The sequence below is a fragment of the Rhodococcus pseudokoreensis genome (assembly GCF_017068395.1).
Lineage (GTDB): Bacteria > Actinomycetota > Actinomycetes > Mycobacteriales > Mycobacteriaceae > Rhodococcus_F > Rhodococcus_F pseudokoreensis.
In genome coordinates this window covers 1,257,954-1,371,378 of sequence record NZ_CP070619.1, presented here as the reverse complement: position 1 = coordinate 1,371,378, position 113,425 = coordinate 1,257,954, and the positions used below count along the sequence as shown (strand labels likewise).

At 68.6% G+C, this 113,425-nt stretch carries 114 protein-coding genes (2 of these 114 only partly in view); 81 read left to right on the top strand and 33 right to left on the bottom strand.

The window, feature by feature from the left end; translation table 11 throughout:
• On the top strand, positions 1-100 hold the 3' end of the coding sequence (gene ychF, locus JWS13_RS11770; protein ID WP_206005691.1) for a redox-regulated ATPase YchF. The gene continues 980 nt to the left of window position 1, outside the view; only the last 100 of its 1,080 coding nucleotides appear in the window; the start codon falls outside the window, past its left edge; the stop codon is at positions 98-100.
• Here ychF and JWS13_RS11765 read toward each other — a convergent pair.
• Complete coding sequence (locus tag JWS13_RS11765) at positions 90-1,490, bottom strand: MFS transporter (RefSeq protein WP_206005690.1); 1,401 nt, start codon at positions 1,488-1,490, stop codon at positions 90-92. The two genes, ychF and JWS13_RS11765, sit on opposite strands and share 11 nt — an antisense overlap.
• A 61-nt stretch (positions 1,491-1,551) precedes the next feature.
• On the opposite strand from JWS13_RS11765, the gene JWS13_RS11760 reads away from it, so the two are divergent.
• A complete protein-coding gene (locus tag JWS13_RS11760) occupies positions 1,552-2,082 on the top strand; it encodes a winged helix-turn-helix transcriptional regulator (RefSeq protein WP_206005689.1) in 531 nt (176 codons plus the stop codon).
• A gap of 3 nt (positions 2,083-2,085) precedes the next feature.
• Here the strand turns inward: JWS13_RS11760 and JWS13_RS11755 are convergent, their stop codons facing one another.
• The 3 genes from JWS13_RS11755 to JWS13_RS45975 form a co-directional block, all read right to left on the bottom strand.
• Entirely contained in the window at positions 2,086-2,955 is an 870-nt protein-coding gene (locus JWS13_RS11755) for a PE-PPE domain-containing protein (RefSeq protein ID WP_206005688.1), read from the bottom strand.
• 68 nt (positions 2,956-3,023) lie between these two features.
• Positions 3,024-3,428, bottom strand: a complete 405-nt coding sequence (locus JWS13_RS11750; RefSeq protein ID WP_206005687.1) for a DUF1304 domain-containing protein — start codon at positions 3,426-3,428, stop codon at positions 3,024-3,026.
• On the bottom strand, positions 3,425-3,553 hold the full coding sequence (locus tag JWS13_RS45975; protein ID WP_259375219.1) for a hypothetical protein: 129 nt from the start codon (positions 3,551-3,553) through the stop codon (positions 3,425-3,427). Before JWS13_RS45975 ends, JWS13_RS11750 begins: the two co-directional genes overlap by 4 nt.
• A gap of 86 nt (positions 3,554-3,639) precedes the next feature.
• Here JWS13_RS45975 and JWS13_RS11745 point away from each other — a divergent pair, with 86 nt between their 5' ends.
• The gene (locus JWS13_RS11745; RefSeq protein WP_206005686.1) at positions 3,640-4,683 is read left to right on the top strand and encodes a helix-turn-helix transcriptional regulator; all 1,044 of its coding nucleotides are present in this window, start codon (positions 3,640-3,642) and stop codon (positions 4,681-4,683) included.
• Between the two features lie 7 nt (positions 4,684-4,690).
• On the opposite strand, the gene JWS13_RS11740 is transcribed toward JWS13_RS11745, so the two are convergent.
• Both JWS13_RS11740 and fusA read right to left on the bottom strand, forming a co-directional pair.
• Positions 4,691-5,080, bottom strand: coding sequence for a hypothetical protein (locus tag JWS13_RS11740; protein ID WP_206005685.1), 390 nt, complete (start codon positions 5,078-5,080; stop codon positions 4,691-4,693).
• 124 nt (positions 5,081-5,204) lie between these two features.
• Positions 5,205-7,238, bottom strand: coding sequence for an elongation factor G (fusA, locus tag JWS13_RS11735; RefSeq protein WP_206005684.1), 2,034 nt, complete (start codon positions 7,236-7,238; stop codon positions 5,205-5,207).
• 132 nt (positions 7,239-7,370) lie between these two features.
• Here fusA and JWS13_RS11730 point away from each other — a divergent pair, with 132 nt between their 5' ends.
• Complete coding sequence (locus JWS13_RS11730; RefSeq protein ID WP_206005683.1) at positions 7,371-7,841, top strand: SRPBCC family protein; 471 nt, start codon at positions 7,371-7,373, stop codon at positions 7,839-7,841.
• On the opposite strand, the gene JWS13_RS11725 is transcribed toward JWS13_RS11730, so the two are convergent.
• A complete protein-coding gene (locus JWS13_RS11725; RefSeq protein ID WP_206005682.1) occupies positions 7,835-9,490 on the bottom strand; it encodes an alkaline phosphatase D family protein in 1,656 nt (551 codons plus the stop codon). The two genes, JWS13_RS11730 and JWS13_RS11725, sit on opposite strands and share 7 nt — an antisense overlap.
• Before the next feature lie 240 nt (positions 9,491-9,730).
• On the opposite strand from JWS13_RS11725, the gene JWS13_RS11720 reads away from it, so the two are divergent.
• The 5 genes from JWS13_RS11720 (at position 9,731) to JWS13_RS11700 (ending at position 13,914) form a co-directional block, all read left to right on the top strand.
• Positions 9,731-9,943: a DUF4287 domain-containing protein gene (locus JWS13_RS11720; protein ID WP_206005681.1), complete on the top strand. Its 213-nt coding sequence runs from the start codon at positions 9,731-9,733 to the stop codon at positions 9,941-9,943.
• A 104-nt stretch (positions 9,944-10,047) separates the two neighbouring features.
• Positions 10,048-11,976 carry a molecular chaperone HtpG gene (gene htpG / locus JWS13_RS11715; protein ID WP_206005680.1) on the top strand — a complete coding sequence of 643 codons (1,929 nt, stop codon included), beginning with the start codon at positions 10,048-10,050 and terminating at the stop codon, positions 11,974-11,976.
• A 6-nt stretch (positions 11,977-11,982) separates the two neighbouring features.
• Complete coding sequence (locus JWS13_RS11710; protein WP_206005679.1) at positions 11,983-12,972, top strand: NAD-dependent epimerase/dehydratase family protein; 990 nt, start codon at positions 11,983-11,985, stop codon at positions 12,970-12,972.
• Positions 12,969-13,538 (top strand): mismatch-specific DNA-glycosylase, encoded by a 570-nt coding sequence (locus JWS13_RS11705; protein ID WP_206005678.1) that lies wholly within the window; start codon positions 12,969-12,971, stop codon positions 13,536-13,538. Before JWS13_RS11710 ends, JWS13_RS11705 begins: the two co-directional genes overlap by 4 nt.
• A gap of 25 nt (positions 13,539-13,563) precedes the next feature.
• Positions 13,564-13,914, top strand: coding sequence for a hypothetical protein (locus JWS13_RS11700; protein ID WP_206005677.1), 351 nt, complete (start codon positions 13,564-13,566; stop codon positions 13,912-13,914).
• A gap of 12 nt (positions 13,915-13,926) precedes the next feature.
• On the opposite strand, the gene JWS13_RS11695 is transcribed toward JWS13_RS11700, so the two are convergent.
• Positions 13,927-15,321 (bottom strand): acyl-CoA dehydrogenase family protein, encoded by a 1,395-nt coding sequence (locus JWS13_RS11695; protein WP_206005676.1) that lies wholly within the window; start codon positions 15,319-15,321, stop codon positions 13,927-13,929.
• A gap of 129 nt (positions 15,322-15,450) precedes the next feature.
• Here JWS13_RS11695 and JWS13_RS11690 point away from each other — a divergent pair, with 129 nt between their 5' ends.
• Positions 15,451-16,260: a methyltransferase domain-containing protein gene (locus JWS13_RS11690; RefSeq protein ID WP_206005675.1), complete on the top strand. Its 810-nt coding sequence runs from the start codon at positions 15,451-15,453 to the stop codon at positions 16,258-16,260.
• Between the two features lie 56 nt (positions 16,261-16,316).
• Positions 16,317-16,985 carry a L,D-transpeptidase family protein gene (locus JWS13_RS11685; protein WP_206005674.1) on the top strand — a complete coding sequence of 223 codons (669 nt, stop codon included), beginning with the start codon at positions 16,317-16,319 and terminating at the stop codon, positions 16,983-16,985.
• A gap of 60 nt (positions 16,986-17,045) precedes the next feature.
• Here the strand turns inward: JWS13_RS11685 and JWS13_RS11680 are convergent, their stop codons facing one another.
• On the bottom strand, positions 17,046-18,743 hold the full coding sequence (locus JWS13_RS11680) for a fumarate hydratase (RefSeq protein WP_124389462.1): 1,698 nt from the start codon (positions 18,741-18,743) through the stop codon (positions 17,046-17,048).
• 178 nt (positions 18,744-18,921) lie between these two features.
• On the opposite strand from JWS13_RS11680, the gene JWS13_RS11675 reads away from it, so the two are divergent.
• Positions 18,922-19,692: a CPBP family intramembrane glutamic endopeptidase gene (locus tag JWS13_RS11675; RefSeq protein WP_206005673.1), complete on the top strand. Its 771-nt coding sequence runs from the start codon at positions 18,922-18,924 to the stop codon at positions 19,690-19,692.
• 21 nt (positions 19,693-19,713) lie between these two features.
• Here JWS13_RS11675 and JWS13_RS11670 read toward each other — a convergent pair whose 3' ends face one another.
• Positions 19,714-20,961 carry an esterase/lipase family protein gene (locus tag JWS13_RS11670; RefSeq protein ID WP_206005672.1) on the bottom strand — a complete coding sequence of 416 codons (1,248 nt, stop codon included), beginning with the start codon at positions 20,959-20,961 and terminating at the stop codon, positions 19,714-19,716.
• A 324-nt stretch (positions 20,962-21,285) separates the two neighbouring features.
• Complete coding sequence (locus JWS13_RS11665) at positions 21,286-21,423, bottom strand: hypothetical protein (protein ID WP_167372164.1); 138 nt, start codon at positions 21,421-21,423, stop codon at positions 21,286-21,288.
• Between the two features lie 303 nt (positions 21,424-21,726).
• Here JWS13_RS11665 and JWS13_RS11660 point away from each other — a divergent pair, with 303 nt between their 5' ends.
• A complete protein-coding gene (locus tag JWS13_RS11660; protein WP_206005671.1) occupies positions 21,727-22,245 on the top strand; it encodes an OmpA family protein in 519 nt (172 codons plus the stop codon).
• Between the two features lie 9 nt (positions 22,246-22,254).
• On the opposite strand, the gene JWS13_RS11655 is transcribed toward JWS13_RS11660, so the two are convergent.
• Positions 22,255-23,385 (bottom strand): NADH:flavin oxidoreductase, encoded by a 1,131-nt coding sequence (locus JWS13_RS11655; RefSeq protein WP_206005670.1) that lies wholly within the window; start codon positions 23,383-23,385, stop codon positions 22,255-22,257.
• A gap of 138 nt (positions 23,386-23,523) precedes the next feature.
• Here JWS13_RS11655 and JWS13_RS11650 point away from each other — a divergent pair, with 138 nt between their 5' ends.
• The 20 genes from JWS13_RS11650 (at position 23,524) to JWS13_RS11555 (ending at position 46,818) form a co-directional block, all read left to right on the top strand.
• Positions 23,524-25,152: an amidohydrolase gene (locus JWS13_RS11650; RefSeq protein ID WP_206005669.1), complete on the top strand. Its 1,629-nt coding sequence runs from the start codon at positions 23,524-23,526 to the stop codon at positions 25,150-25,152.
• On the top strand, positions 25,149-26,561 hold the full coding sequence (locus JWS13_RS11645; protein WP_206005668.1) for a chloride channel protein: 1,413 nt from the start codon (positions 25,149-25,151) through the stop codon (positions 26,559-26,561). The genes JWS13_RS11650 and JWS13_RS11645 overlap by 4 nt, the downstream gene beginning before the upstream one ends.
• A gap of 42 nt (positions 26,562-26,603) precedes the next feature.
• The gene (locus tag JWS13_RS11640; RefSeq protein ID WP_087556474.1) at positions 26,604-27,503 is read left to right on the top strand and encodes a restriction endonuclease; all 900 of its coding nucleotides are present in this window, start codon (positions 26,604-26,606) and stop codon (positions 27,501-27,503) included.
• A gap of 166 nt (positions 27,504-27,669) precedes the next feature.
• Positions 27,670-28,878 (top strand): serine hydrolase domain-containing protein, encoded by a 1,209-nt coding sequence (locus JWS13_RS11635; RefSeq protein WP_206005667.1) that lies wholly within the window; start codon positions 27,670-27,672, stop codon positions 28,876-28,878.
• 106 nt (positions 28,879-28,984) lie between these two features.
• Positions 28,985-29,407, top strand: coding sequence for an Rv3143 family two-component system response regulator (locus JWS13_RS11630; RefSeq protein ID WP_124389470.1), 423 nt, complete (start codon positions 28,985-28,987; stop codon positions 29,405-29,407).
• Between the two features lie 218 nt (positions 29,408-29,625).
• Positions 29,626-29,985 carry an NADH-quinone oxidoreductase subunit A gene (locus JWS13_RS11625; RefSeq protein WP_087556472.1) on the top strand — a complete coding sequence of 120 codons (360 nt, stop codon included), beginning with the start codon at positions 29,626-29,628 and terminating at the stop codon, positions 29,983-29,985.
• A gap of 49 nt (positions 29,986-30,034) precedes the next feature.
• A complete protein-coding gene (locus JWS13_RS11620; protein ID WP_124389471.1) occupies positions 30,035-30,589 on the top strand; it encodes a NuoB/complex I 20 kDa subunit family protein in 555 nt (184 codons plus the stop codon).
• Positions 30,590-30,787: 198 nt separating this feature from the next.
• Positions 30,788-31,510 (top strand): NADH-quinone oxidoreductase subunit C, encoded by a 723-nt coding sequence (locus tag JWS13_RS11615; protein WP_206005666.1) that lies wholly within the window; start codon positions 30,788-30,790, stop codon positions 31,508-31,510.
• Positions 31,510-32,826 (top strand): NADH dehydrogenase (quinone) subunit D, encoded by a 1,317-nt coding sequence (nuoD, locus tag JWS13_RS11610; RefSeq protein WP_206005665.1) that lies wholly within the window; start codon positions 31,510-31,512, stop codon positions 32,824-32,826. The genes JWS13_RS11615 and nuoD overlap by 1 nt, the downstream gene beginning before the upstream one ends.
• Positions 32,823-33,743 (top strand): NADH-quinone oxidoreductase subunit NuoE, encoded by a 921-nt coding sequence (nuoE, locus tag JWS13_RS11605; protein WP_206005664.1) that lies wholly within the window; start codon positions 32,823-32,825, stop codon positions 33,741-33,743. Before nuoD ends, nuoE begins: the two co-directional genes overlap by 4 nt.
• 1 nt (position 33,744) lies before the next feature.
• On the top strand, positions 33,745-35,043 hold the full coding sequence (gene nuoF / locus JWS13_RS11600) for an NADH-quinone oxidoreductase subunit NuoF (RefSeq protein WP_206005663.1): 1,299 nt from the start codon (positions 33,745-33,747) through the stop codon (positions 35,041-35,043).
• Between the two features lie 201 nt (positions 35,044-35,244).
• Complete coding sequence (locus JWS13_RS11595) at positions 35,245-37,746, top strand: NADH-quinone oxidoreductase subunit G (protein ID WP_241032155.1); 2,502 nt, start codon at positions 35,245-35,247, stop codon at positions 37,744-37,746.
• Entirely contained in the window at positions 37,743-39,095 is a 1,353-nt protein-coding gene (nuoH, locus tag JWS13_RS11590; protein WP_206005662.1) for an NADH-quinone oxidoreductase subunit NuoH, read from the top strand. The genes JWS13_RS11595 and nuoH overlap by 4 nt, the downstream gene beginning before the upstream one ends.
• Entirely contained in the window at positions 39,088-39,654 is a 567-nt protein-coding gene (gene nuoI / locus JWS13_RS11585) for an NADH-quinone oxidoreductase subunit NuoI (protein WP_206005661.1), read from the top strand. Before nuoH ends, nuoI begins: the two co-directional genes overlap by 8 nt.
• A 31-nt stretch (positions 39,655-39,685) precedes the next feature.
• Positions 39,686-40,495 (top strand): NADH-quinone oxidoreductase subunit J, encoded by an 810-nt coding sequence (locus tag JWS13_RS11580; RefSeq protein ID WP_192581700.1) that lies wholly within the window; start codon positions 39,686-39,688, stop codon positions 40,493-40,495.
• The gene (nuoK, locus tag JWS13_RS11575) at positions 40,492-40,791 is read left to right on the top strand and encodes an NADH-quinone oxidoreductase subunit NuoK (protein ID WP_005239116.1); all 300 of its coding nucleotides are present in this window, start codon (positions 40,492-40,494) and stop codon (positions 40,789-40,791) included. The genes JWS13_RS11580 and nuoK overlap by 4 nt, the downstream gene beginning before the upstream one ends.
• Before the next feature lie 69 nt (positions 40,792-40,860).
• The gene (gene nuoL / locus JWS13_RS11570) at positions 40,861-42,741 is read left to right on the top strand and encodes an NADH-quinone oxidoreductase subunit L (protein ID WP_206005660.1); all 1,881 of its coding nucleotides are present in this window, start codon (positions 40,861-40,863) and stop codon (positions 42,739-42,741) included.
• Positions 42,738-44,306, top strand: coding sequence for an NADH-quinone oxidoreductase subunit M (locus JWS13_RS11565; protein ID WP_206005659.1), 1,569 nt, complete (start codon positions 42,738-42,740; stop codon positions 44,304-44,306). Before nuoL ends, JWS13_RS11565 begins: the two co-directional genes overlap by 4 nt.
• Entirely contained in the window at positions 44,306-45,928 is a 1,623-nt protein-coding gene (gene nuoN, locus JWS13_RS11560; RefSeq protein ID WP_206005658.1) for an NADH-quinone oxidoreductase subunit NuoN, read from the top strand. Before JWS13_RS11565 ends, nuoN begins: the two co-directional genes overlap by 1 nt.
• Positions 45,929-46,083: 155 nt before the next feature.
• Complete coding sequence (locus JWS13_RS11555; RefSeq protein ID WP_206005657.1) at positions 46,084-46,818, top strand: DUF1906 domain-containing protein; 735 nt, start codon at positions 46,084-46,086, stop codon at positions 46,816-46,818.
• A 5-nt stretch (positions 46,819-46,823) separates the two neighbouring features.
• On the opposite strand, the gene JWS13_RS11550 is transcribed toward JWS13_RS11555, so the two are convergent.
• Positions 46,824-47,327: a nuclear transport factor 2 family protein gene (locus JWS13_RS11550; RefSeq protein WP_206005656.1), complete on the bottom strand. Its 504-nt coding sequence runs from the start codon at positions 47,325-47,327 to the stop codon at positions 46,824-46,826.
• Between the two features lie 357 nt (positions 47,328-47,684).
• On the opposite strand from JWS13_RS11550, the gene JWS13_RS11545 reads away from it, so the two are divergent.
• Positions 47,685-48,155 (top strand): MarR family winged helix-turn-helix transcriptional regulator, encoded by a 471-nt coding sequence (locus JWS13_RS11545; protein WP_124389484.1) that lies wholly within the window; start codon positions 47,685-47,687, stop codon positions 48,153-48,155.
• 10 nt (positions 48,156-48,165) lie between these two features.
• Here the strand turns inward: JWS13_RS11545 and JWS13_RS11540 are convergent, their stop codons facing one another.
• Both JWS13_RS11540 and JWS13_RS11535 read right to left on the bottom strand, forming a co-directional pair.
• On the bottom strand, positions 48,166-48,516 hold the full coding sequence (locus JWS13_RS11540; RefSeq protein WP_206005655.1) for a hypothetical protein: 351 nt from the start codon (positions 48,514-48,516) through the stop codon (positions 48,166-48,168).
• 110 nt (positions 48,517-48,626) lie between these two features.
• On the bottom strand, positions 48,627-49,370 hold the full coding sequence (locus JWS13_RS11535; protein WP_445322392.1) for an Rv1157c family protein: 744 nt from the start codon (positions 49,368-49,370) through the stop codon (positions 48,627-48,629).
• Between the two features lie 355 nt (positions 49,371-49,725).
• Between JWS13_RS11535 and JWS13_RS11530 the strand changes: the two genes are divergently transcribed.
• Positions 49,726-51,060: a mannosyltransferase gene (locus JWS13_RS11530; RefSeq protein ID WP_206005654.1), complete on the top strand. Its 1,335-nt coding sequence runs from the start codon at positions 49,726-49,728 to the stop codon at positions 51,058-51,060.
• Here the strand turns inward: JWS13_RS11530 and JWS13_RS11525 are convergent.
• Positions 51,008-51,292 (bottom strand): 4a-hydroxytetrahydrobiopterin dehydratase, encoded by a 285-nt coding sequence (locus tag JWS13_RS11525; RefSeq protein ID WP_015889728.1) that lies wholly within the window; start codon positions 51,290-51,292, stop codon positions 51,008-51,010. The genes JWS13_RS11530 and JWS13_RS11525 overlap by 53 nt on opposite strands.
• Before the next feature lie 58 nt (positions 51,293-51,350).
• On the opposite strand from JWS13_RS11525, the gene JWS13_RS11520 reads away from it, so the two are divergent.
• A complete protein-coding gene (locus tag JWS13_RS11520; RefSeq protein WP_206011569.1) occupies positions 51,351-51,731 on the top strand; it encodes a (deoxy)nucleoside triphosphate pyrophosphohydrolase in 381 nt (126 codons plus the stop codon).
• Positions 51,732-51,733: 2 nt separating this feature from the next.
• Here the strand turns inward: JWS13_RS11520 and JWS13_RS11515 are convergent, their stop codons facing one another.
• Complete coding sequence (locus tag JWS13_RS11515; RefSeq protein ID WP_206005653.1) at positions 51,734-51,910, bottom strand: hypothetical protein; 177 nt, start codon at positions 51,908-51,910, stop codon at positions 51,734-51,736.
• A 334-nt stretch (positions 51,911-52,244) separates the two neighbouring features.
• Between JWS13_RS11515 and typA the strand changes: the two genes are divergently transcribed.
• From typA to JWS13_RS11485, 6 genes are all read left to right on the top strand, one after another.
• Positions 52,245-54,152 carry a translational GTPase TypA gene (gene typA, locus JWS13_RS11510; RefSeq protein ID WP_072940524.1) on the top strand — a complete coding sequence of 636 codons (1,908 nt, stop codon included), beginning with the start codon at positions 52,245-52,247 and terminating at the stop codon, positions 54,150-54,152.
• A 122-nt stretch (positions 54,153-54,274) separates the two neighbouring features.
• On the top strand, positions 54,275-56,104 hold the full coding sequence (locus JWS13_RS11505; protein WP_275957300.1) for an ABC transporter family substrate-binding protein: 1,830 nt from the start codon (positions 54,275-54,277) through the stop codon (positions 56,102-56,104).
• The gene (gene mshB / locus JWS13_RS11500) at positions 56,101-56,979 is read left to right on the top strand and encodes an N-acetyl-1-D-myo-inositol-2-amino-2-deoxy-alpha-D-glucopyranoside deacetylase (protein ID WP_206005651.1); all 879 of its coding nucleotides are present in this window, start codon (positions 56,101-56,103) and stop codon (positions 56,977-56,979) included. The genes JWS13_RS11505 and mshB overlap by 4 nt, the downstream gene beginning before the upstream one ends.
• A 99-nt stretch (positions 56,980-57,078) precedes the next feature.
• Positions 57,079-57,237, top strand: a complete 159-nt coding sequence (locus tag JWS13_RS11495; protein WP_005239161.1) for a hypothetical protein — start codon at positions 57,079-57,081, stop codon at positions 57,235-57,237.
• A gap of 14 nt (positions 57,238-57,251) precedes the next feature.
• Positions 57,252-57,680, top strand: a complete 429-nt coding sequence (locus JWS13_RS11490) for a hypothetical protein (RefSeq protein WP_206005650.1) — start codon at positions 57,252-57,254, stop codon at positions 57,678-57,680.
• Positions 57,681-57,710: 30 nt separating this feature from the next.
• The gene (locus JWS13_RS11485) at positions 57,711-59,228 is read left to right on the top strand and encodes a catalase (protein ID WP_206005649.1); all 1,518 of its coding nucleotides are present in this window, start codon (positions 57,711-57,713) and stop codon (positions 59,226-59,228) included.
• Here JWS13_RS11485 and JWS13_RS11480 read toward each other — a convergent pair.
• The gene (locus JWS13_RS11480) at positions 59,225-59,602 is read right to left on the bottom strand and encodes a VOC family protein (protein ID WP_206005648.1); all 378 of its coding nucleotides are present in this window, start codon (positions 59,600-59,602) and stop codon (positions 59,225-59,227) included. The two genes, JWS13_RS11485 and JWS13_RS11480, sit on opposite strands and share 4 nt — an antisense overlap.
• Before the next feature lie 39 nt (positions 59,603-59,641).
• Here JWS13_RS11480 and JWS13_RS11475 point away from each other — a divergent pair, with 39 nt between their 5' ends.
• Positions 59,642-60,484, top strand: a complete 843-nt coding sequence (locus JWS13_RS11475) for a uroporphyrinogen-III synthase (RefSeq protein ID WP_206005647.1) — start codon at positions 59,642-59,644, stop codon at positions 60,482-60,484.
• 64 nt (positions 60,485-60,548) lie between these two features.
• Here JWS13_RS11475 and JWS13_RS11470 read toward each other — a convergent pair whose 3' ends face one another.
• Genes JWS13_RS11470 through JWS13_RS11460 form a run of 3 tightly spaced genes read right to left on the bottom strand, consistent with a single transcriptional unit; the run spans position 60,549 to position 63,285 of the window.
• The gene (locus JWS13_RS11470; RefSeq protein WP_206005646.1) at positions 60,549-61,262 is read right to left on the bottom strand and encodes a uracil-DNA glycosylase; all 714 of its coding nucleotides are present in this window, start codon (positions 61,260-61,262) and stop codon (positions 60,549-60,551) included.
• Entirely contained in the window at positions 61,247-62,788 is a 1,542-nt protein-coding gene (locus JWS13_RS11465; RefSeq protein WP_206005645.1) for a PH domain-containing protein, read from the bottom strand. Before JWS13_RS11465 ends, JWS13_RS11470 begins: the two co-directional genes overlap by 16 nt.
• Complete coding sequence (locus JWS13_RS11460; protein ID WP_206005644.1) at positions 62,785-63,285, bottom strand: PH domain-containing protein; 501 nt, start codon at positions 63,283-63,285, stop codon at positions 62,785-62,787. The genes JWS13_RS11465 and JWS13_RS11460 overlap by 4 nt, the downstream gene beginning before the upstream one ends.
• Before the next feature lie 82 nt (positions 63,286-63,367).
• Here JWS13_RS11460 and JWS13_RS11455 point away from each other — a divergent pair, with 82 nt between their 5' ends.
• The 7 genes from JWS13_RS11455 (at position 63,368) to JWS13_RS11425 (ending at position 69,910) form a co-directional block, all read left to right on the top strand.
• Positions 63,368-63,553, top strand: a complete 186-nt coding sequence (locus JWS13_RS11455) for a hypothetical protein (protein ID WP_015889740.1) — start codon at positions 63,368-63,370, stop codon at positions 63,551-63,553.
• Between the two features lie 45 nt (positions 63,554-63,598).
• Positions 63,599-66,226: a bifunctional FO biosynthesis protein CofGH gene (locus tag JWS13_RS11450; protein ID WP_206005643.1), complete on the top strand. Its 2,628-nt coding sequence runs from the start codon at positions 63,599-63,601 to the stop codon at positions 66,224-66,226.
• The gene (locus JWS13_RS11445; RefSeq protein WP_206005642.1) at positions 66,223-66,993 is read left to right on the top strand and encodes a hypothetical protein; all 771 of its coding nucleotides are present in this window, start codon (positions 66,223-66,225) and stop codon (positions 66,991-66,993) included. Before JWS13_RS11450 ends, JWS13_RS11445 begins: the two co-directional genes overlap by 4 nt.
• A gap of 108 nt (positions 66,994-67,101) precedes the next feature.
• Positions 67,102-67,425: a ferredoxin gene (gene fdxA, locus JWS13_RS11440; RefSeq protein ID WP_073363533.1), complete on the top strand. Its 324-nt coding sequence runs from the start codon at positions 67,102-67,104 to the stop codon at positions 67,423-67,425.
• 2 nt (positions 67,426-67,427) lie between these two features.
• The gene (gene dapC / locus JWS13_RS11435) at positions 67,428-68,528 is read left to right on the top strand and encodes a succinyldiaminopimelate transaminase (RefSeq protein ID WP_124392197.1); all 1,101 of its coding nucleotides are present in this window, start codon (positions 67,428-67,430) and stop codon (positions 68,526-68,528) included.
• Between the two features lie 45 nt (positions 68,529-68,573).
• Positions 68,574-69,443 (top strand): hypothetical protein, encoded by an 870-nt coding sequence (locus tag JWS13_RS11430; protein WP_206005641.1) that lies wholly within the window; start codon positions 68,574-68,576, stop codon positions 69,441-69,443.
• Between the two features lie 53 nt (positions 69,444-69,496).
• Positions 69,497-69,910, top strand: a complete 414-nt coding sequence (locus JWS13_RS11425) for a PPOX class F420-dependent oxidoreductase (RefSeq protein ID WP_206005640.1) — start codon at positions 69,497-69,499, stop codon at positions 69,908-69,910.
• Positions 69,911-69,914: 4 nt separating this feature from the next.
• On the opposite strand, the gene JWS13_RS11420 is transcribed toward JWS13_RS11425, so the two are convergent.
• On the bottom strand, positions 69,915-70,508 hold the full coding sequence (locus JWS13_RS11420) for a hypothetical protein (protein ID WP_206005639.1): 594 nt from the start codon (positions 70,506-70,508) through the stop codon (positions 69,915-69,917).
• 159 nt (positions 70,509-70,667) lie between these two features.
• Here JWS13_RS11420 and pruA point away from each other — a divergent pair, with 159 nt between their 5' ends.
• The 8 genes from pruA (at position 70,668) to JWS13_RS11380 (ending at position 80,178) form a co-directional block, all read left to right on the top strand.
• Positions 70,668-72,308: an L-glutamate gamma-semialdehyde dehydrogenase gene (gene pruA / locus JWS13_RS11415; protein WP_206005638.1), complete on the top strand. Its 1,641-nt coding sequence runs from the start codon at positions 70,668-70,670 to the stop codon at positions 72,306-72,308.
• Positions 72,305-73,282: a proline dehydrogenase family protein gene (locus JWS13_RS11410; RefSeq protein ID WP_206005637.1), complete on the top strand. Its 978-nt coding sequence runs from the start codon at positions 72,305-72,307 to the stop codon at positions 73,280-73,282. Before pruA ends, JWS13_RS11410 begins: the two co-directional genes overlap by 4 nt.
• A 55-nt stretch (positions 73,283-73,337) precedes the next feature.
• Positions 73,338-74,012, top strand: a complete 675-nt coding sequence (locus tag JWS13_RS11405) for a rhomboid family intramembrane serine protease (RefSeq protein ID WP_206005636.1) — start codon at positions 73,338-73,340, stop codon at positions 74,010-74,012.
• 12 nt (positions 74,013-74,024) lie between these two features.
• Positions 74,025-75,425 (top strand): acyl-CoA synthetase, encoded by a 1,401-nt coding sequence (locus JWS13_RS11400; protein ID WP_206005635.1) that lies wholly within the window; start codon positions 74,025-74,027, stop codon positions 75,423-75,425.
• Positions 75,426-75,477: 52 nt separating this feature from the next.
• Positions 75,478-76,518 carry an NADP-dependent oxidoreductase gene (locus JWS13_RS11395; protein WP_206005634.1) on the top strand — a complete coding sequence of 347 codons (1,041 nt, stop codon included), beginning with the start codon at positions 75,478-75,480 and terminating at the stop codon, positions 76,516-76,518.
• A gap of 146 nt (positions 76,519-76,664) precedes the next feature.
• Positions 76,665-77,903, top strand: a complete 1,239-nt coding sequence (locus tag JWS13_RS11390; protein WP_206005633.1) for a PucR family transcriptional regulator — start codon at positions 76,665-76,667, stop codon at positions 77,901-77,903.
• A gap of 145 nt (positions 77,904-78,048) precedes the next feature.
• Positions 78,049-79,695, top strand: coding sequence for a substrate-binding and VWA domain-containing protein (locus JWS13_RS11385; RefSeq protein ID WP_206005632.1), 1,647 nt, complete (start codon positions 78,049-78,051; stop codon positions 79,693-79,695).
• 69 nt (positions 79,696-79,764) lie between these two features.
• Complete coding sequence (locus JWS13_RS11380) at positions 79,765-80,178, top strand: DUF1622 domain-containing protein (protein WP_124392207.1); 414 nt, start codon at positions 79,765-79,767, stop codon at positions 80,176-80,178.
• A gap of 15 nt (positions 80,179-80,193) precedes the next feature.
• Here the strand turns inward: JWS13_RS11380 and JWS13_RS11375 are convergent, their stop codons facing one another.
• Together JWS13_RS11375 and dapD are read right to left on the bottom strand one after the other, a co-directional pair.
• Positions 80,194-81,585 (bottom strand): amino acid permease, encoded by a 1,392-nt coding sequence (locus tag JWS13_RS11375; protein WP_206005631.1) that lies wholly within the window; start codon positions 81,583-81,585, stop codon positions 80,194-80,196.
• Positions 81,586-81,589: 4 nt separating this feature from the next.
• Entirely contained in the window at positions 81,590-82,543 is a 954-nt protein-coding gene (gene dapD, locus JWS13_RS11370) for a 2,3,4,5-tetrahydropyridine-2,6-dicarboxylate N-succinyltransferase (protein WP_206005630.1), read from the bottom strand.
• A 142-nt stretch (positions 82,544-82,685) separates the two neighbouring features.
• On the opposite strand from dapD, the gene JWS13_RS11365 reads away from it, so the two are divergent.
• The 11 genes from JWS13_RS11365 (at position 82,686) to JWS13_RS11315 (ending at position 92,133) form a co-directional block, all read left to right on the top strand.
• Positions 82,686-83,642, top strand: a complete 957-nt coding sequence (locus tag JWS13_RS11365; protein ID WP_206005629.1) for an SMP-30/gluconolactonase/LRE family protein — start codon at positions 82,686-82,688, stop codon at positions 83,640-83,642.
• A 41-nt stretch (positions 83,643-83,683) separates the two neighbouring features.
• Positions 83,684-84,757, top strand: a complete 1,074-nt coding sequence (dapE, locus tag JWS13_RS11360) for a succinyl-diaminopimelate desuccinylase (protein ID WP_206005628.1) — start codon at positions 83,684-83,686, stop codon at positions 84,755-84,757.
• A 42-nt stretch (positions 84,758-84,799) separates the two neighbouring features.
• The gene (locus tag JWS13_RS11355) at positions 84,800-85,597 is read left to right on the top strand and encodes an LOG family protein (RefSeq protein ID WP_206005627.1); all 798 of its coding nucleotides are present in this window, start codon (positions 84,800-84,802) and stop codon (positions 85,595-85,597) included.
• Positions 85,591-86,154, top strand: coding sequence for an LOG family protein (locus tag JWS13_RS11350; protein ID WP_206005626.1), 564 nt, complete (start codon positions 85,591-85,593; stop codon positions 86,152-86,154). The genes JWS13_RS11355 and JWS13_RS11350 overlap by 7 nt, the downstream gene beginning before the upstream one ends.
• Positions 86,155-86,238: 84 nt before the next feature.
• On the top strand, positions 86,239-88,014 hold the full coding sequence (locus JWS13_RS11345) for a long-chain-acyl-CoA synthetase (RefSeq protein WP_206005625.1): 1,776 nt from the start codon (positions 86,239-86,241) through the stop codon (positions 88,012-88,014).
• 79 nt (positions 88,015-88,093) lie between these two features.
• Positions 88,094-88,993: a dihydropteroate synthase gene (gene folP, locus JWS13_RS11340; protein WP_206005624.1), complete on the top strand. Its 900-nt coding sequence runs from the start codon at positions 88,094-88,096 to the stop codon at positions 88,991-88,993.
• Positions 88,990-89,949 (top strand): glucosyl-3-phosphoglycerate synthase, encoded by a 960-nt coding sequence (locus JWS13_RS11335; RefSeq protein WP_374229719.1) that lies wholly within the window; start codon positions 88,990-88,992, stop codon positions 89,947-89,949. Before folP ends, JWS13_RS11335 begins: the two co-directional genes overlap by 4 nt.
• 52 nt (positions 89,950-90,001) lie before the next feature.
• Positions 90,002-90,313 carry a DivIVA domain-containing protein gene (locus tag JWS13_RS11330; protein ID WP_206005623.1) on the top strand — a complete coding sequence of 104 codons (312 nt, stop codon included), beginning with the start codon at positions 90,002-90,004 and terminating at the stop codon, positions 90,311-90,313.
• Complete coding sequence (locus tag JWS13_RS11325) at positions 90,310-90,882, top strand: DNA-3-methyladenine glycosylase I (protein ID WP_206005622.1); 573 nt, start codon at positions 90,310-90,312, stop codon at positions 90,880-90,882. The genes JWS13_RS11330 and JWS13_RS11325 overlap by 4 nt, the downstream gene beginning before the upstream one ends.
• 150 nt (positions 90,883-91,032) lie before the next feature.
• The gene (locus JWS13_RS11320; RefSeq protein ID WP_003936084.1) at positions 91,033-91,200 is read left to right on the top strand and encodes a DUF3117 domain-containing protein; all 168 of its coding nucleotides are present in this window, start codon (positions 91,033-91,035) and stop codon (positions 91,198-91,200) included.
• A 90-nt stretch (positions 91,201-91,290) separates the two neighbouring features.
• The gene (locus JWS13_RS11315; RefSeq protein ID WP_206005621.1) at positions 91,291-92,133 is read left to right on the top strand and encodes a putative RNA methyltransferase; all 843 of its coding nucleotides are present in this window, start codon (positions 91,291-91,293) and stop codon (positions 92,131-92,133) included.
• A 3-nt stretch (positions 92,134-92,136) separates the two neighbouring features.
• Here JWS13_RS11315 and glgA read toward each other — a convergent pair whose 3' ends face one another.
• The gene (gene glgA, locus JWS13_RS11310) at positions 92,137-93,306 is read right to left on the bottom strand and encodes a glycogen synthase (RefSeq protein WP_206005620.1); all 1,170 of its coding nucleotides are present in this window, start codon (positions 93,304-93,306) and stop codon (positions 92,137-92,139) included.
• 121 nt (positions 93,307-93,427) lie between these two features.
• On the opposite strand from glgA, the gene glgC reads away from it, so the two are divergent.
• On the top strand, positions 93,428-94,642 hold the full coding sequence (gene glgC, locus JWS13_RS11305) for a glucose-1-phosphate adenylyltransferase (RefSeq protein WP_005239253.1): 1,215 nt from the start codon (positions 93,428-93,430) through the stop codon (positions 94,640-94,642).
• A gap of 78 nt (positions 94,643-94,720) precedes the next feature.
• On the opposite strand, the gene JWS13_RS11300 is transcribed toward glgC, so the two are convergent.
• Entirely contained in the window at positions 94,721-95,359 is a 639-nt protein-coding gene (locus tag JWS13_RS11300; RefSeq protein WP_206005619.1) for an O-methyltransferase, read from the bottom strand.
• Between the two features lie 284 nt (positions 95,360-95,643).
• Here JWS13_RS11300 and sigE point away from each other — a divergent pair, with 284 nt between their 5' ends.
• The 4 genes from sigE to tatB all read left to right on the top strand — a co-directional run bounded on the left by sigE (position 95,644) and on the right by tatB (position 98,771).
• Positions 95,644-96,276: an RNA polymerase sigma factor SigE gene (gene sigE, locus JWS13_RS11295; protein ID WP_206005618.1), complete on the top strand. Its 633-nt coding sequence runs from the start codon at positions 95,644-95,646 to the stop codon at positions 96,274-96,276.
• Between the two features lie 16 nt (positions 96,277-96,292).
• The gene (locus JWS13_RS11290) at positions 96,293-96,655 is read left to right on the top strand and encodes a DNA-directed RNA polymerase sigma-70 factor (RefSeq protein WP_015889772.1); all 363 of its coding nucleotides are present in this window, start codon (positions 96,293-96,295) and stop codon (positions 96,653-96,655) included.
• Between the two features lie 94 nt (positions 96,656-96,749).
• Positions 96,750-98,270 carry a trypsin-like peptidase domain-containing protein gene (locus JWS13_RS11285; RefSeq protein WP_124392221.1) on the top strand — a complete coding sequence of 507 codons (1,521 nt, stop codon included), beginning with the start codon at positions 96,750-96,752 and terminating at the stop codon, positions 98,268-98,270.
• 69 nt (positions 98,271-98,339) lie between these two features.
• Positions 98,340-98,771, top strand: coding sequence for a Sec-independent protein translocase protein TatB (gene tatB / locus JWS13_RS11280; RefSeq protein ID WP_124392222.1), 432 nt, complete (start codon positions 98,340-98,342; stop codon positions 98,769-98,771).
• A 68-nt stretch (positions 98,772-98,839) separates the two neighbouring features.
• Here tatB and JWS13_RS11275 read toward each other — a convergent pair whose 3' ends face one another.
• The 5 genes from JWS13_RS11275 to JWS13_RS11255 form a co-directional block, all read right to left on the bottom strand.
• Positions 98,840-99,976: an Mrp/NBP35 family ATP-binding protein gene (locus JWS13_RS11275; protein WP_072949613.1), complete on the bottom strand. Its 1,137-nt coding sequence runs from the start codon at positions 99,974-99,976 to the stop codon at positions 98,840-98,842.
• 23 nt (positions 99,977-99,999) lie between these two features.
• Positions 100,000-100,878, bottom strand: coding sequence for a lytic transglycosylase domain-containing protein (locus JWS13_RS11270; protein WP_206005617.1), 879 nt, complete (start codon positions 100,876-100,878; stop codon positions 100,000-100,002).
• A gap of 293 nt (positions 100,879-101,171) precedes the next feature.
• Positions 101,172-102,356 carry a lytic transglycosylase domain-containing protein gene (locus JWS13_RS11265; protein ID WP_206005616.1) on the bottom strand — a complete coding sequence of 395 codons (1,185 nt, stop codon included), beginning with the start codon at positions 102,354-102,356 and terminating at the stop codon, positions 101,172-101,174.
• A gap of 116 nt (positions 102,357-102,472) precedes the next feature.
• Positions 102,473-102,994, bottom strand: a complete 522-nt coding sequence (locus JWS13_RS11260; RefSeq protein WP_206005615.1) for a DUF1003 domain-containing protein — start codon at positions 102,992-102,994, stop codon at positions 102,473-102,475.
• Entirely contained in the window at positions 102,991-104,262 is a 1,272-nt protein-coding gene (locus tag JWS13_RS11255) for a magnesium transporter MgtE N-terminal domain-containing protein (protein WP_087556407.1), read from the bottom strand. Before JWS13_RS11255 ends, JWS13_RS11260 begins: the two co-directional genes overlap by 4 nt.
• A 71-nt stretch (positions 104,263-104,333) precedes the next feature.
• Between JWS13_RS11255 and JWS13_RS11250 the strand changes: the two genes are divergently transcribed.
• From JWS13_RS11250 to JWS13_RS11225, 6 genes are all read left to right on the top strand, one after another.
• Complete coding sequence (locus tag JWS13_RS11250) at positions 104,334-105,296, top strand: HpcH/HpaI aldolase/citrate lyase family protein (RefSeq protein WP_206005614.1); 963 nt, start codon at positions 104,334-104,336, stop codon at positions 105,294-105,296.
• A gap of 67 nt (positions 105,297-105,363) precedes the next feature.
• The gene (locus tag JWS13_RS11245; protein ID WP_015889781.1) at positions 105,364-105,855 is read left to right on the top strand and encodes a general stress protein; all 492 of its coding nucleotides are present in this window, start codon (positions 105,364-105,366) and stop codon (positions 105,853-105,855) included.
• Between the two features lie 249 nt (positions 105,856-106,104).
• Positions 106,105-107,469, top strand: coding sequence for an ABC transporter substrate-binding protein (locus tag JWS13_RS11240; protein WP_206005613.1), 1,365 nt, complete (start codon positions 106,105-106,107; stop codon positions 107,467-107,469).
• Entirely contained in the window at positions 107,466-108,413 is a 948-nt protein-coding gene (locus JWS13_RS11235) for a carbohydrate ABC transporter permease (protein ID WP_124392227.1), read from the top strand. Before JWS13_RS11240 ends, JWS13_RS11235 begins: the two co-directional genes overlap by 4 nt.
• 2 nt (positions 108,414-108,415) lie before the next feature.
• Positions 108,416-109,252 (top strand): carbohydrate ABC transporter permease, encoded by an 837-nt coding sequence (locus JWS13_RS11230; protein ID WP_072949597.1) that lies wholly within the window; start codon positions 108,416-108,418, stop codon positions 109,250-109,252.
• A gap of 4 nt (positions 109,253-109,256) precedes the next feature.
• Positions 109,257-110,426, top strand: coding sequence for an ABC transporter ATP-binding protein (locus JWS13_RS11225; RefSeq protein ID WP_206005612.1), 1,170 nt, complete (start codon positions 109,257-109,259; stop codon positions 110,424-110,426).
• Here the strand turns inward: JWS13_RS11225 and JWS13_RS11220 are convergent.
• Positions 110,416-111,936: an MFS transporter gene (locus tag JWS13_RS11220; RefSeq protein ID WP_206005611.1), complete on the bottom strand. Its 1,521-nt coding sequence runs from the start codon at positions 111,934-111,936 to the stop codon at positions 110,416-110,418. The two genes, JWS13_RS11225 and JWS13_RS11220, sit on opposite strands and share 11 nt — an antisense overlap.
• Before the next feature lie 75 nt (positions 111,937-112,011).
• Between JWS13_RS11220 and JWS13_RS11215 the strand changes: the two genes are divergently transcribed.
• Positions 112,012-113,118, top strand: a complete 1,107-nt coding sequence (locus tag JWS13_RS11215) for a winged helix DNA-binding domain-containing protein (protein ID WP_420855003.1) — start codon at positions 112,012-112,014, stop codon at positions 113,116-113,118.
• Here JWS13_RS11215 and JWS13_RS11210 read toward each other — a convergent pair.
• Positions 113,108-113,425, bottom strand: the 3' end of a protein-coding gene (locus tag JWS13_RS11210) for a chromosome partitioning protein ParB (protein WP_206005609.1). The gene runs 549 nt beyond the window's last position; 318 of the gene's 867 nt are visible here — the last part of the coding sequence; its start codon lies beyond the right edge, outside the window; it ends in the stop codon at positions 113,108-113,110. The genes JWS13_RS11215 and JWS13_RS11210 overlap by 11 nt on opposite strands.

Below are 113,425 nucleotides of genomic sequence, written 5' to 3'. Positions count from 1 at the left end.
ATCCATGGCCGCCGCCAAGGCCGCAGGCAAGGTCCGCATGGAAGGCAAGGACTACACCATGGCCGACGGCGACGTGGTGGAGTTCCGCTTCAACGTCTGACCGCGTCTCCCCGCACGAGAACTGCGACGACTGCTGCGCCGACGAGGGAGATCAGCCCCATGGTCACGGCGGCGTGGTTCCAGCCCGTCACCATGCCGTCGATGGTGCCTGCCGGGTCGAGGGCGATGATGCTGACGATCGTGACGCCGATGGAGGAGCCGAGGTAGCGGGCGGTGTTGTTGGCGCCGCTGCCGAGTCCGCCCTGATCGGCGGGGACGCTGGCGACGGCTTGGCGGCCGAGGCCGGCGTTGAGCAGTCCGCTGGCGATCCCGGCGAGAAGTAGTCCCGGGACGAGCCGCAGCAGGGACGACTCGGGGGACAGGCCCGTCATCGTGAGCATGGCGACGCCGACGCCGGCGAGTCCGAGGACGAGTTGGGGTGACCCGGCGAGCCGCGCCGGGAGTTTCCGCGCCAGCAGTGACGCCACGACGCTCGTGCCGGACCACAGCGCGATCACTCCGGCTGCGGCGAGGGTGCTGACGTGCATCGTCTTGACGAGGAATGTGCACGCGAACGACATCAGGCCGATGATGCCCGCCCCGGTGGCGAGGGCGGCGAGGGTGGCGGCGAGGAAGTCGCGCCGGCGGAACAACGCGAGGTCGAGCATCGGGAACGGGCGCCGCCGCTCGACGCCGACGAACGCGAGGGTGAACACGGCGGCGCCGACACCGCAGAGAACGGTGGCGGCGGTGTTGCCCTGCCTGCCTTCCACCAGTGCGACGAGGATCAGCACCATCGCCGCACAGAGCGTGAATGCTCCGGGGACGTCGATCCGCTTCGGGACTGCGGACCGTGACTCCGCCAGCGCGCGCGTCGCGACCTGCCCGATCGCGAGGGACGCAACGGCGAGTGCCCAGTACAGGCCGCGCCACCATCCGGCGAGGTCGAGGAGTCCCGCGAGCACGGGACCGACCGCGATGCCCGCGCCGACGCTCGCGCCCCAGATCCCGCTCGCCGTCGCGCGTGCCGCCGGAGTGGCGAAGGCGTGGGCGACGGCGGCGAGGCTGGCCGCGATGAGCGCCGCGCCCGCCACCCCCTGGATCAGACGGCCGACGATGAACAGGACGGGTTCCTGACTGACCGCGCCGACCACCGCGCCCAGTGCGAGAAGCCAGGCACCCCAATGGAACACCCGGCGCCGGCCGTAGTCGTCGGCGAGCGCGCCCGCCGTCAGCAGGACCGCGGCGAGGCCCACACTCATCGAACTGAGAATCCACGTCTGCGCTGCGGGGCCCGCCGACAGCGCCGCGGCGACGGTGGGCATGTTGCCGAGCGGCGCGCAGAATGCGACCAGGGCGACGAACGTACCGAGCGACGCGACGGACAGCGTGGTTCCCGGACGGGGTGCGAGTGCACGGACGGGTGGGGCAACCGCAGTTGGTCTGTTCACGAGACTGAACTTAGAACTATTTTGGTCTGGTGACAAGACCGAGTTGAGTTAGCATGGTGAAATGGCACTGGGAACCGGGTACTCGCAGCAGAACTGCAACCTCGCTCGCGCGCTCGAGGTGGTGGGCGAGCGGTGGACGATGCTCGTGCTGCGCGACTGCTTCTACGGCGTCCGCCGCTTCAGCGATCTGCTCGCCCATCTCGACATCTCCCGCGCCGTCCTGACGGATCGGCTGGGCGCTCTCGTCGAGGCGGGCGTCCTCCTCCGCGTCGCCGACGGCGGCCATCCCGAGTACGAACTCACCGAGGCCGGAAAGGCGCTGTGGCCGAGCATCTATGCGCTCTCCCAATGGGGTGACCAGTACGCGTCGCCCGGCAGTTACCCCGGCCGGGTGTTCTCGCACGCCGAGTGCGGGACGCAACTCGACCGTTTCGGGCGGTGCCCCGACTGCGGCACGATCCCGGGACCGGAAGACCTCGTGGTCGCCCCCGGGCCGGGGGAGGCCGTCCACCCTCGCAGCGACGCCGTCGCCGTGGCCCTGCGCGAACCCCGCCGGATGCTCACCCCGCTGCGGTCACGCAGCGACGCCTGACCGTCACGCCGCGACGCGCAGGGGCGGTTCGAACGTCGCCCGCACCTGCAGCCACTGAGCGAGGATCTGACATCCGGTGAGACCGCTCGCGTCGAGTGGTTCGCTGGCGTACGCGATGTGCCGCCCGCCCCGCGCGTTGACGACGCGCACCCCGCGCCAGGCGAGGCGCGGCGGGAGGTAGCCGAGTACCTCGATCATCGCGGTCCGCAGTCGGCGGGCATCGGTGCGCCACTGCCGAGGGCTGAATCGTGTCATTCCCGCATTCTGGAAGCTGTTGCTGCGGATCAGTTCCCACGTCTGCATGAGCCACGTCCGCAGCGCACGGAACGACATCCACCGGGTGAGGTCGGCGATGTCGCGGACATAGCTGTCTTCGCTGGCATTGCAGATCATGTCGTCCGGGTGCGCGATCCACTGCATCGGTACCGACTCGGGGATCGGGGCGCCGGCACCTGCGACTCCGCGCCCGAAGCATCCCGGTACCACGCCCGCCGGTTGCTCGGGGTCGGAGACGAGACCCACGGCGGCAAGGTTGCCGGCGTGCAGGGCGCCGGTGGCGATCTGCCCGAGCACCTCACGGATCACGGTGCATCCCTGCGAGTACCCGATCAGCATGACCGGTCCGGGAACGGCCTCCATCGCGGCGATCAACCGGCGGACGCCGACCTCGGTGCTCTGCCGGTAGCTGAGCCCGCCCGCGGCGACCGGTCCATAGGACGCCGGATAGCCGACCCACCGAGACTCGAACCGGTCGTCGAGGGCGTCGGTGACGTCACACAACAGTCCGGAGACGTGGCGCCGGTGGTCATCGGGGTGGGACTCACCGGTACCACCGACGGCGAGAACGGTCACCTGGGGCATGACGTCCATCATGCCGACGGACGATAAGGATTCGATCGGTCGACCCTGAGAAGTTCCTGGCAATCGACTGCGAACGGTTGTCACCCGATCGCCAGCGCGATCAGCGCGACCAGCGGCGGCCCGCTCTGTGACAGTGCGCCGACGACGCCGTCGCCGCGCTGCCGGCTGAGTGCCAGGCGATCCGACACGCCCAGGGCGAGGCCCGCCAGGAACATGAAGAGGCAGGTGTAGACGACGAGCGTGCGACCGGGTGTGTCGTGACCGGACCACCAGAGGACCACGCCGGCCACTGCTCCGGAGCCGAGGAACAGGTTGTAGAAGCCGACGTTGAACGCCCACAGATGGGCGGCGGGCACGTCGCTGCCGGGGATCCGGAAGATGCCCTCGTGCACCGACGGTCTGCGGAACAGGAGCGATTCCCACACGAATGCCAGCAGGTGCACGCCGGCGGCGAGCAGGGTGGCGATCTGCGCGACGACGATCATGACGCGCCCGTCCCTGTCACAAGTTCGACGCCGTACCGATCGGTGATTCCGTGCAGCAACCGGGCCGCGTCGTCCGGCGCGTGCCGGCCGTCGCCCGCTCCGACTACGTGAATTTTCGTGGACATACAGCGACGCTATGGCGCTCACAACGTGCTGCCCATCCCAGGATTCTGGGATGGTGGTGTGCCTGTGACCAGCGCATACTGGGTCCATGCTGGAGGTTCGGGCGGAGAAGCTGCGCCGGGAGGTGCTCGCGTACGCGGGAGCGGGCGCCGAGATCACGCAACTGCACGAGCGCGCCATCGAACTGGTCGGTGAGACGGTGCGCAGCGACCTCACGTGCTGGGCGATGCTCGACCCGGAGACGCTTGCGATCAGTTCGATGACGAGCGGCCGCAGCCGGATCCCGCAGCAGTACGAACCGCTGCTCGCCGAATCCGAGTACAACGGTGACGATCCGGGGACGTTCGCCGAACTCGCCCGCAGTGGCCGGACTGTCGCGCGGGCCTCGGACCTGCCCGCGGGCGAGGTCGCCCACAGCCTCCGCCACGGCGCGGTGTGGGCGCCGCTGGGGCTCGGCAGTGAGGTCCGCCTGGTGTTCCGCGTCGACGGGGTGTGCTGGGGTGCAGCCGGATTCGTGCGGTCCGGACCGGATTTCACCGACCGTGACCTCGAGTTCCTCTCGCTCGTGGCGCCCGGGCTCGCGGTCGCGACGCGGGCCGCGTCCGTGCACGCTCGGGCGGTCACCGGTTGCGGTGATCAGGGTCCGGCGGTGGTGCTGACCGATGCCGCCGGTGATCCGGTCGCGCTGACTGCCGCTGCCCGAGGTTGGCGGGACCGCTTCGACGGCATCGCCCCGGGCAGACTGGACGTGGTGTTGCGGGCCGCGACGTTCGGGGCGCGGTCGAGCAGGTCCGGCGTGTTCAAGGCGCGTGTCCGCGACGCGGAGGGCGGCTGGATTCTGGTGCGCGCCACGGCATTGACCGGCGGCGACGAGCCGCAGACGGCGGTCACCCTCGAACCCGCAGCCGGCGGCGAGCTCACCGGACTACTGCTCGCGGCGTATGCGGTGACCGCACGCGAGCGCGACGTGTGCGCCGACGTGCTGGCGGGCTACGCGACGTCCGAAATCGCGGACCGTCGCGGCATCACCGTGAACACCGTTCAGGATCATCTGAAATCGGTCTACGCGAAGGCCGGGGTCCGCAGCCGCGCGGAACTCGCCGCGCGGCTGCGGACCGGTCGCGAGAACTAGCGACCGCTCACGAACCGGTGGTGCCCGCCGCCAGTGAGGAGCAGGCCTCCTGCGCCGCCGCCCACGTCGAACTGTCGACCCCGGGAGGTGCGGACGACTCGTCCGGCGCCCCACCCTGCGGTGGGGCGGATCCGGCGCCGCCCTCCGGCGGTGTCATCTCGCCGCTGGGCGGCGCCATTCCGCCCGGTGCCCCGCCGCCGGCCTGGTCGGGCGGTGCGGGCACGCCGTTTTCCTCGAGGCAGGCCTGGAGTTCGTCGCTCATCGCCGCCGGGGCGGAACCGCCCTGCGCAGCGCTGCCGTCCTGCACGGCGCTGCTGCTCGTGCTTGTCGACGAAGTGCCGGACGAAGACTCGCCCGAGCTACACGCGACGACGGAACATGCGAGACCTACTGCCATCGCCGCTCCACCGATGCCGCGAACCAATTGTGAACGCATGATCGATGCCCTTCCCTCTGTGAGTGAGACACCACTACACCGCGGGAAGCTGGGAGAACGCTGCGTGCACGCTGGAAGGGCACTGTCAGCGCGGTTCGGGCCGCTCCTGGTAGCACTTGAAACTCAGTGCGAGACGGCCACGCCCGTGCGTCATCGAGCGCAGGGCGACCGGATAGTCGGTGACCTCGCTGGTCGGCACCGAGGCGATGACGGTGACCTCGCCGTCCCCTGCCGGTTCGGTGCCCTCGATCTGGCCGCGTCGCCGGCCGAGATCCGCCATCACGTCACCCTGCAGCGTCGAGGGCACGGTGACCTCGACGTGGTCGACGGGCTCGAGAACCAGAGTGCCCACCTTCTCGATGGCCGCACGGAGGGCGAGCGCCCCCGCCATCCGGAAGCTGAAATCGTCGGAGTCGACCGAGTGATGCTTGCCGTCGAGGACGGTGGCGCGCAGGTCGACGAGCGGAAACCCGTGCCTGCCTCCGCGTCCCATCGATTCGGCGATCCCCTTGCCGACCGCGGGAATGAGCGACTTGGGTATCACTCCGCCGCGGGTCTCGTCGACGAATTCGTAGCCCTCGTCGCGGGGGAGCGGCTCGAAGCGGACCGTCGCCACACCGAACTGGCCGTGACCGCCGCTCTGCTTCTTGTGGCGGCCCTCCGTCTCCACGGTGCCGAGCAGTGTCTCGCGGTACGCGATCTTGACCGGTTCGGTCAGGAGGGTGATGCCGTACCGCCGCTTCAACCGGGTCAGCGCCACCTGCACGTGCACGTCGCCGGCGCCCCGCATCACCGTCTGGTGGGTCTCGCTGTCGCGCGTGACCTCGAGCGTCGGGTCGTCGCTGACGAGTTCGGCCAGGGCGGTCGCGAGTTTGTCCTCGTCGCCCGCGCTCTCGGCGGCCACCGCGAGTCCGTAGACGGGACGGCGGTGCACGATCGGCGGCACGGTGAGCGGTGAGCCGATCGGCGCGAGGGTGTCGCCCGTCGAGACGTCGGTGAGTTTGATGGCGCCGACGATGTCGCCGGCCTCCGCGCTGTCGATCGGGGTGTGTTTGCTACCGAGGACGCGAAGGAGGTTGTGCAGGCGCTCCTTCGCGCCGGTGCGCTGATTGACGAGGACATCGTCCGCGTGCACGCTGCCGGAGAGGATCTTCAGCAACGCCACCTGCCCGACATATTCGTCTGTCTGCGTCTTGAAGACGTACGCGAGCGTCTCGCCGGACGGATCGCACCGCACCTCGGCGACCCTGTCCCCGTCACCGCGGACCTCGATGCCCGGGACCTCCGACGGTGCCGGCGCGATCCGGCACACGAAGTCGAGCAATCGGTCGACGGCGATCGCATCGACGGCCGACCCGCACAGCACCGGCCACAGCGAGCCCGCGGCGAAGCCCGCGCGGAGCGCGTGCTCGAGTTCGGGAACGGAGATGTCCTCGCCGTCGAGGTACTTCGAGAGCAGGTCGTCCTCGATCTCGACGACGTCCTCCACGAGATGCTCGTGCTGCTCGTGTTCGCGGTCGGCGATGTCGGCGGGCAGTTCGTCGCTCGTGTTCGCGGACCCGCTGTCGTAGAGGATGACGTGCTCGGTGAGGAGGTCGGCGACGCCGGTGAACCCGGACGCCTCGCCGACAGGCAGGTCGACCGGTTCGACTCCGGATCCGAAGTGGTCGCGGATCCCGGCCAGGACGGCGTCGAACGACGCCCGCTCCTTGTCCATCTTGTTCACGAACAGGATGCGCGGGATGGCTCGTTCGGTGGCCGCCTGCCAGAGCAGTTCGTCGTTCACCTGCAGACCGCTGACCCCGTCGATCACGAACACCGCGACGTCGGCGACCCGGAGCGCCGTCATCGCGTCGCCGGCGAAATCGGCGTAGCCCGGCGGGTCGAGAAGATTGATCCGGTAGTCGTTCCAGGAGAACGAGGCCAGGCCGAGCGTCAGCGACTGGGTGCGGTCGTGTTCCTCGGGCTGGGTGTCGAGCACCGTGTTGCCGCTCTCGACACGACCGGGCCGCGTGACGACACCGGCGCGGAAGAGCATCGCCTCCGCGAGCGTCGTCTTCCCGTTGCCCTGATGTCCCACCAGAGCGATATTGCGGATCAGATCCGTCTCGGTCGTCACTGCTACCCCCACCATGTCGTACGGGTCGCTCCCGACGATACCGCGCGCGCGACCGGCGGCGAGGCGTTATCTTCCACGTGAAGAGGTGGCCGCGACCTCGGTCCGCCACACCCGACACCGAATGGAGACCGCATGGCTTCGGCCGAGTTCCTCGTCGAACGTTCCACCGTCATCGATGCGAGCCCCGACGTCGTTCAGCCACTCCTCGACGACTTCCGGAAGTGGCAGGCGTGGTCGCCGTGGGAGGACGTCGATCCCGAACTGAAGCGCACGTACTCAGGCCCGGATTCGGGAGTGGGCGCGTCCTACGCGTGGGAGGGCAACCGCAAGGCGGGTTCGGGACAGATGGTGATCACCGAGTCGGTGCCCGGCTCGAAGGTCGTGCTCGACCTGAACTTCCTCAAACCGTTCAAGGCGGAGAACGTCACGACGTTCCTCCTCGAACCGAACGGCGCGGGCACCACCGTCCGCTGGCAGATGACCGGCAAGAACAACCTCTTCTTCAGGATCGTGGGAGTCGTCTTCCCGATGGACAAGATGGTGGGCAAGGACTTCGAGAAGGGGCTCGCGCAGCTGAAGGCGGCGGCCGAGCAGCGTCAGTAGCCCTTTCCCGTCGCCAGTTCGAGGTCGGTCATGGTCTTGAACCGGGGTGTGCCGTCGCTGTCGTTGCGCGCCTGTTCCATCACGAGGCGGGCCGACCGTCCCTTCAGATGGAGGGTGGCCACCTGATCGCCGAAGAACGGTCCGGCGACCTTGGACCAGTCGAGGGGAACGGGCGGCACCCGCGACACCCGGCCCAGGATGAAACGCACGGTCCGTTCGGTGGCGCGCCGCCACGAGATCCGGAACGTCACCTTCATCGCGGCCGGTACGTAGTTGTGCAGGGGAGAGCACGTCAGCTGATACACCAGTGACTGCAGCGGCTCGGGGAAGTGCGCCTGCGCGGCGTAGGCGTGGTGGACGTCGCCGGACAGCACCGAGATGGTGGACGGAGCGCGGCCACGCGGCCCGGCCCGGTGGCCCTTGCCGACGTCGGCGAGGAGCCGGGCGAGCCGGTCGAACGAGTCACGAAACGCCGCCCAGTGCTCCAGGTCCGCCCCGCGCCGGATCTTCTCGGCCCACGCCGCCACCCGTGGGCCACGGGATCCGGCGGCGAGGCGTTCGTCCCAGGACTCCAGGTCGTGGAGGGCGCGGGGCAGCAACCACGGCAGCGACGTCCCGACGAGCAGATGGTCGTAGTCGCCCTCGGTCTGACGCTCGATCCAGGAGAACTCGGGGTCGGACACCATCTCGCGGCGGCCGCCGCAGAGGATGCGCCCGCACCGCGAGTCGATGACGAGCAGCCTCGCGACCCCGAGGTCGCGGCGATACGACCACTGCGTGCCCTTCGCGCCGTCCGCCTCCTCGTCGGCGGCGGACGCGAACTCCCGGAGCATCGGTTCGACGTCGCCGCCGTGCTTCCGAACACGTTGGTACAGATCGTTTTCGGCGAGGAGACTCGGCGACAAGTTTCCCAGGTGCTGATAGACCCAGTACGACGACAACGCGCCGACGATGCGCTCCTCCCACCACGACGTCGCCTCGACGTCGTCGCGCCACGACTCGGAGGTGTTCCAGTCGTCCCGCACGTCGTGGTCATCGAAGATCATCGACGTGGGCACCGTGGACATCAGCCAGCGCACCTGAGGGTCCGTCCACGACTCGGCGTACAGCCAGGTGTATTCCTCGAAGTTGCGCACCTGCGGGCCGGGTGGCTCCTTCACGTCGTGGATCTCGGCGACCCGCGCCTCGGTCTCGGGGGACAGTTCATCGGCGTACACCTGATCCCCGAGCAGCAGCAGGGCGTCCGGCCACCGGTCCGGGGACTGTCCGGCCATCCGCACCGCGTACGCGTCGAGGGCGTCGGCGCCGAGGTGCCGGTTGTCCTCCGTCGTGGACATCGTGGCGAACCGGCACGATCCGAACGTCAGGACGAGGGCGTCGTCGTCCTCGCGGAGCGTGCGGATCACCGACGGGACGGCATTCGGCAACGGCCACACCGGACGGCCGTCGAGGGTCACGTCGTACGGAGTGGTCGACCCGGGTTCCAGATCGTCCACGACGACGAGCGCGTAGTGGTGACCCGAGACGTTCCACGTGCGTTCCTCGTGGCCGAGGACCCGGACGGTACACGCCTCCGACGTCTCGACCCACACCGTCGCATCGCCCGTGCCGACATGTCTCAGCAGCGGTCCGAGAATCAGCTCCGCCACTTTGTCACCCTGCCGGAATTCTCTTCGCGCGTGACGGGTACATACGGTCAGACTACGGATCCCGGGCGAACTGCGAGGCGGCTTCTGCACCGAAATCGGTCATCGCCGTTTCGAGCGGGAAGCGTGGCTACCGGGAGGTGTCGCGCCGGCTCGCCGAGTGGGCGCTTCCCGTCTGAGTGGCGCTGTCTGAAGATGCTTGTCGGACAGGATGTGTCGGCGGGTGCCGGTAGTGTCGCGCGCATGGCTGAATCAGTGAAGGGCCCCGCGTCATACTTCCCGTCGATCGAGGAGAAGTACGGCCGGCCGATCAGTGAGTGGCAGACGCTCATCCGCTCGTCCGAGCTGACCAAGCACATGGAGTTGGTGAGCTGGCTGAAGTCCGAGCACGGCCTCGGTCACGGCCACGCCAACGCGCTGGTCGCGCACACCCTGAAGGAGGACGCCGCCGGCTGACGGGCCACCGGCGGTAGCTCGCCGCGATGAAATCCGGAATTTCGTCGCGGGATATCATTCCGACGAATCTGGTGTCGAGGGTTCTGCTGTCGAAGGGAATCGAAGTGAGCACGAAAATCGAACAACTGGAGTTCCAGGCGGAGACCCGCCAGCTCCTGGACCTCATGATCCACTCGGTGTACTCCAACAAGGACTCGTTCCTGCGGGAGCTCATCTCCAACGCCTCGGACGCGCTGGACAAGTTGCGGCTCGAGGCGTTCCGCAACAAGGATCTCGACGTTGACACGTCGGATCTGCACATCGAGATCGAGGTGGACGCGGAGAAGCGCACGCTCACGGTCCGCGACAACGGCATCGGCATGTCCCACGAGGAGGTCGTCGACCTCATCGGCACGCTGGCCAAGTCCGGCACCGCGGACCTGCGCCGCAAGTTGCGGGAAGCGAAGGACGCCGCTGCCTCCGAGGAACTGATCGGACAGTTCGGCATCGGCTTCTATTCGACGTTCATGGTCGCCGACAAGGTGACTCTGCTGACGCGGAAGGCCGGCGAGAGCGAGGCCACGCGCTGGGAGTCGAGCGGCGAGGCCACGTACACGATCGAGGCTGTCGACGACGCCCCGCAGGGCAGCTCCGTCACCCTGCACCTCAAGCCCGAGGACACCGAGGATCACCTGCACGACTACACGTCGGAACGGAAGATCAAGGAACTCGTCAAGCGTTACTCCGACTTCATCGCGTGGCCGATCCGGATGGACGTCGAACGCACGGTCCCCGCCGAGGGCGACGGCGAGGACGAGGTCACCACCACGTCCGAGACGATCAACTCGATGAAGGCACTGTGGGCGCGCTCGAAGGACGACGTCTCCGAGGACGAGTACAAGGAGTTCTACAAGCACATCGCCCACGCCTGGGACGACCCGCTCGAGGTCATCCCGATGAAGGCCGAGGGCACGTTCGAGTTCCAGGCCCTGCTGTTCATCCCGTCCCACGCGCCGTTCGACCTGTTCATGCGGGACGGAAAGACCGGGGTGCAGCTGTACGTCAAGCGCGTCTTCATCATGGACGACTGCGACCAGTTGATGCCGGAATACCTCCGCTTCGTCAAGGGCGTGGTCGACGCCCAGGACCTCTCCCTCAACGTCTCTCGTGAAATCCTGCAGCAGGACCGGCAGATCCGCGCCATCCGCCGCAGGCTCACCAAGAAGGTTCTCACCACGATCAAGGACCTGAAGGCCGAGCGGCCCGACGACTACCGCACGTTCTGGGCGGAATTCGGCCGCGCGGTCAAGGAAGGCCTGATGTCGGACACCGACAATCGGGATGTGCTGCTGGGTATCTCATCGTTCGCGTCGACCCACAGCGAGGAGGAGTTGACCTCGCTCGAAGACTACGTGTCGCGGATGAAGGACGGTCAGGAGCAGATCTTCTACGCCACCGGCGAATCCCGTCAGCTGCTCGAAAGCTCCCCGCACATGGAGGCCTTCCGCGCGAAGGGCTTCGAGGTGCTGCTGCTCACCGACCCGGTGGACGAGATGTGGGTCGGCGCCGTTCCGGAATTCGACGGCAAGTCCTTCCAGTCGATCGCCAAGGGCGAGGTCGACCTCGACACCGAGGAAGACAAGAAGGCGCACGAGTCGGAGCGGGAGGAGCAGGAGAAGGACTTCGCCGGCCTGCTCACCTGGATGGCCGAAGCGCTGACCGAGCAGGTCAAGGAGGTGCGGCTGTCGACGCGCCTGACGACGTCACCGGCCTGCATCGTCGGCGACGCGTTCAGTATGTCCCCGGCACTGGAGCGGATGTACCGGGCGTCCGGGCAGCCCGTTCCCACCACCAAGCGCATCCTCGAGCTGAACCCCACCCACCCCCTCGTCACCGGGCTGCGGGAGGCGCACGGCGAACGCAACGAGGATCCCGCGCTCGGAGAGACCGCGGAACTCCTCTACGGGATGGCGTTGCTGGCCGAGGGCGGCGAACTCGACGATCCGGCCCGGTTCACCACGATGCTCGCCAACCGTCTCGCCAGGACGGTGTAGTTCCCAGTGCTCGTATTGGTCACGGGGGGAACAGGATTCGTCGGGGCGTGGAGCGCGAAGGCAGCGGTGGACGCCGGTCACCGGGTGCGCTTCCTCGTGCGCGATCCTGCTCGCCTCGTGACCAGCGCGGCGGCGCTCGGACTCGACACGTCCGATCACGTGGTCGGTGACATCACGGACGCCGCGTCCGTGCGGCGAGCCCTGGACGGCTGCGACGCCGTCATGCACGCCGCGGCCGTCGTCGCGGTCGACCCGCGCCGCGCGGAGGAGATGCTGGCGACCAACCTCGCCGGCGCGCAGAACGTGCTGGGAACCGCGGTCGAACTCGGCCTCGACCCGATCGTCTACGTCTCGAGCATCGCCGCCCTGTTCCAGCCGGGGGCAAGTCTGCTCACCCCCGACCTCCCGGTGTGCGGGCCTCCCGACGCCTACGGCCGCAGCAAGGCACGCGTGGAGCTGTATGCGCGCGACCTGCAGGCCGACGGCGCACCCATCGCGATCACCTACCCGGGCATGATCGTCGGCCCGCCCGCCGGGAACCAGTTCGGAGAGGCCGCCCAGGCAGTCGAGGCCGCCGTCCACCTGCGCGGTCTGCCCGGGCGGGGCGCGGCATGGACGATGGTCGACGTGCGTGAGGTGGCCACGGCGCACGCCGCCCTCCTCCAGTCGGGGCGCGGCTCCCGCCGGTTCATGCTCGGAGGTCCCCGGATCCCGATCGCCGGGATCGCGGACATGCTGGCCACGATCACCGGCAGACGGATGGGCGTGTATCCGGTGCCGGACTCCGCGCTGCGGCTGGTGGGCAGGCTGGTGGACGCGATCGGCCGGTTCGTCCCCTTCGACACCCCGATCTCGGAGGCCGCGATGGAGTACTACACGCGGATGCCGGACACGGACGACCGGCCGAGCGAAACCGAACTCGGGGTGAAGTACCGCGACTCGGCGGAGACCCTCGCCGACACCGTCGCCGGGCTGACGGCGGCGGGCCGGCTGTGAGCTTCACGCGCGCGGAGTTGGAGTCGTTCCGGGACGCCGAGGTTCCGGACCTCATCGGACCGGACTGCCGCCTGCTGTTCGTCGGCATCAACCCGGGACTGTGGACGGCCGCGACCGGGGCGCATTTCGCACGTCCGGGCAACCGCTTCTATCCGGCTCTGCTGGGCGCCGGCATCATCGAGCGACCCATCGACCCGACGGCAGGTATGTCGGACGCGGATCGCGATCACCTGATCGAGCGGGGCGTCGGCATCACCAACCTGGCCTCGCGTGCCACGGCCAAGGCCGACGAACTGACCGGTGAGGAACTGGCCGTCGGCGCCGAGCGCCTGCGCGTCATCGTCCGCGACACCGCTCCCCGGGTGGTCGCTGTCGCCGGAATCACCGCTTACCGCACGGCATTCGGGGAGCGTGCAGCGAAGAAGGGCAAACAGCCGCGCACCCTCGAGGGCGCGGAGTTGTGGCTGGTGCCCAATCCCAGCGGTCTCAACGCCCACGAAACCGTCGCCACCCTCGCCGCGTCGTACCGGGAGGCGGCGATCGAGGCCGGAATCGTCTCGGGCTGACCGGGCAGGTCGCTAGGCTGCGGAGATGACCGTCGTCTACAACCTCGTCTTCGTCTGCCACTTGCTCGGCATGGCCGCCCTCGTCGGCGGCTATTTCGCGGTGCTCGCGGCGCCGCGGATCTCCGAGGTGATCGTGTGGGGCGCGCGACTCCAGTTCGTGACGGGACTGATCCTCGTCGGGCTGGGGGAGGCCGCACTGGACAAGGACTACAACCACGTCAAGATCGGCGTGAAGCTTCTGCTCTCGCTGGTCATTGTCGCACTCGCGGAGATCGTCCGGGGCACGCAGAAGCGAGGGCAGGAGCGACCGAACCTCGTCCACGTGGTCGGCGGGCTCGGCATCGTCACCGTGCTGGTTGCCGCCCTCTGGACCTGATCCCGCGCCCGCTCACTTCTTCGGTGGGGCGAGGATCTTCATCGCCAGGCGCTGCGCGGACTCGGGCATCCGGTCCTTCATCGACATCGCGAACTCGCCGGCCTTCGTGCGCACCGACGTGCCCCGGCCGAACCGGCGGTTGAACGCGGATCCCTCGGTCGGCTGATCGAAGTGCAGCGGCGGGGCGCCGTCCGCGGCGCCGAGTGCGCGCCCGATCACCATCCGCTGAATTTCGCTCGTGCCCTCGAAGATGGTGTACAGCTTGGCGTCCCGGTACCACTTCTCGACGGGATGGTCGCTGATGTAGCCCCACCCGCCCATCGTCTGCAGTGCACGCTCGGTGGTCTTCACCGCGACCTCCGACGCCGCGAGCTTCGCCATCGAGCCCTCGCCGTGGCGGAACTCCACCCCCGTCGCCGCCATCCACGATGCCCGCCAGGTCAACAGTCGTGCGGCGTCGATCTGGGTCGCGAGGTCGGCCAGCGGGAAGGCGATGCCCTGGTTGTCGATGATCGGACCGCCGAATGCCTCCCGGCGGTTCGCGTATTCGGTGGCGTACTCGAGCGCGGCGCGGGCGATGCCCAGCGCCTGGGCCGCGACCATCGGGCGGGTCTGCTCGAACGTGCCGAGGGTGGCCGATTTCCGCCGCGGCGCGCCGGTCGCCACCTCCTCCTGCACCTCACGGGCCTTCCGCATGCGGTGCTGCAGTTTGTCGTCGCCGCCGAGCAGGTGGTCGGCGGGCACCCGCACTTGATGGAACTTCAGCTCCGCCGTGTGCGACGCACGGCAGCCCAGCTTGTCGAGCTTGCGGACGAGTTCGATTCCCGGGCTTCCGCCGGGCACCACGAAGAGCGCCTGCCCGCGGTGCCCCAGCTCCGGGTCGACGGTGGCGTTCACGACGTGCACGTTCGCGATACCGCCGTTGCCGATCCACATCTTGTGACCCTCGATCACCCAGTCGTCGCCGTCGCGCGTCGCGGTAGTCCGCAGATTGCGGACGTCGCTGCCGCCCTCGGGTTCCGAGATGCACAGTGCGGCGAGTTTCAGGTTGCCGGGCTCGCCGAAGCACTCGGGTGCCCAGCGCAGCATCTGCTCCGGCGTTGCGGCCTGTCCGATCGACGACAGCGCCAGCGCGGGCATGACCACGGCGAGCCCGATTCCGGCGCAACCCCAGAACAGCTCCTCCATGAACAGGGGGAGCGACAGGCCGGTCGGGTCGCCGATGAGGTCGCGGTAGAACAGCGGACTGTAGAAGCCCTCTTCCGCGGCCTTCTCGAGAACGTCCCACGGGAACTCCTGCGCGCGGTCGTGCTCGGCGGCCACCGGCCGGATCACGTTCTCCGCGAAAGCGTGCGTCCGCTCGACGAGGTCCTTCTGCGCGGGGGTGAGCGCGAGGCTGAAAGTCATGGAGTCCCTCGGTTGCCGTGTTGGTGTGCAACAACGTAACACTCACGGCGTGCGAGAATTGTGGATCGCGGAATCCTGAGGAATGGGATGGTGATCCCATTATCTGATCGGAGTTGCTAGCGTCGAGGAATGGACGGCGACGAGACGGTCTACACCCACGGCCACGACGAGTCGGTGCTGCGGAACCATCGGTGGCGCACCGCCGAGAACTCCGCCGGCTACCTGCTTCCGCACCTTCGCACCGGCGTGACGCTGCTCGACGTCGGATGCGGGCCGGGAACCATCACCGCCGACCTCGCGGAACTCGTCGCGCCCGGAGTCGTCACCGCCGTCGAGATGAACGACGAGGCGCTGTCGCTCGCGCGGAACGAGTTCACCGAGCGGGGCATCGTGAACGTCGAGACCGTCGTGTCGGACGTCCACGCACTCGACTTCCCCGACGACAGCTTCGACGTCGTATACGCACATCAGGTCCTGCAGCACGTCGGCGATCCGGTGCAGGCACTGCGCGAGATGAAGCGGGTGTGCCGACCCGGCGGAATCGTTGCCGCCCGCGACGCGGACTATGGCACCTTCACGTGGTTTCCGCCGACACCGGAACTCGACGAGTGGCTGACGCTCTACAAGGCCGTCGCGCGGGCGAACGGCGGTGAACCCGACGCCGGCCGTCGCCTGCGGGCGTGGGCGCACGAGGCCGGACTCGGCGACGTCGCGAACACGGCGAGCACGTGGTGTTTCTCCTCCGACGAGGATCGCGAGTGGTGGGGAGGGTCGTGGGCCGACCGCTCCCTGCGGTCGGCGTTCGCGGACCGGGCACTCGCGCTGGGGCTCGCCACCGAGGCGGACCTCGACCGCATCGCGGCCGGCTGGCGTGCGTGGGTGCGCGAGGGCGACGGCTGGTTCGCGCTCCTGCACAGCGAGATCCTCTGCCGGGTGTAGAGGCAGCGCGAAGCGAAAATCTCGCGACCGGCGCCCGGGAATGGAACACTCGCCCCATGCTGACGTTGCGCGTGGGTCGACTGTGGTTGCCGGGGCTGATGGTGATTCTGATCGGTCTGGTGCTCGCACCCGGCGCCTCCGCGGCCCCCGATCGGGCGGTCTTCTCCGGGGTCTCGGACCAGGTGATCACCGTCTACGCGCCGTCGGCAGGGTCGGTGAGCGCCGAACTGACCGCCTGGGAACGGGGTTCGGACGGCACGTGGCAGGTGTTCGCAGGTCCCGTGCCCGCCGACGTCGGCGCGGAAGGTATCGGTGCGGCGAACGAATTCTCCACCCGCACCCCGGCCGGTGTCTTCCCGCTGTCGCAGGCGTTCGGCCGGCAGCCCGCACCGCAGACGGCGATGCCGTACTTCCAGTCGGATCGGCATGACTGGTGGGATTCGAATCCGCTCTCGCCCACGTACAACACGCACGTCCGGCAGGGCGCGAGCCCCGGCGGTAACAGTGAGAACCTCTACTCGGCCGGACCGCTGTACGACTACGCGCTCGCGATCGGCTACAACGCCGCCCGCATCCCCGGCCTCGGTTCGGCGATGTTCCTGCACGTCACGGACGGCACCACCACGGAAGGGTGCGTCGCCACCGACCGCGACACGCTGACAACCCTCCTCGGCCGACTCGACCCGGCGAAGAATCCGGTGATCGAGATCGCCGTAGGCGCCTAGCGCCCGTGCGTGGCCAAGGAGTCCAGAGACTCGTTAACCACGCACGGGCGGCGGAGCCGCCTACAAGCCGGGGCGCTTGCCGATGGTGAGGGTGGGGGTGGAGACGCCTGCGAAGAAGTCCTCGCCCTTGTCGTCGACGACGATGAAGGCGGGGAAGTCCTCGACCTCGATCTTCCAGACCGCTTCCATGCCGAGTTCTTCGTACTCGACGATCTCGACCTTCTTGATGCAGTCGAGGGCGAGACGCGCCGCGGGACCGCCGATGGACCCCAGGTAGAAGCCGCCGTAGGACTTGCAGGCGTCGGTGACCTGCTTGGACCGGTTGCCCTTCGCGAGCATCACCATGGAGCCGCCCGCGGCCTGGAACTGCTCGACGTAGGAGTCCATCCGACCGGCGGTGGTGGGGCCGAAGGAACCGGACGCCATGCCGTCGGGGGTCTTGGCCGGACCGGCGTAGTACACCGGGTGGTCCTTGAGGTACTGCGGCATCTCCTCGCCGGCGTCGAGCCGTTCCTTGATCTTGGCGTGGGCGATGTCGCGGGCGACGACGAGCGGGCCGGTCAGCGACAGCCGCGTCTTCACCGGGTGCTTGGACAGCTCGGCGAGGATCTCGGGCATCGGCTTGGTGAGGTCGATCTTGACGGCGGCGCCCTTGCCGGTGCCGGAGATGCCGTCGGTCTCGGCGTCGAGCTGGGCGTCGGTGACCTCGGGGAGGAACCGGCCCGGGTTGAACTCCAGCTGCTCGAGGAAGACACCTTCGGGGGTGATCTTCGCCTTGGCCTGGCGGTCCGCGGAGCACGACACGGCGAGCGCGACGGGCAGGGAAGCGCCGTGGCGGGGGAGCCGGATGACGCGGACGTCGTGGCAGAAGTACTTGCCGCCGAACTGTGCGCCGATGCCGATCTGACGGGTCAGCTCGAGCACCTTCTCCTCGAGTTCCAGGTCGCGGAAGCCGCGACCGGTGATCGCGCCCTCGTTGGGGAGTTCGTCGAGGTAGTGCGCGGACGCGTACTTGGCCGTCTTCAGCGCGAACTCCGCGGACGTGCCGCCGACGACGATCGCGAGGTGGTACGGCGGGCAGGCCGCGGTGCCGAGGGCGCGGATCTTCTCCTCGAGGAACCGCATCATGCCGTCCGGGTTGAGGATCGCCTTGGTCTCCTGGAACAGGTAGGACTTGTTGGCGCTGCCGCCGCCCTTGGCCATGTACAGGAACTTGTACGTGTTCTCGTGACCGGTCGCCGTATCGGCATAGAGCTCGATCTGGGCGGGGAGGTTGCTGCCGGTGTTCTTCTCGTCCCACATCGTGATCGGCGCGTTCTGCGAGTACCGCAGGTTGAGCCGCGTGTAGGCGTCGTAGACGCCGCGCGCGACGGCCTTCTCGTCGTCGCCGGGGGTGAGCACGTGCTGGCCGCGCTTGCCCATGACGATCGCGGTGCCGGTGTCCTGGCACATCGGCAGGACGCCTGCGGCGGAGATGTTGGCGTTCTTGAGCAGGTCGAGCGCCACGAACTTGTCGTTGCCCGACGCCTCGGGATCGTCGAGGATGCTCGCGAGCTGCGTCAGGTGATCGCTGCGCAGGTAGTGCGAGATGTCGTGGAGGGCGGTCTCGGTGAGCAGGCGCAGCGCCTCGGGCTCGACGGACAGGAAGGTGCGGCCGCCGGGTCCTTCGACAGTCGACACCCCCTCGGTGGTCAGCAGCCGATATTCGGTGGGGTCCTCACCGATCGGCAGCAAGTCCTCGTAGAGGAAGTCGGCCATTCTATCTCCTGGACAGCGGGTTGTGTGAAGTTCGTCTTCAGGCTAGACGCGGGCTCCGGCGGCCCTGTGACGCGGGGGCATGCTTTGACCTGCACAGTGGCGTGGCTCACAGAGTTCCCACAAGTAAATCCGTACACTTGACTGGATGCTTGAACACGGAACAAGATCGGCCGGCCGAATGACCCTTGCAGTCCAGGACGCCGGAGCCGTCGACGACGAGAAGTCCGGTGCACGTGCCAAGCGGCCCGTACTGCACGCCTACCTCGACATCGCGATCGTGGTGGTCGTCCTCGCGGCCACGAATCTGATCGCGCATTTCACCACCGCGTGGGCCAGCATCGCGACCGTTCCCATCGCCGCCGTCGTGCTGCTCGTGCTCACCCGGCGCCGCGGACTCGGCTGGGCCGAACTGGGGCTCTCGCCCCGGCACTGGCGCAAGGGGTCGCTGTACGCCCTCGCGGCGATGGGCCTCGTGATCGGCGTCGTCGCGATCGGTGCCGCCCTGCCGATCACCCGTCCCTTCTTCATGGCCGACCGGTACGCCACCCTCTCCGGCGCCCTGATCGCGTCGATGATCGTCATCCCGCTGCAGACCGTCATCCCCGAGGAACTCGCGTTCCGCGGCGTGCTGCACGGCACCCTCGACCGCGTGTACGGCGCCCGCGGTGTCTTCGCGGCGGGATCGCTGATGTTCGGTCTCTGGCACATCGCGTCCTCGCTCGGACTGACGTCGGGAAACAAGGGACTGTCGAGCTTTCTCGGCGGCGGCGTTCTCGGGCAGGTCCTCGGCATCCTCGCGGCGGTGGTCGCCACCGCGGCCGCGGGCATCGTGTTCACCTGGCTCCGCCGCCGCAGCGGCAGTCTGATCGCGCCCATCGCGCTGCACTGGTCGTTGAACGGCGCGGGGGCGCTCGCCGCCGCCGTCGTGTGGCACACGACCATGGCCTGAGCGACGATGGCCTGAGCAGGGTCAGCCGGCCTCCGGTGCGGCGCCCAGCCACTCGAGCAGCTTCTCGTACACCGACTCGTGGTTGAGCATCGTGAAATGGTTCGCGGGTGCGAGGTGCATGCCGTCCTCGTCGCGGAAGCCGATCATCCGCGTCCGGTTCCGGCCGGACGCGGACGGCACGAGCACCATGCCGTCGCCGAACAGGCGGCCGAGCGGATGCCTCGGACTGCGCGTGATGGTCGCGGAGACGAAGCAGTACGTCACGTCGTCGAGGAGGGGGACCTCGCTGACGGCCGCGGCACGGAGGGCGTCCGGATCGCGACCGCGCCAGTCCTCGTCGACGAGCGAACCCTGATTCAGATCCCGGATACCGGCGCTCCTGCGGCGCAGGAGTCCGGAGATCGCCCGCGTCTCGGGCAGTGCGGCCAGGCCGGCGCTCGCATAGTGGACGGCCTGCTCCAACGGGGCGCCGAGGTGCGGTGAGCCGAGGCTCACGACCTGTCGCACCCGCCGCACCCACGGGCGGTCGTCGAGGAAGGCGATCCGGCAGGCGCTGCGGGCGACGAGGCCGCCCATCGAATGCCCGACGAGTGCGATCGACTCGACCTCGACCGGCCAGTGCTCGGTGACCGCGTCCAGAAGGTCGGACAGGCTCCTGCCGTTGTCGGAGATGTGCCGGCCGGAGTTGTACCGAAGCTGCAGCGCCGTGTATCCCAGGTCCGTTTCGAGCCGTTCACCGTAGGTCGGGCGGCGGCCCAGCGACCACGCGTCCTCGGTCTCGACGAGTCCGTGCAGGAAGACGACGATGCGGCCACGGGCGTGGGGGAACGCGTCGGCGAGCGTGGACGCGTCCGCCGTGAGCGCGACGCCGTCCACCCGTATCGCCAGGGGTTCGGCGAGCACGGACCCCTCCGATTCCAGTACGTCGCCGATCAGTCCCTGGATCGCGGCGATGGCCCGGGCTCCGCCGCGGGTCTGGGACGGCGGGACGTTCTCCGCCGACGGGACGTCGAGGAACTGTCCCGCCACGGAACCGCCGAGACGCGCGGTGCCGGCGACGAGGGCGTACACGGCGTCGGAGATCTCGTCGTGGAGCGCCTTGGCGGGGAGGGCGTGGGTGCCGACGCCGAGCCGAATTCCGGCGAAGACGCGGTCCGAGACGGCGCGGTGGATGCTGCCGATGCCGCCGGCGGCGGCCCCGATTTCGTCGAGAGCCAGCCGGGCGAGTGCCCGCACCTCGGAGCGGCGTCTGATCTGCGGGTCGGTCACGAGATTTGAGTGTACGCATGTGCACTGAGATGTGCGCGTGCTGTGAAACCGCCGAAATGTGCAGCGCACGCGATTATTTCGCGAATAAATCAACGGTGAAACGGGAAAGTTGATCTTGCGAATGGCGGATCAATTGGTCGACCGGCCAATTCCAGGAAAATGCTGGTGACGCGGATAATGAACATGTTCAGGTCAGGAGTTATTCATCGTGATAGATACGTGATCGACGCGATCGTTACCCTGCCGACAACGCCGCGACGGGGCCCGCGCGCCTGAGCGCACGAACCCCGTCGCGGGTGTTCAAGTCTTGTGCCAGCGGAAATGCTAGCCAAGCGTGGCTGCGGCCGCCGTTGCGGCGTCTGCGCCACCGCCCAATGCGTCGGCGGAACCCGAGAAGAAGTCCAGGGCGCCGGCGAGGTCGGAGAAGGCGGAGAAGAATTCGGACAGGAAGGCGAGATCCATGCGTTTAACTCCTTGCTCGGTTGTGGGCATTTATGTCGGCGCTGAGCGGGCGCCGGATTCATTCCTACCGTTATTGAAATGAGATCGCAATCCGTGGAATTAACCGAGTTGAAACGGAAGGCGAATGAACGGTTTCCGGGCAGGTGAGAAGCCCGTGTCCGGATTCACATCCGTCCGAAGAATCTCACGATGTGGGAGCTGGGGCCCTGTACGAATCGCACCTTCGAGGGGCGCGGGCGGGGCTATCCTCGTCCCACGACGTGTAGCGCTTTCCGGACATACGGACGTATAGGGGAAACCATCATGCGCAAGACCATCGTCACCGGCATCGCGATCGCGGCCCTCGCGCTGCTCGGCGTGACCGGCTGTTCCGACGACTCGAACGAGGCTCCGATCGCGACCACGACGACGTCCTCCCCGTCCGATCGGATGGAAGGCGCGATCAGCAGTGTGCAGGCCACGGCGTCGTCCGCCGTGAACACCGCGCGCGAGGCCACCCAGAACGCGATCAACTCGGCCATCGCGGCGGTCCCGATCGGATTCGAATCGGGAACCGCCGAACTCAACGCCATCTCCGACGTGACCGTCAAGGCGGTGGCCGCCGCGATGAAGGCGGGCGACGCCAAGATCGAGATCGAGGCGTACGCGAGCAACTCGGACGAGGCGGCCGCCGAACTCCTCGCCGACCAGCGCGCCCAGGCCGTCGCGAACGCCCTCGAGGCGCAGGGGGTCGACAAGAGTCGCATCTCGACCGAGGGCACGGCGAACCCGCCCGAAGGCGTGAACGTCGATCAGGTGGAGATCACCGTCGAGGACAGCTGACCGGCGCGGTCAGTGCAGGACCGCCCGGTGCTCGTTGCTGTACGGGATGTGCTCGGCGGTCCTGCCGTCGCGGAGTTTGAGCACCCACTCTGGATCGGACAGCAGGGCGCGGCCGACGGCTACGAGATCGAACTCGCCGTTCTCGTACTGCCGGAGCAGGCGGTCGACCCCGGCGGTGTTCGAGGCGCCGTCCGACGTGAAGGCCGTCGTGAACACGTCGTCGAGACCCACCGAACCGACCGTGATCGTGGGCAGTCCGGTCAGCCGCTTGGTCCATCCGGCCAGGCCGAGTTCTCCGTCCTCACCGGACAGTTCGGCGAAGGCCGGTTCCCAGTGCCTGCGGGTGGACGGGTGCAGCACGTCGACACCGGCGGCGACGAGGGGTGTGAGCACGGCCGCGAGTTCGCCGGGGGTCTGCGCGATGCGCGAGTCGTAGTGGTTCGACTTCCACTGGGAGAAGCGGTAGACGATCGCGAAGTCGTCACCGACGGCTTCGCGGATCGCTGCGACCACCTCGACCGGGAACCGGGTGCGGGCCTCGAGGGATCCGCCGTAACCGTCGGAGCGGACGTTGGTGCGGTCCCACAGGAACTGGTCGAGCAGATAGCCGTGGGCGCCGTGCAGTTCGATGCCGTCGAAACCCACGTCACGTGCGTTGACGGCGGCCGCCACCCAGGCCTCGCGCAGCGCGTCGAGATCGGAACCGGTGAATTCGCGTCCCAGCAGGGTCCCGTCCAGCGCGATCCCGGACGGGCTGGCGGTCGTCACCTCGGGGTTCATACGGGGCTGCGGGCCGCGTTCGACGCCCAGATGCCACAGCTGCGGAATGATCTGTCCGCCCTCCTCGTGGACCGCGTCCACCACCGACTTCCAGCCCGCGAGGCTGTCCTGTCCGTAGAGGAGCGGCACCCGGGTGTGCGATCCGGCGGCCGGGTCCGGAATGTACGTCCCCTCGGTGATGACGAGACCGACGCCGCCCGCCGCGCGCCGGCGGTAATACGCCGCGACGTCCTCCCCGGGAATGCCGTCGGGGGAGAAAGCCCTGGTCATGGGTGCCATCGCGAAGCGATTCCGAAGCTGGAGGGATTTGACGGCGAACGGCTCGAAGAGGCCGTCCACGGGCAGGGGTGTTTCGGTCATGCCAGTCTGCAACCGATCGCGGTTGCGCACTATTCCTGCATATGACCTGCTGCGTAGTTGTAATGTGAAGTCACAGTCGACACTCGCTGCCGGCGCATGGGCACTCGCCCGCGCCAGGTCTGACGGGAGGGTGCACTGATGGGCACGAACGACGGAAAACCTGCCGATCTGGTGCTGTTCGGTGACGTGGTCACCATGAACGACGCCGCGCCACGCGCTCGGGCGGTCGCGGTGCGGGACGGGCGGATCGCCGCAGTCGGCAACGACGGCGCGGTGTTTCCGCTGATCGGACCGGAAACGATCGCGGTCGACGTGCACCGCGCCTGCATCCTCCCCGGGTTCATCGAGGCGCACGGTCACCCGCTGAACTCGGCGGTGCTGCTCGGCGAACCGGTGGTGGACATCAGGCCGGTCACCATCGCCGACGCCGGTGAGGTGGTCGATGCCGTCCGCCGCGCCGTCGACGAGCACCCCGACGGCGCCGTGCTCAACGGCTGGGACCCTCTGCTCCAGAAGGGGCTGCCGGAACCGTCCCGGGAATGGCTCAATTCCGTCGCCCCCGACACCTCCCTGGTGATCCTGCACAACACCGGTCATGTGGCGTATTTCAACGACGTCGCCGCCCGGGACGCCGGATTGAACAAGAAGACGCCGGACCCGGAAGGCGGCAGCTTCGGCCGCGACGAGTCGGGCGAACTGAACGGTTCGGCGTTCGAGGCGCCCGCGGTGATGGCGGTGGCCGCCTCGATTCTCGAGGGTGCGTCCACCCGGCTACCGGAACTCCTCGCCGCGGAATGCGCGCGGATGAACGCGGCAGGCATCACCACCGCCAGCGAGATGGCGTTCGACCCACGCTTCCGGAGCGCGCTGACGGCGATCGCCCGGTCCGGTGCGCTCACCACCCGGTTGCGGCTGTACGAGATGTCGAACCCGGAGCGCTCCACGGACGTGTCACCCGGAGTGGGCGACGACCTGCTGCGCCAGGTGGGTATCAAGATCTGGTCGGACGGCTCGCCGTGGGTTGGCAACGCGGCCACGAGTTTCCCGTACCTCGACACGGACGTCACGCGATCGCTCGGCCTCGCCGGATCCCGCGGCAAGGCCAACTACACCGCGGACGAGATTCTCGAGATCAGCAAGCCGTACTTCGAGAACGGCTGGCAGATCTCCTGTCACGCCAACGGTGACGCGGCGGTCACCCTGGCCCTCGACGCGTGGGAGCGGATGCTCGCCGACTCGCCGCGTGACGATCACCGGCTGCGGCTCGAGCACGTGGGGGCGATGACCCCGGAGCAGTTCCGCCGTGCGACCGAACTCGGCGTCACGTGCAGCCTTTTCGTCGACCACCTCTACTACTGGGGCGACGTTCTCGTCGACGACCTGTTCGGCGAACGCGGAGCACGTTGGGCCGCTGCAGCTTCCGCGATCGCAGCGGGCCAGCGGATCTCGTTCCACAATGACGGCCCGGTCACCCCGACCAATCCGCTGCGCAATATCGCCGACGCCGTCACCCGCCGCACCCGGTCGGGACGGGTGCTCGCCCCCGAGGAGCGGATCTCCGTCCCGGACGCCCTGCGCGCGGAGACGATCAACTCGGCGTGGCACCTCCGGAGCGAGGACGCCATCGGGGCGATCGTTCCCGGGCTGCACGCCGATCTCGTCGTGCTGTCGGCCAACCCGCTTCTGGTGGATCCCGACGACATCGCGGACCTCGAGGTGCTCGCCACGATCCTGGAGGGTCGAACGGTCTTCGGAAAGCTGGAGTGATCCGGGTGGCGTCCGGGTCGCGGGCTCTGCGGTCGATCGGGGCGTCCGCCGGAACCTGGATCCGCACCGCGGGCTACACCCGCAAATGGCTGGTCCTCGGTGTCGTGATCGGCATCGTCGCCGGGCTCGGCGCGGTCGTGTTCTACGTCGCGCTGTCGGAGGCGACGCAACTGCTGATCGTCGACATCGGCGGCTACCACCCGCCGACCGCGGCCGGGGACGGCGGTGCGGGCGGCAGCAGGGAGTTCACGAGACCGTGGGCGATTCCGCTCGTGGTGTGCCTGGGCGGTCTGGTGTCGGGCATCCTCGTGTTCACCCTGGCACCCGAGGCCGAGGGGCACGGCACCGACGCGGCGATCGAGGCCGTGCACCGGGACCCCCGCATGATCCGCGTCCGCGTCGTGCTGGTGAAGCTGGTCGCGTCGGCGATCACGATCGGATCCGGCGGGTCCGGCGGACGGGAGGGCCCCACCGCGCAGATCTCGGCGGGTTTCGGATCGCTCCTCGCCCGCAGACTGGACCTGTCCCCGCGGGACGGACGCATCGCCGTGGCGATCGGCATCGGCTCCGGGATCGGCGCCATCTTCGGCGCCCCACTCGGCGGCGCGGTGCTGTGCTGCACGATCCCGTACAAGGAGGACTTCGACTTCGAGGTGCTCGTGCCGGCGCTGGTCACGTCGATCGTCAGCTACACCGTGTTCGGCAGCTTCCTCGGATTCGGCCCGCTGTTCGGGTACGCCGCCCAGGACTACGTCTTCGACACCCCGGCGCAACTGTTGTGGTTCGCGCTCATCGGTGTGCTCGGCGGCCTGATCGGATTGCTGTACAGCGGGACGTTCTACACCGCCGTCGATCTCACCCACCGCCTACCGGGCAGCCGGGTCGTCAAGCCTGCGGTCGGCGGGCTGCTCGTCGGACTGATGGCGCTGGTGCTGCCGGAGGTGCTGGGCAGCGGATACGGGTGGATCCAGCAGTCGATGGCCCGCGACGACCTCGCGGCCATCCCGCTGTGGGTGGTGTTGTTGCTGCCGTTCGCGAAGATCCTCGCGACGTCGCTGTCCATCGGATCGGGCGGATCGGGCGGCATCTTCGGGCCGGGCATGGTGATCGGGGCCTTCACCGGCGCCGCGGTGTGGCGACTGCTGGAACCGATCGCGCCGGGCGTCCCCGACAATCCGGCGCCCTTCGTCATCGTCGGCATGATGGCGTGTTTCGGGAGCATCGCCCGCGCCCCGCTCGCGGTGATGCTGATGGTTGCGGAGATGACGGGAAGCATCGGAGTGCTCGTGCCGGGGATGATCGCCGTCGGGCTCTCCTACCTCATCGTGCGCCTGTCGGGGAAGACGATCTACCGCGCACAGCTCGAGAACCGGGCGGAGGCTCGGCTCGCCCAGGGTTCGCCGGGGTGATCGGGTCGGGGTCCGTGTACTGACTGCCTAGAGGATTCGGGCATGCTTGTGGCCATGACTGTTCACGTTCCTCAGTACGTCGACCTCCTCTGGCCAGCGCTTCAGGCTGCCATTGCTCTCGGTGGTTCGGCGTCCAACGAGGAGCTCGACAGCGCAGTCGTTGAGCGAGAAGGTCTTTCGTCCGATGTGCAGGGCGTGCTGCACGGTGACGGCCCGAGCACCGAGATCGAGTACCGGCTGGCGTGGGCGCGCACCTACCTCAAGGGGATGGGTCTGCTCACCAACAGCCGCCGCGGGGTGTGGAGTGTGACGGAGAAGGGCCGCGAGGTCGGCGAGAGCGAGATCCGCCCGTTGCATGCCGAGTTCTCCGCCGAGAACCGCAAGAAGAATGCCGCGCGCAAGTCGGCGAAGGCGGCATCCCGGAGAAACGACGAACCGGACGCCAACATCGCCGAGGCCGAGAACGACGCGGACTGGAAGGACCTGCTGCTCGACACGGTCCTGAAGATGTCGCCGCCTGCATTCGAGCGGCTGACCCAGCGGTTGCTGCGAGAGGCCGGATTCTCGAGTGCGTCCGTCACCGGCCGCGGCGGTGACGGGGACATCGAGGGCCTCGGCGTGTACCAGTTGTCGCTGCTCAGTTTCCCCGTGTTCTTCCAGTGCAAGCGCTACAGCGGCAGTGTCGGGGCCGGGGCCGTGCGCGATTTCCGTGGCGCGATGGCGGGTCGCGGCGAGAAGGGTCTGCTCATCACGACCGGGACCTTCACCGGTGACGCCCGCACGGAGTCCAAGCGGGACGGTGCCCCGCCGATCGACCTGATCGACGGCGACCGGCTGTGCGACCTGTTGAAGGAGCATTCACTGGGTGTCCAGACCACCACGCGTCTCGTCGAGGACGTCGAGGTCAGGTCCGATTACTTCCACTCCCTCGAGCCGAAATGATCATGGTCGGGTCACCTCCCTGGAGCCCGGACAGTCTTTCCCGTTGCGGTATGGCCACGAAGCGATCACGCAGGCCCTGAAGCGGTGCCGACGGCGCTCACCCATGTGTAAAGAGGAAGTTAAATGCACATGTCACTGACGTGAAGAGCGACCGAGGGAAGTCGACATGACGACCACATCGCCGTGGCCGTTGAGGCGCCGCACCGTACGGCCACCGGCAGGGATGCTGGCGGACCGGCGATTCGGGGTGCTCGTCGACCAGTTCTTCCGGCTGTTCCACGACGCCGGCCAGGGCGGCGGTGCACTGGCCGTCTACCTCCACGGTGAGCCGGTCGTCGACGTGTGGGCCGGGTGGGCGAGCCGCGACACGTTCTGGCAGAACGACACGGTCACCCTCACGTTCTCCACGGGCAAGGGCGTCGCGTCCACCGTGCTGCACCGTCTCGCGGGACGCGGGATCATCGACTACGACGCGCCGGTGGCGCAGTACTGGCCCGAGTTCGCCACGGCGGGCAAGGACGAGATCACGGTGCGCGAACTGCTGTCGCACCGCGCCGGACTGCACCGCGTCCGCGGGCTCGTTCCCGGACCGCTGAGTCTGATGGACCACGGCCTGGTCAGTGGCGCACTGGCCGCGGCGACCCCGGATCGGCGGCGGCTGAAGGCCCCCGGCTATCACGCCGTGACATTCGGTTCGCTGGTCGCCGAACTGACGGCGCGTGCGGCCGGAAAGCACTTCACCGATTTGGTGCGCACCGAGATCGCCGAACCGCTCGGGGTGAAGGAATTCTGGTACGAGGTGCCGCCGGCCGAGCGGTCCCGGATCGCGAGGACCTTCCCGCACATCAACCCGTTCGGTGTTCCGTGGGGTGCGACGTCGTTCGCGATGGCGCGGCTGCCCGGTCTCCGCAACGTCGCCGACGCCGGCATGCCCGCCGGTTTCGACGCCCTCGTCCGCAACCCCGCGATCCACGACAGCGTGATGCCGGGATGGAACGGCGTGTTCAGTGCCCGCGCGCTCGCGCGCATGTACGGGGCGCTGGCCAACGGCGGAACCGTCGGCGGTGCCGAGTTCCTCCCGCCGGACGTCGTGGCCCAGCTGAGCCAGGTGCAGACCACGGCCCGCGACTACGTTCTGGGCATACCGATGAACTGGCGGCTCGGCTACCACGCGGGAATGGTCGCGCGCCGCAGACAGCCGTCGAATACGTTCGGGCACTACGGGTTGGGTGGGTCGGGCGCGTTCGCCGACGCCGACACCGGGCTGTCGATCGCCTTCGTCACCAACAGGCTCGGCAACATGCTGACCCCCATCGCGGATCTGCGCCTGCCGAAGCTCGGTTCCACGGCGCTCGCCATCGCGGAGAGACTGTAGCCGGGCCGCTGCGCCCGCCGGCCGAACCAATTCGATTTCGACGCGCCGTTTTTCGATCGACGCGAGCCGCCGGTCTGGAAGGCGGGGTACCGGTAGCATCGTGTCCGTGACCGACGCGACCGCCCACACCAGCCGTCCTGATCGGTTGCGTGTCCTCGTCTACAGCGACGACGCGAGCACCCGCCAGAAGGTCGTTCTGGCATTGGGGAAGCGTCCGCACCCCGACCTTCCGGAGCTGGAGTACGTCGAGGTGGCGACGGCGCCCGTGGTGATCCGGGAAATGGATGCCGGCGGTATCGACCTGGCCGTCCTGGACGGGGAGGCGGTGCCCGCGGGCGGGATGGGGATCGCCAAGCAGTTGAAGGACGAGCTCGACGAGTGCCCGCCGATCCTGGTCCTGACCGGGCGTCCCGACGACGCCTGGCTGGCCAGTTGGTCGCGCGCCGAGGCCGCGGTGCCGCATCCGCTCGACCCGATCCGGTTGTCCGAAGCGGTCATAGCGCTGCTCCGCACCCGACTCTCTGCTTAGGGTCTCCTGACTTCCGTTTCCGCCGTCCGGCGGCGCATCGAGCGCCTGTGCTGCAGCGGTTTTCCGCATTTCCAGATCGCCTGGAAATCGCTCGGTCAAATCGGCCGGGCCCGGCGACTTCCCTTGTACGCTGTGGCATAACTCACAAGAGCGTAGCTTCGGAAACGACCGCCCGGGAATCGGGCGGGCAGGCTCGGGAAGAGGGGAGCTGAGACGGCATGAATGTCTATGTGCCGATCCTCGTGCTCGGGGCGATTGCGGTCGCGTTCGCGGTGTTCTCCGTGATCGTGGCGAGGATCGTCGGACCGAGACGCTACAACCGTGCCAAGCTCGACGCCTACGAGTGCGGGATCGAGCCGACGGCCTCGCCGCTGGGCGCGGGCCGCATCCCGGTGAAGTACTACCTGACGGCCATGCTGTTCATCATCTTCGACATCGAGATCGTGTTCCTCTACCCGTGGGCCGTTCATTTCGACGCCCTCGGCTTCTTCGGTCTCGGGGCCATGGCCCTGTTCATCTTCAACGTCTCCGTCGCCTACGCGTACGAGTGGCGGCGTGGCGGTCTCAGTTGGGACTGATCGGTCCCGCCAGCGATCCAAAAGCTAAGTCGGAAGAGAAGAGTCGGATATGGGCATCGAGGAGAAGCTGCCGAGCGGCTTCCTGCTGACCACGGTCGAGGGGCTTGCGGGTTACGTCCGCAAGGGCTCGCTGTGGCCCGCCAGTTTCGGGCTCGCGTGTTGTGCGATCGAGATGATGGCCACCGCAGGCGGCCGCTTCGACATCGCGCGCTTCGGCATGGAGGCGTTCCGTGCTTCACCGCGGCAGGCCGATCTGATGATCGTCGCAGGCCGGGTGAGCCAGAAGATGGCGCCGGTGCTGCGGCAGATCTATGACCAGATGGTGGAGCCGAAGTGGGTGCTGGCGATGGGCGTCTGCGCGTCGTCGGGTGGGATGTTCAACAACTACGCGATCGTGCAGGGTGTCGACCACGTCGTGCCTGTCGACATCTATCTACCGGGGTGCCCGCCGAGGCCCGAGATGCTGCTGAACGCGATCCTCACGTTGCACGAGAAGATCCAGCAGATGCCGCTCGGTGTGCACCGGGAGGAGGTGGCGCGTGCGGCGGAGCAGGCCGCGCTGGCTGCCACTCCCACCTTCCAGATGAAGGGCCTGCTCCGGTGACGGCCCGAGCAAGTGCCGGAGCCGTGCGGTCTGGACTGAGGAGCGAGGGAGCGTAGCGAGTGAGTGACGAGGGAAGACCGCACGATAAAGCTCCGGCACACGCGAGCGAAGCGAGCCATGTCCCCGCGAGGGAGCGGAGCGAACCGAGTAAGTGCCGGAGCCGTGCGGTCTGGACTGAGGAACGAGGGAGCGTAGCGAGTGAGTGACGAGGGAAGACCGCACGATAAAGCTCCGGCACACGCGAGCGAAGCGAGCCATGTTACAGAGCAGATCGGTGTGCGTAAGGGTTTGTTCGGGGTGCGGGGTAGTGGGGATACGTCGGGGTATGGGCGGTTGGTGCGTCCGGTGTTGTTGCCGGGGAGTACGCCGCGGCCGTTCGGCGGGTATTTCGACGAGGTGGCGGATGGGTTGGGGGCGGCGCTGGCGGAGTCGGGGGTGGGCTTCGAGGTGGCGGTGGAGTCGGTGGTGGTGTTTCGGGGTGAGGTGACGTTCGGTGTGCGGCGCGAGTTCTTGGTGCCGGTGGCGCGTGCGTTGCGGGATGAGCCGGATCTGCGGTTCGAGATGTGTCTGGGTGTGAATGGTGTGCATTTCCCGCAGGATGCGGGCCGGGAGTTGCATGCGGTGTATCCGTTGTTGTCGATTACGCACAATCGGCGGATCCGTCTGGAGGTGGCGGTGCCGGATGGGGATCCGCATATTCCGTCGTTGTATGACGTGTATCCGACGAATGATTGGCACGAGCGGGAGACGTACGACTTTTTCGGGATCGTGTTCGACGGGCATCCGTCGTTGACGCGGATCGAGATGCCGGATGACTGGCCGGGTCATCCGCAGCGGAAGGACTATCCGCTCGGCGGTATTCCCGTCGAGTACAAGGGCGCGGAGATCGCGCCGCCGGACGAGCGGCGGGGGTACAACTGATGAGCGAGGACACGGTTTTCACGGTCGCCGGTCAGGACTGGGACGAGGTTGTCGATGCGGTGAGGGCGGCGTCGGAGGATGCCGGTTCGGGGAGCGGCGAGGAGCGCATCGTCGTGAATATGGGTCCGCAGCATCCGTCGACGCACGGGGTGTTGCGGCTCATCCTGGAGATCGAGGGTGAGACGGTCACGGAGGCCCGGTGCGGTATCGGTTATCTGCATACGGGGATCGAGAAGAATCTGGAGTACCGCACCTGGACGCAGGGTGTGACGTTTGTGACGCGGATGGATTATCTGTCGCCGTTTTTCAACGAGACGGCGTATTGCCTGGGTGTGGAGAAGTTGCTCGACATCACGGAGCAGGTGCCGGAGCGGGCGAGTGTCATCCGGGTGATGTTGATGGAGCTGAACCGCATTTCCTCGCATCTGGTGGCGCTGGCCACGGGTGGGATGGAGTTGGGCGCGGTGACGGCGATGCTGTTCGGTTTCCGGGAGCGTGAGTTGGTCCTGGACGTGTTCGAGTTCATCACGGGATTGCGCATGAACCACGCGTATATCCGGCCGGGCGGTTTGTCGCAGGATCTGCCGGAGGGGGCGGTGGAGAAGGTCCGCGAGTTGCTGACGGTAATGCCGGAGCGGTTGCGGGACATGGAAAATCTGCTGAACGACAACCGCATCTGGAAGGGCCGCACCAAGGGCATCGGGTATCTCGACCTCACGGGGTGCATGGCGCTGGGGGTGACGGGTCCGATGCTGCGTGCGACGGGTCTGCCACACGATCTGCGGAAGTCGCAGCCGTATTGCGGGTACGAGAATTACGAGTTCGACGTCAGCACCGACACCGGGTGCGACGCGTACGGCCGTTACCTGATCCGGGTCGACGAGATGAAGGAGTCGCTGAAGATCGTCGAGCAGTGTCTCGACAAGTTGCGGCCGGGGCCGATCATGGCGGAAGACAAGAAGATCGCGTGGCCTGCGGATCTGACGTTGGGCCCGGATGGTCTGGGTAATTCGCCGGAGCATGTCCGCGAGATCATGGATTCGTCGATGGAATCGCTGATCCATCATTTCAAGTTGGTGACGGAGGGTTTCCGGGTGCCGCCGGGCCAGGTGTATGTGGCGGTGGAGTCGCCGCGGGGCGAGCTCGGGGTGCACATGGTCAGCGACGGTGGCACGCGCCCGTTCCGGGTGCATTTCCGCGATCCGTCGTTCACGAATCTGCAGTCGGTGGCGGCCACGTGTGAAGGCGGCATGGTGGCGGATGTGATTGCCGCGGTCGCGAGCATCGATCCCGTCATGGGGGGAGTGGATCGATGACCGAGCGAACCGCACCGGCGCAACCACCCGTTTTCATCGAGTTCGGGCCGAGGCCGGAGGAGAACGGACGGCTGGTGCGGCCGGGTGCGCGGGAGGAATATCCGCCGGAGATCCGGGCGCGGCTCGACGCCGACGCCGATGTCGTCGTCGCGCGTTACCCGAATTCGAGGTCCGCGCTGCTGCCGCTGTTGCATCTGGTTCAGGCGGAGGACGGGTGCATCACGCCGGCGGGCGTCGAACTCTGTGCCGGCCGGCTCGGGTTGACCGGCGCCGAGGTGGCCGCGGTGGCGACGTTCTATTCGATGTACCGGCGCGAGCCGACGGGCGACTACTACGTGGGGGTGTGCACCAACACTTTGTGCGCGGTCATGGGCGGCGATGCGATCCTCGCCGCGCTGGAGGAGCATCTCGATCTGCCGCCCGGTGGCACGACCGCGGACGGCAAGGTCACGCTGGAGCACATCGAGTGCAATGCGGCGTGCGATTACGCCCCGGTGGTGATGGTGAACTGGGAGTTCTTCGACAATCAGACCCCGGAGTCGGCCCGTTCGCTCGTCGATTCCCTGCGGTCGGGGGACCGGGTGACGCCGAGCCGTGGCGCGACGCTGTGCACGTTCCGGGAGACCGCCCGCATTCTCGCCGGGTTCCCCGACGAGCGTCCCGGTGCGCTCGAGGAGGGCGTCGCCGGTGAACCGACATTGGCCGGCCTGCGCGTTGCGCGGGAGCGGGGGATGACGGCGCCGGATCCGGCGGAGACGTCCCTCGTCCCGGAGCCGCAGTCGCGGGACACCGAGGCGGTGGCGGCGGAATCCACGAAGGACGAGCCGGCACCTGCCCCGTCGGCGACGGTGCCTCCGAATCGGTCCACCTCCGAAACGAACCCGGCCGCCACCGACCCCGGACGGAAGGGAGACTGACATGCCGCTGACCCCGGTCCTGAGCCGCTACTGGGACGAACCCGAATCCTGGACCCTCGACACGTACCGTCGCCACGACGGGTACGAGGGCCTGCAGAAGGCGCTGCGCATGGACCCGGACGAGGTGATCTCGACGATCAAGGAGGCCGGACTGCGCGGCCGCGGCGGTGCCGGGTTCCCGACCGGCATGAAGTGGTCGTTCATCCCGCAGGGCGACGACAAGCCGCATTACCTCGTGGTCAACGCGGACGAGTCCGAACCGGGTACCTGCAAGGACATGCCCCTCATGCTGGCAACGCCGCACGCGCTCGTGGAGGGCGTCATCATCGCGGCGTACGCGATCCGCGCCGGGCATGCCTTCATCTACGTGCGCGGCGAGGTGGTGCCGGTGCTGCGCCGGTTGCAGTCCGCGGTCGCGGAGGCGTATGCGGCGGGCTACCTGGGCAAGAACATCCTGGGCACCGGGTTCGACCTCGAGTTGGTCGTGCACGCGGGTGCCGGGGCGTACATCTGCGGCGAGGAGACGGCGCTGCTCGACTCGCTGGAGGGGCGCCGCGGCCAGCCCCGGCTGCGTCCGCCGTTCCCCGCGGTGGCCGGTCTCTACGCGTCCCCGACCGTCGTCAACAACGTCGAATCGATCGCGAGCGTCCCACCGATCATCGTGAACGGCATCGAGTGGTTCCGGTCGATGGGCAGCGAGAAGTCGCCCGGGTTCACCCTCTACTCCCTGTCCGGGCACGTGACCACACCCGGACAATACGAGGCACCGCTGGGAATCACGTTGCGGGAGTTACTCGAATACGCGGGCGGAGTCCGCGCCGGGCACCGGTTGAAGTTCTGGACGCCGGGCGGTTCCTCGACGCCGATCTTCACCGACGAGCACCTCGACGTCGCCCTCGACTACGAGGGGGTCGGCGCCGCCGGGTCGATGCTGGGCACGAAGGCCCTTCAGATCTTCGACGAGACCACATGCGTGGTGCGTGCCGTGCTCCGCTGGACCGAGTTCTACGCGCACGAGTCGTGCGGCAAGTGCACGCCCTGCCGGGAGGGCACGTATTGGCTGGTGCAGATCCTGGAGCGGCTCGAGCGGGGGGAGGGGACCGATGCGGATCTGCAGAAGTTGCTCGACATCGCGGACAACATCCTCGGCAAGTCGTTCTGCGCTCTCGGTGACGGTGCGGCGAGCCCGATCATGTCTTCCATCAAGTACTTCCGCGACGAGTATCTCGCGCACTTCGAGCAGGGTGGCTGCCCGTTCGACCCGCATCAGTCCACCCTCATGGCTGGAGTGGACGCATGATGTGGCACCGGGATGGTGCGCGAGCTGTGACTCGGCGGCGGGGCGATGCGCGAGCTGTGACTCGGCGGCGGGGCGATGCGCGAGCTGTGACTCGGCGGCGGGGCGATGCGCGAGCTGTGACTCGGCGGCGGGGCGATGCGCGAGCTGTGACTCGGCGCCGGGGCCGCGCGGTCTGGACCGAGGAGCGAGGGAGCGCAGCGAATGAGTGACGAGGGAAGAGCGCGCGTGAAAGCCCCGGTGCCCGCGAGCGGAGCGAGCCGTGACTCGGCCCCGGTGCCCGCGAGCGGAGCGAGCCGTGACTCAGTCAGCGTTGTTATCGACGGGGTGGAGCTCAGTGTTCCCAAGGGCACGTTGGTGATTCGTGCGGCGGAGATGATCGGTATCCAGATCCCGCGGTTCTGTGATCATCCGCTGCTCGATCCGGTGGGTGCGTGCCGTCAGTGCCTCGTGGATGTGGAGGGGCAGCGGAAGCCGCTCGCGTCGTGCACCACGACTGTCACCGACGGCATGGTGGTCCACACCCAGCTGACGTCGCCGGTGGCGGACAAGGCGCAGAGGGGGGTGATGGAGTTGTTGCTGATCAACCATCCCCTGGATTGTCCGGTGTGTGACAAGGGCGGTGAGTGCCCGTTGCAGAATCAGGCGATGTCCAACGGGCGCGCGGAGTCGCGCTTCGGGGAGATCAAGCGCACGTTCCCCAAGCCGATTCCGCTGTCCACGGAGGTCCTCCTGGATCGTGAGCGGTGTGTGCTGTGCGCGCGGTGCACCCGGTTCTCGCAGCAGGTTGCGGGGGATCCGTTCGTCGAACTGATGGAGCGGGGTGCGCTGCAGCAGGTCGGGATCTACGCGAAGGAACCGTTCGAGTCGTATTTCTCCGGCAACACCGTCCAGATCTGCCCGGTGGGCGCGCTGACGGGTACCGCGTACCGGTTCCGGGCTCGCCCGTTCGATCTGATCTCCAGCCCCAGCGTGTGCGAGCACTGTGCGAGCGGGTGCGCCCAGCGCACCGATCACCGGCGCGGCACGGTGTTGCGGCGGCTGGCGGGCGACGATCCCGAGGTCAACGAGGAATGGAATTGCGACAAGGGGCGGTGGGCGTTCGCCTACGCCACTCAGCGCGACCGGATCACCACCCCTCTGGTCCGCGGCGACGACGGCACCCTGGCGCCCGCGTCGTGGTCGGAGGCCCTGGCCGTCGCGGCGCGGGGACTGGCCGCGGCACGGGGCAGTGCGGGGGTTCTCGTCGGCGGCCGGTCCACGTGGGAGGACGCCTACGCCTACGCGAAATTCGCGCGAACGGCGCTCGGCACCAACGACATCGACTTCCGCAGTCGCGCACACTCCGGTGAGGAGGCCGACTTCCTGGCGGCCCGGGTGGCGGGGCAGCGACTCGCGGTCACCTACGACGATCTCGACGCCGCGCCGATCGTTCTCCTCGCCGGGTTCGAGCCGGAGGAGGAGTCGCCGATCGTGTTCCTGCGGCTGCGCAAGGCGGCGCGCACGAAGGCCGTTCCGGTGTACTCGATCGCCCCGTACACGTCGCGCGGACTCGAGAAGGTGTCCGGCAGACTGCTGAGGGCCGCGCCGAATGCGGAACCGGAGGTCCTCGACGGACTCCGCACGGGCGAGGTAGACGCGGGGGTCACCGAGTTGCTTCGCCGACCGGGTGCCGTCGTCGTGGTAGGGGAGCGGCTCGCCGCGGTGCCAGGGGCGCTGTCCGCCGCGGTCCGTCTGGCCGACGACACCGGGGCCCGGCTGGCGTGGGTGCCACGACGGGCCGGCGAACGCGGCGCACTCGAGGCGGGCGCGCTGCCCGGACTGCTGCCGGGCGGCAGGCCGGTGGGCGATCCCGAGGCCCGGCGGCAGGTCGCGTCGGCGTGGAACGTCGCGGATCTGCCGGACACCGCGGGCCGCGACACCGCGGGCATCCTCGCCGCCGCCGAGGCGGGGACGCTGGGGGCGCTGGTGATCGGCGGTGTGGAGATCGACGACCTCCCCGACCCGCAGGCCGCAACGGCGGCCGTCGACGCGGCCGGGTTCGTGGTGAGTCTGGAACTGCGCCACAGTGCGATCACCGATCGCGCGGACGTGGTGTTCCCCATCGCACCGGTCATGGAGAAGCCGGGCACCTTCCTCGACTGGGAGGGGCGCATACGCGATTTCGACGCCGCCCTCCGCGGCACCGGGGCGATGCCCGATCAGCGGGTGCTGCACGCGATCGCCGGCGAAATGGGTGTCGCGCTGGGTCTTCCCGACGCGGCGACCGCACGGCGGGAACTCGAACGGCTCGGCGCCTGGGACGGTGACTTCCCGGATCCGCCCGACGTCCCGCAGTCTCCACGACGGGACCCCGGGGCGGGGGAGGCGGTGCTCGCCACGTGGCGGATGCTGCTCGACTCGGGGCGGTTGCAGGACGGCGAACCGCACCTGGCGGGCACGGCGCGCACCCCGGTCGTGCGGATGTCCGCGGCGTCGGCGGCCGAGACGGGTGCCGGTGACGGAGATCCAATCACCGTCACGACGGAACGAGGCGAAGTGACGTTGCCGTTGGTGATCACCGACATGCCGGATCGGGTGGTGTGGCTGCCGCTCAACTCGCCCGGCTCCGCGGTCTACCGGCAACTGGCCGCCGGGGCGGGAACCGTCGTGAACGTACGCCGCGCCGCAGGCACCAACGGGATCGCGCCGGGAGGTGCGCTGTGACGATCGCGGCCGTCTACCCCGACCCTGCACTGTTCGGGCACGACCCCTGGTGGCTGGTTCTCGGCAAGGCCCTGGCCGTCTTCGTGTTCCTCGTCCTCACCCCGCTTCTGACGATCCTGGCCGAACGCAAGGTCATGGCATGGATGCAGATGCGCGTGGGCCCCAACCGGGTCGGTCCGCGGGGCATGCTGCAGAGCCTCGCCGACGGCATCAAGCTGGCACTGAAGGAGGGGATCGTCCCGAAGGGTGTGGACAAGCCGATCTACCTCCTCGCGCCGATCATCGCCGCGGTGCCCGCGTTCATGGCGTTCGCCGTGATCCCGTTCGGCCCGGCGGTGTCGATCTTCGGGCACTACACGCCATTACAGCTGACGGACCTGCCGGTGGCGGTGCTCTATGTCCTTGCGGCCACGTCGATCGGCGTCTACGGCATCGTGCTCGCCGGCTGGGCGTCCGGCTCCACGTACCCGTTGCTGGGAGGTTTGCGCTCGACGGCGCAGGTGATCTCGTACGAGATCGCGATGGCGTTGTCGTTCGCGGCGGTCTTCCTGGACGCCGGCACGATGTCCACGTCGGGCATCGTCGCCTCCCAGGAGCACACCTGGTACGTCTTCCTGCTGCTGCCGTCGTTCCTCATCTACGTCACGTCGATGGTGGGTGAGACCAACCGCGCGCCCTTCGACCTGCCCGAGGCCGAAGGCGAACTGGTCGGCGGGTTCCACACCGAGTACTCGTCGCTGAGCTTCGCGATGTTCATGCTCGCCGAGTACGTGAACATGGTGACTGTCTCGGCGCTCGCGACCACCCTGTTCCTCGGCGGCTGGCACGCACCGTTCCCGCTCAGTCTGTGGGCCGGCGCGAACTCCGGATGGTGGCCGGTGCTGTGGTTCACGCTGAAGGTCTGGGGTTTCCTGTTCGTGTTCGTCTGGTTGCGGGCCACGCTGCCCAGGCTGCGGTACGACCAGTTCATGGGTCTCGGCTGGAAGATCCTGATCCCGATCTCGCTGGTGTGGGTCATGATCGTCGCCACTGTCCGGGCCTTCCGCAACGAGGGCTACGACGCCCGGACGATCACCCTCGTCGTCGCGGGCCTCGTCGTGGCCCTCGTGGTGGTGGCGCTGCTGTGGAAGCGCCTGCGTCCGGGCCGCGTTCGCGCACCCGAGAAACCGGTCGAGCCGCGCGACCGCGCCGAACTGTCCCCGGAGACACTCGAACCGTTCGACCCCATGGCCGGTGGATACCCGGTTCCGCCGATGCCGGGTCAGACACTGCCCGTGTTCCGGCGCACGCCGGTCTCCGTCACCGGCGCGCACTCCACCGGATCGACTCAGGAGAACAGCGATGACTAAATTCCTCGGCCCCATAGCGGGATTCGGCGTGACCTTCTCCACGATGTTCAAGAAATCGAACACCGAGTTCTACCCGGAGGAGAAGACGCCGACGGCGCCCCGCTATCACGGCAGGCATCAGCTCAACCGGTACGCGGACGGCCTGGAGAAGTGCATCGGGTGCGAACTGTGCGCCTGGGCGTGCCCCGCCGACGCCATCTTCGTCGAGGGCGCCGATAACACCGACGAGGAACGCTTCTCGCCCGGTGAGCGGTACGGCCGGGTGTACCAGATCAACTACCTGCGCTGCATCGGGTGCGGGCTGTGCATCGAGGCCTGCCCGACGCGGGCGCTGACGATGACCAACGAGTACGAGATGGCCGACGACAACCGGGCCGGCCTGATCTACGAGAAGGACCGCCTGCTGGCACCGCTCGAGTCCGGCATGGTCGATTCGCCGCACCCGATGGCCCCGGGCACCACCGCCGAGGACTACTACCGCGGCACGGTGACCGGGGGAACGGCGCCCGCGTCGCAGGACGAGTCCGGGGCGGACGACACGGCGGGGGACAAGCCGTGATCGAGGGAGGAGAGCCGACGTGGTGAACACGATGCCGTCCGCGGTGCAACTGGTCGCGGAACCCTTCACCCAGACCTCGACCGGCGAGGGCGTGCAGTTCTGGGTCCTCGCGACCGTCGCCGTGATCGGCGCGCTCGGAGTGGTCAGCGCGACGAAAGCCGTCTACTCGGCGATCTTCCTCGCCACCACCATGATCATCCTGGCCGTGTTCTACATCGCCCAGGGCGCGCTGTTCCTCGGCGTCGTGCAGATCGTGGTCTACACCGGCGCGGTCATGATGCTGTTCCTGTTCGTGCTCATGCTGATCGGCGTCGATTCCTCGGAATCCCTCGTCGAGAACCTGCGCGGTCAGCGGGTGGCCGCGATCGCGGCGGGGCTGGGATTCGGACTCCTGCTGATCGGCGGCATCGGAAGTGCGTCCGTCTCCGCGTTCACCGGTCTCGACCAGGCCAACGCGGCGGGCAACGTCGAGGGGCTGGCCGAACTCGTCTTCGTCCGGTACGTGTGGGCGTTCGAACTGACCGGCGCACTGCTGATCACCGCGACCATCGGTGCGATGGTGCTCGCCCACCGGGAACGTTTCGAGCGGCGGAAGGACCAGCGCGAGCTGTCCGAGGACCGGGTCCGGGAGGGTGCCCGGGTCACACCGCTGCCCAGTCCCGGGGTCTACGCGCGGCACAACGCCGTCGACATCCCGGCGTTGCTGCCCGACGGCACGTTCTCCGACCTCTCCGTCAGCCGGTCGCTCGACCGGCGGCCGAGCATGCCCGCCCGGGCACTGGGCACCGCGGACGTCGCGGCCCCCGAACCCGCCGCGACCGAAGACGGGGGTGGGCGATGAACCCGGAGAACTACCTCTACCTGTCGGCGCTGCTGTTCACGATCGGTGCCGCCGGGGTGCTGATCCGCCGCAACGCGATCATCGTGTTCATGTGTATCGAACTGATGCTCAACGCCTCGAATCTGGCGTTCGTGACGTTCGCCCGGATGCACGGCAACCTCGACGGGCAGGTCTTCGCGTTCTTCACGATGGTCGTCGCGGCCGCCGAGGTCGTCGTCGGTCTGGCGATCATCATGACCATCTTCCGTTCCCGCCGTTCGGCTTCCGTCGACGACGCCAACCTCCTCAAGAACTGACGGGTCCCCGATGACGCACATCCTCGAGAAGGTGACTTTGCCCGACGACACCCCGATCGGCGGTGCGGCATGAGCGAAACGCTCTGGCTGCTGCCGGTCCTGCCGCTCCTCGGCGCCGCCGTGCTCCTGCTGGCGGGCAGGCGCAGCGACGCGTGGGGTCATCTCCTCGGCTGCGTGACGGCGCTCGCCTCGTTCGCGCTCGGCGTCGTCTTCTTCGTCGACATGCTGGACCGGGACGCCGCCGACCGGGTCGTGCACCAGATCCTGTTCAGCTGGGTGCCGGTCGGAGAACTCCAGGTGGACTTCGGGCTGCAACTCGACCAGCTGTCCGTGTGCTTCGTGCTGCTGATCACCGGTGTCGGCTCCCTGATCCACATCTACTCGGTCGGCTACATGGCGCACGATCCGGAGCGCAGGCGGTTCTTCGCCTACCTCAACCTGTTCCTCGCGGCGATGCTGCTGCTGGTGCTGGCCGACAACTTCCTCGGCCTGTACGTCGGGTGGGAGGGCGTCGGTCTCGCGTCGTACCTGCTCATCGGATTCTGGCAGTACAAGCCGTCCGCGGCGGCCGCGGCGAAGAAGGCGTTCGTGGTCAACCGCGTCGGCGACATGGGGCTGATCCTCGCGATCATGATCATGTTCTCGACGTTCGGCTCGATCGAATTCGCCGACGTGTTCACGCGAGCCGACGCCGCGAGCGAGGGCGTGCTCACCGCGATCGGCCTCGCGCTGCTGCTCGCCGCCTGCGGCAAATCGGCTCAGGTTCCGCTGCAGTCCTGGCTCGGCGACGCGATGGAGGGCCCGACACCGGTGTCCGCGCTCATCCACGCCGCGACCATGGTCACGGCGGGTGTGTACCTGATCGTCCGCTCCAACGCGATCTTCGACCTGGCACCGAACGCCCAGCTCGGCGTCGTGATCGTCGGTGCGGTGACCCTGCTGTTCGGCGCGGTCATCGGTTGCGCGAAGGACGACATCAAGAAGGCGCTGGCGGCGTCGACGATGAGCCAGATCGGGTACATGGTGCTGGCCGCCGGACTGGGACCGGCCGGGTACGCGTTCGCGATCATGCTGCTGCTCACCCACGGCTTCTTCAAGGCCGGCCTGTTCCTCGGCGCGGGCTCGGTGATGCACGGCATGAACGACGAGGTGAACATGCGCCGGTACGGCGGCCTGCGCACCGTCATGCCCATCACGTTCGTGACGTTCGGGCTGGGATACCTGGCCATCATCGGGATTCCGCCGTTCTCCGGCTTCTTCTCCAAGGACAAGATCATCGAAGCGGCGTTCGCCGCCGAGGGCGTGCAGGGCGTCGTCCTCGGAACGGTGACGCTGCTCGGTGCGGGACTCACCGCCTTCTACATGACCAGGGTGATGCTGATGACGTTCTTCGGGCAACGGCGGTGGCAACCTGAGGCCGACCCCCACGAGTCGCCGGGGGTGATGACGGTGCCGATGATTTTGCTCGCGGTGGGTTCGGTCGCCGCGGGAGCCCTGCTCGCCGTCGGGTCCTCGCTGCAGCACTGGCTGGAACCGGTCGTCGGCGCGCATCACGGCGAGCCCGCCCTGCCCGTGTGGGCGATCACCGGACTCACCCTGGTGGTGGTGCTCGCCGGGGTCGCGGTGGCCTACCGGCAGTACGCCCGGCAGCCGATCCCCGACGTCGCGCCGGCCGATGTCACCGCGCTCACCGTCGCCGCCCGGAGAGACCTGTACGGCGACGCGTTCAACGAGGCGGCGCTGATGCGTCCCGGACAGGAGTTGACGCGAACGCTCGTGACCGTCGACGACCGGGGCGTCGACGGCGCCGTCAACGGGTTCGCCGCGCTCGTCGGCGGAACGTCGATGCGGGTGCGGCGTCTGCAGACCGGGTTCGTCCGGTCCTACGCCCTGTTCATGTTCGCGGGTGCGGCGCTTCTGGTCGCCACGATGCTGGTGAGGCTGTGGTGAGCGGCTTCCCGTGGCTGACCGTCCTGTGGGTGCTGCCACTCGTCGGCGCCGGTGTGGTCCTCGCGTTGCCCGTCGACCGGCGCGCGCTCGCGAAGTCGGTCGCCGTCGGTGTGTCCGTGGTGGTCCTGTGCCTGGCGGTCGTGCTGGCGATCCGGTTCGACCCGACCGGTGAGCAGTACCAGTTCGTCGAATCGCACGCCTGGATTCCGGCGTTCGGCACCCGGTACATCCTCGGCCTGGACGGCATCGCGCTCGTCCTGGTGCTCCTCACCGCGGTGCTGGTGCCGCTGCTGCTGCTCGCGGGGTGGAACGACGGCGACTCCGCTCCCGACTACGACCGGCGGCGGATGGCGCACACGTACGTGGCGCTGACGCTGATGGTCGAGGCGATGGTGATCGTCTCGTTCACCGCCCTCGACGTCCTGCTCTTCTACATCTTCTTCGAGGCCATGCTCATCCCCATGTACTTCCTGATCGGAGGATTCGGCGGGGCGGGGAGGTCGTATGCCGCGGTGAAGTTCCTGCTGTACAACCTGTTCGGCGGCCTGATCATGCTGGCGGCCGTCATCGGGCTGTACGTGGTGACGGCGCGCCAGGACGCGTTCGCCGGCGGCACCTTCGACTTCCGGGTGATCGTCGCCGAGGGGCTGGACGCCGACCCCGGCGTGCTGAAGGCGTTGTTCCTCGGTTTCATGTTCGCGTTCGCGGTCAAGGCCCCGCTGTGGCCGTTCCACACGTGGCTGCCGGGCGCCGCGGTCGAAGCCACCCCGGCCAGCGCGGTGCTGATGATGGCCGTCGTCGACAAGGTCGGGACGTTCGGGATGCTGCGGTTCTGCCTGCAGATGTTCCCGGACGCGTCGGCGTACTTCGCACCGTTCGTGACGGTGCTGGCGGTGATCGGCATCATCTACGGCGCGGTGCTGGCCATCGGGCAGACCGACGTGATGCGCCTGATCGCGTACACGTCGATCTCGCACTTCGGGTTCATCATCCTCGGCATCTTCGCGATGACGAGCCAGGGGCAGGCCGGATCGACGCTGTACATGGTCAACCACGGCATCTCGACCGCGGCGCTGTTCCTGATCGCCGGGTTCCTGGTGTCGCGGCGCGGCACCCGCCTCATCGCCGACTACGGCGGGGTGCAGAAGGTCGCTCCGGTGATGGCGGGCACGTTCCTCGTGGCGGGCCTGGCCACGCTGTCGCTGCCGGGCCTGGCACCGTTCATCAGTGAGTTCCTCGTCCTGGTCGGGACGTTCTCGCGGTACCAGATCGCCGCCGTGGTCGCGACTCTCGCGCTCGTCCTCGCCGCGATCTACGTGCTGTGGCTCTACCAGCGGATGATGACGGGACCGCTGAAGGAGGGCAACGAGACCGTCCGCGATCTCGTGCGCCGTGAGATCGCGGTCGTGGCACCGCTGATCGCACTGTTGCTCGTCCTCGGCGTCTACCCCAAGCCGGTGCTGGACGTCATCACCCCCGCGGTGAGCCACGTCCTCGTCACCGTCGGTCAGCACGATCCTGCCCCCACCGTCGCCGGGCAGGATTCAGAGGGAGGCACACCCTGATGAGTACCTCCGAATTCGTCCTCGCCCAGTCCGCGACGTTGCCTGCGCCGGACATCGAATACGGCCAGCTGTCACCCATGTTGATCGTGTTCGGCGTGGCGGTGGCCGGTGTGCTCGTGGAGGCGTTCCTGCCCCGGCGCGGCCGCTACTCGAGCCATCTCGTTCTCGCGATCGGCGGACTCACCGCGGCGTTCGTGGCCGTCGTCCTGCTCGCCGGAACCCGCGACTCGGTGATCGGGGGAGCGGTGGCCGTCGACGGTCCGACGTTGTTCCTCCAGGGCACGATCCTGCTGATCTCGATTCCGGCGATCCTGATCATCGCCGAGCGGAGCGTCGACAGCGGGGTCCGCGCGGCGACCGCGGAGGTCACGGCCGTCCGCGGGGCGGAGCCGGAAGGCGGAACCGACGCGTTCACCCCGCAGGCGTACGCCGTCCCCGGCAGTGTCGCCGAACGGGAGGCCACCAGGAACGCCCCGGGGCACACCGAGGTCTTCCCCCTCACCCTGTTCGCGGTCGGCGGGATGCTCCTGTTCCCGGCGTCCAACGATCTCCTCACCATGTTCGTGGCGCTGGAAGTGCTCTCGCTGCCGCTGTATCTGCTGTGCGGGCTGGCGCGGCGGCGTCGTCTCCTGTCGCAGGAGGCCGCGATGAAATACTTTCTGCTCGGGGCGTTCTCGTCGGCGTTCTTCCTGTTCGGGGTGGCGTTACTGTACGGCTACGCGGGCACCGTCGCGTTGCCGGGGATCGGTGACGCACTCGCCCGGGGCGCCGAGGACCGGACGCTGGCGCTGATCGGCACCGCGCTCCTGTCGGTGGGTCTGCTGTTCAAGATCGGCGCGGTCCCGTTCCACTCCTGGATCCCCGACGTCTATCAGGGTGCGCCGACGCCGATCACCGCGTTCATGGCGGCGGCCACCAAGGTCGCGGCGGTCGGGGCGATGCTGCGCATCTTCTACGTGGCGCTGCCCGACCTCCGCGCGGACTGGCGGCCGGTGATGTGGGGCGTCGCCATCCTCACCATGGTGGTCGGTGCCGTCATGGCGGTCACGCAGACCGACGTCAAGCGGATGCTCGCGTACTCCTCGGTCGCGCACGCCGGATTCATCCTCACCGGTCTGGTCGCGGCCAACCGGGCAGGTCTGTCGTCCACCATGTTCTACCTGCTGGCCTACGGATTCAGCACGCTCGGCGCGTTCGCCGTCGTCACCCTGGTGCGCGATAGCCGGGGCGAGGCGACGGACCTGTCCCGCTGGGCGGGGCTGGGGCGGCGTTCGCCTTTGGTGGGCGGGGTCTTCGCCCTGTTCCTGCTCGCGTTCGCCGGAATCCCCTTGACGAGTGGGTTCGTCAGCAAGTTCGCGGTCTTCCAGGCGGCCATCGAGGGTGGTGCCGTTCCCCTCGTCCTCGTCGGCGTCGTCAGCAGTGCGATCGCGGCGTTCTTCTACGTGCGGGTGATCGTCCTGATGTTCTTCTCGGAACCGCAGAGCGACGCACCGACGATCGTGGTGCCCAGCATGTTCACCGCCGCGGCCATCGCGGTGGGAGTGGTGGTGACGGTGGTGCTCGGAATCCTGCCCCAGGGGGCACTGGAACTGGCCGACCAGGCCGCCGTGTTCTTCCGCTGACCCGACGGTGCCGGCGGGTCGCGAGTGTCCTATGTGACGGATGTAGTCCAAGTGGCTGGCGGGACCCGTGTGAGTGTGGTGGAATGCAAGCCGGACAACATACCGACTGAGCGAGAGTGAATGTCGGAGACACGCCGGAGCGCGACCGATCGGATATGGGGGCCACAGTGGAATTTTCTCGGAGAGACCTGTTCCGGTACGCGGCAGCGGGATCCGCCGTCGCGGGGATCGCGGCGCTCACGTCCACCACGTCCTCGGTCGCCGTCGCGAAGGCGGACAGCCTCGGCATCCTGATCGACTACGCGGGCGGCGTGCCTTCGGCGGACGCCATCCTCGAGGCCGGATACGACGGCGCGATCCGGTACGTGTCGGACCGCCGTCCCGGCGCCGAATGGATGGAAGGCAAGCCGATGCTCGCCGACGAGGCGCAGGCGCTGCTCGACGCCGGGCTGTCCGTCGTCTCGTGCTATCAGTTCGGCAAGGGGCCGACCGCCGACTGGCGCGGCGGGCTCGAGGCGGGCAAGCGGCACGCGGAGCGCGGACTCGAATTGCACCTCGCCGCAGGCGGTCCCGAGGATCGTCCCATCTACGCGTCCATCGACGACAATCCCTCGCCCGCCGATTTCCTCACCATGATCGCCCCGTATCTCGCGGGGTGGGAGTCGGTGGTCGGCAAGGGGAACACCGGCATCTACGCCAACTCCAAGACGCTGGATCTTGCGGTCCTCGCCGGGCTCGGATCGTGGTACTGGCAGCACGACTGGGGCACACCCGAGGGATACGTCCACCCGTCGGCGCACCTGCATCAGTACGAGATCGACGCGAGCAACGTCGACGGGGTGGGCATCGATCTCAACGACATTCTGAAGCCCGACTACGGGCAGTGGTGACCCGGTCAGGCCGCCGGTCGATCACCCGTCCTCGAGAGCCACTCCCGCGCGTCCTCGGGTAGGTTGCCTGCGGCTTCCGCTGCGCGGCACCACTTCTTGGCGGTGGCGAGAAAGTTCATCGGGTTGTACGCGTCCTCTTCGCGCGACCACAGGTTGTCGCCGGCGTAGTGGAGGATCGTAATGTTGGCTGCGGCGTGACGCGAGCCGTCGCCGGGATCCTCCATGGGGTTGTCGATCTCGCAGATCACCCATCCCCGGTCTTCGTCGATCACGTACCAGTTGGCCGGGAACTCGGTCATCCGGCTTCCGGGGAAGGCCGACATCGTGCGCGTGACCCACGTGCGGATGGCCTCGCGTCCGTCGAAGTGTCCGAAGGCGTGCTCGATGTACGTCGCGTCCTCCGTGAAGAGGTCGGCGAATCCGTTCCAGTCTCCGAGTTCGACGCAGCGGCCGACGGTTCGCTGGTAGTGCGCGAACGCGTCGTCGAGTTCGGCGTGACTCCACGGCATGGTGCTTCCCCTTTTCTCGTCCGGCACCGCGTCTGCGTGCCTCGAAGAATGAGAACACGTTTCAGTTCTGCTGTGGGGTGTTTTCCGGTGGATGGGATCGTTGAAACGCCACCCGAGTCGACTCCGATTACCTGTTGTCACTCGTTTCACTCTGGAACCCGGAGGTTCTGCTATGGATCTGCTGATCAATTTCGTGTACACCGTCGCGTCGGTTTTCTACACCGCGCTGTTCGTCAACGGATCCTGAAGCCCGTCCGTGCTGCCGGAATGTGCACGCTACACATGTTGTGTATGGTGCACAATGATGCCACGGTCGAGATCACGGTGCCTCGGGCAGAATGACGGTAACTCTGGGAGGTGTCGGTGTCCGATCGCGACGAGGTGGCGGCTGATGTCGAGAACGAATTGACATTGTTGTCGCGCTATCACGCCCACGCGCAACGGGCGGGATTCCAACTCGACCGTTCCGCCTACCTGCTCCTCGGACGCCTGGAACTCGAGCATCCGCTCAGCCTGAAACAGCTCGCCGAGGCGTTCCGGCTCGACATCTCGACGATCAACCGGCAGATCGGCGCGCTGCTGAAGCGCGGACTCGTCGAGCGCGTCCCCGACCCGGACGGGGGGATGGCCCGCAAGGTCGAGGCCACTGCGCGGGGGCTCGAGCAGCTTCACGCGGACCGGGCGCTGGGCAGAAACGGTGTCGAGCGCATCATCGCCGAGTGGAGCGACCACGACCGGGGCGAGTTGCGCCGACTGTTGACGAAGTTCAACGGGGAGATCGAGAAGTACGACGGCAATTCCTGGCCGCGCGCAGGCCGGACGTCCTGACCGGATGCCGTCAGGACTGGACGTGCGCGGTCGCGTCCCTTGTGAGGTCCGGTTCGTCGGCGATGACCGTGAGATGGGGGTGCTCGGGCGGTGCGTCGTGCCAGCCCTTCCACGACAGCAGAGACCACCGCGACAGCCCCGACAGCGCCGATCCGAGACTGGCGAACGAGGCGGTGCTCAGTGCCGAGCCTGCCGATCCGACCGATCCGATCGACAGCACCGAGCCGACACTCCCGATCGACAGGACGGAGTAGGCGGAACCGATCGAGAGGATCGATCCTTCCGAACGGATCGACAGGATGGACCGCCGGGCGTGTCGCGATCGCAGTGAGTGGTCCGGTGCGTGGTGCGTCGAGTGCATGTCTCGGTCTACCACGGTGGGGCCGTCGGCAAACAGTGCAGCGGTGCAGACATGAGAGAGGGGCCCTCCGGAAAAGTCCGGAGGGCCCCTCGCTTGTCAGCTGTGAAGTGCTACGCGACCTGGAACATGCCGACGGTGGGGAGGAAGCTGCACGTGATCGGAGCCGCCCCTTCCTTCTGGGTCGTCAGTCCACCCGACACGACCGCGAGGACGCGGCCCGGGCCGGTGTCCGCGATTGCCGACAGGGTTGCCGGTCCGTCGGGGTTGATCTTGGCCTCGTTGGTGAGGTTCTGGGTGGCGCGCCGCTGGTTGTCCAGGTTGATCCACGTCACGGTCAGCGGATTGGGCTGTTCGGCGGCAACGGAACTGGTTCCGAGGGCAGTGAACACGAAACCGGCCTGACCTGCCTTGGGGCCGGGCGGGGGCAGCTGGGCCGGGCCGGGGACCGCGAGCGCGGTGCCGACCGAGTCGGCGCCTTCGCCGATACAGCCCTTGCCGATGGTCGGGTAGAGGAACTGCGCGATGACGGGCGCGTTCTCCTTCGGGATCTCGGGACCGCCGCCACCGCTGCCGTCGAGGAACGTGATGACGCGTTCGAGGGTGGACTTGAGTTCCGGCGGGATGCCGGGGGACTCGAGGAGGTTGCGGGCCTGGTCCAGGATCGCATCCTGCGGTCCTGCGGCGATGTCTTCGGTACCAGCGGCTGCGCCGATGATGGCGGGTGCGAACGACGCGAGCATCTCCACGGGGATGCCTTCGGGCACGGGCGGCGGCGTCGGCTGCGCGATCGCCTGGGCCGGCACTGCCATAGCGGCTGCTGCGGCAACGGCGAGAGCAGTGACTGCTCTGCGCATACCTCGGGTTCGAAGCACAGTCTCCCCATCCTTAGTCATAACAGCGTGGACGACAAAACAATCCACGTCTGACGGCTCGGGGGGTCACTCTATGTACAGCGCCCCCGGGTTGTACAGCTCACGAGTTCGTTCACCGTAGCTGCGGCACCCCGGTGGGAGTGTATGGCATACAGACCCCGACGGTGGTCCTCCGGTGACGATAGCTTGTGGCACGTGTGGTTCGTGTGATTGGTGATGCAACTGTTACGCGCGGCTACGGACACCTCGGAGGCCGCGGACGGCGCCGTCTACGCTGTGCGGGACCGTTTCGGGATCGGCTGAGACATCTACACACCTCACAGGAGAGCGCCACACTGTGTCCGACCATGCAGCGTCCGACGGCGGAGCAGCCTCCGACGACCCGACTTCCGAGCGTTCACCCACATCGACCCGGGGATCATCCGCCCTGCACACCCTGTTGCGATGCGCGCCTGTTCTTCTCGCGCTGTCGGTGCTCGGGCGGATGGCGTGGACGCTGTTGAGCCCCAACGGGATGAACCTCGTCGACCTGCACGTCTACGTCGACGGTTCCGAGGCGCTCCACGGTGGCAGTCTCTACGACTTCACCTATTCGGAAGTGACACCGGACTTTCCGTTACCGTTCACCTACCCGCCGTTCGCGGCGCTCGTCTTCTTTCCCCTGCACTACCTGCCGTTCCCGCTGGTCGGGGTCGGCTGGCAACTGCTGACCATCCTCGCCCTGTACGCGCTGGCGCGGATGAGCCTGGGTCTGGTGCTCGGCGACGCCGCGCGCAGCCCGCACTGGCGTGCGGTCGCGGTGCTGTGGACCACGGTCGGGGTGTGGGTGGAACCGGTGCGCACCACGCTGGACTACGGCCAGATCAACGTCTTCCTGGCACTGCTCGTGATGACCGCCGTCCGCAGTTCCCGGTGGTGGCTGTCCGGCGCGCTCGTCGGATTCGCCGCCGGGATCAAACTGACCCCGGCGATCACCGGCCTCTACTTCCTGCTGCAGCGCCGCTGGAAGGCCGCCGTGTTCTCCGGCGTCGCGTTCGCCGCGACCGTCGGAGTCAGTTATCTGCTGATCGGCTCGGAGGCGCGGGAGTACTTCACCCACCTGCTCGGTGACGCCGATCGCATCGGGCCGGTCGGCTCGGTCTGGAATCAGTCGCTGCGCGGCGCGTTGTCGCGGCTGCTCGGGTACGACGTCGAGACGGGCGTCCTCTGGCTGCTGGCGGTGGCGGTCACCGTCGTCCTCGCCGGCCTGGCCTGGCGGGCGATCGCCCGGGACGACCGGCTCGGCACCCTCGTCCTCGTCGAGTTGCTGGGACTGCTCGTCTCACCGATCTCGTGGTCGCACCACTGGGTGTGGGTGATCCCGATGCTGATCTGGTTGCTGCACGGCCCCTACGGGTCGATGCTCGGCACCCGGATCCTCGCCGGGTACTGGCTCGTCACCACCCTCATCGGCGTGCCCTGGGTGCTCAGCTTCTTCCAGGACTCGATCTGGCTGATCTCCCGGCCCGCGGTACTCGCGTGGCTGGGCACCGTCGACGTCGTCGGCGCGTTCGGTGTCTACATCTGGGTGGCCTGCGCCGGGCGCCGCACGAAGCGTGCCGCCGCGGCCACCGGCGAGATCAGCCCGCCAGTGAGTCGATCTGCGCAGCAAGATCCAGATCCAGCTGCGTGAGCCCGCCCGCGGAATGCGTCGACAGTGTGTAGGTGACCTTGCGCCACCTGATGTCGATGTCCGGATGGTGGTTCGCGGCCTCCGCCGCCTCCGCGACCTTCCGGACCAGCTCCACCGCTTCGGGGAAACTCGGCGACTCCACGGTGCGGACGAGGGAATCACCCGCCCGCTGCCACCCGGGCAGTCCTGCGAGCGCGGTGTCGATCTCTCCGTCTGACAGCAACTCGGCCATACCTCATGATGGTGCCGTGCCCGAGGAACGTGCAAGACCTGTCGAGAACACCGGTGAGGTGGTGGCGGCCGCGATCATCGTCGACGGCCGGCTGTTGCTGGCGCAGCGGATGCGGCCCCCGGAACTCGCGGGACTGTGGGAGCTGCCCGGCGGCAAGGCGGAGGCGGGGGAGAGCGCCGAGGACGCGCTGCGCCGCGAACTGCGGGAGGAACTCGGCGTCGAGGTGTCGGGCGGCGACCGGATCGGCGACGACGTGCCGCTGCCCGACGGCCGGGTGCTGCGCGCGTACCGCGTTCAACTGGTGTCGGGAATCCCTGCCGCGCTCGACCACGCGGAACTGCGGTGGGTGGACGAACGGGAACTGGGTGAGATCGACCTCGTCGGCAACGACCGCGGATGGGTGCCGGACCTGCGGCTGCACCTGAACGGGCGGGCCTGACCTCAGGCCGCGCGGGCCTTCTTGAGACCCTTCTTCAGTTCCTTCTTGGACGCGCCCTCGTTCTCGAGCTTCTTCATGCGCATGATCACGACCGGGCACTTGATGCACCGCGTCTTGCTGCGGCAGCACTTCTTCTTCGGCTTGAGACCCGAGACCTCGCTGGCCTTCACCTTGCCCATACTCGGCTCGGCCTTCCTACTCCGGTGAACGCCGGTATCCGCCGGCTCCGATCAGGTTAGCGTCCCCTCAGCTTTCGGCCTCACCGCACACGCGAGACAGGCCGAATTCGACGTGGCGCAGATCACTTTACGCTGGTCGGGCATGCCCCGCGAAGCCGGCGATGCGCGAAGTAGCCGTTCGGGCGGGTAGTATTCACGTGGCCGCGATGCCTGTACTGGGCGATTTACCATCGCCTCGACGAGGATTCTGAATCGAGATGACAAGGCGGCCGCCAGAAAGCCGTGCGAGGGAACTTTCGCGTGGCCGAATCAACTCAGCCAGGAGAGCCACCGCGTGACCATCACCAGCTTCCGTAACGTTGCCATCGTCGCACACGTCGACCACGGCAAGACCACTCTCGTCGACGCCATGTTGCGTCAGTCGGGGGCATTCGAGGAGCGCGCCGAACTGGTCGATCGCGTGATGGACTCCGGCGACCTCGAACGCGAGAAGGGCATCACCATCCTCGCGAAGAACACCGCCGTCCACAAGCATCACGGCGACGGCAGTGTCACGGTCATCAACGTCATCGACACCCCGGGTCACGCCGACTTCGGCGGCGAGGTCGAGCGCGGCCTGTCCATGGTCGACGGTGTCGTCCTGCTCGTCGACGCCTCCGAGGGCCCGCTGCCGCAGACCCGCTTCGTGCTGCGCAAGGCGCTCGCCGCCTCGCTGCCCGTCATCCTGGTGGTCAACAAGACCGACCGCCCCGACGCCCGCATCGAAGAGGTCGTCTCCGAGAGCCACGACCTGCTGCTCGACCTGGCGTCCGACCTCGACGACGAGGCCGCCGAGGCCGCCGAGCTCGCCCTCGACCTTCCCGTTCTGTACGCCTCCGGCCGTGAGGGCAAGGCGTCCAAGGTTCAGCCCGAGAACGGTCACGCGCCGGACGCCGAGAACCTCGACGCCCTGTTCGAGGTCCTCCTCAACTACGTGCCCGCGCCCAAGGGCAACGTCGACGCACCGCTGCAGGCCCACGTCACCAACCTCGACGCGTCCGCGTTCCTCGGCCGCCTCGCGCTGGTCCGCATCCACAACGGCGAGCTGACCAAGGGTCAGACCGTCTCCTGGTGCCGCGAGGTCGACGGCGAGCCCGTCGTCACCAAGGCCAAGATCACCGAACTGCTCGCCACCGTCGGCGTCGAGCGTCAGCCCGCCGAGAAGGCCGTCGCCGGTGACATCGTCGCCGTCGCCGGTTTCGCCGACATCATGATCGGCGACACCCTCGCCGACCTGGAGAACCCGGTGCCGCTGCCGCGGATCACCGTCGACCAGCCCGCCATCTCGGTGACCATCGGCACCAACACCTCGCCGCTCGTCGGCCGGGTCAGCGGACACAAGCTGACGGCCCGCATGGTGAAGTCGCGCCTCGACCAGGAACTGGTCGGCAACGTCTCGCTCAAGGTCCTCGACATCGGTCGCCCCGACGCCTGGGAGGTCCAGGGCCGTGGTGAGCTCGCGCTCGCCATCCTCGTCGAGCAGATGCGCCGCGAAGGCTTCGAACTGACCGTCGGCAAGCCGCAGGTGGTCACCCGTCAGGTCGACGGCAAGGTGCACGAGCCCTTCGAGGAGCTCACCATCGACAGCCCCGAGGAGTACCTCGGCGCCATCACCCAGCTCCTCGCCAACCGCAAGGGCAAGATGGTGCAGATGGCCAACCACGGCGCGGGCTGGGTCCGGATGGAGTTCATCGTCCCGTCGCGCGGCCTGATCGGGTTCCGCACCGACTTCCTGACCGAGACCCGCGGCACCGGCATCGCGAACGCCGTCTTCCACGGCTACGCACCGTGGGCCGGCGAGATCCGCGCCCGCCACACCGGCTCGCTCGTCTCGGACCGCACCGGCTCGGTCACCCCGTTCGCGATGATCCAGCTCGCCGACCGCGGAACGTTCTTCGTCGAGCCCGGCGCCGACACCTACGAGGGCATGGTCGTGGGCATCAACCCGCGCCAGGAGGACCTCGACATCAACGTCACCCGCGAGAAGAAGCTGACCAACATGCGTCAGTCCTCCGCCGACGTGATGGAGACCCTCGCCAAGCCGATCAAGCTGGAGCTCGAAGGCGCGATGGAGTTCTGCGCCGGCGACGAGTGCGTCGAGGTCACCCCGGAGGTCGTGCGGGTGCGCAAGGTGCACCTGTCGGCCACCGACCGCGCCCGTGAGCGTTCGCGTTCCAAGGCCCGCGACAAGGCGGCCCTGTAGTCGGCACGTCCGACCACGTCACACACAACCGGGCGGATGTACCTTCGATCGATCGCCGACCGAAGGTACATTCGCTCGTGGGTTTCCGGAGCCTTCCGGTATCTCTGAGGAAAGGCGGCGCGGTGGGTGCTGGGGGTCGACTCGAGAGAGTCCGAGCTGTTCGGGGAGTTCGGGGCCGAAGCCGCGGGAACGGTGTGGCAGTGACTGCACTTCTGCTGGCACTGTCGACGGCGGTACTCACGTCGTGCACCGCCGATCCGCCTCCGCCGGTCGAGAGCACCGACAGCCCCAAGCCGACGGTGTCCCCGACCGAGAAGCAGCCCGTCGTCGTCGCGATCGACGACGTGGGCAGCGGATTCAACCCGCACCTGCTGTCCGACCAGTCGCCGGCGAACTCCGCGGTGAGCGCCCTCGTCCTGCCGAGCCCGTTCCGGCCGGTGCCCGACCCCGCGCACCCGGGCGGTAGCACCTGGATTCCCGACTCCTCCCTCGTCATCTCCGCGGACGTCACGTCGCAGGAACCGTTCACCGTCACGTACCAGCTGCGCAACGAAGCGCAATGGTCCGACGGTGCGCCCATCGCGGCCGAGGACTTCCGCTACCTGTGGCAGCAGATGATCAGCGCCCCCGGCGTGGTCGACCCCGCCGGCTACGACCTGATCCAGGACGTCCGGTCCTCGGGCGGCGGCAAGACGGTCACCGTCGTGATGAAGTCCGCCTACCCGGCGTGGCGTGAACTCTTCACCGACCTGCTGCCGTCCCACCTCATCAAGGATTCCCCCGGCGGCTTCGCGACCGGACTGGCCGAGAACATCCCGGTGTCGGGCGGGCACTTCCACATCAAGTCGATCGACCGCGGCCGCGACGAGATCCTGCTCGAACGCAACGACCGGTTCTGGGACAAACCGGCGACCCCCGACCAGATCCTGATGCGCCGCGACGGCACCCCGTCGCAGCTCGCCGATTCGATGCGCAACAACGACACCCAGATCGTCCAGATTCACGGGGGCACGGCGACTTCCGCTCAGCTCGCTGCGATCCCGGCGGTGCGGACCGGTGCATCGTTCCAGCCCCGCGGACTCGACCTCACGCTGAACGGCCGGGTGCCGGAACTCGCCGACGTCCGGGTGCGGAAGAGTCTGCTGAACCTGCTGGACACCGACCTGCTCGCCGTCGTCGGCGCAGGCAGCGAGGCGTCGGCGGTCCCGGCGCGCTCGCAGGTCTACGCCCCCTCCGATCCCGGTTACACCGCGACCGCACCCGCGCGGCCGAGCCGCGAACAGGTGCTGGCGCAGCTGGCCGAATACGGCTACGTCGCCGAAACACCTCCCGGCACCGTCGTTCCCGCGGGCACGGTGCCGCCCACCCGGCTCGTCCGCGAGGGCGTCCCGCTCGCACTCGTCATCGGCACCCCCGAGGGCGACGACACGGCGAGCGCCGTCGCCAACACGGCGGCCGACCAGTTGCGCGGCGCCGGCATCGACGCCACCGTGACGTCGCTGCCCGCCGAGGAGTTGTACGGGGAGTCGCTGAGCAAGGGCGACATCGGAGCGGTCGTCGGCTGGTCGCGCGCCGGGTCCGACCCGGCGACGGCGCTGGCGTCCCGGCACAGCTGTCCGCCCGCAGTGGTCGCGACGACGCAGCCGAACACTGAAACTGCCGTCCCCGAACGTGATTCGGTGTCGGAGGCCAAGGCCCCGTCGAACCTGTCGGGAGTCTGCGACCCCACTTTGCAGCCGTCGATCGACGCTGCGGTGCGCGGGGTCGGTGATGTGCCGCAGGCCCTCGCCGACGCCGATCGCAGACTCTGGGACCTGGCCGCGGTGCTGCCGATCATGCAGGACCGCACGCTGGTCGCGGCCGGGCCCGGTGTCGACGGGGTATCGCTGTCGGGCGCCGTGCCGGTCGGAATATTCAGTGACGCAGCAGACTGGAGCAGGATCAAGGAATGAGTGAGCGGCGACTACTGCTGGTCCATGCCCATCCCGACGACGAGACCCTCACCACCGGCGGCACCATCGCGCGCTACGCCGCCGATGGTGCCGACGTCCACGTCCTGACGTGCACGCTCGGCGAGGAGGGCGAGGTGATCGGCGACGAGTGGGCGCACCTGGTCGCCGGCGACGCCGACCAGCTCGGCGGGTTCCGGATCGGCGAGCTGACGGCGGCGCTGTCGTCTCTCGGTGCGGGGCGGCCACGATTCCTCCTGGGGGCGGGGCGTTTCCGCGACTCCGGCATGGCGGGCACGGCGTCGGCGGCGAACCCGCGCGCCTTCGTCAACGCCGACCGCGACTCGGTGACCGAGGCGATCGTGGCGGTCATCCGTGAGGTGCGGCCGCACGTCGTCGTCACATACGACCCGGATGGCGGATACGGTCACCCCGACCACATCCAGGCGCACGGGATCGTCACGGCGGCCGTCGAGGCGGCGGGAACCGAACAGTTCCCCGAGGCGGGCGGCCCCTGGGAGGTCGCGAAGCTGTACTGGACGGTGACCGAGGCGAGCGCGCTCGAGGCGGGACTCTGCCGGATCGGCGATCTTCCCGACGGCTGGCGGCTGCCGGAGCCCGGCGAATTGCCGAGCGTGCCGGACTCCGACGTGACGACGGTGATCGACGTGCGGGGCGTGCTCGATGCGAAGCGGAACGCGCTGTCGGCGCACGCCACGCAGGTGACTGTGGCGCCGAGCGGCACCGAGTACGCGCTCTCCAACGACATCGCGCAGCCGATCCTGGTGGAGGAGCATTTCGTGCTGGTCCGCGGCGCCCTCGGGGATCGGGACGCCGACGGCAGAGAGCGGGACCTCTTCGGTGGCGTGCGTCTCTGACCGCAGGTGTCTGTGACCGGCGTTACGTATTACACTGTGGCGCACGTCACGCAGCGGCCGCGGTCGAGTCCGCGTGGCACCCGTCAGGAGAGGCGATAGATGTACAACTGGGATGTTCAGAACGCCATCGTCGCGTTCGTCGATACGCTCCGGCCCTCGTGGCCGGCCCAGCACGACCTGTACTACAGCGTGCTGTACGGATTCGCCGACATGCAGAGCCATTTGCTGACCCTGCTGGGCTACCCGCCCGTCGCCTGATCCACTATTGACACATGACCGTCGGCACCGCAGCGCAACCCGGGCACCTCGACGCTTTGGGGAGGGTCACCCTCGCGCTGCTGGTGTTCGACGGTTTTCTGTGCGCCGTCCTGTCGGTGCTGTTCCTGCCCAGCTATCTCGGTGCCACGCCGTTTCCGATCAGCATCCTCGCCGCCGCCGTCGCCAACCTGGCGTTGGTGGTCGCCGCCCGGTCCACGACCGGCCGGGTCAGGTCGGGAGTGCTGCCGCTCGCCGGTTGGGGGGTCGGTTTCCTGCTCTGCATGTTCGGCGGCCCGGGCGGCGACGTGCTCATGCTCGCGTCCGTCTGGACGCTCCTGCTCCTGATCGGCTCGCTGCTTCCCGCAGCGGTCTACCTGTGGAAGGTCAGTGTCAAAGCGGCTTTCGGGGCTGTTTCACCTCCGGAACGCGGGGGTACGCGGTAGCGACCAGCAGCCTGCTGAAGGAGCATCGCGATGACAGATCAGAACTTCACGACCGACGACGCCGGCATCCCGGTCACGAGTGACGAACACTCGCTCACCATCGGGACGGACGGGCCCATCCTCCTCCAGGACCACTATCTGATCGAGAAGATGGCCCAGTTCAACCGCGAACGCGTTGCGGAGCGCCAACCGCACGCGAAGGGAGGCGGGGCGTTCGGACGGTTCGAAGTCACCGAGGACGTCTCCGCGTACACGAAAGCCGATCTCTTCCAGCCCGGGAAGAAGACGGATCTGCTGATCAGATTCTCGTCGGTCGCCGGCGAGCGCGGCAGCCCGGACACGTGGCGCGACCCCCGCGGATTCGCGGTGAAGTTCTACACCGAGCAGGGCAACTACGACATGGTCGGAAACAACACGCCCGTCTTCTTCGTCCGCGACCCGATGAAGTTTCAGGACTTCATCCGCTCGCAGAAGCGGCGCGCCGACAACAACCTTCGCGACCACGACATGCAGTGGGACTTCTGGACACTGTCCCCGGAGTCGGCGCACCAGGTCACGTGGCTGATGGGTGATCGCGGCATCCCGCGCACCTGGCGGCACATGAACGGGTACTCCAGCCACACGTACATGTGGGTGAACGCCGCCGGCGAGAAGTTCTGGGTGAAGTACCACTTCCACACCGACCAGGGCATCGAGTTCTTCACGCAGCACGAGGGCGACCAGATGGCGTCCGTCGACACCGATTACCACACACGGGACCTGTGGGAGCACATCGACGGCGGCGAGTACCCGAGCTGGACGCTGAAGATGCAGATCATGCCGTTCGAGGATGCGGACGACTACCGGTTCAACCCGTTCGACCTCACCAAGGTGTGGCCGCACGGCGACTACCCGCTGATCCCCGTCGGCAGAATGACCCTCGACCGCAACCCCACGGACTACCACTGCGAGATCGAGCAGGCCGCATTCGAACCCAGCAATCTGGTTCCCGGCATCGGCCCGAGTCCCGACAAGATGCTCATCGGCCGGCTGTTCTCCTACCCGGACGCCCACCGCTACCGGATCGGCGCCAACTACAAGGAACTGCCCGTCAACCGGCCGCACGTGCCCGTCCACTCGTACTCGAAGGACGGCAACATGCGGCACCGCAACCCCGGGGACCCGGTGTACGTGCCGAATTCCAAGGGTGGCCCGCACGCCGACCCGTCGCAGGTCGGGGAGACGGCCACCTGGTACGGCGCCGGCGACATGGTTCGCTCGCCCTACGTACTCCACAAGGAGGACGACGACTGGGGTCAGGCCGGGACGATGGTCCGTGACGTACTCGACGACGCCGCCCGGGACCGCCTGGTGGACAACGTCGTCGGGCATCTGCTGAACGGCGTCAGCGAACCGATCCTGGCGAAGGCGTTCGAGTACTGGCGCAACGTCGACAAGACGCTCGGCGACCGGATCGCCGACGGGGTGTCGAAGAAGCAGTCGGAGACCGATCCCAAGGCGGGGGAGCAGGCCAATCCGGCGCGCAGCAGCGCGCAGGCGAAGGCCTAACCCTCGAACGCCACCGGGTGCCGAGGCTCGTACAGCGTCATCTCCCCCGCTCCGGGGATCTTCAGCGAGGTGGTGAGGCCGTACCGGTCGTCGCGGATTCCGCGGGTGAACTCGGCACCCTTGGCCTCGAGTTCCGCCACGGTCGACTCGATGTCGTCGCACATCAGCGAGATCTCGTGATGCGGCCGGGTCGACCACTCCTCACCGCCTTGGTCGTCCGAGGTGGGATGTACCCCCATCTCGGACGGCCCGGTGCGGAAGATCAGCCAACCGCCGCCGGCGTCGACGTGCGGCCAGCCCAGCACGTCGCGGAAGAAATCGCGGGCGGCCTCGGCGTCGTCGGCGTAGACCAGAGTGTGCACAGCTGTGATCATGTGGGCAGCCTAGTGCGATTCGTCCGTCACACTGAGAGAATGTCGAACGACGAACTGTCCGGACTGACCATCGCCGTCACCGCCGAACGGCGGGCCGCCGAGTTCATCACGCTGCTCGAACGGCACGGCGCCGCCATCGTCCACACCCCGGCCATCCACGTGCTTCCGCTCGTCGACGACTCCGATCTGCGCGCCCGCACCGCCGGCATCATCGCGTCGCCGCCGGACCTCCTCGTCGTCAGCACCGCCGTCGGATTCCGGGGCTGGCTGGACGCGGCACGGGCCTGGGACGAGGAGGACGCGCTGCTCACCGCCCTGCAGTCGGCGCGGATCATCACCCGCGGCCCCAAGGCGAAGGGCGCCGTCCGCGGCGCAGGCCTGCGCGAGGAGTGGTCGCCCGACACCGAGTCATCCGAGGAAGTGCACGAACACCTCGTGGCCCAGGGCGTGCGCGGACTGCGCGTCGCGGTCCAGTTGCACGGCACCATCACCGAATGGGAACCGATGACCGACCTGAGCGTCTCCCTCGCCGGCGCCGGGGCCGAGACGACGGCCGTGTCGGTGTACCGGTGGATCCGGCCCGAGAACCAGCAGCCACTGCTGACGCTGCTCGACCGAATCGTCCGCGCCGAGGTCGACGCCGTCACCTTCACCAGTGCACCCGCCGTGTCCTCGCTGCTCAGCACCGCGAAGGACACCGACCGCGTCGAGGCCCTCCTGCAGGCATTCCACGGTCCGGTCGCACCCGTCTGCGTCGGATCCGTGACGGCCTCGCCGCTCACCGTCCTCGGGGTGGACACCATGCAACCCGCCCGACCCCGGCTCGGGAGCATGGCGAAATACATCATCGAGGAACTTCCGAAGCGGCGTCATGCGGGGTGAACGGCGCTTTCGGCGCTTCTGACGCGTCGGATGTACCGTTCGCCCGGCGGTCGGGCGCCCGGAATCAGTCGAGCAGCCCGGCCACGCGGGCGGCGTCGGAGAGCACCGACTCGAGCATGGCGGGGGTCAGCCGGCCGGTGAACGTGTTCTGCTGGCTGACGTGGTAGCACCCGAACAGGTGCAGGGGATGTTCGGCGCCGGCCAGTTCGACGTGCGCGCCGTGCCCGAACTTGGGCCGCGGCCGGGGAACGGCCCAGCCGGCGTCGTCGAGGACCGGGAGCAGCGACTGCCAGCCGAACCCGCCGAGCACGATCACCGACCGCAGGCCGGGTTGCAGGATGCGCAGTTCGGCGTCGAGCCAGTGCCGGCAGTTGTCGCGTTCCGCCGGGGTGGGCTTGTTCGCGGGCGGCGCGCAGTGCACCGGGGACGTGATCCGGACGCCGAACAGTTCGAGTCCGTCGCCGATGCGGGTGGCCGTCGGCTGGCTCGCGAGACCCACGGCGTGGAGGGCGGCGTAGAGGAAGTCGCCGCTGCGGTCGCCGGTGAACATGCGCCCGGTCCGGTTCGCGCCGTGCGCGGCGGGCGCGAGACCGACGATCAGCAGGGACGCGTCGGCCGGGCCGAATCCGGGAACCGGACGGCCCCAATAAGTTTCGTTGCGAAACGACGCGCGCTTCTCGCGTGCGACCCTCTCCCGCCACTCGACGAGGCGGGGGCACGCCCGGCAGTCGACGAGGTGGGCGTCGAGACCGGCGATGTCGGTCAGCGCCGCGCCCACACGTCACCTCCGCCGGGCGTCACCGACTCGATGAGCGACCACGCCTGATCGGCAGGCAGATCGATCACCAGGTATTTTCCGGTGCCGGCGGGGGTCGCGGCGATGACGGTCGCCACCCCCGCCCGCCGCTGGAAGAACGTCTGGCGGACGGTCCACCCGATGATGCCGTCGGCCTCGAGACTGTCCCGGGAGCGGTCGAGAGAGCCGCTGCGGGTGATCAGCCACCCGGGCAGCACCGCGTGACCGAGACCGCGGTACCGATCCCACGCCAGCGCCACGCCGCCGACGGCGAGCACCACGATCCCGGCCCACACCACCCAGAACACGGGCCGGCCGAGGATCAGGAACACGAGGGCGGCGGCGAGCGCGATCTCCGTGGGGATCAGGGCCCGGGTGTAGCGCCGACGCTGCGCAACCGGCCCGTGCGGGGTGAGCGGGACCGCGGCCTGGCGGTGGTCGCCGATCACGGTGGCCATCACCCGCTCCGCCTCCGCGCGCGGCGCCTGGGGGAGCAGCAGCGAGGACTCGCGCCTCTCGGCGCTGACACCGGTCATCACGGCATCCAGCCGGGCGCCGCCCGCGAGCCGCAGCAGCAGCGGCTCCGTGAGCGTCGTACCGCGGAGCCGGGCGCGATCGAGGGTGGTCTGGCGGGTCTTCAGCAGGCCGTGACTGACGTGCAGGGTGCGGCCGTTGTCCGTCAGCGTCATGTTGCCGTACGTCAGCAGGTACCGGACGCACGCGAGGCCGCTGGCGACGATCAAGAGGACGACGATGCCCACGACGACCGCCACGGCGATCCCGACGCGCTCCGCGGATTCGATCCCCTCGGCCACGGTCGACGAGCGGGCGATCTTCGCCCCGATTCCGTACTGGAACGCGAGTCCGACGATCGCCGCGATGGTCACCACCCCGGTCACCGAGAACGGGGCGTAGCGCACCCACGCCGGAGTCCAGTGGCCGATCTCGGTCACCGCGGGTTCCTGCGTGACCGCGGTGTGCTCGACCTCGGGGGAGGGCTGACGGGCGAGGAGTGCGGCGCGCAAGTCGGGAACCAGCCCGGTGGAGAGGGCGTTGAGTTCGAACTTCGCGGCGTCCGGTGTGGACCCCACCTGCCGGCCGGTGCCGATGCGCACGATCGAGAGCCCGAGCAGCCGATGCAGCACCCCTGCCTCCACGTCGACGGAGCGGATCCGGTTGCGCGGTACGGACAGCAGGCGTTTGTTGAACAGGCCCTGCCGCAGTTGCACGTGGACCGGGCCGATGCGGTAACTCGTCGTGAACCAGCGCGAGACACCGAACACCACGAACACGACGATGGCGACGAGACTCCACACGTGGTTGCCGCTCTGGGTGCCGATCACCAGCGAAATCAGCAACACCGGCAGGAGTTTGACGATCTCGTTGACGGGGTGGACCAGCAGCATCCGGCGGTCCAGGCGCAACCAGGGCTGCTCCTCCTCCGCGGCGACCGCGGCCTCGCCCTGCGCGATGGGCGGTGCGACGCCCGGTTCCGGTGCCGCACTCATGTGGCGTCACCGACATTGGTGCCGGCGATCTCGGTGAGCCGCGCGACGGTGCGGTCGGCGGTGTCCTGATCGAGGGCGGCGATCTTGACGGCACCGGCGGACGACGCCGTCGTGACGGTGACGGTCGCGAGCCCCAGCATGCGGTCGATCGGTCCGCGTTCGGTGTCGACGGTCTGGATGCGGGAGATGGGCGCGATGCGCCGTTCCTGGGTGAACCAGCCGCTGCGCGTGTAGACCGCGGTGTCGCTGATCTCCCACCGATGCACCCGGTACCGCCAGAGCGGGACGACGGCGACGTGGACGATCGCGAGCACGACGGTGATCGCGAGGACCGTGAGATGCACCCACACGGGCCACCAGTGGAAGACGAGCGCGACGACCTGCACGACGAAGACGGGAAACCAGAGGAGGGCGGCGTTGATTGCCCACAGCTGCTTGGCCTTGGGGCTGGGCCGCCACAGCGGCTCCGCCATGGTGACGGTGGTGGGCACACTCATGCCCCTACTTTGGCCGTGCCCCGCCATTCTGTCGAGAACGGACCTATGGTGGGAGGACCCCCGAAGCGAAAGGAGCGCAGACATGACGTCATTCGATGCGGCCGATTCTCCGGAGGTTCCCGAGGCGGACCGGCTCGAGCAGGAGATCGCCGTCGACGACGACAACTCCGACGAGGTCGAAGAAGTGTCTTCGCTGGAGGTGAACGAGGCGGACGCCGCCGAGCAGAGCCGGGCGGTTCCGGTCGACGAGGACTACCCGCGCGGGTAGCGATCCCCGCCGCTCACGGAGTCTGGGTGGCACGGCTCGTCGTCGATGGCGCATGATCGCTGGGTGACCCATTCAGGTGAAGAGTCCGGCCGGCCCACGATGCTTCCCATGCCGGGTGTTCCGGCGGCACCCCCGTCCGGCGCATCGGCGCAGGAAGCGGCACCGTCCGCGTCCGCGATGCGGCGGGTGTTGCGACGTGCCCGGGACGGTGCCACGTTGAACGTGGACGAGGCGACGGTGTTGTTGCAGGCCCGCGGCGAGGATCTGGTGGATCTGTGTTCGTCGGCGGCGAAGGTGCGCGATGCCGGGTTGCTGGCGGCGGGTCGGCCGAGGGCGGTCACGTATTCGCGGAAGGTGTTCATCCCGTTGACCCGGTTGTGCCGGGACAAGTGCCATTACTGCACGTTCGTGACGGTGCCGGGCAAGTTGCGGGCCGAGGGGCGCGGGGCGTATCTGGAACCGGACGAGGTCCTCGAGATCGCCCGGCAGGGCGCCGAATTGGGCTGCAAGGAAGCCCTGTTCACGCTCGGTGACCGGCCGGAGGATCGGTGGCCGGAGGCCAAGCAGTGGCTCGACGAGCGAGGCTACGACTCGACGCTGGACTACCTGCGGGCGATGTCGATCCGGGTGCTCGAGGAGACCGGGCTGCTGCCGCACCTGAACCCGGGCGTGATGAGCTGGGAGGAGATCTCCCGGCTCAAGCCGGTGGCCCCGTCGATGGGGATGATGCTCGAGACCACCTCGACCCGGTTGTTCACCGACAAGGGCGAATGCCATTACGGCAGCCCGGACAAGGATCCGGCGGTGCGGTTGCGCACCCTCACCGACGCCGGCCGGCTCAGTGTGCCGTTCACCACCGGGATTCTGGTGGGCATCGGCGAGACCGTCCGGGAGCGGGCCGAGTCGATCATGGCGATCCGGAAGTCGCACAAGGCGTTCGGGCACGTCCAGGAGGTGATCGTGCAGAACTTCCTGGCCAAGCCGGACACCGCGATGCGCGATACCCCCGACGCCGGTCTCGCGGAGTTCACCGCGACCATCGCGGTGTCCCGGTTGCTGCTGGGCCCGGGGATGCGGATCCAGTCGCCGCCGAATCTGGTGTCGACCACCGAATGCGCCGCGCTGCTGGCGGCGGGCGTCGACGACTGGGGTGGGGTGTCGCCGCTGACCCCGGACCATGTGAACCCGGAGCGTCCGTGGCCGAACCTGGACACCCTGGCCGAGATCACCGCGGCCGCCGGGTTCGAACTCACCGAACGCACCGCGGCGCAGCCGCAGTTCGTGCTCGCCGGGGCGCCGTGGATCGATCCGCGGATCACCGGGCACGTGCACGCCCTCTCCGACCCGCAGACCGGGCTCGCGAAGCTCGACACGAAGCCGGTCGGGTTGCCGTGGCAGGAGCCGGACGAGTCGTGGGAATCGGCGGGGCGGGTGGACCTGAACACCGAGATCGACACCGCCGGCCGCAACACCGACACCCGCAGCGACCTGGGCAGCGCGTTCGGGGACTGGGAGACCGTCCGGGAGCAGGTGCTCGAGTTGTCCGGCCCGGTCCGGGTGGATACCGACGTGCTGGCGGCGTTGCGCAGCGCCGAACGCGACCCGGCGGGGCTGTCGGACGACGAGTATCTGGCGTTGGCGACCGCGGACGGGGCGGGACTCGAGGCGGTGGTCGCGTTGGCCGATGCCCTGCGCAAGGATGCGGTCGGGGACGAGGTCACGTATGTGGTGAACCGGAACATCAACTTCACCAACATCTGCTACACCGGGTGCCGGTTCTGTGCGTTCGCGCAGCGCAAGGGCGACGCGGACGCGTTCACCCTGTCCACCGACGAGGTCGCGGACCGGGCGTGGGAGGCGCACGTCGCGGGAGCGACGGAGGTGTGCATGCAGGGCGGTATCGACCCGGAGTTGCCGGTGACCGGGTACGCGGATCTGGTGCGGGCGGTGAAGAAGCGGGTCCCGTCGATGCACGTGCACGCGTTCTCGCCGATGGAGATCGTCAACGGTGCCTCGCGGGGTGGGCAGAGCATCCGGGACTGGTTGACGGAGCTGCGGGAGGCGGGTCTGGACACCATTCCCGGGACGGCGGCGGAGATCCTCGACGACGAGGTGCGGTGGGTGCTGACGAAGGGGAAGTTGCCGACCGCCACCTGGGTGGAGGTGGTGACCACGGCGCACGAGGTGGGGCTGCGGTCGAGTTCGACGATGATGTACGGGCACGTCGACAACCCGAAGCACTGGGTGGGGCATCTGCGGGTGCTGTCCGGGATCCAGGACCGCACGGGTGGGTTCACCGAGTTCGTGCCGTTGCCGTTCGTGCATCAGAGTGCGCCGCTGTATCTGGCGGGGGCGTCGCGGCCGGGCCCGACCAACCGCGACAATCGGGCGGTGCACGCCCTGGCGCGGATCATGCTGCACGGGCGGATCCCGAACATCCAGACCAGCTGGGTGAAGTTGGGGGTGACCGGGACCCAGGTGATGTTGCAGGGTGGGGCGAACGATCTCGGGGGCACGTTGATGGAGGAGACCATCTCCCGGATGGCGGGTTCCGAGCACGGATCGGAGAAGACGGTCGAGGAACTGCGGGCCATCGCCGAGGGCATCGGCCGCCCGGCCCGCGAACGCACCACCACACACGCCCGACGCGAAGGACGGTCGCCGGCCGCATGAGCGAGACGCTTCGGCTGGGCGACGACACGGTCGTCGCCATCCTGGATCGCGCCGCGCGGGGCATCAACCCCGTGCTCGATCTGGCCCTCACGGATCCGTTCGGTATCAAGGGCCGGACGTTCGCCCCGACAGCGGAGGAACGGGGCGCCGCGGAGGCGCTGCTCGACGGCATCGCGTGGGTGCTCGACACCGTGCGGTTCCCGGGAACGGCGTCGTGGGAGAAGGCGAGCGACGACGAGCGGGCACGGTGGTGGGTGACGCGGATCGGCGCGCTGAACACGATCGCGGTCGCGTCCCCGGGCATGTTCGGTGTGCTCCTCAACCGGCTCCCGATCCAGGACGTGCTCGGGTTCGCCAACCAGGCCGTCGTTCTCGTCGCGGTGGCCCGGGAACACGGTGTCACCGGCCGGTCCGCGCAGGTGGACCTGCTGGCGTCCGTGCTCTGCCGTCGCGAGACGGACGCGTCCGCGGTGCTCGCCGGCGCGACCCCGCCATCCGGTTCGGCGGACGGTGTCTCGGTGTGGCGCCCGTTCGGACTGATCGGCGCGCTGTGGCGTACCGCGGGCACGGTGCGGGCGCTCAGTGACGAACTCGACAAGCGCCCGCAACCGGGCGGGACCTACGCGCTGCTGGGGAACATCCCGGTGGTCGGTGTGGTGGCCGGGTATCTCGGCGAACGGGGCGCGCTGGTGAGAGCCGTAAAACAGGCCGAAAAACGGATCGCGGACCGGGCGCCGGTGCCCGCGACGATCCGCCGGGTCAGGTAACCCTCACCGCAGAGGGGTCCGCCGGGCAGGCGATAATAGTTTCTTCCGCGAGGTACAAGCGGCCCGTACCTCGTGCTTACTCGTGTCAGAAAGGCAGGGAGAGCGGCAGTGCCCTACACGATTGCTGAACCGTGCGTGGATGTGCTGGACAAGGCGTGTATCGAGGAATGCCCTGTCGACTGCATCTACGAGGGCGGGCGGATGCTCTACATCCATCCGGACGAATGTGTGGACTGCGGCGCCTGTGAACCCGTCTGCCCCGTCGAAGCCATCTTCTACGAAGACGACGTCCCGGACCAGTGGAACGGCTACATCGCCGCGAACGTCGACTTCTTCGACGATCTCGGTTCCCCAGGCGGAGCGGCGAAACTGGGCAAGGTCGACTACGACCCGCCGTTCATCAAGGCGCTGCCCCCCATGGGCGAGGACTAGATGTGCCTCGTATCCCGGTAGCCGCAGCACTTCCCGACTTTCCGTGGGACTCGCTCGAGTCGGCGAAGGCGAAGGCCTTCGCCCACCCGGGTGGCATCGTCAACCTGTCGGTGGGAACCCCGGTCGATCCGGTGGCCCCGATCATCCAGGAGGCGCTGACCGCGGTCGCTGCGGTTCCGGGATATCCGACGACGCACGGCACGGACGAACTCCGCACCGCCGCGGTCGAGGCGCTGCGCCGCCGCTACGGAATCACCGGCATCGATCCGGCGGCGGTGCTGCCCGCGATCGGCACGAAGGAGCTCATCGCCTGGCTGCCACGCCTTCTCGGGCTCGGCGCCGACGACCTCGTGGTCATTCCGGAGCTGGCGTACCCCACCTACGAGGTGGGTGCGCTCCTCGCGGGTGCGCGGGTGATCCGCGCCGACGGCCTGAACCGGCTCGGCCCCGAGGGTGCGTCGCTGATCTTCGTGAACTCGCCGTCCAATCCCACCGGCAAGGTGCTCGGCCTCGAGCATCTGCGCAAGGTGGTCGACTGGGCGCGCAGCCGGGGCGCCATCGTGGCGTCCGACGAGTGCTACCTGGGGTTGACCTGGGAAGGGGAAGCTCTCTCCATCCTCGACGAGCGGGTGAACGACGGCGATCTCACGGGTCTCCTCGCGGTGCATTCGCTGTCGAAGACGTCCAACCTCGCGAGCTACCGCGCGGGCTTCGTCACCGGTGACCCGGCGTTGGTCGCCGAACTCCTCGAGGTCCGCAAGCACGCGGGCATGATGGTGCCGTTGCCGATCCAGTCGGCGATGACCGCCGCGCTCAGCGACGACGACCACGAGAACGAGCAGCGTGAGCGGTACCGCCGTCGCCGCGAGATCCTTCTCGCAGCGGTGCGCGGCGCCGGATTCACCGTCGACGATTCCGAGGCCGGGCTGTACCTGTGGGCGACCCGCGGCGAAGCCTGCCGGGACACCGTCGAGTGGTTCGCGGAGCGGGGCATTCTCGTGGCGCCGGGGGAGTTCTACGGTCCCGGCGGCGGCACCCACGTGCGGATCGCGCTCACGGCCGACGACGAACGAATCGCGGCCGCAGCGGAACGACTGGCCTGACCCGAGTCGGCCCGGACGGAACGGTCGCGGTGAAAGTATGGTGCCGTGACCCTCGACGACGTCGCCGACGAACTGTACGGCCTCGACCCCGGTGAGTTCGTCGAGGCGCGCACCGCGCAGGTGACGGCGGCGCGGGAGAACAAGGACCGCGCCCTGGCCACCGAGATCGGGAAACTGCGCAAGCCCACGGTCGTCGGCTGGCTCGTCAACCTGCTCGCCCGCGAACTGCCCGACGAGGTGGGTGCGCTCCTCGCCCTCGGCGACGCCCTCCGCGATGCGCAGCGGCACCTGTCCGGCCCGGACCTTCGGCGGCTGACGACGCAGCGCCAGCAGGTCGTGCGGGCGTTGGCGCGCAAGGCCGGCGAGCTCGCCGCCGACCGGGGCCGGACCGTCGGCGAGGACGCGCTGCGCGATGTCGGTCAGACGCTGCACGCCGCGCTCGCCGACGCCGACACCGCCGAGCAGGTGCGACGCGGCCGGGTGGTGACGGCGGCGAGCTACAGCGGTTTCGGGCCCGCCGGACTCACCGTCGTCCAGGGAAAGTCGGCGAAGAAGCCGCCGAAGTCCGAACCCGAAAAGCCGAAGAAGGCGAAGAAATCGCAGGAGCGTGATCTCGACGCCGACCGCGCGGAGGCCGAGGCGGAACTGGCGGACGCCACGTCCGGGGCCGACGAGATCCGCGGCGCGCTGGACGACGCGAACACCGAACTCGGGCAGGCGCGATCCACGCTGACCGACATCGACCACCGGATCGAGGAACTGCGCGCCGAACTCGAACACGCCGAGCAGGAGCGGCAGTTCACCCGGAACGCGGAGAAGGCCTCGGCTGAGGCGGTGCACCGGGCAGAACGCGAACTGGAGGCGGCAGAGCGGCGGGTCGAGGCGGCCCGGCGCGCACTCGACGACCTCGGCTGAGACGAGTGCCGGAACCTTGACCTCGAGCGCGGTTCAGGTCCTAGCCTGACGTCATGTCCTTCACCGAGCAAGAACTCGACTACCTGGCCTCACAGCGCATCGGCAGGCTCGCCACCGTGCAACTGGGCGGAACCTTGCAGGTCAGTCCCGTCGGCTTCCACTACAACCCCCACACGTCCACGATCGACATCCAGGGCTACAACATGGCGGCGAGCCGTAAGTTCCGCAACGTCGCCGACAACGGGAGGGTGGCGTTCGTCGTGGACGACGTGCCGTCCGTCGACCCGTGGCGGGTCCGCTGCGTCGAAATCCGCGGTCGCGCCGAGGCCCTCGACGCCGACGCCGCTCAGGCGAACGGCCTCGGTGGCCCGACCATCCGCATCCGCCCCGAGCGCATCATCAGCTTCGGGCTCGGCGCCACCGACCAGGACGTCCACCAGCTCGTCTCGAACGCACGCGACGTGTAGCGGACTACGCGATGTCCGGCGAGTAGCCGGCCGCGAGCACGGCGACGGTGGACGGCGGTGTGAGGACCGTGGCGGTGCCGCCCGCCGGCCGCTTCGACGGCGCCCCGTATCCGTCGTCCGACCACGGGACGACGGTGTCGTCGAGCACGACCGCGGGTTCGTCGTCGAACAGCACGAAGGTGCCGCGGGGCAGCGACGACCAGGCGGCCCGGTGCGTTCGCTGACGGGACCCGTCCAGTCGTTCCCCGTGCAACCGGGCGTCCATCTCGTCGGCGCTCGGCAGCCCGCCCCCGTTCGCGGACCGCCAGGCGGCGCGAAAATCGTTGTACCGCTCGCGCCTGCACAGGGCGCACGGCCGGTGCCCGGCGGCCAGCGCCACCGCCTCGTCGTGGAAGAACAGCACCGTGTAGTGGCCCTCGTTCCACTGCGGGACCGTGCGCGCCGGGTAGTCGGTGACGCAGATGATCCACCGTTTACCGGAATGATTGCGCACCACGGAGCGCCCGCGGTGCAGGCGGCCCCGATTGCCCATGAACCGGCCGCGCAGCGGAATCGCGACGATGTCGGATCGGGGTGACACGCGGTTCCGTTCGGCCATGCGCCGATGGTAGCCAGCCCGTCGGCGCGTCAAAACCGGATGGCTGCCCCCGTACAGAGCTAACCTGGGCTCGAGGGTTCCGTTCGGACGGGTGTCCCCGTCCGGCCGCGGTTCCCGGTCACAGTTCCTCACACGATCTGAGGGCAGGAGGCAGGCAGCATGGACGCCATCACCCAGGTTCCGGTGCCCACCAACGAGCCGGTCCACACGTACGCGCCGGGCAGTCCCGAACGTTCCCGAGTGCAATCCGCGCTCACCGACATCGCCACCAATCCCGTCGACATCCCGCACGTGATCGGGGGCAAACACCGTCACGGCAATGGCGACCGCGTCGACGTCGTACAACCCCATCGGCACGCCGCCGTGCTCGGCACGCTGCGCAGCGCCACCCACGACGACGCGTCGGCGGCGGTCGAGGCGGCCACGGCCGCGGCACCGGACTGGCGGGCGCTGTCGTTCGACGACCGGGCCGCCGTGATCCTGCGTGCCGCTGACCTGCTGTCCGGGCCCTGGCGCGAGACACTCGCCGCGGCGACGATGCTCGGGCAGTCGAAGTCGGTCCAGCAAGCCGAGATCGACGCACCGTGCGAGCTGATCGACTTCTGGCGCTTCAACGTTCACTTCGCCCGCCAGATCCTCGCCGACCAGCCCATCTCCTCGCCGGGTGTGTGGAACCGGCTCGAATACCGCCCGCTCGAGGGCTTCGTCTACGCCATTACTCCGTTCAACTTCAGCGCGATCGCCGGCAATCTGCCGACCGCGCCCGCGCTGATGGGCAACACGGTGATCTGGAAGCCGTCGTCGACGCAGACCGTCGCCGCGTACTGGACGATCAAACTGCTCGAAGCGGCGGGCATGCCCCCGGGTGTGATCAATCTGCTCACCGGCAGCGGGCAGGCGGTGTCGGAGGTGCTGCTGAGCGACCCCCGGCTCGCCGGAATCCACTTCACGGGATCGACCCGCACGTTCCAGCATCTCTGGAGCGAGGTGGGCGCGAATATCGGGCAGTACGCGGGCTACCCCCGGCTGGTGGGGGAGACCGGCGGCAAGGACTTCGTGGTCGCGCACGCCTCGGCCGACGAGGACGTACTCCGGACGGCGCTGGTCCGCGGCGCATTCGAATACCAGGGCCAGAAGTGTTCCGCCGCCTCCCGGGCCTACGTCCCGAAATCGTTGTGGCGGAGGATGCGGGACACGTTCACTGCGGAAGTCGACGCCCTCACCTACGGGGACGTGACAGACCTGGAGAACTTCGGCGGCGCCCTCATCGACCGGCGCGCCTACGACAAGAACGTCGCGGCCATCGAACGCGCCCGCGGCGCGGCAGGCCTCGAGATCGCCGTCGGCGGCAAGTACGACGACAGCGTCGGCTACTTCGTCCGTCCCACCGTGCTCCTCGCGGACGACCCCGCCGACGAGGCAATGACCACCGAGTACTTCGGCCCGATCCTGACGGTGCACGTGTACGACGACTCGGCCCCGAACGCGTTCGCCGACGTGCTCGCCAAGGTCGACTCGGCGGCCCCGTACGCACTGACCGGTGCGGTGATCGCCGACGACCGGCAGGCCGTCGAGCAGGCCACGTCGGCACTGCGGTACACCGCCGGAAACTTCTACGTCAACGACAAGCCGACCGGTGCCGTCGTCGGGCAGCAACCGTTCGGCGGGGCCCGCGCCTCCGGTACCAACGACAAGGCCGGGTCCAAACTCAACCTGCTGCGCTGGGTGTCGGCCCGCACCATCAAGGAGACGTTCGTCCCCGCCACCGATTACCGATATCCGCACATGGGGTCGGAATGAAAGCGCCGACGGTCCTGGCGAATCCGCTCCGCCCGGCGATCCTCGCGGCGGCCCGGTCGTCGCGCGTCAAACGCGCCGTCACCGGTGCCCCGGTCACCCGGAAACTGGTCGACCGCTTCGTGGCGGGCGAGAGCCGGGAGTCGGCGCTGGCGTCCGTTCGGGAGATCCTCGATTCGGGCCGGTCGGTGTCGATCGACTTCCTCGGTGAGGACACCCATGACGCAGCGGGTGCGCAGGCGACGGTCGACGAGTACCTGGCGCTCGTCGCCGATCTCGGTGCCCTGCCGGAGGCGGCGGACGGGACGTCGGGGGTCCGGCGGCTCGAGGTGTCGATGAAGTTGTCGGCGCTCGGTCAGGCGCTCGCCGGCGACGGCACACGGATCGCCACCGGCAACGCCCGCACGATCTGCGCCGCAGCCGAGGCGGCCGGGGTGTGGGTGACCGTGGACGCCGAGGACCACACCACCACCGATTCGACGCTCGCGATCGTCCGCGAACTCCGCACCGACTTCCCGTGGCTCGGTGCGGTGCTGCAGTCGTATCTGCGCCGCACCGAGGACGACTGTCGTGCCCTCGCGGGCCCCGGCTCGCGGGTCCGGCTCTGCAAGGGGGCGTACCGGGAACCCGAGTCCGTGGCATTCAAGGACCGCGCCGCCGTGGACGCCTCGTATCTGCGTTGCCTGACGATCCTCATGGAAGGCGACGGGTACCCGATGGTGGCCTCGCACGACCCGGCCGTCATCGACGCGGTCGCCCCGCTGGTCGGGCGCACCGGCCGCGCCGCGGACGCCTACGAGCACCAGATGCTGTTCGGGATCCGGGACGTCGAGCAACTCCGGCTCGCGAACCGGGACAAGCAGGTTCGGGTGTACGTGCCCTACGGAAGTCAGTGGTACGCGTACTTCATGCGGCGACTGGCCGAGCGTCCCTCGAACCTGCGGTTCTTCCTGCGCTCGGTGGTCACCCGGGACTGACCGGCGCGGGCCGCTGACCGGATCCGGTGCGGGCGCGCCGTTGTAGAGTTTCGCGGTGACGACTTCTGGCGCGGGATGGATCAGCGCGGTCCTCTTCGTCGTCGTTCTCGTCCTCGCCTCACTGATCGGATCGGTGCGGATCGGTGAGGGGCGCATCGGCGAGGCGGGGTTCACCCGTCCGCCGCGCACCGCGGTGGTGCTGTGGTTGCTGATCGCCGTGCCGTCGCTGCTGCAGATCGTCGTTCCCGCCGTCCTCGACGCCCTCGAGCGTGACCCCGACCAGATCCGGGACCACCAGTGGTGGCGGATCTTCACGTCGGTCGCGGTGCAGGACGGGGGACTGGCCGGAACCGTGGTGAACCTGCTCGTCCTCGCCTGGGTGGCGCCGCTCGCGGTCCGGGTATGGGGTGGAGTCCGGGCAGTACTGCTGTTCGTGGCGAGCCAGATCATCTTCGGCCTGTTCACCGCTTTCCTGTTCCCGTCGCCCGGCGCGGGCAATTCCGGTGCCACGCTCGCGCTGGCCGCGTCGTTCGCGGGGCTGGTGGTGATGCAGTCCAAGGACAGGCGAGTCCTCGCCGCGAGTGGTGGCATCGTGCTCGCCGGAGTCCTGCTGGTGGTGGTCGACGACGCCCACGGACTGGCCGTCCTGACCGGGGCCCTGCTGGGCGCGGCACTCGCCACCGTCAGTCCGCCGCCGGGAGACCCACCGGACCGCGCCCGGGCCCTGTGAGAAGCTGTCGATGTGCTGCTGCGATCTCTGAATCCTCTGGCCGTCGCCCAGGGCGACGACATTCCCGACGCCATCCGGATCGGCGACACCACCCTGTCGCGAGGCGACGTGCTCGGTGCGGCGACGTCCGTGGCCGAACGGGTGGCACGCGCGGATCGGGTCGCGATTCTCGCCACCCCCACCGCGAGCACCGTCCTCGCCGTCGTGGGCTGCCTCATCGCCGGTGTGACCGCGGTGCCGGTGCCGCCCGATTCCGGCCCCGCCGAACTCGAGCACATCCTGCGCGATTCCGGTGCGCAGGCGTGGCTCGGTGAGGCGCCGGCTGACGCTGCGGGCCTGCCCGTCGTTCCGGTGCGCCTCCACGCCCGGTCGTGGCACAGCTACCCCGAACCACCCGAGTCGAGCATCGCGTTCGTGCTCTACACGTCCGGCACGACGGGACCGCCCAAGGGAGTCCTGATCAGCAGGAAGGCCATCGCCGCCGGTCTCGACGCCCTCGCGGACGCCTGGCAGTGGACCCGCAACGACACTCTGGTGCAAGGACTTCCGCTGTTCCACATCCACGGGCTGATCCTCGGTGTGCTGGGACCGCTGCGTATCGGCAGCAGGCTCGTCCACACGGTCAAACCCACCCCGGCCGCCTACGCCGCGGCGCGCGGAACGATGTACTTCGGAGTCCCCACGGTGTGGAGTCGCATCGCAGGCGACCCCGAGTCGGCGCGGGCTCTGTCGGGTGCGCGACTGCTGGTGTCGGGGAGCGCCCCGCTGCCCGTCCCGGTGTTCGAGAAGGTGCAGGAGCTGACCGGGCTCGCACTCGTCGAGCGGTACGGCATGAGCGAGACGATGCTCACGCTCAGCACCCGCGCCGACGGCGAACGACGCCCGGGGTGGGTCGGTGTGCCGCTCCGCGGCGTCGAGACCCGGCTGCGCGACGAGCGCGGCGGCGACGTCCCCCACGACGGCGAATCCATCGGTGGCCTGCAGGTGCGGGGGCCGATGCTGTTCGACGGCTACCTCGGCAGACCCGACGCGACCGCCGAATCGTTCACGGACGACGGCTTCTTCAAGACCGGCGACGTCGCCGTCATCGACCCGGGCGGGTTCCACCGCATCGTCGGCCGCGAATCCACGGACCTCATCAAATCGGGTGGATTCCGCGTCGGGGCCGGCGAGGTGGAGACATCCCTCCTCGGCCACCCGAGCGTGCGGGAGGCGGCGGTCGTCGGCGTCCCCGACCCGGACCTCGGTCAGCGGCTCGTGGCGTTCGTGGTGGGTGACGACGTGTCGGAGGCCGCGCTGATCGAGCACGTGGCCACCGAACTGTCGGTGCACAAGCGGCCCCGCGAGATTCGCGTCGTCGAGTCGCTTCCCCGCAACGCGATGGGCAAGGTGCAGAAGAAGCAGCTGTTCTGAAATCGGTAAGGTGGCGGGCGATACCGGCCCAACACGGATTGGCAGGCGCACAGTGAGTGTCGAGAGCATCGTCCAGAGCACCCGGATCGTCCTCGCCTCCCGGCCGGACGGCGCGCCCACCGCCGACAACTTCCGGCTCGAGGCGGTGAACCTCCCCGACCCCGCCGACGGCCAGGTGCTGATCCGCGTCATCTATCTCTCGCTCGACCCGTACATGCGCGGGCGGATGAGCGCCGCCGAGTCGTACGCCGAACCGGTCGAGATCGACGAGGTCATGGTCGGCGGCACCGTCGGGCAGGTCGTCGACTCCCGGCACCCGGATTTCGAGGCCGGTGACTACGTTCTCGGGTACGCGGGCTGGCAGTCGCATGCCGTGGTCGACGGCAACCACCTCCGTGCACTCGACCGCGACGGCGCCCCGTTGTCGACCGCGGTCGGAGTACTCGGCATGCCCGGCTTCACCGCGTACTCCGGCCTGCTGAGGATCGGGCAACCCAAGGCTGGCGAGACCGTGGTCGTCGCGGCGGCCAGCGGTCCGGTCGGTTCCGCCGTCGGGCAGATCGCGAAACAGAAGGGCGCCCGGGCCGTCGGCATCGCGGGCGGGCCGGAGAAGTGCGCCTACCTGCTGGACGAACTCGGATTCGACGCCGCCGTCGACCACCGGTCCCCGAACTTCGCCGAGGAACTGCGCGCCGCGTGTCCCGACGGTATCGACGTCTACTTCGAGAACGTCGGCGGCGCGGTGGCCGCGGCGGTGCTGCCGCTGCTCAACCTGTACGCGCGCGTTCCCGTGTGCGGCCTGATCGCGCAGTACAACGACACGGAGACCCCCGAGGGGCCGGATCGGCTGCCCGGGTTCTTCAGCCGGGTGCTCGTCAAGAGCCTCACCATCCGCGGGTTCATCCAGAGCGAGTTCGTCTCCGAGATGTACGCGGACTTCCAGCGCGACGTGTCCGGGTGGATCCGGGAGGGCCGATTCGCCTACCGCGAGGACGTCGTGGACGGGCTCGAGAATGCGCCCGCGGCGTTCATCGGGCTGCTCCGGGGCAGCAACTTCGGCAAGCTGGTGGTCCGGGTCGCCGAGGAGAACTGACCGACCACTCTGCTGCGATTCCTGTATTCGCCCTGGACAGGGCTCTGTCGTGATACAACTGTGACAGAAGCGGACCCTCGTTATGTTTGCGTGATGTCGATGATGCGGGAGTTCGGTGTCATCCACCCACGGGAGCGATCAGAGCTATGACGAATCACAGTCCTGAGGCGGGTTCGCAGATCCTCGTCGACGGCAGGCCCGCGTCCGCCCCGCTGCGCGACACGCTGACTGTCGCGCAGAACCTGGTCCGGCATTTCGCCGACAACGTCACCCCGTGCGGTTCGCTTCCCGGCGAACAACTGCAGAGCGACGTCATGGATTTCACCATCGTCTGCCTCGGTCTCGGCATCCAGATGCTCGACGAGGGCATCAGCCCGACGGACGAGGACCTCGCGGAGGTCCGCAACAGTTCCGCGCGCTGGGCCCGCGAGGGATTCCCGCTGAAACTCGTGCTCCGCATCCTCCACGAAGGCATCCGCGAGGCCGGCGATCTCGTCGCCTCGAACGCCCGCGAGGAGGACCTGCCCGAACTCCTGGTCATCCAGAAGGTGATGTTCAGCCTCCTCGAATGCGTGACGGTCGCCGCCACGACCAGCTATGTGGAGGAACTCGAAGCGGTCAACAGCGAACGCGACGGTGCCGCAGTCAATCTCGTCACGGCGCTGCTCAGCGGTCGGAACGCGGCGACCGCGGCCCGGCATGCGGGTGTGGAGCTGGCCGACGAGTACGTGGTGCTGGGGCTGTCGATTCCCTCGCATCCCACCGAGGCCGTGACCCACCGGCGCAAGGCCGTCGTCGCCCGGCAGAAGCTGCACCGGTTGCAGATCGAACTGGCGGACGCCGCGGGTGGGGCGGCCCTCTGTTCGCTGAGCCCCGACGGCGGCACGCTGCTGCTGCCGGGTTCGCCGGAGCGGGCGTGGATGGTCTCCCTGCTCGACCGGATCGGCGCTGCCGCCGGGGTTCCCCTCACCGCCACCGCGACCCGGGTCCGGACCGACGGTATCCCCGCGGCGGCGGATCAGGTCCACGAACTCCTGGGTCTCGCCCATCAGCTGGGCCTGGAGCCGGGCCTCTACGAGATGGACGATCTGGCGCTCGAATACCAGCTCACCCGGCCGGGGCCGGGCAGGACTTACCTGGCCCGGCTCCTCGAACCGCTGAAGGGCTCGCCCGAACTGGTCGAGACGCTCGAGGTGCACATCGGCCACGATCTGAATCGGCAGCGGACCGCGAAGCAGATGCACCTTCACACCAACACGGTCGACTACCGGCTCAAACGGGTGGCGCAGCTGACGGGCTGCGATCCGACCCGCCCGTCCGGGCTCCGGCGGATCCAGGCCGCGCTCGTGGCACGCCGGCTCGAGGTCGAGCAACCCGACCGCTGACAGGTCCGCTCGCGCCGCTGGACGGAAAATCCTGTCACCAGCACAAAGTTTTTCCGAGCACCGTTCGCTACGATGTGGGCCGGATCATATTCGGTCCGATGCGACGGTGGTCGTCTCGTGACCGAACCGTTAGAGGGGGCAGGCGATGGCCGGAGGGCGTCATTCGAGCGCGGGGCCGGAGCGAGAGGGGCGCTCACCCGCCTTCTACGCGGTGTGCGCTGCCGCCGTCATCGGGCTCGTGGCCTCCGTCGTGGTCGTCGTTCAGGCGGTGCGCTCCTGGGCGGACGAGTGCGACCAGGTCACCGACTACACCCTCGCCGCCGACCCGAGCATCGCTCCCGCCCTCGACACCATCCTCGGCGAAGCGAAGAGCACCGACCTGGGCTGCGCGAACATCGCCGTCGGCGCCGCGACATCCGGCGACATCGCGGGACGGCTCGGCAAGGGAACCGACGCCCCCGACCTCTGGATCCCCGACAGTGGGGCATGGGTGGGCAAGGCGGCACTCACCGCGGCCGGGCCGGTCGAGGTCATGACGGGGTCGGTCGCGTCCTCGCCCGTCGTGCTGGCCTCCCGCGCGGAGGACGCACCCACGTCACCGACGTGGCTCGCGGCCCTGCAGATCAAGGACATCCAGCTGGGCAACCCCCTCGTGACGGGGGTCGCGCAGGCGCCGATCAACGCGGCACTCGCCGAGGGCCAAGCCGATCCCGTGTCCGCGGGGACGGTGCGGGCGGCGCTGGTCCCGCTCGCGCAGGAGGAAAGTGCGCGCACCGAGGACGAACCCGTCGGCGAGGAGATGCTGCAGGGCGTCGTCGACAACGGCGGAGTCGCCGTCGCCACCGAACAGTCCGTGCTCGAATTCACCGACGGTGACGGCGCGCGAACGCTCGCCGCGACGGTTCCCCCGACGGGCAGCAACTTCATGAACTTCCCGCTCGTCGTCACGTCGCCTGCCCCGGACCGGCACTACAAGGCCACCCAGGTGGCCCGTGCCGTCGCCGCGGTCCTCGGCGGAGAGGAGGCCCGCGCGGTGCTCGCCGAGCACGGATTCCGCGGACCGGACGGGAGCCCACCGGCCGACGGCCGCGGCGTCGGCCGGGTCACCAAGCTCGCGCTCGACGACGAGTCGCCGCTGCAGGACGCCCTGGGCGGATGGGCGCTGATGGCGCTGCCGATCCGCACGCTCGTCGCGATCGACGTGTCGGGGTCGATGGAGACCCCGGCGGGCAACCGGTCGCGCATGGACCTCACGGTCGATGCCGCCCTCGCAGGCAACGCGATGTTCCCGGACAGCGTGTCCGCGGGGCTGTGGGCGTTCTCGCAGGGGCGGGGCGGCGGACCTCAGGACTATCAGGAGCTGGTCCCGATCCGCCGCTACGACACCGTCGTCGACGGACTCACGCAGCGTGCGCTGATGGCGCAGCAGGCGGGGAAGGTCGAGGGGCTGATCGGCGGCGGCACCGGCCTGTACGACACGACGCTCGCCGCGTTCCGGACGGTGCAGGACAGTTACGACCCGCGCGCGGTGAACAGCGTGATCATCCTGACCGACGGCGCCAACGAGGACCCGGACTCCATCACGAAGGAACAGTTGCTCGGCATCCTGGAGCGTGAGATGGACCCGGCCCGGCCCGTCATCATCGTGACCATCGGCATCACCGACGACGCGGACGCGGCCACGCTCGCCGAGATCTCGCGGGTAACCGGAGGGTCGAGCTACGTCGCGAAGGATCCCGCCGACATCGCCAACGTGTTCGTCAACGCGTTGGCCGCCCGCGGCCGCAGTTAGCGCCTACCGTGATGCGGGGGACGGGTAGGCAGCCTCCGCGAACATCCTCCGGAACAGGAACGCTCACACATGGACACTGTCAGGTTCTTCGAGTTCGCGACCGAATTGTTCGAAGTGCTCGGTGTCTCGTCCATGGTCCTGGGATTCGTCTTCGCGTTCGTCCTCGCCGTGCGGGCCTGGAAGCGGACCGGTGACGGTGCCCGGGCGTTCAAGACCCTGCGGGAGTCGCTCGGCGGCGCGATCCTGCTCGGTCTGGAACTGCTCGTCGCGGCGGACATCGTCAAGACCGTCACGTCGACGCCGTCGCTGACCGATGCCGCGGTGCTCGGTGTGATCGTGCTGATCCGGACCGTGCTGAGTCTGTCGATCGAGATCGAGATCGAGGGTGTCGCGCCGTGGCGGAAAGCGCTGGTGACCGGTCCGCAGGTCCTCGCCCACGCGGCGCGCACCTCCGGAGATCCGGATCGGACGCCCGACCGGTGAGTGCCCGGCCCCGGGTCACACCGTCCGGGAATGCCTTCGCAGCCGGGTGTTGATGAAGCCGAGGGCCGCGATGACGAGGAACAGCACGCACGTCGAGATCAGCTGGGTGCGGGCGTCGGTGTCGAACAGCATGAGCACGACGAAACCGGCGAGCATCGCGAGCGTGAGGTAGCTGAGCCACGGGAACAGCCACATGCGCACCGTCAGCTTGCCCTCGCGTTCGAGCCGCGGGCGCAGCTTCAGGTGTGAGACGACGATGAAGATCCAGATGACGAGCAGCGCCGAGCCGACGGCGTTGAGGAGCAGACCCAGCAGGTCGTCCGGCAGCCACCAGTTGAGCAGCACGCTGACGAAACCGAAGAACACCGACAGCAGCACCGCATTGAGCGGCACCCCGGAATTCGAGATCCGGGCCATGAATGCGGGACCGTCGCCGCGCCGCGACAGCGAATACGCCATCCGCGACGTGCCGTAGATGTTGGCGTTGAACGCCGACAGCAACGCCACCACGACCACGAGTTCCATGAACCCGGCCACGTACGGGATGTGCGCCTGGTTCAGAACGGCTACGAACGGTCCGCTCTTCAGGTCCGACGAGTCCCAGGGAAGGACGAGGACCATGATCGAGATCGAACCGAGGTAGAAGACGCTGATGCGCCAGACGACGCTGCGCACCGCCACGGCGATCGAACGCTCCGGGTCCTCGGACTCCGCGGCCGCGATGGTCACGATCTCGATGCCGCCGAACGCGAAGGCCACCACCAGCAGTCCCGCGGCGACGCCGGCGAAGCCCTCCGGCATGAAGCCGCCGTGCCCGAACAGGTTGGTGGTGCCCACCGGTTCGGTGTCCGGGAGCAGGCCGAACACCAGCAGCACACCGATCACCAGGAAACCGATGATGACGGTGACCTTGATGGCGGCGAACCAGAACTCGAACTCGCCGAAGTTGCTGACCTTCGCGAGGTTGACGACCGCGAAGAAGATCACGAACACGAGGGCGACCACCCACTGCGGCACCCCGGGCAGCCAGGCGCTCACGATGCCGGAGGCGCCCGTGATCTCGGCGCCGAGCACCATGATCAACATGAACCAGTAGAGCCACCCCATCACGAATCCGGCCCAGTCGCCGATGCCGATCCGCGCGTAGTGCGAGAAGGATCCGCTGGCCGGAATCGCCGCTCCCATCTCGCCGAGCATCCGCATCACGAAGACGACGATGATGCCGGCGAGAAGGTAGGAGACGAGGACGGCCGGACCGGCGGTCGCGATCCCGACACCGGTACCGAGGAACAGTCCGGCACCGATCGCGGAACCGAGGCCCATCATCGTCAGGTGACGGACCTTCAGGCCCCGGCCGAGGGTGCCGGTCGAATCGGTCGATGTGCCGGGTGTTCGCGAACCGCTCACAGCGTCAGTCGTTGGCGTGCAGCGCGGCGTTCAGTTCGACGCCGGTGCCCTTCCACGGCACGACCTCGACGGCCCCGGACACGGAGTTGCGACGGAAGAGCAGGTTGGACTGGCCGTTGAGTTCCTTGGCCTTCACGACGGTGCCGTCCGGGCCGGTGACCTTGGTACCCGCGGTCACGTACAGCCCGGCCTCGAGGACGCAGTCGTCGCCGAGCGAGATGCCGAGACCGGCATTGGCGCCGAGCAGGCAGCGCTTGCCGACGGAGATGGTCTCCTTGCCGCCACCGGACAGGGTGCCCATGATCGAGGCGCCGCCGCCCACATCGGATCCGTCGTCGACGACGACACCGGCGGAGATACGGCCTTCGACCATCGAACTGCCGAGCGTGCCCGCGTTGAAGTTGACGAAGCCTTCGTGCATCACGGTGGTGCCGCTGGCCAGGTGGGCCCCCAGGCGGACGCGGTCGGCGTCGGCGATGCGGACGCCGGACGGGACGACGTAGTCGACCATGCGCGGGAACTTGTCGACACCGAACACGGTGACGACGCCGCGGATACGCAGGCGGGACCGCACCTTCTCGAAGCCCTCGACAGCGCAGGGGCCGAAGTTGGTCCACACCACGTTGGACAGCAGGCCGAACAGTCCGTCGAGGTTGACGCCGTGCGGGGCCACCAGGCGATGCGAGAGGAGGTGAAGGCGCAGGTAGGCGTCGTGGGCGTCGGCAGGCGGCGCGGACAGGTCGGCGATGGTGGTGCGCACCACGACCTGGTCGACCTCACGTGCCTCGTCGGGTCCGGCGAGAAGTGCCAGATCGGAGGGGATGTCGCCACCCTCGATCCGCACGGTGCCCGCGCTGTCGAACGTTCCCAGCTCAGGCGCCGGGAACCAGGTGTCGAGGACCGTGCCGCCGACGGTCACGTTGGCGATGCCTACTGCTGATGCTCCCTGTGTGCTCACGGCAGTAGAGGTTACTGCCTCATTACTCGGGCATTCTCGAGCGGTCGTTATCTCGGCGTGATCGATTCGAAACCGAGCGGGTTCCGGGCTCATGGGGGACCATGCACGGGGCACGTGCGAGACACCGGGAAAGGTCGTGGCAATGCGTATTTCACAGTGGGGCCGAGTCACGGGACGCGGCCTGCGGGCCGTGGCCGCGGGGGCGTTGCTCGCCGGGGTGGTGTCGGTGGCGGCGCCGCAGACCGCGTCCGCCGCGCCGGTGTGTCCGGGCGCAGGCCAGCCGCCGGTCCTGGTGGGGCGCGTGCCGGGTGCCGCGCTCGAGGGCGTCGCCGTGGACGGCGGCGGCCGGCTCTACACGACCGACCTGATCAGCGGGCGGGTGTTCCGTCTCGACGCGCCGGGAGCGCCGGCGGTCCCCGTCGCGACGGTGCCTGGCGGCAGCGGCGCGGGCGCCCTCGCCTGGGCGTCCGACGGATCACTGCTGGTGGGGTACGGCGCGGACGCCCGTGTGCTCCTCGGCGACATCCTGCGTCCGGGAGCGATCGCGAAGCTGAACACCGCCACCGGCGCGCTCACCCCGTTCGTGTCGGGTCTGAGCGCGGCGAACGGACTCGACGTCGACGCCGCCGGGACCGCGTACGCCACCAACGACTTCGGAACGCAGATCGGGCGGGTGTTCCCCGACGGCCGGGTCGAACCGAACTGGGCGACGCTGCCCAGCGCGAACGGCGCGGTGCTCGGTGTCGACGACCGGTACCTCTACGTGTCGCGGACGTTCGTGAACCCGGGCGTGAGCCGGATCCCGATCGCGAACCCGGGAGCCTCCGAAAGCATCCTCGACCTGTCCGGTCCCGACACGTTCGCGGCACCCGACGGCCTGACCCTGGATTCGCGGGGACGCCCGGTGGTCCCGGCCAACGTGCGCGGCGAGATCTGGCGCGTCGACGCGCCGGGCCAGTACTGCGTGCTGGCGTCGGGACTGCCGTCGTCGAGCATGGTCGTGTACGGGCAGGGGTCCGGCGGCTTCTCCGCGGGACGGTTGTTCCGCATCGGTTTCGACGGTGCGATCTACGAGATCCCGGGTGGCTTCGACGGGTAGCAACACCGTAGCGGGAAGGCGGGTCGGCTTAGGGTGGACCGGTGAGCACACTCGACCTCCACGCTGATCCCATCGACCTCACCGCCGCGCTGGTGGACATCCCGAGCGTCTCCCACGACGAGTCGGCGATCGCCGCCGCCGTCGAGTCGGCGCTGGGCGAGCAGACCACCGGTTTCGAGATCATCCGCAACGGCAACGCGGTGCTCGCCCGCACCGATCGGGGGCTCCCGAGCCGGGTGATGCTCGCCGGGCACCTCGACACCGTGCCGATCGCGGACAACGTGCCGTCCCGGCGTGAGGGCGACCTGCTGCACGGGTGCGGAACGGTCGACATGAAGTCGGGCGACGCGGTGTTCCTGCATCTCGCCGCCACCGTGGAGAACCTCGCGCACGACCTGACCCTGGTGTTCTACGACTGCGAGGAGATCGCGGCCGTCCACAACGGGCTCGGACGGATCGAACGTGAGATACCCGAGTGGCTGCGCGCGGACGTCGCGATCCTGGGCGAGCCGACGGGAGGGCTCATCGAGGCCGGCTGCCAGGGCACGCTGCGGGTGACACTGACCACCCGCGGCACCCGTGCGCACTCCGCGAGATCGTGGCTCGGCGACAACGCGATCCACCGGTTCGCCCCGGTCCTGCAGCGGCTGTCGGACTACACCGCGCGGTCGGTGGACATCGACGGCTGCGTGTACCGGGAGGGGCTGTCCGCCGTGCGGATCGCCGGCGGAGTCGCGGGCAACGTCGTCCCGGACGCGGCGGAGTTGGACGTCAACTTCCGCTTCGCACCCGACCGCAGCGCCGAGCAGGCCATCGACCACGTGCGGGAGGTCTTCGACGGTCTCGAGCTGGGTTTCGAGGTCACGGACCTGTCGCCGGGCGCGCTCCCCGGGCTGACGGATCCGGCGGCCGCGGCCCTCATCGAGGCGGCGGGCGGCGAGTTCCGCGCCAAGTACGGGTGGACGGACGTGTCCAGGTTCTCCGCGCTCGGCATCCCGGCCGTCAACTACGGTCCCGGCGATCCGAACCTCGCGCACAAGCGCGACGAGCACGTCCCCGTCCAGCAGATCACCGACGTGGCGACCGTGCTCCGCGCCTATCTGAGCACCCCGTGACTGCCCGGTGCCCCGAACGGGCCACCCGTTAGCCTGGGGCGCATGGCACCCGAGAAGAACAATTACGGGCGGAAGTCCTCGTCCGTGAGGCACCGGGGTCCGGTGCAGTTGAGGCGCGCCCGCAAGGACGACACCACCACCGACGAGCAGTTGCTCGACGAGCGGGGGCGGACCGACTGGGTGCACACCGACCCGTGGCGGGTCCTGCGGATCCAGAGCGAATTCGTCGAAGGGTTCGGTGCCCTCGCCGAGGTGCCGCGTGCGGTCACCGTGTTCGGGTCCGCCCGCACCGAGCCCGGTCATCCCGAGTACGAGGCGGGACGGGCGCTGGGTGCGCGCCTGGCCGAGGCCGGATACGCCGTCATCACCGGCGGCGGCCCCGGTGTGATGGAGGCCGCCAACCGCGGCGCCAGCGAGTCGGGTGGATACTCCATCGGCCTCGGCATCGAGTTGCCGTTCGAGCAGGGCCTCAACGAGTGGGTCGACCTCGGTATCAACTTCCGGTACTTCTTCGCCCGCAAGACGATGTTCGTGAAGTACTCGCAGGCGTTCATCTGCCTGCCCGGCGGCTTCGGGACGCTCGACGAACTGTTCGAGGCGCTGACCCTGGTGCAGACGCGCAAGGTCACCCGGTTCCCGATCATCCTGTTCGGCACCGAGTACTGGTCCGGGCTCGTCGACTGGATCCGCGGAACCCTCGAACGCAGCGGCAAGATCTCGGAAGGTGACGTCAACCTGCTGCACGTCACGGACAGTGTCGAGGAGGCGGTGCGGATCGTCGTCAAATCTCAGCAGGGAGTCGACGAGGCCGAACTGCTCGGAACGGAGGAGCAGTGGTGAACCCGGAAAATGTTCCACCGCAGCCGTTCTCGGTGTGCGTCTACTGTGCTTCCGGGCCAGTGGATGATCACTTCCTGGAGCTGGCGGCCCAGGTGGGCACCGAAATCGGAAAGCGCGGTTGGCAACTCGTGTCCGGCGGCGGCAATCTCTCCATGATGGGCGCAGTGGCCGTGGCCGCCCGCGCCGCCGGGGCGACGACCGTCGGAGTCATCCCGAAAGCCCTCGTGCACAGGGAAGTGGCCGACGTCGACGCGGACGAACTCGTCGTCACCGACACCATGCGCCAGCGCAAGCAGGTCATGGAGGACCGGGCCGACGCGTTCGTCACGCTGCCCGGCGGTATCGGCACGCTCGAGGAGCTGTTCGAAACCTGGACCGCGGGCTATCTCGGCATGCACGAGAAGCCGGTCGTCCTGCTCGATCCGCACGGTCACTACACGGGGCTGCTGGACTGGATCAACGGTCTGCGGGGAGGCGGCTTCGTGGCGCAGCGCGCACTCGACAGGCTGCTCATCCGGACCGAGGTCGGGGAGGCGCTGGACGCCTGCCGCCCCTGAGGAGCCGTCCGATCGCCGGCGTGGCGCACGTTGTTACCGTGCAGTAAGGTGACCTGATTCATACTGCAGGCCTGAGGGGATGTCATGCGTTCTGAAGCACGTTCGACGATCGGTGTGGTCGATTTGGCCAGGCGGTTGCCTGCCATGATCCCGGAACTGCCGACCATGGCGAAGGGAGTCCTCGGCCTCATCCGGACCCCCGACGCGAAGGAGTCGATCGGCCTGGTCTTCCAGCGCGCCGCCGCCGCGCACCCGCGCCGCACGTTCCTGCGGTTCGAGGGCGACTCGCTGAGCTACCGGAACGCCAACATCCGGGTGAACCGCTACGCCCACGTACTCGCCGACCTCGGAGTGTCGCGCGGGGACGTCGTCGGGATCCTGGGCAAGAACGCCCCCGAGACGCTGCTCATCGCACTCGCCGCGGTCAAGCTCGGTGCCACCGCCGGGATGCTGAACCACAATCAGCGCGGAGACGTGCTCGCGCACAGCATCTCGCTGCTCGACAGCCGCGTCCTCGTGGTGTCCGAGGCGTGCGGCGAGGCCATGGACTCGCTCGACGAACAGCCCGCCGCGGCCTCGGTGGTGTACTTCGACGACCTCGACCGGCTCGCCGGGAAGGCCGGCGACGGCAACCCCGAGGTGTGCGAGCAGATCCAGGCCCGGGAGAAGGCCTTCTACATCTTCACCTCCGGCACCACCGGCCTGCCGAAGGCCAGCCTGATGAGTCACTTCCGCTGGCTCAAGAGCATGTCCGGACTCGGCAACATGGGAGTCCGGCTGCGCGGTAGCGACGTCCTCTACTGCTGCCTGCCGCTGTACCACAACAACGCGCTGACGGTGTCGCTGTCCTCGGTGCTGGGGTCGGGGGCGACGCTCGCGCTGGGCAAACAGTTCTCGGCGTCCAAGTTCTGGGACGACGTCGCACTGAACCGGGCCACCGCGTTCACCTACATCGGTGAACTGTGCCGGTACCTGCTCAACCAGCCCGAGAAGCCGGGCGACCGCGACAACGACGTCCGGCTGATGGTCGGAAACGGGCTTCGTCCGGAGATCTGGTCCGAGTTCACCACCCGGTTCGGCATCTCCCGGGTGGCCGAGTTCTACGGCGCCAGCGAATGCAACATCGCGTTCGTCAACGCCCTCAACGTCGACCGGACCGCGGGCATCTGCCCCCTCCCGCATGCCGTGGTCGAGTACGACGAGGACAACGGTGCGCCGCGGCGGCACTCCGACGGCAAACTGCGGAAGGTGTCCACCGGAGAGGTCGGCCTGCTGCTGTCGAAGGTGACCGACCGGGCACCCTTCGACGGCTACACCGACGAGGACGCCACCGACAAGAAACTCGTCCGCGACGCGTTCGACGACGGCGACTGCTGGTTCGACACCGGCGACCTGGTGCGCCGCCAGGGCTGGGCGCACGTCGCGTTCGTCGACCGGCTCGGCGACACGTTCCGCTGGAAGGGGGAGAACGTCGCGACCACCGAGGTCGAGGGCGCGCTTCTCGCGCATCCCGCGGTCGAGCATGCCGTCGTGTACGGCGTCGAGATCCCCGGCACCGACGGTCGCGCCGGGATGGCCGCGGTGACGCTGCACGAGAACGAGGACTTCGACGGCTCCGACGTGGCGGAATTGCTGTTCCAGCGGCTGCCGTCGTACGCGGTGCCGCTGTTCGTCCGCGTCGTCGACTCGCTGGAGCAGACGTCGACGTTCAAGAGCCGCAAGGTGGAACTCCGCAAGGAGGGCTACGACGTCGAGGACACCGACACGCTGCACGTGCTGTCCGGTCGCAGCGGCGGCTACGAGCGCGCGTACGACGGGTACGTCGAGGAAGTGGCGAAGGGGTCGCTGCCGCGCCCGTGAGTACTTGTTAACCGCCCGTGGTTGAGAAGTACTCACGGGCGCCGGAGGCGCGATTTCGCTGCGTGCCAATATTGGTGGCATGGCCGAGAGAGACGTACCGCCCGCGCCCTACCGTCCGTCGCCCACGCTGTGCGGGCGGCCCGTGGCGGTCGATCGTGCGCTGGTGATGGCCATCGTGAACCGGACGCCCGATTCGTTCTACGACCGCGGTGCCACGTTCACCGACTCCGCGGCGATGTCGGCGGTCGAGCGGGCCGTGGACGAGGGCGCCGACCTCGTCGACATCGGCGGCGTGAAGGCCGGGCCCGGCGACGTCGTCGACTCGGCGGAGGAGATCCGGCGGGTGGTGCCGTTCGTCGCCGCGATCCGCGGACGCTATCCCGAGTTGCTCGTCAGCATCGACACCTGGCGCAGCGACGTGGCGCGGCTGGCCGTCGCCGAGGGGGCCGACCTGATCAACGACACATGGGCAGGCGCCGACCCGGCGCTCGTCGAGGTGGCCGCGGAGACGGGTGCCGGCATCGTCTGTTCGCACACCGGCGGAGCGGTCCCGCGGACCCGGCCGTTCCGCGTCCGCTACTCCGACGTCGTCGCGGACGTCCTCGAGGAAGTGGTGTCGGCCGCCGAGAACGCGGCCCGGCTGGGCGTGCCCGCCGACTCGATCCTCATCGATCCGACCCACGATTTCGGGAAAAACACCTATCACGGGCTCGAGTTGTTGCGGCGAGTGGAAGATCTTGTAAATACGGGGTGGCCAGTGCTCATGGCGCTGAGCAACAAGGACTTCGTCGGGGAGACTCTAGGGGTAGATCTCGTCGAGCGGTTGGAGGGAACATTGGCAGCGACAGCTATGGCCGCCGCAGGAGGCGCCCGAGTCTTCCGTGTCCACGAAGTTGCCCCCACGCGTCGAGTGGTGGACATGGTGGCCGCGATTCAGGGCCGACGCGCCCCGTCCCGCACCGTGCGGGGGCTGGCATGAGTGCCGTGGGGGCCCGGCCGGCCCGCACGATGTTGGCGGAGGAGCGGGCCCCGCGTTCCTGGGCCGAGGCGAACAGCTGGGACCAGCCGTCGTGGAGCATCGCCGAACTCGAGCGGGCGAAGGCGGGGCGCACCGTGTCGGTGGTCCTGCCCGCGCTCAACGAGGAGGAGACCGTCGCCGCGGTCGTGGACACGATCCACCCGCTGCTCGGCGGGCTGGTGGACGAGTTGATCGTGCTCGATTCCGGATCGACGGATCTGACGGCGGAACGCGCACGCGCGGCGGGCGCCACGGTGATCAGCCGGGAGGAGGCGGTACCCGCCTTCCCGCCCGTCGCGGGCAAGGGGGAGGTGCTGTGGCGTTCCGTCGCCGCGAGCACCGGCGATCTCATCGCCTTCGTCGACTCCGATCTCATCAACCCGGATCCGGCGTTCGTCCCGAAGCTCCTCGGACCGCTGCTGACGGCCGACGGCATCCATCTGGTGAAGGGCTACTACCGGCGTCCGCTCCGGCTCAGCGGGACGGAGGACGCCAACGGCGGCGGCCGGGTGACCGAACTCGTGGCGCGCCCGATGCTGGCGTCGCTGCGGCCGGAGCTGACGTGTGTGCTGCAGCCGCTGGGCGGCGAGTACGCCGGCACCCGGGAGTTGCTGTCGGCGGTTCCGTTCGCCCCCGGGTACGGCGTCGAGATCGGGTTGCTGCTCGACACGTACGACCGTCTCGGTCTCGGTGCGATCGGCCAGGTCAATCTGGGGGTGCGCAAGCACCGGAACCGCCCGCTGTCCGAACTCGGGGTGATGAGCAGGCAGATCATCGGCACGATGATGCGGCGCTGCGGGGTGCCCGACTCGGGGGCGGGTCTGACCCAGTTCCTGGTGGACGGCGACTCCTTCGTGCCGACGACGACGGACGTCGCGCTGGCCGATCGTCCGCCGATGAACACGGTGTGCCCCTGACGGGGCGCCCCTGAGGCGGGAGGCTGTCGGACGTCCGTGACAGGATCGGAGCATGGTGACAGCCCTGCTCTATCTGCTCGTCATGGCGTTCGTCGGCGCGATGCTGTTCCTCGCCGCCAGTGCGGTGTTCGGCCGTTCCGAGGAACTCGCGCCCCTGCCACCCGGCACCACACTCACGGCCTTGCCCGCCGACGGTGTGACGGGCGCCGACGTGGAGGCGTTGCGATTCCAGCAGACGCTGCGGGGGTACAAGGCGAGCGAGGTCGACTGGGCGCTGGCCCGGCTGGGTCGTGAAATCGATTCGCTGCGTGAGCAGTTGGCTGCCGTCGAAGCTGCGTCCGACCATCCGGGAGACGCGTCGTGAGCGCCGAGGACAGGGTGCGGTGCGTGTGGGCGGTCGACACGGACGGGTCCAGCCTGTACCGCGACTACCACGACCTCGAGTGGGGTCGTCCGCTGCACGGCCGCGACGAATTGTACGAACGGCTGTGCCTCGAAGCGTTCCAGTCCGGATTGTCGTGGATCACGATTCTCCGCAAGCGCGAGGCCTTCCGGGCCGCGTTCGCCGGCTTCGATCCGGAGGCGGTCGCGCGGTACTCGGAGCGGGACGTGGAGCGCCTGCTCGAGGACGCGTCGATCGTCCGGAACCGCGCCAAGATCGAGGCGTCGGTGAGCAACGCCCGGGCCCTGCTGGAGTTGTCGGACACCGACCTGGACACGCTGCTGTGGTCGTTCGCCCCGCCGCCGCGCCCGAGCCGTCCGGCCACCGTGAACGACGTCCCGGCCGTCACACCCGAGTCCACTGCGATGGCGAAGGAATTGAAGCGGCGAGGGTTCAAGTTTGTGGGTCCTACCACCGCTTATGCACTGATGCAGGCCACCGGGATGGTGGACGACCACGTCGCCGCCTGCTGGGTCCCGATCACTGCCTGAATTGCCGGTGAACCTGCGTATTCGTGACTCAGGTTCCCGGTACTCGTGTCCATAGGGAAGAATGGATGTCACAAGCCTCGCCGAGTGTTGGCGGGGTGCCAAAATTTGTCGAGGCGCAAGCAGGCAGCGCAGATCTGGAGGGAGCAGAGGATGGCGGCCATGAAGCCCCGGACCGGGGACGGTCCCCTCGAAGCAACCAAAGAGGGACGAGGAATCGTCATGCGGGTTCCGCTCGAGGGTGGTGGACGTCTGGTTGTCGAGCTCACCCCGGAGGAAGCTGCCGCACTCGGTGAAGAGCTCAAGGGCGTCACCAGCTAGTCGAGTGCGGAGAGAACCTCACAGGGCAGGCCCCGTCGCCGTTCTCGGTGCGGGGCCTGTTCCGTGTCCGGAACAGGGAGGCGGACGTTCGTGCTGGCCGATGTGACCGACCTGCTGGCCTGCCCACAGTGCCGGTCGCCGGTGGAACTCGACGAAGGCGCGATCCTGTGCGACGCAGGGCACACCTTCGACGTGGCGCGGCAGGGCTACGTCACCCTGATGACCGGGGCAGGCGGCAAGTTCGACGGCGACAGCCCCGAAATGATCGCCGCACGTGCGGACTTCCTCGGCGGCGGCAGCTTCGACCCGCTGATGGATGCCGTCGCCGACGCCGTGGTGGCGGGCACCGGGGCTGTCGACGACCCCCGGATCCTCGAGATCGGCGCGGGCACAGGCCACTACCTGGCACGCGTCCTCGACGCCACCCCGACCGGCCGGGGAATCGGGCTGGACGTGTCCAAGTACGCGGCCCGTCGCATCGCCAGGTCCCACCCGCGCGCCGGGGCGGTGGTTGCCGACGTGTGGCAACACCTTCCGGTGCGTGACCACGTCCTCAGCCATGTCCTGTGCGTGTTCGCGCCCCGCAACGCCGACGAGGCGCACCGGGTGCTGGCCGAGCACGGATCCCTGGTGGTCCTCACGCCCACGGAGCGGCACCTGGGGGAACTCGTGGACCTGCTCGGCATGGTCCGGGTGGACGACCGCAAGGTCGAGCGGCTCGGGGCCGCGATGTCCGGGCGGTTCGAGCGCACCGGCCACGTGGCGGTGGAGTACCCGATGTCGTTGTCGCACCTCGACGTGACCCGCCTGGTGGGGATGGGGCCGTCGGCGCGGCACCTGACACCCGAGCGGCTCGCCTCCTCGATCGCGGCGCTGCCGCAGGAATATCCGGTGACGGCGTCGGTGACGGTGTCCACCTACACCCGGCTCTGAGCGTCAGCGGCGCGACAGCGCGTCCTGGTAGACGTCGAGGGTCTGCTGCGCGATGGCCGCCCAGGAGAACTCGGCGATCGCCCGCGCCCGCCCGGCCTTGCCCATGGCCTCGGCGGTGCCGACGTCGGCGGCGATCGCGTTGACCGACTCGGCCAGCGCCTGCTCGAACGCTTCCGGCTCGTACGAGTTGTAGTGCACCAGACGGCCGGTGACCCCGTCCTCCACCACCTCCGGGATGCCGCCGACGTCGGACGCGACGACCGCGGTCTCGCAGGCCATGGCCTCGAGGTTCACGATCCCCAGCGGCTCGTACACGGACGGGCACACGAAGACGGTTGCGGCCGACAGGATTTCCCGCACCTGTTCGGTGGGGAGCATTTCGCGCACCCAGAACACGTTGCCGCGGTGCGCCGCGAGGGCGGCGACGGCCTGCTCGGTCTCGGCGGCGATCTCCGGGGTGTCGGGGGCGCCTGCGCACAGCACCAACTGGATCTCGGGCGCGAAGTGGTGTGCTGCGGCGATCAGATGACCGACGCCCTTCTGCCGGGTGATGCGGCCGACGAACGCCACCATCGGCTGGTCCGGGTCGACGCCGATCTTCGCCAGCGCGGACTGCCCGTGACCTGCCGGTCCCGCGTGCCAGACGGACGTGTCGATCCCGTTGCGCACCACGTGGACCCGGTGCGGGTCGACGAACGGATACGCGTCGAGGACGTCGAGTCGCATGCCGGCGCTCACGGCGATCACCGCGTCCGCGTGCTCCACCGCGTTGCGCTCGGACCACGACGAGATGCGGTAGCCGCCGCCCAGCTGCTCCGCCTTCCACGGCCTGCGCGGCTCGAGGGAGTGGGCGGTGAGGATGTGCGGCACGTCGTACAGTGCGGACGCCAGATGGCCGGCGAGACCGGTGTACCAGGTGTGCGAGTGCACGACGTCGGCGCCCGTCGCGGCGTCCGCCATGCGCAGTTCGGCGGACAGCGTCGCGAGCGCCGGATTGGCCCCGGCCAGCGCGGGATCGGGGGTGTGCACGACCGCCCCGACGCGCGGAGCGCCCATACAGTGCACGTCCACCTCGCACAGCTGCTTCAACTGAGCAACCAGTTCGGTGACGTGTACACCCGCACCGCCATAGATCTCCGGTGGATATTCCTTGGTCATCATCGCCACCCGCACCGGCCTAACGTAACCGTCCGGGCCGCTTCGGGCCACCGCTCTCGGACACATTCGGGTATCGGAGAAATTGTGAGTCGGCGCTTCGCTGGCGGGGGGAGTGGCCGCCCGATAGGTTGACAGGGTGAGGAGCCAGCCACATGTGCTTGGAATCGTGCTCGCCGGCGGCGAGGGCAAACGTCTCTATCCGCTCACCGCGGATCGGGCGAAGCCCGCTGTGCCTTTCGGAGGCGCCTACCGGTTGATCGATTTCGTGCTCAGCAATTTGGTCAATGCGGGATACCTCCGCCTGTGTGTTCTGACGCAGTACAAGTCGCACTCGTTGGACCGCCACATCTCTCAGACGTGGCGACTGTCCGGGTTCGCGGGGGAATACATCACTCCCGTTCCCGCGCAGCAACGTCTGGGCCCGCGCTGGTACACCGGCAGCGCGGACGCGATCCTGCAGTCGCTGAACCTCGTCTACGACGAGGACCCCGAGTACATCGTCGTGTTCGGCGCCGACCACGTGTACCGGATGGACCCGGAGCAGATGGTGCAGCACCACATCGAGTCGGGCGCCGGCGTGACGGTGGCCGGGATCCGGGTGCCGCGCAGCGAGGCGTTCGCATTCGGCTGTATCGACAGCGACGAGTCGGGCCGCATCGTGCAGTTCCTCGAGAAGCCGGCGCATCCGCCGGGGACCCCGGACGACCCCAACATGACGTTCGCGTCGATGGGCAACTACGTGTTCACCACCAAGGTGCTCGTCGACGCCATCCGGGCCGACTCCGAGAACTCCGATTCCGACCACGACATGGGCGGCGACATCATCCCCGCGCTCGTCGAGGCGGGCGAAGCGTCCGTGTACGACTTCAAGGACAACATCGTCCCCGGCGCCACCGACCGCGACCGGGGCTACTGGCGGGACGTGGGAACGCTCGACGCGTTCTACGACGCCCATATGGATCTCGTGTCGGTCCACCCCATCTTCAACCTCTACAACCGGCGCTGGCCGATCCGCGGCGAGACGGAGAACCTCGCGCCCGCCAAGTTCGTGCAGGGCGGCCTCGCCCAGGAGTCCGTGGTCGGGGCTGGCTGCATCCTGTCGGCGGCCACGGTGCGCAACTCCGTGCTCAGCTCCAACGTGATGGTCGACAGCGGCGCAACCGTGGAGGGCAGCGTCCTCATGCCGGGTGTGCGCATCGGCAAGGGCGCCGTCGTGCGCCGCGCGATCCTCGACAAGAACGTGGTCGTCGGCGACGGGGAGATCATCGGCGTCGACCTCGAGCGCGACAAGCAGCGCTTCGCCGTGAGCAACGGTGGAGTCGTGGCCATCGGCAAGGGCGTCTGGATCTAGCGGGAGGGCCCCGGAAACGGGGCTCTCGGGGCTGGGCGCCTTTGTGAGCTGGGACGCCTCCCAGAGCTTGGACGCCCCTTAGAGCTTGGATGCGCAGAGTAGGCCGTCGCCGATCGGCAGCAGCACCCGGATCAGCTTGTCGTCCTCGGCGAGCACCTTGGTGGCCTCGCGGACGGCGACGGTCGCGGCGTCCCGCTGGCTCGGGTCGACGACCCGGCCGCCGTTCAGCGCGTTGTGCAGCACGATCGCGCCGCCCGGGCGCAGCAGCCGAACCCCTTCGCGGACGTAGTGCGGGTGGTCGACCGGCGCACAGTCGACGAACACCAGGTCGTACGCGCTGTCGGCGAGTCGCGGCAGGACGTCGAGGGCCCGGCCGTTGATCAGCCTCGTCCGGGCGGGTGCGATGTCGTTGGTCCGGAACGACAGCTTGGCGGCCCGCTGGTGCTCGGGTTCACTGTCGATGGTGGTGAGGACGCCGTCCTCGCGCATGCCCCGGAGCAGCCACAGGCTGCTCACACCCGCGCCGGTGCCGACCTCGACGACCGTCTTGGCGTCCAGCATGCGGGCAAACAGGGCGAGCGCAGCACCGACCGCGGGAGGTACCGGTTCGGCACCGAGGTCGTCCGCCCGCTCCCTGGCCGCACCGAGGGCCTCGTCTTCACGGACAGCCCCTTCTGCGTGGGTGAGTATCCGTTCGGCGTTTGTCTGCACGCACATGAGGCTATCGGGGTCTCGTCATCGCCGCTGCGAGGCGCGCTCGACAACAATGCTGTGACCCGGCCCTGCGCGATTCTCAGGAATACCTCAGCTTGCTCACACCACACACATATCGGGGTGGGAAAGAGTAAGCCCAACGCCAGATCCGAAGACCGCCCGGCGGGGAGATCGCGACGATGGAGGACAAGTCCGAGAGCCCGGGAACAAATCCCGGCTCCCGGGAGTTGACGCCTATACCACGTCCAGTGATCTGCGGTCCTGAGTAGGAGGATCCACTTAACTCGATGAGCAAAGACACGATGGCTCCAGACGAGAGAAACACCGACGAGCAGCTGTCGGACGCCGAGCTGACGGGCACCGCTGTGTTCGATGCCACAGGCGAGAAGTCCGCCATGCCGTCGTGGGACGAACTCGTCCGCGAGCACGGCGACCGCGTCTACCGACTGGCCTACCGGCTGTCGGGCGACGCGCAGGACGCCGAGGACCTCACCCAGGACACGTTCATCCGGGTGTTCCGGTCCCTGTCCGACTACCAGCCCGGCACGTTCGAGGGCTGGCTGCACCGCATCACCACCAACCTCTTCCTCGACATGGTCCGCCGCCGGAACCGCATCCGCATGGAAGCGCTCCCCGAGGACTACGATCGGGTCCCGGCCGACGGGCCGAACCCCGAGGAGATCTACCACGACGCCCGCCTGGACGCCGATCTGCAGGCAGCGCTCGATTCGCTGGCCCCGGAGTTCCGCGCCGCGGTCGTGCTGTGTGACATCGAAGGACTGTCCTACGAGGAGATCGGTGCCACACTGGGTGTGAAGCTCGGAACCGTGCGCAGCCGCATCCACCGCGGCAGGCAGGCTCTGCGTGAGCATCTGGCTGTGAACGGAAAGGTTGACTCCGATCAGATCGGCGTCGGGTAGTTACCAGGAGGGACGAATGACGCAGGGGCGTGTACCTCGCCAGTTTGGCTCCACCGAACACTTGGCGAGTGAGGCGATCGCCGCCTTCGTCGACGGTGAACTCCGCATGTCCGCTTATCTGCGCGCCGCCCACCACCTGTCGATCTGCGCCGAGTGTGCGTTCGAGGTCGACTCCCAGCAGCAGGCGCGGCGTGCTCTTCGCCGCAGCGGTGACGTCGCGATGCCCTCGGGTCTGCTGGGTCTGCTGAGCCAGATCCCCAGCTGCAACCAGGGCGATCCCGCCGACAAGTCCCCGTTCGACTCCCACACCCCGGATTCGCCGGTCACGAGCGAGTACTCGATCACCAGCCGGATCTGGTCCCGGCGCTGGCGCCGTTGAGCGCAGCCGGACCGACGACGGCGGTGTCCGCGCCCGGCGGGGCATCGGTGATACTGGGGCGCGTGACTGACGCACACGAGGGGGACACGACAGCGTGACGGCGGATTACAAGACTCCGGGTTCCGATGCGACGGCGCCCGACGGTCCCGTGGCGGACGAGTCGGGCACGCTGCGTCCGGCGGACGCCCCACGGCTCGATCCGAGACCTGTCTACCGGCCGCAGATCGATGCGGCGTCCAGCCGCGCGTTCGGCCGACCGGGTGGCGTCACCGGTTCCTTCGCTCCGTCGGATGCCCGGCGTGAGAGCGAACCCCCGATGAAGGTCGGTGCCCCTGACCCCGTGCTGGCGGAGGCGTTCGGCCGCCCGGACGGCGAGGTCGACACCATTCAGCGCGATCCCCACCGCAAGACCACCGCCCCGGCAGTCGAGGCCCCGCCCGCCGACCCGTGGCGCGACCCCGCAGCGGGCGTCGAACTCGGATCCCCGGCGTTGCACGCCACGGACCACTCGCGGCCGCCGGCTCCCGCCCTCAGCGCCCGAGAGGTCCTGTTCGGCGGCAAGGTGGCGCCGAAGGCGCTCGCCGCGCTGGGCGGAATAGCGCTCGCGATCGGTCTGGTCGGTGGCCTGCTCGCCGCGGTGATCACCGCCGATCGCAGCTCGCTCACCAGCGACAGCGTCACCCTCGTCCAGGGCGGCGACGAGGACCTCGGCCAGTCGCCCGTCGCGCAGGTCGCGGACGCCGTCCTGCCCTCCGTCGTGTCCATCCAGGTGGCGGTCGGCGACCAGGGCAGCACCGGTTCGGGTGTCGTCATCGACGGCGCCGGGTACATCGTCACCAACAATCACGTCATCTCCGCCGCCGCCACCGCCCCCGACGGCGGCAAAATTCAGGTGATCTTCTCCGACGGAACCAAGGCCGACGCCCAGATCGTCGGTCGCGACATCAAGACCGACCTGGCCGTGCTCAAGGTCTCCGCCGACAATCTGACGGTCGCGGAACTCGGCAGGTCCGGGGACGTGCAGGTCGGTGAGGACGTCGTCGCCGTCGGTTCGCCCCTCGGACTCAGCAAGACCGTCACCCGCGGCATCGTGAGTGCCCTGCACCGCCCGATGCGACTGTCCGGCGAGGGCTCCGACACGAACGCCGTCATCGACGCCGTCCAGACGGACGCCGCCATCAACCACGGCAACTCGGGCGGCGCGCTCGTCGACGACACCGGCCGGGTGATCGGCATCAACACCGCCATGCTCAGCGAATCCGGTGGCTCGGTGGGCCTCGGCTTCGCGATTCCCATCGACGACGTCACCACGGTCGCTCAGACCCTCATCCGGGACGGGCAGATGCATCACCCGGACATCGGCGTCAACGCCCGCACCGTCGTCAACGACAACACCAGCGGAGCCCAGGTGGCCAACGTCCGCTCGGACAGCCCGGCCGCGCGGGCGGGCATCGTCGAGAACGACGTCATCGTCAAGGTCGGCGACCGCACGGTCACGAGCGCCGACGAGTTGGTCGTCGCTGTCAATCTGCAGAAGATCGGTGAGCCCGTCCGGGTTCAGCTGATCCGCGAGGGCCGGCTCGTCGATGTCGACGTGACCCCGGCCTCCGACTGACTCGAGAGGTTGCTGTGAAATCGCTCCGCCACCTGGGCATGCACCCACACCGCACAGTAGGCTGACCACGTGTTCGGCAACATTGGTTGGGGCGAGTTCATGGTCCTCCTCGTCGCGGCTCTGGTCATCTTGGGACCCGAGCGGCTTCCGGGTGCGATCAGCTGGGTTACGAAATCACTGAGGCAGGTCCGCGAGTATGCGAGCGGCGCGAGCCAGCAACTCAAGGACGAACTCGGTCCGGAGTTCGAGGATCTCCGCAAACCGCTGGCGGACCTCAATCAGCTCCGCGGAATGACCCCACGTGCCGTCATCACCAAACACCTTCTCGACGGTGACGATTCGATTCTCACCGGCAACTTCGACAAGCCGAGTTCGGTGTCGTTCGACAAGTCGAACCCGGGAACGAAGGCCGTCAGCGCCGATCCGTCGGCGCCCACCGCTCCGCAGAACAAGCCGCTCGCGGCGGGCGAGCGCCCCCCGATCGACCTCGACGCCACCTAGGCCCTTCGGGCTCGTGCGCCTTTCTGGTTGCTCCCGCAACAGGAAAGGCGCACGAGCGCCGGAGCCGCCTAGAGGTGCCGGGTGGTGTCGATCCCCAGCGACATCCCGGCGAGCCCACGCTTGCGGACGGCCAACTTGTCGGCGATGTCGCGGAGTGCCGTCGCGGCCGGTGAATCCGGCTGGCCGAGGACGATGGGAACGCCGCCGTCGCCGCCTTCCCGGACCGCCTGCTCGAGCGGGATCTGTCCCAGCAGCGGCACCTTCGCGCCCACGGCCTTCGTGAGGCGGTCGGCGACGGCCTGACCGCCGCCGGAACCGAAGATGTCCATCCGGCTGCCGTCGGGCATATCCATCCAGGACATGTTCTCGACGACGCCGACGATGCGCTGACGGGTCTGCAGGGCGATGGCACCGGCGCGCTCGGCGACCTCGGCCGCGGCCTGCTGCGGGGTGGTGACGACGAGGATCTCCGCACCGGGGATCAGTTGCGCGACGGAGATGGCGACGTCGCCGGTTCCGGGCGGCAGATCGAGCAGGAGAACGTCGAGGTCGCCCCAGAAGACGTCGGCGAGGAACTGCTGCAGCGCGCGGTGCAGCATCGGTCCTCGCCACACGACCGGGGTGTTGCCCTGGGTGAACTGGGCGATGGAGATCATCTTCACGTCGTGCGCGACGGGCGGCATGATCATGCGCTCGACCTGCGTGGGCTTGGCGTCGGTGCCGAGCATGCGGGGAACGGAATGTCCGTAGATGTCGGCGTCGAGCACGCCCACCGACAGTCCGCGGGCGGCCAGTGCGGCGGCCAGGTTGACCGTGACGCTGGACTTGCCGACGCCGCCCTTGCCGGACGCGACCGCGTAGACGCGGGTGAGCGAACCGGGCTGCGCGAACGGGATGACGGGCTCGGCCGAGTCGCCGCGCAGCGACTTGCGGAGTTCGGTACGTTGCTCGTCGCTCATCACGTCGAGTTCGACGCGGATCGCACCGACGCCGGGGACGTCCGCCACAGCCTTGGTGACGCGGTCGCTGATCTCGGTCCGCATCGGACAGCCCGCGGTGGTCAGGTAGATCGCGATGTCGACACTGTCGTCGGCCGCGATGTCGATGCTCTTGACCATCCCGAGTTCGGTGATCGGTTTCCGGATCTCGGGATCCTGGACGCGCGCCAGGGCGCTACGTACAGCGGACTCGCTCAGGACTGGCATGACTCAATGGTAAGGATGCGCGCTCAGTGGATGCGCGGCAGGTCCGCGGCCGCCGGGATGATTCCGCTGGAATAGCCGGCAGACCATGCGAGGACGTTGGCCACGTAGGCCGCCGAGTTGTTGTACCGGTGCACGGCCTTGGCCGCCTGGATCGGATCCTTGACGTTCAATCCGCCGTCGCACAGGTACTTTCCGGTGGTCAGTGCGGAGTCGAAGACGTTCTGCGGGTCGGCGACGCCGTCGCCGTTGCCGTCGCCCGCGTAGCGGTTCCAGGTCTCGGGCAGGAACTGGGTGGGGCCGACGGCGCGGTCGTAGGTGGTGTTGCCGTCCAGCTTGCCGCCGTCGGTGTCGCGGATGACGGCGTTGCCGCCGAGGCTGCCGTCGAGGACCGGGCCGAGGACGGGGTTGAGCATGTTGCCCTTGTCGTCGGTCTTGCCGTCGTAGGCGTGGGTGGACTCGACGCGGCCGATTCCGGCGATCAGCGTCCAGTACATGCCGCAACCGGGCTGCTCGACCGCGAGGATGCGTTCGGCGTTCTGGTACGCCGCGACGTTGACGGCGGGGATGCCGAGTGCGCCCTGCGCGATGCTCGTGGGGAGGGGCGGGGTGGCCTGGACGGGTGCGAGTGCCGGCGCAGCGGGTGCTGCCTCGACCGCGGGTGCGGACTCGGCGGCGGTCTCGGCCACGGGGGTGACGGCTTCTGCGGCCTCGGGTGCGGTGTCGGTCGCCTCCTGGGCGACGTCGGCGACCTCCGACGAGGAACTCGTGGACAGGAACGGGACCTTGGGTGCGGCTCCGGCCGTGTTGGCTGCGGTGATCAGTCCGATGGGGACGAGTCCGGTAAGCGCGATGACCGAATTGCGGCGGATATGGGAATCCGTCTTCTTGTTGTGCCGACCCACTCGATTGCCTCCTGCGACCCCCGTCTTGGGGTGTTCCGTTCAACTGACCGGATCGAGGCTACCTGATTCGATATCTTTCCGTTATTCAACTGTGATCTAACGGACTTGTATTGGAGGGTTCCGTTACTCGGAGCGCCACGTGAGCGAGGGTAACCAACACGGCGAGGTCACGCCAGGGCGCCGCGTGGGCGTGATGTCGAAGCGGGGCCGGTCGCCCGAACGCGAGGAGCGACCCGCGCACGTCCGCCGCGCGCCCTGCGAGATGGCAGAGCGCGCGGCGGAGGCGGGGGTGATTACCGGGGAGCGGTGACAGCCGGAGCGGTGGCCGGGGGCGCGACCGGAGCGGGGGTGCCCGGGTCGGGCACGGCGGCCGCCGGAGCCGACGGATCGGCGGGCGGGCAGAAGAGCAGACAGGGCAGTTGCGGCAGTGGCGGGAGTCCGGGAATCGGCGGGGCCGGAGCGGGCGTCGTGGGGGCGGCGGCACCGTCCGTCGACGGTTGCGGGGTGGTCGCGAGATCGCGGGGGAGGTCCGATCCGGCCGCGGCGGCGTCGGCGACCCGTCCGGGCGACGGCGAGGCCGACTCCGACAACTGGCTCGGCGTCGGCGTTCCCCCGTTCCTGTACGCGTTCGACCAGGTGATGACGTTGGCGGCGTAAGCGGCCGAGTTGTTGTAGCGCAGGACCGCGCGGGTCTCCTGGAGCGGGTCGCGGAGGTCGAGACCGCCCGAGCAGAGGTACCGGGCGGCCGCCAGCGTCGCGTCGAACACGTTGTTGGGATCGGCCACGCCGTCGGCGTTGCCGTCCGACGCGTACTTGGCCCACGTGGACGGAATGAACTGCATCGGTCCGACGGCGCGATCGTGCCCGGGGTCGCCGTCCGTGGCGCCGCGGTCGGTGTCGCGGATGATCTCGTTGCCCGCCAGCCTGCCGTCGAGAACCGGACCCAGGATCGGGGTGATCGTGGTGCCCACCGAGTCGGTCCGGCCGCCGCCGGCGTGCCCCGATTCGATGCGGCCGATCCCGGCCAGCAGATGCCACGGGAGACCGCACTTGGGGGACTCCGCCATCATCTCGAGTTCCGCGGACCGGTACGCGTTGAGCACGATTTCCGGGATGCCCAGAGCGCTCAATATCACCGGTGCGGCGATGAGCCCGGTGCCGGACGGCGACGCCGAAGAGGCGGGAGATGTGGGATTTGTCACGGCGGGAGCCGGGGCGGGCGGCGGTGGCGCGGCCCGCTGCGACCGCGCGACCCGAGGTGTCGGCGCCACGATTCCCGCGGGCGGGAGGTACGCGGCCGGGGGAGTGCTGCCCGGCGTGACCGACGACGCCGCGAGGGCTGTCGCCGCACCGGTGGACGAGTAGGCGGTGGTGCTCGCGGTTGCGCCGCTGACCGCGGAACCGCCGGTCGAGGACCCGAGGGTGGCAACTGCGCCCACGGTCAGGGCAGTCACCGTCAACAGTCCACGTATCCGCACTCGATCACCCCCTGCGGTGCTCTTCGTCTGTGCACACCGCATACATCCGAGAAGATGTGACTGACGTTACATATCCGTGATTGGCCGTGCCGGAGTTTGGGGGGATTTCGCCGGCCTCATTTCCGCCGGGTGCGCGTGTCTTCCTCGTCGGCCAGCAGTGTCTTGATCTCGTCGAGTTCGCGCCGCAGGTAATCGCGGGTGGCCACCTCGCCGATCGCGATGCGTAGCGCGGCCAGTTCCCGGGCGAGGAACTCGGTGTCCGCCTTCGTCTGCTCGGCGCGGGAGCGGTCCTCTTCGAGGGAGACGCGGTCGCGGTTCTCCTGGCGGTTCTGCGCCAGCAGGATCAGCGGCGCCGCGTAGGCGGCCTGGGTGGAGAACGCCAGGTTGAGGAGGATGAACGGGTAGGGATCCCACTGCAGGCTGACGGCGAAGACGTTGATGACGATCCAGACGATCACGATCACCGTCTGGATCATCAGGTAGCGGCCCGTGCCGAGGAACCGGGCGAAGTTCTCGCTGGCCCGGCCGACGGCCTCCACGTCGTACGTGACCCGGAAGCGCCGGGTGCCGCGTGGGGTGTCGAGGCGCTGTCGGTCCGACAGGCTCCGGGCGGCCGCGCTGGGGGACTTCTCGCTCATACGTCGATCTCCTCTTCACGCCAGTCCTCGGGGAGGAGATGGTCCAGGACGTCGTCGACGGTGACCGCGCCGATCAGGTGATCCTCGTCGTCGACGACGGGCCCGCACACCAGGTTGTACGTCGCGAAATAACGCGTCACCGACGTCAGGGAGTCCTCGGGCGCGAGCCGCGGCATGTCGGTGTCGAGCAGTCCGCCGACCAGGCTCGCGGGCGGTTCGCGCAGCAGTTTCTGCAGGTGCACGCATCCCAGGTAGCGGCCGGTCGGCGTCGCGGTCGGCGGGCGGACGACGAACACCATGCTCGCGAGGGCGGGAGTGACGTCCGAGATCCGGGCGCGGGCCAGGGCCTCGGCGACCGTCGTCGACGCGGTGAGGACCACCGGCTCCGGAGTCATCAGACCGCCCGCGGTGTCGGGGGAGTGCTCGAGCAGGCGGCGGACCGGCTCGGAGTCCTGCGGATCCATCAGCTGCAGCAGCGATTCGGCCTCGGTTTCGGGAAGCTCACCGAGGAGGTCGGCGGCGTCGTCGGGGTCCATGGCCTCGAGGACGTCGGCGGCCCGCTCCACCTCGAGGTGCATGAGCAGATCCGTCTGGTCGTCGGCGGGCAGTTCCTGGACGACGTCGGCGAGGCGCTCGTCGTCGAGTGCGAGGGCGAGTTCGTGGCGGCGCTTCTCCGGCAGGAGGCGCATCGCGTTCGCGACGTCGGCGGCACGCATCCCCTCGAACTGGGTGAGCAGGGCGGAGACGCCCTGGCCGGGCATCGCCAGGTCGGTCTGGGTGAGGCCCTGGACGTGCTGCCACCCGACGACGTGCATGGCGGCGCGACGGCCGAGCCTGCCGCGGTGCCCGCGCACCGCGACCTTCGACACCACCCAGTCCCGGGTGCGGGTCTGCTCGATGCCCAGGTCGACGACGATGATGTCGGCGTCCCGCAGTTCCTCGAGTTCCGGGTCGTCCACGCGCACGTGCGAATCCGCCACCTGGGCGAGGGCCAGGACCTCGCCGGGCCGTTGCTGGAATCGGCGGAGACTGACGTTGCCCGTCGTGAGGGTCACCGAGCTGGGTTCGATGGCGGTGACGCGGAGCATGGGAACGAAGATGCGTTTGCGCGTGAACAATTCGATGACGAGCCCGAGCACGCGCGGCTGCTGCCTTCCGACGCGGGCGGTGATCACCACGTCCCGGACGCGGCCGATCGACTCCCCGTCGGGGCCGAGCACCACCAGGCCGGCCAGCCTGGCTGCAAAAACCTTGTTCGCAGCTGCCATGATTGCCAGGCTAGATCCTTGTACAGAGATACAGGGAATCGAACACCTGCGAAAGTGGAGGATCGTCCGTCATGAGTTCCGTCTACAGGCCACGGCGATCAGTACTCGCCGTTCCGGGCAGCAGCCGCAAGATGATCGACAAGGCGAAGGGGCTGCCCGCCGACGAGATCTTCCTCGATCTCGAGGACGCGGTGGCACCGCTCGCCAAGCAGGAAGCCCGCGGCACCATCGGCGACGCGCTCGCCGAGGACGGGTGGGGCGAGCAGATCAAGGTGGTCCGGGTCAACGACTGGACCACGGAGTGGACGTACGCCGACGTCGTCGAGGTCGTGGGGCGGGCGGGTGCCCACCTCGACGCGATCCTGCTGCCGAAAGTGCCGGACGCCAGCCATGTTCAGGCCCTGGACCTGCTGCTGACCCAGGTGGAGAAGGCGAACGGGCTCGAGGTCGGCCGGATCGGCATCGAACCGCAGATCGAGAACGCGATCGGGCTCACCAACATCAACGAGATCGCGACGGCCAGCCCGCGCGTGCAGACCCTGGTGTTCGGTCCCGCCGACTTCATGGCGAGCATCAACATGCGCACGCTGGTCGTCGGGGAGCAGCCGGACGGCTACGACCGCGGCGACGCCTACCACCACATTCTGATGACCATCCTGATGGCGGCCCGCGCGCACGGGGTGCAGGCCATCGACGGTCCCTACCTCCAGATCCGCGACGTGGAGGCGTTCCGGCGGTCGGCGCAGCGCACGGCCGCGCTCGGCTTCGACGGCAAGTGGGTGCTGCATCCCACCCAGATCGAGGCGGCGAACGACGTGTTCAGCCCCCGCCAGGACGATTACGACCGGGCCGAACTGATCCTGGACGCGTACGAGTTCCACACGTCCGCGGCGGGCGGCGGTCGCGGTGCCGTGATGCTCGGCGACGAGATGATCGACGAGGCGAGTCGCAAGATGGCGCTCGTGATCTCCGCCAAGGGGCGCGCCGCGGGTATGAAACGGACCACCGAGTTCGTGCGACCCGACGCGAAGTAGTCCCGGCAGGCAGAATGGTTCTCACAGGACCGATCCTGCGGTAACCACACGAGGAGACCAGCTGACGATGACGAATCCACTCGGACAGTCCAACGGGGCGCGGCGCGGGGCTCTGCCGGAACCCCCCACGGGCTGGCCCATCGGTTCGTATCCCACGTACGCGGAGGCGCAGCGCGCCGTCGACTACCTCTCCGATCAGGAATTCTCGGTGGAGGACGTCACCATCGTGGGGGTCAACCTCATGCAGGTGGAGCGGGTGCTGGGCCGCCTCACCTGGGCGAAAGTGATTGGCGGGGGCATCGTTTCGGGCGCGTGGCTCGGTGTGTTCTTCGGTCTGCTGCTGGGCATCGTCACGGGCGGCTTCCTGGCGCCACTCGTCGTCGGCATCGTCGGCGGCATCATCTTCGGGCTGATCTCCACGACGATCCCGTACGCGGCGACGCGGGGTACCCGGGACTTCGCGTCGACCATGCAGCTGGTCGCCGGGCGGTACGACGTGCTGTGCGAGCCGAAGTCGGCGGAGACGGCCAGGGACATGCTGGCCAAGCTGGCGCTCTGATCGGCGCCTACCCGTCGAGCGGCGGGTTGCGGTCGGGTCACGGATTGCGTCCTATTCGCGACGTTCGCCGCGATTTCACCCGGTTCGCCGGTGATGTCGGATAGGTTTACGGCGCAATGCGTGGGCCCCGGCCCTCGCCGAAACCGTGACCTGCCGGTGGAGCGCGTGTTCCGGCAGGAACCAATGTGCGGGCCCGCGTGCCCAGCCGTACCGCGACTGGATCCGTGAGGGCCGCTCGAGGAGGCGGCTGTGCTGCACCGCACCAAGCCCGGACGCTCGCTGAAGTGGGGACTGATCGGTGCGGCCGCCGTCCTCACCGTTCCCTTGCTGGCCGCGTGCGGGTCGTCGGAAGACGGCATCGTCCTCAGTTTCTACACCGCCGCCGACGGTGCCGAACAGTACGCGGAGGCCGCGGCCAACTGCACGGCCGCGGCCGGCGGCCGGTACACGATCGAGCAACGCACGCTGCCGAAGGGCGCGGACGATCAACGCCTCCAGCTGGCCCGCCGGCTCACCGGCAACGACACGTCACTCGACATCATGACGCTCGACGTGGTGTGGACCGCAGAGTTCGCCGAGGCGGGGTGGGCGCTGCCGCTCCCACCCGGCATCGCCGCCGAGGTCACCGAGGGCACGCTCGAAGGCCCACTCGAATCGGCCAAGTGGCAGGACCAGTTGTACGCCGCACCGCTGAACACCAACACCCAGTTGCTCTGGTACCGCAAGGACCTCATGCCGGACGGGCAGCCGCCGCAGACGTGGGATCAGATGATCGACATAGCGGAAGGCCTCGCCGCGGAGGGCCGCCCCAGCTGGATCGGGGTGCAGGGCAAGCAGTACGAGGGCCTGATGGTGTGGTTCAACACCCTGCTCGCGAGTGCGGGCGGGTCCGTCGTCGCCGACGACGGGACCACGGTGACGGTCGCGGACGGTGACGCCGCCCTGCAGGCGCTCGAGGTCATGAAGCGGGTCGCCACCGCGAAGGGTGCCGACCCGTCGGTTTCCCAGGGCGACGAGGCGTCGTCGCGGCTCGGGATGGAGAGCGGAAAGGCTGCGTTCGAGGTCAATTGGCCGTTCGTGTTGCCGGGCATGATCGAGAACGCAGAGAAGGGGGACCTCCCGTTCATCGACGACAAGGGCAATCCGACGTCCGCGGACACGGGCAACACGGTGCTCACGGTCGACGGTCAGCAGAACTTCCTGCCCGCGCCGTACCCGTCGGTGATCCCCGGCAGGCCCGCCGAGGTGACGATCGGCGGATTCAACGTCGCGGTCGCGAAGACGAGTCAGCACCCGGACCTGGCGTTCGAGGCGGTGTCCTGCCTGCGGAACGAGGAGAACCAGCGCAACAACGCCGTCAAGGGCGGTGTGCCGCCGACGCTGGCGAGCCTGTACGACGATCCGGCGTTCCAGGAGGCGTACCCCGCGTGGCGTGAAGTGCGGCAGAGCCTCGACACCGCGTCCGTCCGCCCGGTGTCACCGGCGTACCAGAGCATTTCGACCCTGATCACCGCCACGTTGAATCCGGTCGGTGACATCGACCCGCCGCGGACCGTCGACGAACTCGCCGAACAGGTCCGCAAGGCGGTCAACTCGGAAGGGCTGATCCCGTGACGACCGAAACCGTGCAGGCGGACCGCGCCGAGGAGCCGAAAGTCGCGTCCAAGGGCCAGATCTCGGAGGGGAAGAAGGCCGAACGCCGGCTCGGGCTGTGGCTGGTGGCCCCCGCCGCGATCCTCATGATCGCGGTGACGGCCTATCCCGTCGTGTACGCGGTGTGGCTGAGCCTGCAGCGCTACGACCTCCGGTTCCCCGACGAACGCAAGTTCGTCGGCCTCGCCAACTACGTGTCGGTGCTGACGGACGGGTACTGGTGGCAGGCGTTCTGGGTGACGGTGGGCATCACCGTCGTGTCGGTGGTGATCGAGTTCGTCCTGGGCCTGATCCTGGCGCTCGTGATGCACCGGACGCTGGTGGGGAAGGGCCTCGTCCGGACCGTGGTGCTGATTCCGTACGGCATCGTCACCGTCGCCGCCGCGTACAGCTGGTACTACGCGTGGACGCCGGGAACCGGGTATCTCGCGAACCTGCTGCCCGACGGCAGCGCCCCGCTCACGGAGCAGATTCCGTCGCTCGCGATCATCGTGCTCGCCGAGGTGTGGAAGACGACACCGTTCATGGCGCTGCTGCTGCTCGCCGGGCTCGCCCTCGTTCCCGACGACCTCCTCAAGGCCGCGCAGGTCGACGGCGCCGGGGCGTGGACGCGGCTGGTGCGGATCATCCTGCCGCTGATGAAACCCGCGATCCTCGTGGCGCTGCTGTTCCGCACGCTCGACGCGTTCCGGATCTTCGACAACATCTACGTTCTCACCAAGGGCGCCAACGACACCGGGTCACTGTCGATCCTCGGTTACGACAACCTGTTCAAGGCGTTCAACCTCGGTATCGGCTCGGCGATCAGCGTCCTCATCTTCCTGTGCGTTGCGCTGCTCGCATTCGTGTTCATCAAGCTCTTCGGCGCGTCGGCTCCCGGGTCCGACACGGAAGGAAACCGATAACCATGGCCGTCGTCGACACCCCTCGCCGCAAGATCAGCTGGTCCGTGGTCAACCTGCTGGTTCTGCTGTACGCGCTGGTCCCGGTGCTGTGGATCGCCAGCCTGTCGTTCAAACCCGCGGGAACGATCAAGGACGGCAAGTTCATTCCGCAGAAGTGGACCCTCGACAACTACCGCGGCATCTTCGAGACCAACGCGTTCACCAGCGCGCTGATCAACTCCATCGGCATCGGTCTCATCTCCACGGTGATCGCGGTCGTCATCGGCACCATGGCCGCCTACGCCATTGCCCGCCTCGACTTCCCGGGTAAGAAACTGCTGGTCGGGGTGGCACTGCTGATCGCGATGTTCCCCCAGATCTCCCTCGTGAGTCCGCTGTTCGACATCGAGCGCAGGCTCGGGCTGTTCGACACCTGGGCCGGCCTGATCCTGCCGTACATCACGTTCGCGCTCCCGCTGGCCATCTACACGCTGTCGGCCTTCTTCAAGGAGATCCCGTGGGAGCTGGAGAAGGCGGCCAAGATGGACGGCGCCACCCCGGCGCAGGCGTTCCGGAAAGTGGTGGCACCGCTGGCGGCGCCGGGCATCGTGACCGCCGCGATCCTGGTGTTCATCTTCTGCTGGAACGATCTGCTGTTCGCGATCTCGCTGACCTCGACGGAACGTTCCATCACCGCGCCCGCCGCGATCGCGAACTTCACCGGCGCCTCCCAGTTCGAGGAGCCGACCGGTTCGATCGCCGCAGCCGCGATGGTGATCACGATCCCGATCATCATCTTCGTGCTGTTCTTCCAACGACGCATCGTGGCCGGCCTGACGTCCGGCGCCGTGAAGGGATAAGCCTGTGGCCGAAATCGTGCTCGACAAGGTGACGAAGTTGTACCCGGACGGCGCCAAGGCGGTGAGCGACGTCGACATCACGATCGCCGACGGCGAATTCATCATCCTGGTCGGGCCGTCCGGTTGCGGAAAATCGACCACTCTCAACATGATCGCCGGGCTGGAGGACATCTCGTCCGGTGAGCTGCGGATCGCGGGGGAGCGGGTCAACGAGAAGGCGCCGAAGGACCGCGACATCGCCATGGTGTTCCAGTCGTACGCGCTGTACCCGCACATGACGGTGCGGCAGAACATCGCGTTCCCGCTCACCCTGGCGAAGATGTCGAAGTCGGACATCGCGGCAAAGGTGGACGACGCCGCCAAGATCCTCGACCTCACGCAGCACCTCGACCGCAAACCCGCCAATCTGTCCGGCGGTCAGCGGCAGCGGGTCGCGATGGGCCGGGCGATCGTCCGCAGCCCCAAGGCGTTCCTGATGGACGAGCCGCTGTCGAACCTCGACGCGAAACTCCGCGTCCAGATGCGCACCGAGATCGCGCGGCTGCAGCAGCGACTCGGCACCACCACCGTCTACGTCACGCACGATCAGACGGAGGCGATGACGCTCGGCGACCGGGTGGTGGTGCTGCGCGGCGGGGTGGTCCAGCAGATCGGGGCGCCGCAGGAGTTGTACGACCACCCGAACAACCTGTTCGTCGCGGGATTCATCGGCTCGCCGTCGATGAACTTCTTCCCGGGACAGCTGACCGCCGACGGGGTGTCGACGCCGCTCGGCGAGTTCACGCTGCCCCCGGAGACCTGCGACAAGGTCGCGTCGTCGAATTCGGCGAAGGACGTCGTGGTGGGGATCCGTCCCGAGCACTTCGAGGACGTGGCGCTCGTCGATGCAGGGCAACGGGAGTCCGGTGCCACGTTCACGGCCAACGTCGAGGTGCTCGAGTCGATGGGCTCGGACAAGTACGCCTATTTCACGGCCGAGGGGCCGCAGGTGAACTCCCGGGAACTCGAGGAACTCGCCGCCGACTCGGGGACCGCGGTCGCGGGGGGCGGTCAGCTGGTGGCCCGGTTGTCGGCCGAATCGTCCGCGGTGCACGGCAGGCCGGTGGAGCTGTGGTTCGACCGCGCGAAGATCGCCCTGTTCGATCAGAACTCGGGGGCGAATCTCACCCGCTGACCGGGGTGGTGCGTTCACCCGGACGGCTGGTGTTCGCTCCGCCGAGACCGCCGACCGTGCCCCACTCGGCGGCAAGGGCGGTCGCGTGGACCTCGTCCTCCTCCTCGTCGGACGGGGTGCGGGTGGTGCGGGTGATCCCGAAGAACGGCAGCAGTCCGGCGAGGGCTGCGGCGGCCGCACCGACGACGAACGCGATCACGTACGCCGATTCGGTCGGGACGTCGGTCCCGGGGATGGTGATTCCGGCGAGCAGTGTCGCGAGCAGCGCGCTGGCGACCGAGCTGCCCACGGACCGGGCGATCGAGTTGATGCTGTTCGCGACGCCGGTCTCGTCCTGCCGGACCTCGGCCACGAGCAGCGAGGGCAGGGACGCGTAGGCGAGGCTGATGTACGTGTTGATCAGCACGATCGCCGCAATGACTTCCCACGTGCGGTCGTGGGCGAAGATGAACACGACGAAACCGCCGACCCCGACGACACTTGCAGCGATCAGGACAGCGCGGGAACCGAATCGGTGGATCAGTCTGCCGCTCGCAATCGACGCCAGGACGCCGCTGATCGCGCCCGGCAGCAGATACACGGTGCTGGCCGCGAGGACGGTTGCCCCGAAGCCGTACCCGGCGACCGCGCGCGGCGTCTGGACGAAGTACGAGCTGCCCAGGAACATCACGAACATCGACATGCCGACCACCAGGGCGGACAGGTGGGTGACCAGGACGGGCGGGTTGGTCAGGAGCCGGGGCGCGACGAGCGGATCGGTGGTCCGGCGTTCGTAGAGGAACCAGCCGACCAGGACCAGGATTCCGGCGACTCCGCTGACGATCGTGACGGGAGACGTCCAGCCCCAGGTGCCGCCCTCGGCGAGCGGGAGCAGGACGAGGACCAGGCCGGCGGCGAGACCGACGGCGCCGATCCAGTCGATGGAACCCGTGCCTGCGCGCGGGCGGCGGGGGATCGCGATCCAGGCGAGGACGAGTCCCGCCGCGGTGATGGCCGACGACAGCCAGAAGACGCGGTGGAAGTCGGCGCCGTCGGAGACGAGCACACCGGTGAGGACGATGCCGAAGCATCCGCCGAAGCCGAGGGTGCCGGAGAAGATCCCCATCGCCCCGGTCAGCTTCTCGGCCGGCAGTTCGTCGCGCAGCACCGCGATGCCGATGGGGAACAACGCGAACGACACACCCTGAAGCACCCGGGCGAAGATCAGCACCCCCACGGACGTCGACACCGCACCGATCAGGGACCCCAGCAGCACTACCACGAGCACCCCGAGCAGGACGGGCCGCTTGCCGCGGAGGTCGGCGAGGCGGCCGAGGACGGGTGTCGCGGTCGCCGCCGCGAGGAGGTTCGCGGTGAGGAGCCAGCCGACGGCGGTGGGGCCGACGTCGAGTTGCGCGCCGATGGTCCCGACGATCGGTACCACCAGCGTCTGAAGAACGGCGACAATCATCACGACGAAACACATGACGGGCAGGAGAGCCCTGGCTGCGGTAGTCGATCCGGCGGCCATGGGGGTCCTCCTGCAGGGTCGGTGAACGGGTGTAAACCAACACGGTACTGGGGCTAACTAATTAAGGGGTTCACGGTGGGGTCTGAACGCATGTCGAATCGAGCGCTGGGCTGGGCGACACTGGCCAGGCAATCGCTGCTGAGCCGTTCGGAACTGTCCCCGCTCGACATGATCGAGCACCTCTGCGGACTGCAGGCTCAGGCGCCGGCCCCGCCGTACTTCGCGCTGTGGGCGCGGCTGAGACGGTTCCGCGCCGAATCGCTGTCGGATCTCGTCGAGAACCGCGCAGTGGTGCGGATCGTCGCGTTGCGCGGGACGGTCTTCGCGTTGTCCGCGTCGGACGCCCTCACGTTCCGTCCGCTGGCGCAACCGCTGCTCGACCGGGACCTCCACACCAACACGCAGCACCGGTCGAGTCTCGACGGCATCGACCTCGACGCCCTTGCGGCCGCGGGACGCGACCTGGTGCGCGACGAACCCCGCACCCAGTCGCAGATGCGGCCGCTGCTCGAGCAGCGGTTCCCCGGCCGTGATGGTGCCGCGCTCGCCCACGGGGTGCGGGGACTGGTCCCGATGGTCCAGGTGCCGCCGCGCGGGTTGTGGGGCAGGTCGGGGCAACCGGCGCTGGCGACCCTGGAGTCGTGGGTGGGCCGCCCGCTGTCCGCCGCGCCGTGCATCGACACGATGCTGCTCCGCTACCTTGCCGCGTTCGGCCCCGCGACTGCGCGCGACGCCCAGGCCTGGTCGGGGCTGACCCGGCTCGGTGAGGTCCTGGACCGGCTGCGGCCCGGGCTCCGGGTGTTCGCGGGGGAGTCGGGGCCGGAACTGTTCGACCTTCCCGACGCGCCCCGGCCGGACCCGGGCACCCCCGCCCCCGTCCGCATCCTCGCGCCGTTCGACAACGTGCTGCTCTCGCACGCGGACCGCGGGCGCCTCGTCGACGACGACGTGCGGAAGAAGATCTTCACGCAGAACGGCATCGTCAAACCGGCCGTCCTCGTGAACGGCCGGGTCGCGGCGTTCACCACGACGGTGGTCGAGAAGTCCCGTGCGGTACTCGAAGTGGAGCCGCTGGCGACCATCGCGAAGACGCACCGCACCGCGATCGAAGCAGAGGGCAGGCGACTGCTGAAGTTCGCGCACCCCGAGGCGACCGAACGCGCCGTTCGGATTACGAGCTAGCCGGTTTGTGCCTCCGCGGTGCGAGGTGACTGAGCTCGGCGATGATCTCGTCGTTCCAGACGTGCTGTCGCACAAGGCGGTACCGCTCGCGTGCCACCCACAGGTAGGCCTCGGCGTCGGTGTGATCGGGCAGCATCTCGGCCGCCCGCAGCATCCGGACCACCGGCAGGTACTCCTCACCGAACCAGCGCCGGGCCACGGTCTCACGGCTGAGGAATTCGCCCACCTCCTGCATCAGCCGGAACCCCCAGGCCTCGACGCTCTGGCTGATCTCGGCGTACTCCCACGGATCGGTGACGACCACGGC

What these genes read in the sequence shown, in the direction of transcription:
- JWS13_RS11760 (WP_206005689.1), top strand. Translation starts at nt 1,552, where the DNA reads ATGGCACTGGGAACCGGGTACTCGCAGCAGAACTGCAACCTCGCTCGC.
- JWS13_RS11755 (WP_206005688.1), bottom strand. Translation starts at nt 2,955, where the DNA reads ATGATGGACGTCATGCCCCAGGTGACCGTTCTCGCCGTCGGTGGTACC.
- JWS13_RS11750 (WP_206005687.1), bottom strand. Translation starts at nt 3,428, where the DNA reads ATGATCGTCGTCGCGCAGATCGCCACCCTGCTCGCCGCCGGCGTGCAC.
- JWS13_RS45975 (WP_259375219.1), bottom strand. Translation starts at nt 3,553, where the DNA reads ATGTCCACGAAAATTCACGTAGTCGGAGCGGGCGACGGCCGGCACGCG.
- JWS13_RS11745 (WP_206005686.1), top strand. Translation starts at nt 3,640, where the DNA reads ATGCTGGAGGTTCGGGCGGAGAAGCTGCGCCGGGAGGTGCTCGCGTAC.
- JWS13_RS11740 (WP_206005685.1), bottom strand. Translation starts at nt 5,080, where the DNA reads ATGGCAGTAGGTCTCGCATGTTCCGTCGTCGCGTGTAGCTCGGGCGAG.
- JWS13_RS11730 (WP_206005683.1), top strand. Translation starts at nt 7,371, where the DNA reads ATGGCTTCGGCCGAGTTCCTCGTCGAACGTTCCACCGTCATCGATGCG.
- JWS13_RS11720 (WP_206005681.1), top strand. Translation starts at nt 9,731, where the DNA reads ATGGCTGAATCAGTGAAGGGCCCCGCGTCATACTTCCCGTCGATCGAG.
- JWS13_RS11700 (WP_206005677.1), top strand. Translation starts at nt 13,564, where the DNA reads ATGACCGTCGTCTACAACCTCGTCTTCGTCTGCCACTTGCTCGGCATG.
- JWS13_RS11695 (WP_206005676.1), bottom strand. Translation starts at nt 15,321, where the DNA reads ATGACTTTCAGCCTCGCGCTCACCCCCGCGCAGAAGGACCTCGTCGAG.
- JWS13_RS11690 (WP_206005675.1), top strand. Translation starts at nt 15,451, where the DNA reads ATGGACGGCGACGAGACGGTCTACACCCACGGCCACGACGAGTCGGTG.
- JWS13_RS11685 (WP_206005674.1), top strand. Translation starts at nt 16,317, where the DNA reads ATGCTGACGTTGCGCGTGGGTCGACTGTGGTTGCCGGGGCTGATGGTG.
- JWS13_RS11680 (WP_124389462.1), bottom strand. Translation starts at nt 18,743, where the DNA reads ATGGCCGACTTCCTCTACGAGGACTTGCTGCCGATCGGTGAGGACCCC.
- JWS13_RS11675 (WP_206005673.1), top strand. Translation starts at nt 18,922, where the DNA reads ATGACCCTTGCAGTCCAGGACGCCGGAGCCGTCGACGACGAGAAGTCC.
- JWS13_RS11665 (WP_167372164.1), bottom strand. Translation starts at nt 21,423, where the DNA reads ATGGATCTCGCCTTCCTGTCCGAATTCTTCTCCGCCTTCTCCGACCTC.
- JWS13_RS11660 (WP_206005671.1), top strand. Translation starts at nt 21,727, where the DNA reads ATGCGCAAGACCATCGTCACCGGCATCGCGATCGCGGCCCTCGCGCTG.
- JWS13_RS11655 (WP_206005670.1), bottom strand. Translation starts at nt 23,385, where the DNA reads ATGACCGAAACACCCCTGCCCGTGGACGGCCTCTTCGAGCCGTTCGCC.
- JWS13_RS11650 (WP_206005669.1), top strand. Translation starts at nt 23,524, where the DNA reads ATGGGCACGAACGACGGAAAACCTGCCGATCTGGTGCTGTTCGGTGAC.
- JWS13_RS11640 (WP_087556474.1), top strand. Translation starts at nt 26,604, where the DNA reads ATGCTTGTGGCCATGACTGTTCACGTTCCTCAGTACGTCGACCTCCTC.
- JWS13_RS11635 (WP_206005667.1), top strand. Translation starts at nt 27,670, where the DNA reads ATGACGACCACATCGCCGTGGCCGTTGAGGCGCCGCACCGTACGGCCA.
- JWS13_RS11625 (WP_087556472.1), top strand. Translation starts at nt 29,626, where the DNA reads ATGAATGTCTATGTGCCGATCCTCGTGCTCGGGGCGATTGCGGTCGCG.
- JWS13_RS11620 (WP_124389471.1), top strand. Translation starts at nt 30,035, where the DNA reads ATGGGCATCGAGGAGAAGCTGCCGAGCGGCTTCCTGCTGACCACGGTC.
- nuoD (WP_206005665.1), top strand. Translation starts at nt 31,510, where the DNA reads ATGAGCGAGGACACGGTTTTCACGGTCGCCGGTCAGGACTGGGACGAG.
- nuoE (WP_206005664.1), top strand. Translation starts at nt 32,823, where the DNA reads ATGACCGAGCGAACCGCACCGGCGCAACCACCCGTTTTCATCGAGTTC.
- nuoF (WP_206005663.1), top strand. Translation starts at nt 33,745, where the DNA reads ATGCCGCTGACCCCGGTCCTGAGCCGCTACTGGGACGAACCCGAATCC.
- JWS13_RS11595 (WP_241032155.1), top strand. Translation starts at nt 35,245, where the DNA reads ATGAGTGACGAGGGAAGAGCGCGCGTGAAAGCCCCGGTGCCCGCGAGC.
- nuoI (WP_206005661.1), top strand. Translation starts at nt 39,088, where the DNA reads ATGACTAAATTCCTCGGCCCCATAGCGGGATTCGGCGTGACCTTCTCC.
- JWS13_RS11580 (WP_192581700.1), top strand. Translation starts at nt 39,686, where the DNA reads ATGCCGTCCGCGGTGCAACTGGTCGCGGAACCCTTCACCCAGACCTCG.
- nuoK (WP_005239116.1), top strand. Translation starts at nt 40,492, where the DNA reads ATGAACCCGGAGAACTACCTCTACCTGTCGGCGCTGCTGTTCACGATC.
- nuoL (WP_206005660.1), top strand. Translation starts at nt 40,861, where the DNA reads ATGAGCGAAACGCTCTGGCTGCTGCCGGTCCTGCCGCTCCTCGGCGCC.
- nuoN (WP_206005658.1), top strand. Translation starts at nt 44,306, where the DNA reads ATGAGTACCTCCGAATTCGTCCTCGCCCAGTCCGCGACGTTGCCTGCG.
- JWS13_RS11555 (WP_206005657.1), top strand. Translation starts at nt 46,084, where the DNA reads ATGGGGGCCACAGTGGAATTTTCTCGGAGAGACCTGTTCCGGTACGCG.
- JWS13_RS11550 (WP_206005656.1), bottom strand. Translation starts at nt 47,327, where the DNA reads ATGCCGTGGAGTCACGCCGAACTCGACGACGCGTTCGCGCACTACCAG.
- JWS13_RS11540 (WP_206005655.1), bottom strand. Translation starts at nt 48,516, where the DNA reads ATGCACTCGACGCACCACGCACCGGACCACTCACTGCGATCGCGACAC.
- JWS13_RS11535 (WP_445322392.1), bottom strand. Translation starts at nt 49,370, where the DNA reads ATGCGCAGAGCAGTCACTGCTCTCGCCGTTGCCGCAGCAGCCGCTATG.
- JWS13_RS11525 (WP_015889728.1), bottom strand. Translation starts at nt 51,292, where the DNA reads ATGGCCGAGTTGCTGTCAGACGGAGAGATCGACACCGCGCTCGCAGGA.
- JWS13_RS11515 (WP_206005653.1), bottom strand. Translation starts at nt 51,910, where the DNA reads ATGGGCAAGGTGAAGGCCAGCGAGGTCTCGGGTCTCAAGCCGAAGAAG.
- mshB (WP_206005651.1), top strand. Translation starts at nt 56,101, where the DNA reads ATGAGTGAGCGGCGACTACTGCTGGTCCATGCCCATCCCGACGACGAG.
- JWS13_RS11495 (WP_005239161.1), top strand. Translation starts at nt 57,079, where the DNA reads ATGTACAACTGGGATGTTCAGAACGCCATCGTCGCGTTCGTCGATACG.
- JWS13_RS11490 (WP_206005650.1), top strand. Translation starts at nt 57,252, where the DNA reads ATGACCGTCGGCACCGCAGCGCAACCCGGGCACCTCGACGCTTTGGGG.
- JWS13_RS11485 (WP_206005649.1), top strand. Translation starts at nt 57,711, where the DNA reads ATGACAGATCAGAACTTCACGACCGACGACGCCGGCATCCCGGTCACG.
- JWS13_RS11480 (WP_206005648.1), bottom strand. Translation starts at nt 59,602, where the DNA reads ATGATCACAGCTGTGCACACTCTGGTCTACGCCGACGACGCCGAGGCC.
- JWS13_RS11475 (WP_206005647.1), top strand. Translation starts at nt 59,642, where the DNA reads ATGTCGAACGACGAACTGTCCGGACTGACCATCGCCGTCACCGCCGAA.
- JWS13_RS11465 (WP_206005645.1), bottom strand. Translation starts at nt 62,788, where the DNA reads ATGAGTGCGGCACCGGAACCGGGCGTCGCACCGCCCATCGCGCAGGGC.
- JWS13_RS11460 (WP_206005644.1), bottom strand. Translation starts at nt 63,285, where the DNA reads ATGAGTGTGCCCACCACCGTCACCATGGCGGAGCCGCTGTGGCGGCCC.
- JWS13_RS11455 (WP_015889740.1), top strand. Translation starts at nt 63,368, where the DNA reads ATGACGTCATTCGATGCGGCCGATTCTCCGGAGGTTCCCGAGGCGGAC.
- JWS13_RS11450 (WP_206005643.1), top strand. Translation starts at nt 63,599, where the DNA reads ATGGCGCATGATCGCTGGGTGACCCATTCAGGTGAAGAGTCCGGCCGG.
- JWS13_RS11445 (WP_206005642.1), top strand. Translation starts at nt 66,223, where the DNA reads ATGAGCGAGACGCTTCGGCTGGGCGACGACACGGTCGTCGCCATCCTG.
- JWS13_RS11425 (WP_206005640.1), top strand. Translation starts at nt 69,497, where the DNA reads ATGTCCTTCACCGAGCAAGAACTCGACTACCTGGCCTCACAGCGCATC.
- JWS13_RS11420 (WP_206005639.1), bottom strand. Translation starts at nt 70,508, where the DNA reads ATGGCCGAACGGAACCGCGTGTCACCCCGATCCGACATCGTCGCGATT.
- pruA (WP_206005638.1), top strand. Translation starts at nt 70,668, where the DNA reads ATGGACGCCATCACCCAGGTTCCGGTGCCCACCAACGAGCCGGTCCAC.
- JWS13_RS11410 (WP_206005637.1), top strand. Translation starts at nt 72,305, where the DNA reads ATGAAAGCGCCGACGGTCCTGGCGAATCCGCTCCGCCCGGCGATCCTC.
- JWS13_RS11390 (WP_206005633.1), top strand. Translation starts at nt 76,665, where the DNA reads ATGACGAATCACAGTCCTGAGGCGGGTTCGCAGATCCTCGTCGACGGC.
- JWS13_RS11385 (WP_206005632.1), top strand. Translation starts at nt 78,049, where the DNA reads ATGGCCGGAGGGCGTCATTCGAGCGCGGGGCCGGAGCGAGAGGGGCGC.
- JWS13_RS11380 (WP_124392207.1), top strand. Translation starts at nt 79,765, where the DNA reads ATGGACACTGTCAGGTTCTTCGAGTTCGCGACCGAATTGTTCGAAGTG.
- JWS13_RS11365 (WP_206005629.1), top strand. Translation starts at nt 82,686, where the DNA reads ATGCGTATTTCACAGTGGGGCCGAGTCACGGGACGCGGCCTGCGGGCC.
- JWS13_RS11355 (WP_206005627.1), top strand. Translation starts at nt 84,800, where the DNA reads ATGGCACCCGAGAAGAACAATTACGGGCGGAAGTCCTCGTCCGTGAGG.
- JWS13_RS11345 (WP_206005625.1), top strand. Translation starts at nt 86,239, where the DNA reads ATGCGTTCTGAAGCACGTTCGACGATCGGTGTGGTCGATTTGGCCAGG.
- folP (WP_206005624.1), top strand. Translation starts at nt 88,094, where the DNA reads ATGGCCGAGAGAGACGTACCGCCCGCGCCCTACCGTCCGTCGCCCACG.
- JWS13_RS11335 (WP_374229719.1), top strand. Translation starts at nt 88,990, where the DNA reads ATGAGTGCCGTGGGGGCCCGGCCGGCCCGCACGATGTTGGCGGAGGAG.
- JWS13_RS11330 (WP_206005623.1), top strand. Translation starts at nt 90,002, where the DNA reads ATGGTGACAGCCCTGCTCTATCTGCTCGTCATGGCGTTCGTCGGCGCG.
- JWS13_RS11320 (WP_003936084.1), top strand. Translation starts at nt 91,033, where the DNA reads ATGGCGGCCATGAAGCCCCGGACCGGGGACGGTCCCCTCGAAGCAACC.
- JWS13_RS11300 (WP_206005619.1), bottom strand. Translation starts at nt 95,359, where the DNA reads ATGTGCGTGCAGACAAACGCCGAACGGATACTCACCCACGCAGAAGGG.
- sigE (WP_206005618.1), top strand. Translation starts at nt 95,644, where the DNA reads ATGAGCAAAGACACGATGGCTCCAGACGAGAGAAACACCGACGAGCAG.
- JWS13_RS11290 (WP_015889772.1), top strand. Translation starts at nt 96,293, where the DNA reads ATGACGCAGGGGCGTGTACCTCGCCAGTTTGGCTCCACCGAACACTTG.
- JWS13_RS11275 (WP_072949613.1), bottom strand. Translation starts at nt 99,976, where the DNA reads ATGCCAGTCCTGAGCGAGTCCGCTGTACGTAGCGCCCTGGCGCGCGTC.
- JWS13_RS11260 (WP_206005615.1), bottom strand. Translation starts at nt 102,994, where the DNA reads ATGAGCGAGAAGTCCCCCAGCGCGGCCGCCCGGAGCCTGTCGGACCGA.
- JWS13_RS11255 (WP_087556407.1), bottom strand. Translation starts at nt 104,262, where the DNA reads ATGGCAGCTGCGAACAAGGTTTTTGCAGCCAGGCTGGCCGGCCTGGTG.
- JWS13_RS11250 (WP_206005614.1), top strand. Translation starts at nt 104,334, where the DNA reads ATGAGTTCCGTCTACAGGCCACGGCGATCAGTACTCGCCGTTCCGGGC.
- JWS13_RS11245 (WP_015889781.1), top strand. Translation starts at nt 105,364, where the DNA reads ATGACGAATCCACTCGGACAGTCCAACGGGGCGCGGCGCGGGGCTCTG.
- JWS13_RS11230 (WP_072949597.1), top strand. Translation starts at nt 108,416, where the DNA reads ATGGCCGTCGTCGACACCCCTCGCCGCAAGATCAGCTGGTCCGTGGTC.
- JWS13_RS11220 (WP_206005611.1), bottom strand. Translation starts at nt 111,936, where the DNA reads ATGGCCGCCGGATCGACTACCGCAGCCAGGGCTCTCCTGCCCGTCATG.